The sequence below is a fragment of the Anaerovorax odorimutans DSM 5092 genome, assembly GCF_000426305.1.
GTDB lineage: Bacteria > Bacillota > Clostridia > Peptostreptococcales > Anaerovoracaceae > Anaerovorax > Anaerovorax odorimutans.
On record NZ_AUFC01000002.1, the window covers coordinates 1 to 115,343 of the forward strand.

The 115,343-nt window shown below is 34.1% G+C and carries 97 protein-coding genes and 1 pseudogene (1 of these 98 running past the window's edge); 87 read left to right on the plus strand and 11 right to left on the minus strand.

What is annotated here, in order from left to right; all coding sequences use genetic code 11:
- Nucleotides 1-468: 468 nt before the first annotated feature.
- Nucleotides 469-913 (minus strand): annotated as a pseudogene (gene tnpA, locus K292_RS15560) (IS200/IS605 family transposase).
- A 108-nt stretch (nt 914-1,021) separates the two neighbouring features.
- On the opposite strand from tnpA, the gene K292_RS0101760 reads away from it, so the two are divergent.
- The 14 genes from K292_RS0101760 to K292_RS19005 all read left to right on the plus strand — a co-directional run bounded on the left by K292_RS0101760 (nt 1,022) and on the right by K292_RS19005 (nt 21,226).
- Nucleotides 1,022-1,564: an S-layer homology domain-containing protein gene (locus tag K292_RS0101760; RefSeq protein WP_027398400.1), complete on the plus strand. Its 543-nt coding sequence runs from the start codon at nt 1,022-1,024 to the stop codon at nt 1,562-1,564.
- Between the two features lie 504 nt (nt 1,565-2,068).
- Complete coding sequence (locus K292_RS0101770) at nt 2,069-2,800, plus strand: response regulator transcription factor (RefSeq protein ID WP_027398401.1); 732 nt, start codon at nt 2,069-2,071, stop codon at nt 2,798-2,800.
- Between the two features lie 25 nt (nt 2,801-2,825).
- On the plus strand, nt 2,826-4,355 hold the full coding sequence (locus K292_RS0101775) for a type 2 periplasmic-binding domain-containing protein (RefSeq protein WP_027398402.1): 1,530 nt from the start codon (nt 2,826-2,828) through the stop codon (nt 4,353-4,355).
- A gap of 40 nt (nt 4,356-4,395) precedes the next feature.
- Nucleotides 4,396-5,559 carry an ABC transporter substrate-binding protein gene (locus tag K292_RS0101780; protein ID WP_027398403.1) on the plus strand — a complete coding sequence of 388 codons (1,164 nt, stop codon included), beginning with the start codon at nt 4,396-4,398 and terminating at the stop codon, nt 5,557-5,559.
- Between the two features lie 2 nt (nt 5,560-5,561).
- Entirely contained in the window at nt 5,562-7,259 is a 1,698-nt protein-coding gene (locus tag K292_RS0101785) for a sensor histidine kinase (protein ID WP_027398404.1), read from the plus strand.
- A gap of 342 nt (nt 7,260-7,601) precedes the next feature.
- Nucleotides 7,602-8,111: a hypothetical protein gene (locus K292_RS0101790; RefSeq protein ID WP_027398405.1), complete on the plus strand. Its 510-nt coding sequence runs from the start codon at nt 7,602-7,604 to the stop codon at nt 8,109-8,111.
- A 1,214-nt stretch (nt 8,112-9,325) separates the two neighbouring features.
- Nucleotides 9,326-9,973 (plus strand): TetR/AcrR family transcriptional regulator, encoded by a 648-nt coding sequence (locus tag K292_RS17615; protein WP_051280144.1) that lies wholly within the window; start codon nt 9,326-9,328, stop codon nt 9,971-9,973.
- An 81-nt stretch (nt 9,974-10,054) separates the two neighbouring features.
- Complete coding sequence (locus K292_RS0101810; RefSeq protein ID WP_027398406.1) at nt 10,055-12,301, plus strand: HelD family protein; 2,247 nt, start codon at nt 10,055-10,057, stop codon at nt 12,299-12,301.
- Nucleotides 12,298-12,531 carry an acyl carrier protein gene (locus K292_RS15570; protein ID WP_037372213.1) on the plus strand — a complete coding sequence of 78 codons (234 nt, stop codon included), beginning with the start codon at nt 12,298-12,300 and terminating at the stop codon, nt 12,529-12,531. Before K292_RS0101810 ends, K292_RS15570 begins: the two co-directional genes overlap by 4 nt.
- A gap of 10 nt (nt 12,532-12,541) precedes the next feature.
- A complete protein-coding gene (locus tag K292_RS0101820; RefSeq protein WP_027398407.1) occupies nt 12,542-12,763 on the plus strand; it encodes a heavy-metal-associated domain-containing protein in 222 nt (73 codons plus the stop codon).
- 516 nt (nt 12,764-13,279) lie between these two features.
- Nucleotides 13,280-15,688, plus strand: coding sequence for an ATP-binding protein (locus tag K292_RS0101825; protein WP_051280145.1), 2,409 nt, complete (start codon nt 13,280-13,282; stop codon nt 15,686-15,688).
- A complete protein-coding gene (locus K292_RS0101830; protein ID WP_051280147.1) occupies nt 15,678-16,310 on the plus strand; it encodes a response regulator transcription factor in 633 nt (210 codons plus the stop codon). The genes K292_RS0101825 and K292_RS0101830 overlap by 11 nt, the downstream gene beginning before the upstream one ends.
- A gap of 173 nt (nt 16,311-16,483) precedes the next feature.
- Nucleotides 16,484-16,879 (plus strand): hypothetical protein, encoded by a 396-nt coding sequence (locus K292_RS0101835; RefSeq protein WP_027398410.1) that lies wholly within the window; start codon nt 16,484-16,486, stop codon nt 16,877-16,879.
- 2,010 nt (nt 16,880-18,889) lie between these two features.
- A complete protein-coding gene (locus K292_RS19005) occupies nt 18,890-21,226 on the plus strand; it encodes an S-layer homology domain-containing protein (RefSeq protein ID WP_281168524.1) in 2,337 nt (778 codons plus the stop codon).
- 573 nt (nt 21,227-21,799) lie between these two features.
- Here the strand turns inward: K292_RS19005 and K292_RS0101850 are convergent.
- Both K292_RS0101850 and K292_RS0101855 read right to left on the minus strand, forming a co-directional pair.
- Nucleotides 21,800-22,135, minus strand: coding sequence for a hypothetical protein (locus K292_RS0101850; protein WP_027398412.1), 336 nt, complete (start codon nt 22,133-22,135; stop codon nt 21,800-21,802).
- Between the two features lie 290 nt (nt 22,136-22,425).
- The gene (locus tag K292_RS0101855) at nt 22,426-23,214 is read right to left on the minus strand and encodes a flavodoxin family protein (RefSeq protein WP_027398413.1); all 789 of its coding nucleotides are present in this window, start codon (nt 23,212-23,214) and stop codon (nt 22,426-22,428) included.
- 128 nt (nt 23,215-23,342) lie between these two features.
- Here K292_RS0101855 and K292_RS0101860 point away from each other — a divergent pair, with 128 nt between their 5' ends.
- Nucleotides 23,343-23,954: a TetR/AcrR family transcriptional regulator gene (locus K292_RS0101860; RefSeq protein ID WP_027398414.1), complete on the plus strand. Its 612-nt coding sequence runs from the start codon at nt 23,343-23,345 to the stop codon at nt 23,952-23,954.
- A 367-nt stretch (nt 23,955-24,321) separates the two neighbouring features.
- Here the strand turns inward: K292_RS0101860 and K292_RS0101865 are convergent, their stop codons facing one another.
- Together K292_RS0101865 and K292_RS0101870 are read right to left on the minus strand one after the other, a co-directional pair.
- Nucleotides 24,322-24,885 (minus strand): TetR/AcrR family transcriptional regulator, encoded by a 564-nt coding sequence (locus tag K292_RS0101865; protein ID WP_027398415.1) that lies wholly within the window; start codon nt 24,883-24,885, stop codon nt 24,322-24,324.
- Between the two features lie 19 nt (nt 24,886-24,904).
- Complete coding sequence (locus K292_RS0101870) at nt 24,905-26,203, minus strand: amidohydrolase family protein (RefSeq protein ID WP_027398416.1); 1,299 nt, start codon at nt 26,201-26,203, stop codon at nt 24,905-24,907.
- A 105-nt stretch (nt 26,204-26,308) separates the two neighbouring features.
- Between K292_RS0101870 and K292_RS18435 the strand changes: the two genes are divergently transcribed.
- The 8 genes from K292_RS18435 to ligD all read left to right on the plus strand — a co-directional run bounded on the left by K292_RS18435 (nt 26,309) and on the right by ligD (nt 39,432).
- The gene (locus K292_RS18435) at nt 26,309-26,491 is read left to right on the plus strand and encodes a hypothetical protein (protein ID WP_156900440.1); all 183 of its coding nucleotides are present in this window, start codon (nt 26,309-26,311) and stop codon (nt 26,489-26,491) included.
- Between the two features lie 770 nt (nt 26,492-27,261).
- Nucleotides 27,262-30,681, plus strand: coding sequence for an S-layer homology domain-containing protein (locus K292_RS0101880; protein WP_169515405.1), 3,420 nt, complete (start codon nt 27,262-27,264; stop codon nt 30,679-30,681).
- A gap of 218 nt (nt 30,682-30,899) precedes the next feature.
- Nucleotides 30,900-31,364, plus strand: coding sequence for a hypothetical protein (locus tag K292_RS0101885; protein WP_027398418.1), 465 nt, complete (start codon nt 30,900-30,902; stop codon nt 31,362-31,364).
- A gap of 206 nt (nt 31,365-31,570) precedes the next feature.
- The gene (locus K292_RS0101890) at nt 31,571-31,933 is read left to right on the plus strand and encodes a BlaI/MecI/CopY family transcriptional regulator (RefSeq protein ID WP_027398419.1); all 363 of its coding nucleotides are present in this window, start codon (nt 31,571-31,573) and stop codon (nt 31,931-31,933) included.
- A 2-nt stretch (nt 31,934-31,935) separates the two neighbouring features.
- Nucleotides 31,936-34,119, plus strand: coding sequence for a M56 family metallopeptidase (locus K292_RS0101895; protein ID WP_027398420.1), 2,184 nt, complete (start codon nt 31,936-31,938; stop codon nt 34,117-34,119).
- Nucleotides 34,120-34,660: 541 nt separating this feature from the next.
- Nucleotides 34,661-36,169, plus strand: coding sequence for a carboxypeptidase M32 (locus K292_RS0101900; protein ID WP_027398421.1), 1,509 nt, complete (start codon nt 34,661-34,663; stop codon nt 36,167-36,169).
- Between the two features lie 593 nt (nt 36,170-36,762).
- Nucleotides 36,763-36,990 carry a Ku family protein gene (locus K292_RS0101910; RefSeq protein WP_027398422.1) on the plus strand — a complete coding sequence of 76 codons (228 nt, stop codon included), beginning with the start codon at nt 36,763-36,765 and terminating at the stop codon, nt 36,988-36,990.
- A gap of 3 nt (nt 36,991-36,993) precedes the next feature.
- On the plus strand, nt 36,994-39,432 hold the full coding sequence (gene ligD, locus K292_RS0101915; protein WP_027398423.1) for a DNA ligase D: 2,439 nt from the start codon (nt 36,994-36,996) through the stop codon (nt 39,430-39,432).
- Between the two features lie 196 nt (nt 39,433-39,628).
- On the opposite strand, the gene K292_RS0101920 is transcribed toward ligD, so the two are convergent.
- The gene (locus K292_RS0101920) at nt 39,629-40,054 is read right to left on the minus strand and encodes a DUF3788 domain-containing protein (protein ID WP_245570815.1); all 426 of its coding nucleotides are present in this window, start codon (nt 40,052-40,054) and stop codon (nt 39,629-39,631) included.
- A gap of 293 nt (nt 40,055-40,347) precedes the next feature.
- Between K292_RS0101920 and K292_RS0101925 the strand changes: the two genes are divergently transcribed.
- Nucleotides 40,348-40,863 carry an SF0329 family protein gene (locus tag K292_RS0101925; protein WP_027398425.1) on the plus strand — a complete coding sequence of 172 codons (516 nt, stop codon included), beginning with the start codon at nt 40,348-40,350 and terminating at the stop codon, nt 40,861-40,863.
- A 211-nt stretch (nt 40,864-41,074) separates the two neighbouring features.
- Complete coding sequence (locus tag K292_RS0101930) at nt 41,075-41,824, plus strand: GNAT family N-acetyltransferase (protein ID WP_027398426.1); 750 nt, start codon at nt 41,075-41,077, stop codon at nt 41,822-41,824.
- 104 nt (nt 41,825-41,928) lie between these two features.
- On the opposite strand, the gene K292_RS0101935 is transcribed toward K292_RS0101930, so the two are convergent.
- Nucleotides 41,929-42,504, minus strand: a complete 576-nt coding sequence (locus K292_RS0101935; RefSeq protein WP_027398427.1) for a TetR/AcrR family transcriptional regulator — start codon at nt 42,502-42,504, stop codon at nt 41,929-41,931.
- A gap of 91 nt (nt 42,505-42,595) precedes the next feature.
- Nucleotides 42,596-43,048, minus strand: a complete 453-nt coding sequence (locus K292_RS0101940; protein WP_027398428.1) for a Fur family transcriptional regulator — start codon at nt 43,046-43,048, stop codon at nt 42,596-42,598.
- Between the two features lie 208 nt (nt 43,049-43,256).
- Between K292_RS0101940 and K292_RS0101945 the strand changes: the two genes are divergently transcribed.
- The 23 genes from K292_RS0101945 (at nt 43,257) to K292_RS19225 (ending at nt 68,425) form a co-directional block, all read left to right on the plus strand.
- A complete protein-coding gene (locus K292_RS0101945; RefSeq protein WP_027398429.1) occupies nt 43,257-43,484 on the plus strand; it encodes a FeoA family protein in 228 nt (75 codons plus the stop codon).
- Nucleotides 43,481-44,029, plus strand: coding sequence for a FeoB small GTPase domain-containing protein (locus K292_RS19390; RefSeq protein WP_330364881.1), 549 nt, complete (start codon nt 43,481-43,483; stop codon nt 44,027-44,029). The genes K292_RS0101945 and K292_RS19390 overlap by 4 nt, the downstream gene beginning before the upstream one ends.
- A 15-nt stretch (nt 44,030-44,044) precedes the next feature.
- The gene (feoB, locus tag K292_RS15580) at nt 44,045-45,514 is read left to right on the plus strand and encodes a ferrous iron transport protein B (RefSeq protein WP_330364882.1); all 1,470 of its coding nucleotides are present in this window, start codon (nt 44,045-44,047) and stop codon (nt 45,512-45,514) included.
- A gap of 40 nt (nt 45,515-45,554) precedes the next feature.
- Nucleotides 45,555-45,698, plus strand: coding sequence for a FeoB-associated Cys-rich membrane protein (locus K292_RS19495; protein ID WP_084145864.1), 144 nt, complete (start codon nt 45,555-45,557; stop codon nt 45,696-45,698).
- 42 nt (nt 45,699-45,740) lie between these two features.
- Nucleotides 45,741-46,112, plus strand: a complete 372-nt coding sequence (locus K292_RS0101960; protein WP_027398430.1) for a metal-dependent transcriptional regulator — start codon at nt 45,741-45,743, stop codon at nt 46,110-46,112.
- A 319-nt stretch (nt 46,113-46,431) separates the two neighbouring features.
- Entirely contained in the window at nt 46,432-47,007 is a 576-nt protein-coding gene (locus K292_RS0101965; protein WP_027398431.1) for a restriction endonuclease subunit S, read from the plus strand.
- Nucleotides 47,004-50,213 carry a type I restriction endonuclease subunit R gene (locus K292_RS0101970; RefSeq protein WP_027398432.1) on the plus strand — a complete coding sequence of 1,070 codons (3,210 nt, stop codon included), beginning with the start codon at nt 47,004-47,006 and terminating at the stop codon, nt 50,211-50,213. The genes K292_RS0101965 and K292_RS0101970 overlap by 4 nt, the downstream gene beginning before the upstream one ends.
- A 48-nt stretch (nt 50,214-50,261) precedes the next feature.
- Nucleotides 50,262-51,263 carry a RhuM family protein gene (gene rhuM / locus K292_RS0101975; protein WP_027398433.1) on the plus strand — a complete coding sequence of 334 codons (1,002 nt, stop codon included), beginning with the start codon at nt 50,262-50,264 and terminating at the stop codon, nt 51,261-51,263.
- On the plus strand, nt 51,260-52,348 hold the full coding sequence (locus K292_RS0101980; protein ID WP_027398434.1) for a restriction endonuclease subunit S: 1,089 nt from the start codon (nt 51,260-51,262) through the stop codon (nt 52,346-52,348). The genes rhuM and K292_RS0101980 overlap by 4 nt, the downstream gene beginning before the upstream one ends.
- Nucleotides 52,349-52,364: 16 nt before the next feature.
- Nucleotides 52,365-53,963, plus strand: a complete 1,599-nt coding sequence (locus tag K292_RS0101985; RefSeq protein ID WP_027398435.1) for a type I restriction-modification system subunit M — start codon at nt 52,365-52,367, stop codon at nt 53,961-53,963.
- Nucleotides 53,964-54,242: 279 nt separating this feature from the next.
- Complete coding sequence (locus tag K292_RS0101990) at nt 54,243-55,352, plus strand: response regulator transcription factor (protein WP_027398436.1); 1,110 nt, start codon at nt 54,243-54,245, stop codon at nt 55,350-55,352.
- A 236-nt stretch (nt 55,353-55,588) separates the two neighbouring features.
- A complete protein-coding gene (gene hpfH / locus K292_RS0101995) occupies nt 55,589-56,539 on the plus strand; it encodes a (2S)-3-sulfopropanediol dehydratase activating enzyme (RefSeq protein WP_027398437.1) in 951 nt (316 codons plus the stop codon).
- A gap of 26 nt (nt 56,540-56,565) precedes the next feature.
- A complete protein-coding gene (hpfG, locus tag K292_RS0102000; RefSeq protein ID WP_037372217.1) occupies nt 56,566-59,097 on the plus strand; it encodes a (2S)-3-sulfopropanediol dehydratase in 2,532 nt (843 codons plus the stop codon).
- 1,018 nt (nt 59,098-60,115) lie between these two features.
- Nucleotides 60,116-61,051 (plus strand): ABC transporter permease, encoded by a 936-nt coding sequence (locus K292_RS0102010; protein ID WP_027398439.1) that lies wholly within the window; start codon nt 60,116-60,118, stop codon nt 61,049-61,051.
- Nucleotides 61,052-61,061: 10 nt separating this feature from the next.
- Nucleotides 61,062-61,946 (plus strand): ABC transporter permease, encoded by an 885-nt coding sequence (locus K292_RS0102015; protein ID WP_037372218.1) that lies wholly within the window; start codon nt 61,062-61,064, stop codon nt 61,944-61,946.
- Nucleotides 61,939-62,724 (plus strand): ABC transporter ATP-binding protein, encoded by a 786-nt coding sequence (locus tag K292_RS15585; protein WP_051280150.1) that lies wholly within the window; start codon nt 61,939-61,941, stop codon nt 62,722-62,724. The genes K292_RS0102015 and K292_RS15585 overlap by 8 nt, the downstream gene beginning before the upstream one ends.
- A gap of 21 nt (nt 62,725-62,745) precedes the next feature.
- Nucleotides 62,746-63,687 (plus strand): oligopeptide/dipeptide ABC transporter ATP-binding protein, encoded by a 942-nt coding sequence (locus K292_RS15590; protein WP_156900441.1) that lies wholly within the window; start codon nt 62,746-62,748, stop codon nt 63,685-63,687.
- A 20-nt stretch (nt 63,688-63,707) separates the two neighbouring features.
- The gene (locus K292_RS0102030; RefSeq protein ID WP_027398441.1) at nt 63,708-65,351 is read left to right on the plus strand and encodes an ABC transporter substrate-binding protein; all 1,644 of its coding nucleotides are present in this window, start codon (nt 63,708-63,710) and stop codon (nt 65,349-65,351) included.
- Between the two features lie 116 nt (nt 65,352-65,467).
- Nucleotides 65,468-66,211, plus strand: a complete 744-nt coding sequence (locus tag K292_RS0102035) for a class I SAM-dependent methyltransferase (RefSeq protein ID WP_027398442.1) — start codon at nt 65,468-65,470, stop codon at nt 66,209-66,211.
- 322 nt (nt 66,212-66,533) lie between these two features.
- A complete protein-coding gene (locus K292_RS17625) occupies nt 66,534-66,770 on the plus strand; it encodes a hypothetical protein (protein ID WP_156900442.1) in 237 nt (78 codons plus the stop codon).
- A 305-nt stretch (nt 66,771-67,075) separates the two neighbouring features.
- Entirely contained in the window at nt 67,076-67,201 is a 126-nt protein-coding gene (locus tag K292_RS19220; protein ID WP_281168521.1) for a hypothetical protein, read from the plus strand.
- An 11-nt stretch (nt 67,202-67,212) separates the two neighbouring features.
- The gene (locus K292_RS17630; protein WP_027398443.1) at nt 67,213-68,211 is read left to right on the plus strand and encodes a hypothetical protein; all 999 of its coding nucleotides are present in this window, start codon (nt 67,213-67,215) and stop codon (nt 68,209-68,211) included.
- A 79-nt stretch (nt 68,212-68,290) separates the two neighbouring features.
- A complete protein-coding gene (locus K292_RS19225) occupies nt 68,291-68,425 on the plus strand; it encodes a hypothetical protein (protein ID WP_281168522.1) in 135 nt (44 codons plus the stop codon).
- 311 nt (nt 68,426-68,736) lie between these two features.
- On the opposite strand, the gene K292_RS0102060 is transcribed toward K292_RS19225, so the two are convergent.
- Nucleotides 68,737-69,105: a hypothetical protein gene (locus K292_RS0102060; protein WP_027398444.1), complete on the minus strand. Its 369-nt coding sequence runs from the start codon at nt 69,103-69,105 to the stop codon at nt 68,737-68,739.
- 573 nt (nt 69,106-69,678) lie between these two features.
- On the opposite strand from K292_RS0102060, the gene mutT reads away from it, so the two are divergent.
- The 21 genes from mutT (at nt 69,679) to K292_RS0102165 (ending at nt 93,755) form a co-directional block, all read left to right on the plus strand.
- Nucleotides 69,679-70,080, plus strand: a complete 402-nt coding sequence (mutT, locus tag K292_RS0102065; protein WP_330364886.1) for an 8-oxo-dGTP diphosphatase MutT — start codon at nt 69,679-69,681, stop codon at nt 70,078-70,080.
- 280 nt (nt 70,081-70,360) lie between these two features.
- On the plus strand, nt 70,361-72,181 hold the full coding sequence (locus K292_RS15605) for a DUF2075 domain-containing protein (RefSeq protein WP_037372220.1): 1,821 nt from the start codon (nt 70,361-70,363) through the stop codon (nt 72,179-72,181).
- 248 nt (nt 72,182-72,429) lie between these two features.
- The gene (locus K292_RS0102075; RefSeq protein WP_027398446.1) at nt 72,430-73,134 is read left to right on the plus strand and encodes a LytR/AlgR family response regulator transcription factor; all 705 of its coding nucleotides are present in this window, start codon (nt 72,430-72,432) and stop codon (nt 73,132-73,134) included.
- Nucleotides 73,135-73,147: 13 nt separating this feature from the next.
- Nucleotides 73,148-74,479 (plus strand): sensor histidine kinase, encoded by a 1,332-nt coding sequence (locus K292_RS0102080; RefSeq protein WP_027398447.1) that lies wholly within the window; start codon nt 73,148-73,150, stop codon nt 74,477-74,479.
- A gap of 93 nt (nt 74,480-74,572) precedes the next feature.
- Nucleotides 74,573-75,550 (plus strand): CPBP family intramembrane glutamic endopeptidase, encoded by a 978-nt coding sequence (locus tag K292_RS15610; RefSeq protein WP_051280156.1) that lies wholly within the window; start codon nt 74,573-74,575, stop codon nt 75,548-75,550.
- Between the two features lie 398 nt (nt 75,551-75,948).
- On the plus strand, nt 75,949-76,206 hold the full coding sequence (locus K292_RS0102090) for a TfoX/Sxy family protein (protein ID WP_027398448.1): 258 nt from the start codon (nt 75,949-75,951) through the stop codon (nt 76,204-76,206).
- Between the two features lie 20 nt (nt 76,207-76,226).
- A complete protein-coding gene (locus tag K292_RS0102095; protein ID WP_027398449.1) occupies nt 76,227-76,490 on the plus strand; it encodes a DUF3795 domain-containing protein in 264 nt (87 codons plus the stop codon).
- Between the two features lie 186 nt (nt 76,491-76,676).
- Nucleotides 76,677-79,160, plus strand: coding sequence for a LuxR C-terminal-related transcriptional regulator (locus tag K292_RS0102100; protein ID WP_027398450.1), 2,484 nt, complete (start codon nt 76,677-76,679; stop codon nt 79,158-79,160).
- Between the two features lie 377 nt (nt 79,161-79,537).
- On the plus strand, nt 79,538-80,086 hold the full coding sequence (locus K292_RS0102105; RefSeq protein ID WP_027398451.1) for a hypothetical protein: 549 nt from the start codon (nt 79,538-79,540) through the stop codon (nt 80,084-80,086).
- Between the two features lie 53 nt (nt 80,087-80,139).
- A complete protein-coding gene (locus K292_RS0102110) occupies nt 80,140-80,457 on the plus strand; it encodes a hypothetical protein (RefSeq protein WP_027398452.1) in 318 nt (105 codons plus the stop codon).
- Between the two features lie 125 nt (nt 80,458-80,582).
- Complete coding sequence (locus K292_RS0102115; RefSeq protein WP_027398453.1) at nt 80,583-81,389, plus strand: copper amine oxidase N-terminal domain-containing protein; 807 nt, start codon at nt 80,583-80,585, stop codon at nt 81,387-81,389.
- A gap of 31 nt (nt 81,390-81,420) precedes the next feature.
- Nucleotides 81,421-82,275 (plus strand): hypothetical protein, encoded by an 855-nt coding sequence (locus tag K292_RS0102120; protein WP_027398454.1) that lies wholly within the window; start codon nt 81,421-81,423, stop codon nt 82,273-82,275.
- A 503-nt stretch (nt 82,276-82,778) separates the two neighbouring features.
- On the plus strand, nt 82,779-84,242 hold the full coding sequence (locus K292_RS17635) for a sensor domain-containing diguanylate cyclase (protein ID WP_051280158.1): 1,464 nt from the start codon (nt 82,779-82,781) through the stop codon (nt 84,240-84,242).
- 544 nt (nt 84,243-84,786) lie between these two features.
- Complete coding sequence (locus K292_RS0102130) at nt 84,787-85,350, plus strand: RNA polymerase sigma factor (RefSeq protein ID WP_037372221.1); 564 nt, start codon at nt 84,787-84,789, stop codon at nt 85,348-85,350.
- Nucleotides 85,347-86,336: a DUF4179 domain-containing protein gene (locus K292_RS0102135; protein ID WP_027398456.1), complete on the plus strand. Its 990-nt coding sequence runs from the start codon at nt 85,347-85,349 to the stop codon at nt 86,334-86,336. The genes K292_RS0102130 and K292_RS0102135 overlap by 4 nt, the downstream gene beginning before the upstream one ends.
- A gap of 251 nt (nt 86,337-86,587) precedes the next feature.
- Entirely contained in the window at nt 86,588-86,989 is a 402-nt protein-coding gene (locus tag K292_RS0102140; protein ID WP_027398457.1) for a GFA family protein, read from the plus strand.
- 313 nt (nt 86,990-87,302) lie between these two features.
- On the plus strand, nt 87,303-88,157 hold the full coding sequence (locus tag K292_RS0102145) for a hypothetical protein (protein WP_027398458.1): 855 nt from the start codon (nt 87,303-87,305) through the stop codon (nt 88,155-88,157).
- A gap of 36 nt (nt 88,158-88,193) precedes the next feature.
- Entirely contained in the window at nt 88,194-88,982 is a 789-nt protein-coding gene (locus tag K292_RS0102150) for a hypothetical protein (protein ID WP_027398459.1), read from the plus strand.
- 126 nt (nt 88,983-89,108) lie between these two features.
- Nucleotides 89,109-90,452 (plus strand): stalk domain-containing protein, encoded by a 1,344-nt coding sequence (locus K292_RS0102155; protein ID WP_027398460.1) that lies wholly within the window; start codon nt 89,109-89,111, stop codon nt 90,450-90,452.
- Between the two features lie 118 nt (nt 90,453-90,570).
- Nucleotides 90,571-92,442, plus strand: coding sequence for a WG repeat-containing protein (locus tag K292_RS0102160; RefSeq protein ID WP_027398461.1), 1,872 nt, complete (start codon nt 90,571-90,573; stop codon nt 92,440-92,442).
- 299 nt (nt 92,443-92,741) lie between these two features.
- Nucleotides 92,742-93,755 (plus strand): methyltransferase, encoded by a 1,014-nt coding sequence (locus K292_RS0102165; RefSeq protein ID WP_027398462.1) that lies wholly within the window; start codon nt 92,742-92,744, stop codon nt 93,753-93,755.
- A 110-nt stretch (nt 93,756-93,865) separates the two neighbouring features.
- Here K292_RS0102165 and K292_RS0102170 read toward each other — a convergent pair whose 3' ends face one another.
- Nucleotides 93,866-94,174 carry a helix-turn-helix domain-containing protein gene (locus K292_RS0102170; RefSeq protein WP_027398463.1) on the minus strand — a complete coding sequence of 103 codons (309 nt, stop codon included), beginning with the start codon at nt 94,172-94,174 and terminating at the stop codon, nt 93,866-93,868.
- Between the two features lie 149 nt (nt 94,175-94,323).
- Here K292_RS0102170 and K292_RS0102175 point away from each other — a divergent pair, with 149 nt between their 5' ends.
- The 4 genes from K292_RS0102175 to K292_RS0102190 all read left to right on the plus strand — a co-directional run bounded on the left by K292_RS0102175 (nt 94,324) and on the right by K292_RS0102190 (nt 97,021).
- Nucleotides 94,324-94,539, plus strand: a complete 216-nt coding sequence (locus K292_RS0102175; RefSeq protein ID WP_027398464.1) for a sporulation initiation factor Spo0A C-terminal domain-containing protein — start codon at nt 94,324-94,326, stop codon at nt 94,537-94,539.
- 94 nt (nt 94,540-94,633) lie between these two features.
- Entirely contained in the window at nt 94,634-95,233 is a 600-nt protein-coding gene (locus tag K292_RS0102180; RefSeq protein WP_027398465.1) for a TetR/AcrR family transcriptional regulator, read from the plus strand.
- A gap of 33 nt (nt 95,234-95,266) precedes the next feature.
- Nucleotides 95,267-96,301 (plus strand): amidohydrolase family protein, encoded by a 1,035-nt coding sequence (locus tag K292_RS0102185; protein ID WP_027398466.1) that lies wholly within the window; start codon nt 95,267-95,269, stop codon nt 96,299-96,301.
- Nucleotides 96,302-96,352: 51 nt separating this feature from the next.
- On the plus strand, nt 96,353-97,021 hold the full coding sequence (locus K292_RS0102190; protein WP_027398467.1) for a nucleotidyltransferase domain-containing protein: 669 nt from the start codon (nt 96,353-96,355) through the stop codon (nt 97,019-97,021).
- A 268-nt stretch (nt 97,022-97,289) separates the two neighbouring features.
- On the opposite strand, the gene K292_RS0102195 is transcribed toward K292_RS0102190, so the two are convergent.
- The gene (locus K292_RS0102195) at nt 97,290-97,640 is read right to left on the minus strand and encodes a helix-turn-helix domain-containing protein (RefSeq protein ID WP_027398468.1); all 351 of its coding nucleotides are present in this window, start codon (nt 97,638-97,640) and stop codon (nt 97,290-97,292) included.
- A gap of 182 nt (nt 97,641-97,822) precedes the next feature.
- Here K292_RS0102195 and K292_RS0102200 point away from each other — a divergent pair, with 182 nt between their 5' ends.
- From K292_RS0102200 to K292_RS0102265, 14 genes are all read left to right on the plus strand, one after another.
- A complete protein-coding gene (locus tag K292_RS0102200; RefSeq protein WP_084145866.1) occupies nt 97,823-98,557 on the plus strand; it encodes a DUF881 domain-containing protein in 735 nt (244 codons plus the stop codon).
- A gap of 138 nt (nt 98,558-98,695) precedes the next feature.
- The gene (locus K292_RS0102205; RefSeq protein WP_027398470.1) at nt 98,696-99,388 is read left to right on the plus strand and encodes an aspartate/glutamate racemase family protein; all 693 of its coding nucleotides are present in this window, start codon (nt 98,696-98,698) and stop codon (nt 99,386-99,388) included.
- 473 nt (nt 99,389-99,861) lie between these two features.
- Nucleotides 99,862-101,460 (plus strand): Hint domain-containing protein, encoded by a 1,599-nt coding sequence (locus K292_RS0102210; RefSeq protein WP_027398471.1) that lies wholly within the window; start codon nt 99,862-99,864, stop codon nt 101,458-101,460.
- A gap of 4 nt (nt 101,461-101,464) precedes the next feature.
- On the plus strand, nt 101,465-105,106 hold the full coding sequence (locus tag K292_RS0102215; protein ID WP_027398472.1) for a LamG-like jellyroll fold domain-containing protein: 3,642 nt from the start codon (nt 101,465-101,467) through the stop codon (nt 105,104-105,106).
- 143 nt (nt 105,107-105,249) lie between these two features.
- Nucleotides 105,250-105,675, plus strand: coding sequence for a bacteriohemerythrin (locus tag K292_RS0102220; protein WP_027398473.1), 426 nt, complete (start codon nt 105,250-105,252; stop codon nt 105,673-105,675).
- Entirely contained in the window at nt 105,668-106,120 is a 453-nt protein-coding gene (locus K292_RS0102225; RefSeq protein WP_027398474.1) for a chemotaxis protein CheX, read from the plus strand. Before K292_RS0102220 ends, K292_RS0102225 begins: the two co-directional genes overlap by 8 nt.
- A gap of 295 nt (nt 106,121-106,415) precedes the next feature.
- Nucleotides 106,416-108,383, plus strand: coding sequence for a sigma-54-dependent Fis family transcriptional regulator (locus K292_RS15620; RefSeq protein WP_084145867.1), 1,968 nt, complete (start codon nt 106,416-106,418; stop codon nt 108,381-108,383).
- Between the two features lie 152 nt (nt 108,384-108,535).
- Entirely contained in the window at nt 108,536-108,823 is a 288-nt protein-coding gene (locus K292_RS0102235) for a hypothetical protein (protein WP_037372223.1), read from the plus strand.
- A gap of 4 nt (nt 108,824-108,827) precedes the next feature.
- On the plus strand, nt 108,828-109,034 hold the full coding sequence (locus tag K292_RS0102240; RefSeq protein ID WP_027398476.1) for a DVU_1557 family redox protein: 207 nt from the start codon (nt 108,828-108,830) through the stop codon (nt 109,032-109,034).
- A gap of 1 nt (nt 109,035) precedes the next feature.
- Nucleotides 109,036-109,755 (plus strand): DVU_1556 family methyltransferase, encoded by a 720-nt coding sequence (trsM, locus tag K292_RS0102245; RefSeq protein WP_027398477.1) that lies wholly within the window; start codon nt 109,036-109,038, stop codon nt 109,753-109,755.
- Between the two features lie 47 nt (nt 109,756-109,802).
- Nucleotides 109,803-110,894, plus strand: coding sequence for an XdhC family protein (locus tag K292_RS0102250; protein WP_027398478.1), 1,092 nt, complete (start codon nt 109,803-109,805; stop codon nt 110,892-110,894).
- Nucleotides 110,895-111,151: 257 nt separating this feature from the next.
- On the plus strand, nt 111,152-112,339 hold the full coding sequence (locus tag K292_RS15625; protein ID WP_051280160.1) for a 2Fe-2S iron-sulfur cluster-binding protein: 1,188 nt from the start codon (nt 111,152-111,154) through the stop codon (nt 112,337-112,339).
- An 82-nt stretch (nt 112,340-112,421) separates the two neighbouring features.
- Complete coding sequence (locus K292_RS0102260) at nt 112,422-112,865, plus strand: 4Fe-4S dicluster domain-containing protein (RefSeq protein ID WP_027398479.1); 444 nt, start codon at nt 112,422-112,424, stop codon at nt 112,863-112,865.
- A gap of 21 nt (nt 112,866-112,886) precedes the next feature.
- Nucleotides 112,887-115,343 carry the 5' portion of a molybdopterin-dependent aldehyde oxidoreductase gene (locus K292_RS0102265; RefSeq protein ID WP_027398480.1) on the plus strand. The gene runs 261 nt beyond the window's last position, so only the first 2,457 of its 2,718 coding nucleotides appear in the window; its start codon is at nt 112,887-112,889; the stop codon falls past the right edge of the window.

The window sequence follows — 115,343 nt, forward strand, 5'->3', positions numbered from 1 at the left end:
TTACCACCACCAAACGACAAAATTGAGCGTATAGTGAATTCAAAAGATACTTTTCTATTACGCGTAAAGTCTTTTTCTGGACGACAACATAATTTTGATTTGATATGATTTAAACTAGTTATTTGTGAGTTGAATTTTGAAATTGCTTCTTTAGTATTCATTTTATTCTCCTTGTAAATAGATTTGTTAAGTTCTACTTACAAGGGCCACTTTTATCCTTTTTAAAAGGATGATCAGATAAAAGTGGCCTCACATTTTTATGAAGTTGTCAAGCATAAAAAAACCCGCATCAAAAAAATTGATACGAGGTTTCTTAACTTAATGCCATTGCCGTCAAACGGGTGGTTTGCTTGGGGCTATAAGCCCTTATTACCGGTCAGCGTCTAAAGAAGCTGGCTTTCATTTTATTCAAGCCACCTTGCTTTTGCCGCTTTTGCCTACCCCTAAAGGGATATTTGTACTACTTATTTAACCCTTTAAAGGGTCACTATACTCTTTCACATTCAATTTATCTAAAACAATATCATGCTTTTCCTGTTCTTGAATGTATTTTTTTATTGAGCCCAACTGTGCTTACATAATATCCTTCTGCCCAAAAATGTCTATTTCCAAATTTATATTTTAAATTTGCATGTTTATCAAACATTTATTAATGCGCTTTTTCCTTTGAGATATCCAATAAAACTTGTAACACTTAATTTAGGTGGTATACTTACCAAAAGATGAACATGATCAAGATCATATGTCCCTCTATTATTTCTACTCCCTTATATTTGCATAACAGTATTATTATTTCCTTCAAGCTGTCACGGTATTGATTGTAAATAATTTTTTGTCTATACTTAGGAGTGAACACAATATGATATTTACACATCCATTTTGTTCGTGCTAAACTATTTGCTTTATTTGCCATTAAAATCGCCTTTCCTTTCGTTATAAAGTGGCTTGAACACCTACATTATAACGGAAAGGTGATTTTTTTGTATAACAATCGACGTGCACTCGCATAGCGGGTGGTTTTATGTTTCGCACTCTTTGCGAGCTCAACGGGCTTAAAGCCTATAATACTTTCCTTGCTGCAAGAAATATTACCGGTGGAATAACCGAAACAACATTTGGTCCTAACGAAACATTGACTCGTGGACAGTTTATTACTTTACTGATGCGGGCATATAACCTTCAGCCGGACGATGATTCAAATAATAACTTCTCCGATGCAGGGGATACCCAATATACTAATTATTTGGCTGCGGCAAAACAATTGGGCATTACTGGCGGCGTGAGAGACAACAAGTTTGAACCTGAACAGGCAGTTACCCGTCAGCAGATGTTTACTTTGCTCTACAATGCGTTGAAGGGAATGGATCAATTGCCTAAGGGTGATTCTGAAAAAGCGCTTACCGATTTTACAGATAGCGACAGTATTTCTTCTTATGCAAAGGATGCGATAATCTATTTTGTGGAAACAGGTGCGGTCAGCGGTACCAATGGAAAACTTCTTCCTGAGGAAACTACTACCCGTGGGGAGATGGCACAGGTATTATATAACCTTTTAGCAAAATAAGATGAAGTAAATTTCTAAAGCTACGTTTTGTAAGACAATACGAAAATCCGGTGGAAAAAGGTGTCATTTGCTACCGGATTTTTACTACTATACAAGTAGGGCAATTAGACAGCAAAAAATTAAAAGTAGGCGTAGTTTTCTAGACAGAAGTATTTAAAATGAATATAATAAAGAAAAAGCCAGGAGGGTAATTATGATTGCAAAACGATATTCAATTGAGGAATTGAAAGAAATTATTGCACCTATTGCAGAAAAATATCATATATCGAAAGTTTATCTTTTGGGCTGATTTCCTCATAGAGATTATGAAGATTATAATGTTCAAAGTGATATAGATCTTCGAATTGTAATAGGGGAAGATGTGAAGATAATACCAAGGAAACTTAATCCAGTCTATGTTGATGTGTAATAATTCTATGTAAAATAGTAAATGAGCATAATGATAAAGAAATAAATAGATGTTGGTGGTTGAATATAGTAAAATAGAACAAACGGGAGGGCTATATGTTTAAGGTTTTTTTAGTAGATGATGAAGAATTGATAATCAAGCAAATAGCGGAGAGCGTTCCGTGGATGGATAACGGCTTTGAAGTAATCGGAATGGAAACCAATTCGAAAAAAGCGGTAGAAAGAGTGCTTGAGCTAAAACCGGATGTTATATTTTCAGATTTGAGGATGCCATATCTGGATGGACATACCTTCCTGAAGACTGTAAGAGAAAATGGATTGGATGCAGAGTTTGTAATGCTCAGCGCCTATGGGACTTTTGAAGATGCAAGAACCTTTTTCCAACAGGAGGGTTTTGATTACCTATTAAAGCCACTGCAAATTCCGGAGGTACAGCTGGTTTTGGAAAAGCTGGCGACGAAATTATCAATAAAACATCCGCAGAAGGCTGTTGACTCTGAAGAAATAGTGAATCCGGCATTTGTTGCATTAGTAGAATATGTCCGAACTCATTTTAATGAAAAATTTACCCTTGAACAGCTTGGAAAGAAATTTGCTCTAAACCCCGGATATATATGCAATCTTTTTGCAGAGAATCATAATACAACACTGACGTGTTTAGTCACACAGGTGCGAATGGAGCATGCGGTTGTTTTATTAAACACGAGTAATTTCAATTTAAAGCAAATTGCAAATGAGTGCGGTTATAAGGATTACTTTTATTTCAATAAGGTCTTTAAGGGATATTATGGTATGGCACCAAGTCAGTATGAATTAGAGCGTGTCTAGTCTCACGACAGAAAAAGGAGATGCCATGAAGCATTTATTCAAAAATAAGTTGATATGTGTGTTGTTTGTCTGTGCAGGCATGGCAATCATCTTCTATATCTACATAAACGGACAAAGCCAGAAAGAAGAAAGAACAACGGTTACAATAGCAGTCTTGCAAAATGATTATGTTCAGAACTTCAATACAAATTACTATACTCAGTGGCTGGAGGAACAGACTGGATATGATATACAGTTTGAATACATATCGGAAGGTTACGAAAAGGAGTATTTGTATGCCTGCCTTACGTCCGATAAAGGAAAGATAGATGCAATGTTTCTTCCCGAAAAAGAGAGCTGTCTTACTACTACTGAATTGCAAAACTATGCAGAAGAGGGAATGTTGTTTGATATGTCAGGATTGCTGACACAGGACAGCCATTTTACCGCTTTGCTTAATCAATATGATTTTATGTCTATGCGAGATAAGATTGAATATCAAGGTGGGATTTATTATATGCCGAACATGGACACGACTAGAAGAAATCAGAATATGCAGGTCATGTGGATTAACATGGGGTGGTTAAAAACATTGGGATTGAAAGTGCCGAAAACGGTAGAGGAGCTAAAAACAGTATTAACAGCTTTTTGTAGCAAAGACCCAAATGGAAATGGTTTGGCAGATGAACTGCCTTTGATTAGTTGTGAATCTTCCTATGCACTGCAAAGTTATAATTTTATCTTGAATGCCTATATCTATAATGACCCTTTACATAATCGAATGTATGTAGATGAAAATGGTAACTTTGCAAGTATACTTACCGAACCTGACTTTAGGGAAGGGTTGCAAACCTGTGCAGATATGTATTCACAGGGATTATTGTCAGGTGAATGCAACTATTATTCACAAAGACAGCTTATGGAATTGGTAAATGCCCAGGGAGATTATGTTGGAGCATTTACCAGTCAGAGTATTGCAGATATTATATATCCGAACTGTCCGGATATATTAGCGAGATATATTCAGGTGCCACCGCTGCTTGGAACCGAGGGAGAACGCAATGCAGTCTATTCCGATTATGAACCAAACATAGGAGGGTATATTCCTGCTAACAGTGCTCACACGAAGGAAGCTTTCGAAATTATGGATTTGATGTTGTCAAAGGAAGCATCCTTTATTGCATCCTTCGGGGAAGAAGGAGTAGACTGGAAGTTTTCCGAAAACGGAGATTTGTCTACTTATGGAAGCAAAGCAGTGATTACTACACTCCAGTATTTGAATAACAGAGTGCAGAATAAAAATTTTGCAGGAGCAGGACCTTTGGTGTTGGCAGGGGAATATACAAATGGTGTTACATGGAATGGAGATAATTCTCTGGTGGAGTATATGGATGCAAGAGCTGTTCGTTCCTATGAAAATTATTATTATGAAAGAAAAGATGTATTCCAAAGTGAAAAATGGCAGGAAGAGGCGTCCGACAGGATTGATGGAACGATAGATGCCGATACAAGGATTAGACAATTCATTTTTGGAGAAGAGGACATTTCCTTAGATGAGATATGGAAATATTTTTAAAATGAAGTAAACATACAGAAATGAGGTAATGAGGTATTATATGCGTAATCGAAAAAACATTATTTTGCTTATTATGAGTTTTTGTCTGCTCCTTTATGGATGTAGTGCAAGAGAAGAATCTGCTATGGAAGCATGGGTGAAAACGGCTGATTTGTCAGCAGAAGAAACAGCTAAGGGGTTGTACGAGAAAGCGTTGGATGAAGATGTATTGCAGATTTACACCGTTTCCGGACGCATTTATGATGTAGCCGAATCTTTCCAAAAGAAGTATCCGGGATTACTTGTTGAAGTGACCTATCTCCGTTCAGAGGAACTGACAGCACAGGTGGTAGAAAATGCTGAAAGCGGTGAGTATGGATGTGATTTACTTTTCATTACGAATGGTGACGGAAGTCTGACAGAAAATCTGATACCTAAGGGATTAGCATATAAATATGTTCCTTTTGATATGGCAGATAAAATCAGTATAGATGGAAATGAAGCATATTTAAGTGTGCTTTTGGAGGCGGCACTTCTTAATTATAATGATGACTATTATTCTGAACCTCCTATTACAAACTGGTGGGAACTGATAGACCTTAAGTGGAAAGGGAAGGTGTATATTACAGACCCATCCAGAAGCATGATTTCTTATACACTTTTTTCTATGATGGACGAGCATAGTGAAGAAATGTGTCAGGCATATACGGACTATTTTGGAGAAGAATATATTGGGGAAGAAGCAGTAACCCGGTATTTCATAAGAAAACTCATAGAGAATGATTTGCAGATTGTAAATGACAGTGATGATATTGCAAACGCCATTGCTGCACCGGGGACACAGTCGGATGCTGTCGGCATATTAAATGCCAGCAAAATGCGTCTGCGGGAGCAGGGATATCCGCTTCTGTCATGTTATGATTTAGAACCTTTTGCAGGAGTAATCAATCCGGCAAACATTATGATTGCAGGTGGTGCAAAGAATATTAACTCGGCTAAGTTGTTTATACGCTTTATTATGGGGGAAGCGGATGGAACAGGAGAGGGTTATGTCCCTTTTCTGTCAGAAGGAGCGTGGTCGGCAAGAACAGATGTAGCAGGGGTGGCAAGTGTAAGACTTAGTGATATTTCTGCAATTTATACAGATGAGAAATACAGTTGTGAATACAGACAGGAATTTTTAGACTTCTGGAATGAACTGTTAAAGGAGAATATGACTCCATAATTATGAAGATGAGAAAGAAATCGCTGATTAAGGAATTGAAATGTACGGTATTATTCTTAAGTGCCGCAATGCTTGCAATGTGGTTTCTTTTCTATGTCAATATACATAATGTCATTCAAAAGAATGTCATGCAAAATATGGAGCAGGTATCAGAGCAGATTATATCGGAGCTGAACCGTTCCTTTTTACAATTAGAAGAGCTATCGTGTGCTTTATCACAGGATAAAAACGTACAGAACTTTCTTCTTGAGGAGAACAATATCGAATTTGTGAATAAAGCAGCTTATGTAGAAGAGACCATTGATAATCTTTCAGAAAACAGTTCCTTTATGGATAATATCATTTTCTATAATGAGCAGGGGAGATTTTACCGCTTTTCAGGTACGATTGGAAATACCGGAGTGCGAAGAATGATGAATCTTGTAGAGAAGGACAAACTGACCAGTCATATTCAGATCAAGCTGGACTCTGTTAATTACATCGGTTATGTGACAGCCATCTATCAGGAGGGCGAAAGAATAGGAACCATTGTCATGCTGACCAATGAGAATGATATTTACCGCCTGTTTGAGCAGATGACAGAGAATGAAGATATGAAGATTGCAATGGCAGCAGACGGAAAGGTGATTCTGTCAAATGAGGAGAATTATATTGGGGCAAAGACTGAGGATATCCGTAAAGATACTACATATATGGTGTATAAACAAGTTGGTTTCACCCCTTTTGAACTCTTGATTTCATACGAGGATTCTAGCCACGGTATGAGTATCCTTTTCATGATAGCCATGCTGATTATGGCGGTATTGCTATTATTGATGCTGGAGATATTTCTTCAATTCTGGAAAAGGAAATTCTTTGTGCCGATACAGTCTATCATTTCAGAGGTAGAAGGGTTTGAAGGCGGAAAAGGAGCCATGCTACCTATGACGGGCATAGAGCACTTTGATGGCTTGGTTCATGGTATCAATGATATGGTAGAGAGAATTGAGCAGAAGGAGAAGGAAGCATACATGGCAGAAAACTCTTTGCAGAAGGCAGAGATAAAGAAGCAAAAAGCAATGATTATATCTCTGAAAAAGCAAATAAGCGCACATTTTACGGTCAATGTATTGAACATTATAAAGGCACTTTCTGCTATGGGTGAGAACGAAAAAGCTGGGCTTTTGTGCGATGGACTGTCGTTCCTTCTTCGATATGCCAATGCCGGGGACAGTTATATCAGTGGCATGGAAGAGTTCTTCGTACTGGAGAAATATACAGAAATCATGGAGATACGTTATCTTGATAAATTTTCTGCCGAGATTGAGATGGAGGATGCACTGGATGGAGTAGAGCTTCCTCGAATGTTGCTGCAGCCGATTGTGGAAAACAGTATTCTTCATGGAATTGTGGGTGACGAAAAAGAAGGGAAAGGTATTGTTCGTGTATACAGTAAAATAGAGTTAGGCTGTCTGTATATTACCATTGAGGATAATGGAATGGGGATGGATGTCACGCAGCTTGCGAAGCTCCGCTCAGATATACAGGATATCAATCAGGACTATGTCGAGGTAGAAGGTTTATCTCATGTTGCCTTAATCAATATTCAAAGACGAATCCTTTCCTACTTCGGAGACGAATACGGAATATCCGTAGAATCGTCAAAGGGAATTGGAACAACAGTTACTGTGCGGTTACCTGCTCTTCGGAGAGGTTTGTAAAGAAAATTAAGAATGGAGTAAGAGTTTCCTACGTGGTAAGGCGTACTCTTTTTTATTGATTTTGATATGGAAAAAACAAAGATGTGAAGATTTTACCAACGAATCTTAATCTAGTATATGTACTTTAAGTTGGCTATTTCATAAAATTAATAGGATAAGGTTGAAAGCATCCTTTTTCACAGAACTGACAAGGACATTACGGAAGCAGAAGAAGGCTGGGACTGGTACTATGATATAGAAGGTGGCCGCGATCCAAGATAGTAGAGTTGTATTCTTCTACTATTTTTAAAAATTACATATTTAGTTAAAAAATAATGATACAATGCCGAGGAGGAAAATAACATGAAAAAGACAATTATATTTATGCTTATCACGCTGATGCTAATGATGACATTTGTTGGATGTGGAAATGGTAATCAAGAGGAAGAAAACCTGACATCTGTGGGCGAGCAGAATGCATTATCTCGAAGTGATAATGGGGATACTGGAGATGTAGCATCTCAAAATGATAATGTGGGTACTGCTGGAATAGCAGATTTCGTAGATTACTGTGGGGTATATACAACGACCAGCAACGAAAACGGCGACAGTATAGAGGTTGCTGAAACTGATACAGACGGTACTGTAATGTATAAAATAAGCAGTATAAACATTCTTTCTGAGGTGTACCGTAATGTAGAAATTCAAGACTACTCTGCGGTTTTCAGCGACGATGACATTGCATCCGGTACCGTTGATATTACAACCAACTTTGGATGTACAGGTACTATAACTTTTAATGGAAACGGAACAGTATCTCTGCATTTAGAATGCAACGATGCGGTTTATGATTCGGATTTTGCAAGGCAGTAAAGCAAAAGGGCGTCTCCATGGAGAAGTTCTCTCCAGAGCAGGTCCTGGACTTTGCTGATGAACTAGAATGGACGCCCACGCAGGCGGCTCGGCTACCGGACGCCGGAGGAGCTGTTCGAATCATTCCTAGACAGCGTCTACGCTGACTGAACCCCCGCTACAGTTTTACTGGGGTGTTCAGCTTACACTTGCTATTTGCGATCATTAATTAATAGCGGATATGAGATAACAGACATTAAAAGAGGATAAATATTATGAAAAAAACATTGCATTTATACTATCAGCTATTATAAAGATTTGGTAGCACATCATGAAATGTTCTGTTTTTACTGCATGGATTTACACATCTGGCAAAGACAAGAGAAGAAAGCAGTTCATAAATGTCATACTGAAAGTTATTTGTCAGTTTAAAATAGTCGATATATTTTTTGATTTTCAACTTTTCAAGAATGCTTTTTAAAGGGAAATAGTAGAGATGAAGAACAGGCGATACATCAGAGATTTTTCTTACTCCATCTTGCTTTTTCTGTCGGTTGAATTCATCAACTTCTATCTGAAAAAAAGCAATGGGATCCGCTATGCCGTTTGCAATATTGGTTTCAACGGAGCCAAGGTATTTGTAACATCTGTGTGAAGCACCTTTCTTTTCATGGTTATAGAAACTTTCATAAATAGCAAGATAGGTTCTGTTTTTTAGTGTTGTTTTTTTAAAAAAAATAAGCCATAATTACACCCCACAAATATAGCACTACTAATACTATTGATATATCACAAAATAAATATTTTTTCAAGTATTCCCTATTTAAGGCTTATACAAGAGTTTTGATTCAATTTTGCTTCTAAAGATTCATGGTGCTAACTTCTAAAGACGAGACGAAAGTCTGTCAATGATTTTTAAAAATATCCTAAAATTTTTTAACATAAGCACCAGAAATTTCTGGTGCTTTGTTATGTTCGGAATATTTTTTTTGCTCATTCATATTTAAATTTACTTTTCTAATTGTTTTCACCTCATTTCTAAAATCCATGAGGTTTAATTATATAACACTTTTACAATTTGGGACATAATCAAAAATGGTATACTAGGACATTATCAGAAATCAATCAGATATGTCATTAAACCAATGACATTTTTGTTGACAAAAAAGATGTAAAGGAGTATGCTTACATTACCAACGGTAATTACCGTTGGTAATGTAAGGCGGAGGTGCAAAATGAAAAAGAATATAACCAAAGAGCAAATTGTTGAAACAGCTCTTGAGCTTATGCGGAATAAGAGTGATCTGCGAGGTCTTAATCTTCGAGAAATAGCCCGAGCATTAGGATGCGCCCATACAAATTTATATAATTATTTTCCCTCATACAATGATTTGTTATGGGAAACACATGCTGCTATACAGGTGATATTTATGAAAATGCTCACGAAAAAGCTGGATATAGCAAATACTGCAGAGATGCGCTTTACCTATTTCTTCGAGGCCTGTGTCGAAATGTATCTGGATAACAAAGGATGGTTCCGATTGGCATGGCATGAATATATTGATGGAGACCGTCCGCAGGGAGATATTGAAACGACAGAAGCAACAAACAAAATGCTGAATCAGCATATATCCGACATATGGAAAGAACTTTATGGGCAATACCCAAATAGAGATACGACCAAACGAGTGCTTCATAATACCCATTGCTACATTGTAGGCGAAATTTCAAATTATCTTTTAGGAAGAGGTTTGATTGAGAATGAAACTGAGCTAAAGGCCTATATTACCCGTGAAGCCGTCCGTATGTTTCGGTTATGTCTTGCAAGCGATGATGAAGCACAATCTTTGGGAACAAATCTGCTGCAGCAGGGTGAAGCCTAACCGCCAATGTAGGCATCGAGCAATATAAATGATTGTCATGATGCTAAAGTTAGATTTCACCATTCGAAATGAGGTGTTTATTTGGAAAACTATGAACATGAATTAAATGTTGAACTTGCCCATTACAATGAGATTCTTGATGATATTCATGAGCAACTAGATGATGCTAAAAAAGACAATTACAATAGCATAGAGGCTTTAAGAGAAACAAACCGAGATATGTGGGAGAATGCCTCCCATTCTGCAGACGATTTTGACGCAGCAGCTCAATTAAGCCAATTTTATCAACCGCTTGCTAGTAATACTTTTGCAATAGAATTCAGTGTAAAAAAAGTACAGCTGCTGGAACGATTATTGCAATCGGCCTATTTTGCCCGGATTGATTTTTGTTCTGTAAGTAAAGAACAGTACGAAAAAATCTATATTGGCAGAGGGACATTATATAATGATATAGAAGAAAGAATTATCATTTACGATTGGCGTTCTCCCATCGCTAGCCTATTTTATCGTTTTGAAACTGGAAATGCCTATTATGATGCACCGGGTGGTCACATTGCCGGAGATATTCGGCTGAAACGGCAATATGAAATAAAAAAAGGAGTCTTTGAGTATTTTTTTGATGCTGATGTTCAGATTGCAGATGAGTTTTTACGCAAGATGCTATCTAAAAATACTTCCAGCAAAATGAAAACCATTGTAGAAACCATTCAAAAAGATCAGGATATCGCCATCCGAGATGTAACTCACAACTTGCTTATGGTGCAGGGCATTGCCGGAAGCGGCAAAACCTCCATTGCTTTGCATCGTGTGGCTTATCTAAAATATCAGGGGCTTTCAAGTCGGCTAAAATCATCTGATATTATTATTCTATCCCCTAACACTCTATTCGAGCAATATATTTCTAATATTCTGCCGGAACTAGGTGAGGATGAAGTGAAATCTGTTGTGTTTGATGATTTGGTAACGAGTAGTTTGCCAGATAAGCCAGCATTTCAGTCTCGCTACAACCAAACGGAAATGTTAATCTCCTGTACGGCATCCGCTGTGAAAACATTACAAAAGCAATCAATGGAATTCAAAATGTCCAGAGCCTTTAGCAGAATATTAAACAGGTATGCAGACAGTTTGCCAACATCTCATATCGTCTTTCCCGATATTGAGTATGATGGAAAAACTGTTTTTACAGGTCAGTATCTAAAAGATCGCCTGCTTCAAATGAACGGTAATATTAGTTTGGCGGTAAAAATGAGCCATCTGCGCCAGCATATTTTCGACAAAATACATGAGATGCGTAAAGATCGGATGCCTAAGCTGTTGCGGCAAGCAAGGGAAGACCCTGAGCATCCTTTTGATTGGGAAGAATATGCAAGAGAACTGTCTATCAAAGAAAGCACTTTTCTCGCTCAAAAAATTGATGAATTTATAAAATTGGATAGTGTTTTACTTTACAAAAAATTAATAAACACAGACGGTTTATTACGTTCCTTTTCAGAAGAAATTGAATTACCAAACAACATGGATGAAATACTGTTTTACTCAAAGAAACAGCTAGCAGATTCTACTCTTCAAAATGAGGACGTTTTGGCTGTAACCTATTTGCAGCTATTGATCGGTACAAATGATACCTACAGGCACATTCGGCAGGTTGTGGTTGATGAGGCACAAGACTACTACGATCTCCATTTTGATATATTAAAACGATTGTTTCCAAATGCACGGTATACTATTTTAGGAGATATCAATCAAACGATTGAAAAACAGGAAAATATGAGCTTGTATGAGAGAATTACTGAGATCTTGCAGCCGGGCAGTTCTTGCCTAATGGTCATGAATAAAAGTTTTCGATGTACCAAAGAGATACTTTCATTTAGTATGCAGTTTTTGGACGATAGCACCGTCTTTGAGAGCTTTAATCGCAGTGGGGATATGCCACAGGTTATTGAAGCTACCGAGATGGATTTGCTTGACGAAAAAATTATTGCAGAATCTGTTTATAGTAAAAGTCAAGGCTATGGGTCTATCGGGATTATCTGTAAAGATGCACAGGAAGCGGAATCTCTTTACAGCCGTTTAAAAGATAAAATCACCCTCCATTTAGTGCATTCGGGTGAAAACCTGAATGTAGCAGGAGTCTTTATTATCCCTATCACTATGTCAAAAGGATTGGAGTTTGATTCTGTCTTAATTTACGGTGTAGATAAAAGCCATTATTATTCAGCTGATGATAAAAAGTTGCTATACATTGCCAGCACTCGTGCTTTGCATCGACTCAATCTGTTTTATACAGGTGAAAAAAGTTTGCTCATTCAAGGAGGTATCGAAATATGACGCTGGATATCATTATATCTCTACTCTGTGAGATCATAAGTACTTCTGAAAATAATTTAAGTAGAAAAACACCATTGACACCAGAATACGATATTGAACCGATTGATATCGCAAAACTGATGATTGAAATTGAAAAGCGTTTTGAAGTGACAATTCACGATGAAGATGTTCATACCTTCCAGACAGTAAATGATGTAGTTAAATATGTGGATACACTGATTGCAGAATAGGAGGAAATAAATGAAAAAGGTTATTGTTGTTGAGGGTATGGATAATATGCCAATGGGAAGTGCCGTATCCCGGATTTTAGAGGGCATGGGTGGTTTGGATAAGGTAAAGTTAAATTTAGAGAAACAATCCATCATTGTAGAATATGGCCGGGGCGTATTAACAGAGGACGAATTATGTGATGCCATTAACGAAGAGGGGTTTGAGGTTGTAGAGATATTTGATGATGATTAATAATAATTGAGAAACTAATGATTTGCTGAATTGATTACTATAAATACCTTTAAAGACTTCATTATTTTGTTACAATAGTTATCGACATCTATTTGAGAATATTATTAAAATAAAAAACAGAGTGATAAAGAAGATTGATTATCAATTTCATGCCATTCTGTTTTTGTTTACAGTGGATGATGAACTATGGGAATGGTATAGTCCACATAAATGTAGTTCGGAGGTAAATGAGGCGTCTTCATAAAATGTTGTGATCTTAAAGTTAAAATTAAGCAAAAAACGGGCTGAAAAACTTTAATTTTTAGCCCAGTTTTATAGATAATATTGTGGATTGGAAAACATCATATGTTACAAGTGAGAACGGGAATTGTTATTTTCGCACGATATTTGAAAGAGGTAACTCAAAGTAACTATCTCAGACTTCACAGGCATGGTATAATTATATTATGAAAACTTCTATAAATATTTCATAATATAATTTGATGAAATAAAAATTTTACTTTTCGGGGGTGCCTTGTGATTAGATTCCTTCAATTTATTAGCGATAAATTTTTAGCAAAACGGTTGGATTTCCGTGTTCGGCTGTTCAACGTACTAGCAATGGCGGGCATGACGATTGGTATTGTAATGGCGGTTTTGGGGGTTTTTACAAACGCAGGATTTTGGAATATACTGGCTAACATAATTGCTGCAGCGCTTGCGTTCTGCTTGCTATACTACTCTTACAAGAGCGGCAAATATCAGCAGTTTTACATGTTCACCACGATTATCATATTTCTAATCTTCTTTCCTGTCTTATTTTTTACCGGTGGAGGCTATCATAGCGGAATGCCTTCGTTCTTTGTTTTTGCCGTTTTGTTTACGGTCTTTATGCTGGAAAGCAAGAAAATTATTGTGATGGCGGTCATAGAAATGCTGGTCTACATAGGAATCTGTCTGACTGCGTATAAGTATCCCCAAAGCGTTCACTTTTTTGAAACTGAACAGGAATTTTTAATGGACATCATAATTGGATTTACCAGTGTCAGCCTTGCGCTAGGCGTTACCCTGTATCTTCATTTCAGAATGTACAACAAACAGCAGCGCGAGCTTGAAGCTGCCCGCGTGGAAGCGCTCCGGTTCAGCAAAGCAAAGAGTAATTTTCTCGCCAATATGAGTCACGAAATACGAACTCCCATCAATGTCATGCTGGGCATGAACGAAGTGATTATTCGGGAAAAAGGCTCGGAGCGCATCAGGGGCTACAGCCTGAATATCCAAAACGCTGGTAAAACCCTTTTGGCTCTTATTGACAATATTTTAGACATGTCAAAAATAGAATCGGGAAAGCTGGAGATTATATCGGAAAACTACCAGACGGGGGATTTAATTGATGATCTTGCAATGATTGGAATGGAACGAGTTAGCCGACATGGTATAGAGTTTATGGTTCAGGCTGACGAAAACCTGCCCTGCGGGCTAATCGGCGATTTCTTACATATCAAACAGGTAGTAGTCAACTTTTTAAGCAATGCGGCAAAATATACGGAGCAGGGTAGCGTTACACTTTCTTTCGACCAAAAGCCGGGAAAGGTGCCTGATGAAATACACCTTTGCATCTCGGTTTCCGATACGGGAATCGGTATCAAAGAAGAAAACATTGCTCTGTTGTTTGATGCGTTCAACCGGGGAGAGCTCCCTGCCCATCGGTATGTTGAAGGCACCGGGTTGGGTCTTGCCATAGCGAAAAATTTCGCTGACCTGATGCAGGGGCATATAGATGTAAAAAGCCGCTTGGGACACGGTAGCGTATTTTCGGTGGAGATTCCGCAAAAGGTACACAATAAAACTCCGCTTCGCCAGCGGACGATAACGGCAGAAGAAGAAACGGCAGGAGAAGGCGGCTTTATTGCTCCCGGCGGCAATGTCCTTGTGGTGGACGATAGCGCGGAGAACCTGCTGGTTGTAAAATCTTTACTTTCCCGGACACTGCTTCAAGTGGATACGGTCATAAGCGGAGAGGAATGTATCAAAGCAGTTTCGAAAAAACGCTATCATGCCATTCTAATGGATTATATGATGCCCGATATGGACGGCATCGACACCCTTCGCGCTTTGAAGGAAATCCCTGGTTTTGATACGCCGGTGGTGGCTGTGACCGCTAATGTTGTGGCTGAGGTAAAGGAAACCCTGCTGAATGCCGGGTTCGTCGAATACTTATCCAAGCCCATCATGTGGAAGGACTTGGAGGAAACGCTCATGGGAATTCTTCCGTCAGACTTGATCATGATCAATAATCAGAGCGCACAGAATCTGATCCCTCTAAAGATCAAGAAAAAGCTTACGCTGAATGCTGAGGTTTACGGTATAATTTTGGAGGAGGGTTTGAGCTATTTGAGCGGCGATATACTCCAGTATAAAAATCTGGCGATATTTTTTGTTGAAAATTACGATAAGAGTAAGCTGGAAGCAACGAAAGCTGAGGCGCAAAAAGATTGGCAGAGCCTGAAGTTTACGGTTCATTCTCTCAAAAGCAAAGCAAGAGCCGTAGGAGCCGTTAATCTTTCCATTACTGCCGCCAAGGTGGAAAAGCAGTGTATGGAGGAAAACGATACATATATAGAAGTTACTCTGCCCATCCTGTACTATGAATGGAGCCGGGCGCAGGAAGGCTTAAAACAGCTTGTCGCAGGACTTGAAGAACTTCCGAACGGGCAGAAAATTGAGACGGAAAATACCGGCATCGGCATGGATGAGCTGCTTATGCTGCTGAAAAACAACCGACAGCCAGACGCTCTTGCGGCGCTTGAGCGCATGATTGCTTTGTCCCACAGGGCGGAGACCATAGAACGCCTACAGGATATCCGGCAAAAGGTTGACGAGATAGAATTTCGGGAAGCGGAGCGCCTCCTGATTGGCATGGGAGGTGATGCAATTGGAAGATAAAAACGCGGTTTTGATTGTAGACGACGATCCGGCGCTTCTTAAAATGTCGGGAGAAATCTTGAAAGGTGATTATGAGGTAAGCTGCGTGAAATCAGGGTCTGAAGCAGTTTCACTGCTGCAGATGGACTATATGCCCGACATCATTCTGCTGGACGTCGATATGCCGGGACTAAACGGCTTTGACACGCTGATTGCGCTGCGGCAAATAGAGGATGTGCAGGATATTCCTATTGTGTTTCTCACGGGGGTGACCAAAACAAAAGCGGAACTGAAAGGGCTGTCCTGCGGCGCGGTGGACTACATAACCAAGCCGTTTGTTAAAGAAATCCTGCTGGCACGGCTGAAGGTGCATATGGAAAACGGCAAGCGGCTCCGCCAGCTTAGTATGATGGAGAAAAACAGTCAGGAGATCCGGATCGATGAGGAAAAATTTGAACAGATATCAGTTGGTTTAAGCGACACAGAGAAGAAAATATTGCGGCTTATTGCACTGGGCTACACCAATCAGGAAATGGGCGAAGCACTCCACTATTCCTATAACTATGTAAAAAAAGTCGTCGGTGCGATCTATGAAAAAAAGTACGTCAGCAAAAGAAGTGAATTAAAAAAACTATTATTATAACGAGGCGGGCATATCTTCCGCTATGTTGAAACATCGTTTAAGACAAAAACAGAGAGAATTTAATACTCCCTGTTTTTTTTTGTACATTCCGCAAAAGAGGTAACTTTTAGGGTGTACCTGTTGGTTTCAAAAAATGTTATCTTGAACACAAGCGAAACGAAAGGGGGATTTTTATGAATTGGCCAATTCAGGGGCCTATTCCCGGCATTTATTATGCTAATGCACGGTTGATGCGGGTGGTATCCGACGAGGTGAGTGGAGACCTTCGGATACGGGTGGTTTTCGATGAACGGGAAGAACGTGAGATTGTCTACGAAGGCATGTATTATAGCCAGATTGATGAAAGTAACGTAGGACTTGTGATTACCCTTGCCACCGAAATCACGCCGACGCAGCTCATAGAGCCGGAGTACAGACAGGCAGCAGCCCGGCTCTATGACGAGTGTGGGGCAGATGAAGTCTTTCTAAAGGATATGATCAAACGTGGAAGCCGGTTATTTATTCACCACACAGACAAGGGCGGCTATCTTGTTCTGGCAAAGCGTCTGATATGGAAAAAGCAAAAATGAAGCCCAAAAGCCGCCAAAAACACAAGCAGCATATTTCCCGGATGAGATTTCACTCACTGAACTATTTCAGCTGGTGTAGAAATAGCGACTTTATAAGGAAGAACGAAATCAATGGAAAAGGTTAAAAAAACATTGAGTGCAATTTTAATGGTATACATGGAATTATACTTGCAACGTGCGGGTAATGGGTACCAAACTTGCTATTCTTTATGAAAAATGGGATCAAATTTTTTCAATTGATAAAAATAATCGGAAAGCGAAATCAGAAAGATTAAAGTTTATGTGTGATAAGAATTTAATGGAGGAATTGAAATGGGAACAAAAACAAAAATAAAGGTCTTTTTGTTCATGACAGTATTTATACTGGCGGTTCTTGGACCAACTGATGTATTTGCAGCAGGATCTACGACGGTAAATTCCGCAGATGCACTGATAACAGCACTGGAAAACGGTTACACAGATATTACGGTATCGGGAGGCTCAACATTAACGTCGGGTTCCACCGTTACAATACCAAGCGGCACAACCGTTACCTTCGCCTCCGGAGGTTATTATATTACTTTAGGTTGTACAATTGAGAATAATGGAGCAATCATAAATAATAACGATAACCTTGGAAATAATTCAACAATAAATAATAGCGGAAGTATTGTTAATAATGGGAAATTTTATAATAACTCAGGCACCATTACAAATACAGGCACCATGAACAATATTGGAACACTCTCAAATACAGGCACCATAAACAATAACGGAACAATTACCAACAGCGGTACTTGGACAGACACAGGAACTTTTACCGGCAATGCCATCGCTGTAGACAATCCTGTTGAAGTGATAAACGGCAGTGGTGACATAACGTATTATACTACCTTAGAAGCTGCAGTTAAGGTGATAAACAATACCGGATATGAGCTTCGCATTTTAAAGGATATGACCATAAATGGCGATGTAAAGCTGCCCATTGTTCCATTTACGCTTACGGGAGTACAGACAGGCGGCGGAACCAGCACCCTCACGGTAAACAACGGTAATTTTACGCCAAACGCCGATGTGATACTTAAAAATATCAATCTGGCGCATACCGGTACGGGGGGCAACTTTAATACATATTATGAAGTAACAATAGCTGGAATGACAGCATACTTCAAGGCTGATCTTACTGTTCAGTCGGGCGTAACATTTTCTGACATTAATATTGTAGGAAAAAGCGGTACTCTAAATTCTTATACAAATGCCGAACAAGGATCGACTTTGAACATTCAGGGAAGTGCTAACTTGGGAAGCAACAGTATCACTGATGTTGAGAGGATCAATATAAGCAACGGCGGGACATTAAAGGTAGGTACCCTGCAGACCGTAAACCTGAGCTTTAGTAATGGAGGTACCCTGGATATAACAGAAACAGGCGGATTAACAGTTACTGGTGCCTTGAGCAGCAGCGGCAGCGGTTCTAATGTTTTATCACTTCCGGCACCATCTGATCATAGCGGGACGGTATATAGCGCCAAGCTGACCAATACAACGATTACTGCGACAAACGCCATCAAGGTTCAGCCTACTTCAGGAGCTAGCTTTACCAACAAATGTAAATTGATCTATCTTAATAATACCACTGTTGGGAGTAATGCTTTTGCATCTGGTGATTCAAAATTCACGGCGGCAATAAGAACCTTGGACAGCATGCAATACCTTACAGTAATAAATGCAACAAATACAACTCTTACCTGTGCAGAGACACCAATAACGTATGGCGACGATAGCTTTACGCTCACGGCTGCCGTAAAAGATACCGCTAGTGCGGCAGTAACGAGCGGGATAGTAAAATTTTATAAAGGATCAAATGCCAGCGGCAGTTTACTGGCAACAGTTAACCTGGACAGCAGCGGTAATGCACAGAGTACAGTAAGTGCCAAGGACTATGCGTCTGTCGGAGACAATGGATTTTATGCACTTTATGAAGATTCTTTGGATGATTATAGCCAAAGCGGTGGAACGGTAACTGTTCATATGAATGCGAAAGCACTTACGGTAGGTACAGTAAGCATAAGCGATAAGGCCTATGACGGAACAACGGATGCGACGATTACGGCAATCAATCTTTATGGTATTGTCGGTACGGATAACGTTAGCGCCAGTGCTGTGGCAGCTTTTAAAACCTCCGATGTAGGGGAGAACAAGGCGGTAGACCTGTCTGCCATTCAACTCACCGGGGTGGGTGCAGGTAATTATGTGATACAAGGGACGGCTGCTGATATCGCAACGACAGCAAAAATTACAAAGGCAGACCCTTCGGCACAGCTAAGTGCATCACCTGCTACAAGCGCGGCACTGGGGGACGAAATCACGATTACGGCGAGCATTACCGGTGCAGCAAGCGGTACAGAACCAAGCGGCACAGTAACATTTTACAATGGTAGCACTGTATTAGGCACCGATGCTTGTACAGCCGGACAGGCAACATATACTTGGAGTGGTGCAGCGGTAGGTACCTACAGCCTTTCAGCAAAATACAGCGGCGATGTGAATTACAATGAGGCAACCAGCGCGGCAATAAATTATTCAGTCAGCAAAAATAGTCAGGCTGCATTGACAGTCAGTGGAATGCCTTCTGAAATACATTATGGTGATGCAGCATTTACGTTGACTGCTACAGGTGGAAGCGGCAGCGGAGCCATAAGCTATACAGTGAAATCAGGAACATCGGTTAATGTGAATGCCTCTACCGGAGTTGTAACTGTTGTAGGAGCAGGAGAAAGCACGATTACAGTTACCAAAGCAGGATCGGATATTTATGCACCGGTTAGTACAGAAGTAATGGTCAGTGTAACAGCGAACGTCCCTGGGATACCAACCGGTGCAAGCGCAGCAGCAGGCAATGGTCAGGCTGTGATAAGTTTTACTGCCCCATCCGATAACGGCGGAAGTGAAATAACGGCATACGTTGTAACCACAAGTCCGGGAAGCATATCGGTAACCGGAACGAGCAGCCCTATTACGGTAACGGGTCTGACTAACGGTACAACCTATACCTTTACGGTAAAAGCGGTTAATGGTGCAGGCACTGGTTTGAACTCATCCGATTCTAATGCAGTGACTCCATACGCATCATCAAGCAGTAGCAGCTCGGGCAGCGGCAGTTCAAACGGAAAGGCTGCCAGCACAACGCAGCAGTATCAGGCTGTTGTCTCAGAAGGAGGAACAACATCAGAAACCGTGTCGGTCAGTGTAAATACTGGTAAAGGTAATGCAACAGTGGATTTACCTTCAAAGCAAGTCGATTCCCTGAAAGGAGGAGGAGATGCCGTTATCACGATACCAACGATTCCTAACGTAAGCAACTATACCATTGCTATTCCCGTTGCTGATCTGTCAGCAAATGATGGGACAGGAAAGCTCACTGCGCAGTCTGAGGAAGGAAGCATAACCGTTTCTGCAAATATGTTGTTAGGGACTGCCGGAGGGAATGGTTCAAAAGCTGAAATAACTATCGGCCAAGGCGATATATCAGCGCTGACGGAAAACGTAAAAGTGGCCATCGGCGACAGGCCGCTGGTGCAGCTCATCTTGACAGTGGACGGAGACCGGATTGAATGGAACAACCCGGACGCACCGGTTACTGTATCAATCCCATACACTCCTACGGCAGCAGAGCTTTCCAATCCTGAGAGTATTATCGTCTGGTATATTGACGGTAGCGGCAAAGTGGTATCAGTACCGAATGGACATTATGACTCATACACTGGCACCGTAACTTTTTATACTACTCATTTCAGTGATTATGCTATAGGCTTTAACAAAGTGAAGTTTAATGATGTGGCATCAAGTGAGTGGTATGGCGAAGCAGTGAATTTCATAGCGGCAAGGGGCATTGCAGCAGGATCGGGAAATGGAAACTACAACCCGAATGCAAAACTGACCCGAGGAGAATTTATTGTAATGCTTATGAGGACTTACGGAATTGAGCCGAATAATAACCCTTTGGATAATTTCATAGATGCGGGCAACGCGTATTATACAGGATATCTGGCTGAAGCAAAGAGGCTTGGAATATCCGATGGAATTGGAGGTAACTTGTTTGCTCCAAACAAGGAAATCAGTAGACAAGAGATGCTTGTACTTTTATACAATGTGCTGAAAGATTTAAATCAGCTGCCGGAGAACAGTTCTGGAAAACGGCTGACAAATTTCAGCGACACAAGTCAGATCGCTTCTTGGGCAAAGGATGCAACGGAACTGCTAGTAGAAAACGGAACGATCGACGGAGATAACGGGAAATTATACCCGAAGGGGACAACAACCAGAGCCCAAATGGCACAGGTTATATATAACTTGCTTGAGCAATAGAAACTTAGTTAACCATACGACAAATGATACAGAAAAAACAAAGAGCTACGAGTGCCATTATGGTATTCGTAGCTCTACTGTAATTGTATTAACATAGGAGGCCAGGCATCCTTCGTTATGGTGGAACATATGCTTACAAAGATATTGCATTTGAATTTAGAATGTAGATAAGTCCTGAATTTATAATCTATTTAATCAAAGAGTTTGAACGACATAAAGAGGATGATGAGCAAAAACAGTTAGAATGGGATACTCAACTATCGAATTCATACTGATGCACTAAAAGAAAAACCTTTCAAGTATATTTGATCTGTCTTTCTAATATGGAGAACATAAAGGCCTTATTTATTGAAGATGGTATTCCACAAGGTGAACGACTTAAAAAGCCTAATGCTATTGCAATTAGTCAAATAAAGTTGTTAACATATGACCATAGAGTGAATGAAATGGTCAAAATTTCATATAACAGTTACAAATAAAACTTAGGACGGAAAGGCTTTTAATAAGTCAAATTTTAGGTTGGTGTCTGCGTTAAATCACCAACATAGGGTGTGATTATAATATTTATAAATATTAGATTCCAAGTATGGTGAAAAGACCTTCTTTACCAAACACATCATTTACCCAATATTCTATTTCATTGAGAGCGACTTGAGCGTTTTCACCCAAATGTGCTTTTGTATATTCACGAATCAGACGCCAGTCTTTTGATGTGACTTCTGTTTCTCCAAAGTAATCATAAGTCGGTATTGCCGCACCAAATGCTTTGTATAGTTTGGTTTCCTCTAATATATCATCGTGTAGTAGGAGTGAATTAGGATTCCAGAAATCTATTTCATCCCATTTGCCTCTATAGAATTCGTGATAACAAGTTCCTTCACGTTCATTTTCCAAACAAAAATACTGCATTATTTCTCCTCCTCGCCCAATATAAATTCGCTTCCCAAGCGTTCAAATTTCCTGCTATCATTTCAAAAAAGTTTTACTAGGTAGGTATATAAAATAAATTTACCATATTAAAGTAAAGGCTTCAACTGCAAAATTGTGAACAATAGAAAGGATAAGCAATAAGAAAAAAATCCGCTTACCGTCCTTTTGCAAGGATACTCTGGACTATTTTGGGCATGTAATGAACAAAGGCACTATACTTTTTAATCAGTGTAGTAGCGTTGTAATAAAGATGAATATCATCCGCACTTTCAGAACTTGTCTCTTTTCATAACAGATTTCATCATTCTTGCATGGCCTTTTTCAATTTGCTCTTTACCAATCCCCAGCTTAAGCATGGGTTTTACAAAGAACGGTAGTCTTATGATTGGCTGGTTTGCTTTTTTCTCAGTGAGCTTGCTGATTTTTTTCTGGGTGACCAGTTCTCTTCCCGCCTGTACATACGCCTGAAAGATGCTGTCTGAGATAGTGTGATTGCTTGTTGGGGATGCAGATACGTCCAACATTCCAGCAGATTTTCGAATCAACGTGCCGACCAACTCTGCATCTGTAAATTTGGAATAGGTCTTAAAGTAGGAAATAATGTTCTTTGGCATTTCCGTTTCAAGATTGTCATAAACAACAAGTGGGACAAAAGGTTTTTGGGTCAGAGACTGATCTCCATGGTGGAAAAACATTCCGCTTTTCGTGAAATGAAATTCTCCTACTTTTGCAGTACTATAAAACCGTTCAAAAAGAGTTTTCAGCAAACTGGACATCCCTAGTACATAAACAGGTGTCGCAAAAATAATCAAATCGGCTTCTCTCATTTTACGAAATACAAAACTTGCATTATCCTTTTCATCAAATGTGCATTTTAGCAAGTGTTTAGGTGTTTGGCATAACTGACAGTCGATGCAATGATTAATTTGGAGTTCTGCAAGATGAATCGTTTCGCACTCTGCACCTTTTTCTATTGCGCCTATAAATAATTTGTCGATTAAAAATGCAGAGACCCCTTTTGAACCTCTAAAACTTGAATTGATTGCTAAAATTCTCATTCTGATATTCCTCCTCCGTGCATCAGCAAAGACAATAAGATTAGTACGTATGTCCTAATTATAATTTAGCACACTTGTACTAGAATGTCAAATATGATATGATACAATTAACAAATGGGAGGCACAGAATGAATGCAAAAGAGGAGATTTTAATAAAAGCGATTAAATTATTTAACCAGTTCGGCTATGAATCGGTTACCATGCGCGATATTGCAAACGCTATGCATAAAAGTGTCGGTAATATTACCTACCATTATCCGAAAAAGTCTGATTTAATGAGCGCTATTGGCAACTTGATTTATCATGATTTTTGTTCACTGCAATTGCAGACCAAACTTGATATTCACGGACTTCATGAGAATTTGGTCAAAATGATACAGTTTCAAAAGCAATATGCTTTCTACTTTACAAATATGATTGCACTGCGAAAATATCAGTCTGATACAGTGGACACTGCAGACCGACAATTAGCAGTTAGGGAAAAACTGATTGCATATTATAGTGAAGTAATAAGGAATTTTGAAGAAGAAGAAATCTTTGAAACTTTACCCGAAAAAGAGTCAAGCAGGTATCTGGCAGAAGGTATTGTGTTGATCATCCTGTCATGGAGACATACGGGCATACCAGAGCATGAAGCAAGATACGAGGATTTGTTAAAAACCATTTGGAACGTGATATACCCCAATTTAACGAAAAAAGGAATCAAGCAATTACAACATGAAACAATTATGCTATCCTAAAAAATTACTTGCATTATGTTTAATAATCTAGAAGTTTAAGATAACTGTAATAGTAGAAAGGCTAAGTTATATGTCAGTTAATGATCTACCCCTACTAAAAGGAATTTACAAGTTGACAAATATATGAGGTGAGGGATGGATACCCTAATAAGTCACTAGTTTATGCTGATTTTTTACAGGCAGAATTTTCACCTGCTATTGACATGTATTTGATGTTATATATAAAACGAGGTCTGAAGGCTTATCCCTAGGACCTCAGACCAATTCCTATCATAGAAGATTAGTATTTACAGATTTTTCTTCACACACTCATAAAAAGATTTAGTTATAAGTTTACGCTTATGATTTAAAAACACTAGAATTAATATTATCTCTTTATTCCATCAATGAAATAATCTAATAACGCTTCTGTGTCTTTGGTCGCATTATATATTTCTGGGTGCATAAGAATTTGCATAACACAGGAATGTATGAAGTTAATTAGTAGCTTTGTATCTACACTTTCTTTTAACAGTCCTGATTTTTTACCTTCATTAAGAAAATTTGTAAAGCTTTGAAAATATTCTTCCATACCATTATTGATTGCTTTTTCCACGCTAGGATATTGAAGAAAAATCTGACTTAACTTATCTAAAGAAAATTTTGCAATAAATCCCGACAATAGGGTTGCACTATCTCTTAGTGTGCAAAAGAAGTCTCTATCTTGTATTAATAAATCTTGCATTGCTTTATCATGCCTATCAAGTGCTTTTAAAAGAGTATCTTTAATAAGATCCTCTTTTTTACTAATAATTCTATAAAGAGTGTCTTTCGCAATACCACTTTTTTTACATACCGTATCCATGGTCCATCCTTTTGCACCATAAGTAAAAATTAAGTTTAATGTTTCTTCATGTATTCTATCAATAATATCACAATTATTTATTTTCAAAACACTTCTCCTTTAAATATTACTTTTGATATACTATTTCTCCGTTAATAAATACTATTTCAGTATTTCCAAGGGCAGATAAATCATTGGTAACATCCCCGTTAACAACTAAAATATCAGCCAATTTACCAGTTTCAATTGAACCTATTTTATGATCTTTTCCAAAAACAGATGCTGCTGTTAGTGTAGATGCTTTTATTGCTTCAATGTTTGATAAACCGGCTGCTGCAAGTAATTCAACTTCTCTTACAGGGGTTGTATGAAGTGAAAATCCAAGAGAAGAATCAGTACCCATTGCAACAGTTCCTCCGCGTTTTATATACTCTTTAACATTATCAAGTTGAAACTTTGGAATTGTGCAAAGTTGTGATTTTGCAACTTTTATAAATAAGTCGCCAACTGGTTTATCATCAGGGCCATTGTGAAATGCATCTGTAAAAATTCTCATGTTTTCTTTAATCTCTTCGTTTACTGGTGGATTATAGTTTTGATTATTAATCCATTTCTCCTTAAGTCCTGCCACCATCAAATCAATTAAGCTCAATGTTGGAACAAAAATAATACCTTTACTAATCATTTCTTCAAGGTCTTTTTCATACATCTTTCCATCAAATGCAGCGTGGTGGATACTATCAATTCCACAACGTGCAGCTTGTGCATAGTCATCTTTATAAGTTATGTGTGCACATACTTGAAGTCCATAACTATGTGCCTCATCTGTAAGTACTTGTAATTGTTTATCTGTCCAACAAGCTTGAGGTTTTCCATCAAAGGTTCTTGTTACGACAGCAGTTTTTATAACAGCTACTCCCATTTCATACAGTTTTTTAACAGCTTTTTTAATATCTTGATCCGTTTCACATTCTGCTACTGAACCAAGTTCGTAAAATTTATGATCCATGTATTCACCAGGATAACCGTTGGGGCAAGTAAGAATGGAAATGGCATAAAATATTTTTGGTTTTTTCTGAGGTAGCTCCGCCATTGATTTTATATCATATGGAGACCCTAAGTCAAGTACTGAGGTTACACCACCTTTATATATTTGATGTATGTTCTCTTTTACTTGAGAAGTATTCAGCCCCACTCCAACATTTGAGCCACCACAATTAAAAATATGCTTATGAGAATCAATTAATCCAGGTAATACTGTTTTTTCAGAAGCATCAACAATGTGAGGATAGTTATCTAAATCTGTCCCGTTCTTTTGTTCTATCCTTGAGATTCTTTGATTTTTAACTAGAATTTTTGCATTTTTAATTGGTGGTCGTCCTGTTCCATCAATCAGTGTTCCACATTTAATTACATAATCATTCATTTTCATTACTCCTTTTTGTTAAATTCATTTTTATATTTAACTACAAATCAAACTAATAATATCTTTACAGTTTGATTAGTTTGATTTTAACTCGAATACTTCACTATGTCAAGATATATTTACAATTTATATGACTATATGAACTACACTGAAGCAATACTGATAGATAGTAAGGAAAAAGAAAATACCAGAAAGGTATTTGAAAATCTTGAGGAATGTTTGGGATATGAGACTTTTGTAAAATTGTTTCTGATTATACTTATAGATAATGGATGGGAAAATTTGTGAATATATAGTTGTTTGAAACAGGAAAAGAAGAAGTATTGACATTAATAATAAAAAACAAGATTTGGGACAAGTCGATGACTTACAATTTTGTATTTTATTTTTTAGAAATTACCAAAAAATTCTAATTTTTTCTTGAAAGATTTATTATGAGTAGTGTAATATGGTTTTAGAAGTTTTAGATGCCGTAAGGGAAAATGGACAACGCAGAACCTTTATATATGAATGATGTTTGGTTTGTGTACCTAAAAACCTTATATTTTGCACGAAATGCAAGGGAATATTCGAGAAAGGTGCTTTTGTTAGAATACGTTAAAAAATATTAGTTGAAAAACTGAGGTTTCAACAAAAAATCTATTGACAAATAGGGAGGATGGAATATGGAAAGAAGAATTAGAAGAAAATACATAGCTGTTACATTAACACTGGCAATGGTGGTGAGTCTGTTACCTGCCATGACCCTACAGGTTAGCGCGGCGAGTACAATCTATGTCAATTCAAGTACCGGCAATGATTCCAGCGGTGACGGTACATCAGAGAATCCATATAAGACATTTACCAAAGGATATGCTGTGGCAAATGATGGCGATAGGCTTGATCTGACTGGGACATTCACATGGACAGATGACGACGAGATTGACGATGCAGAGACAACGGGTTTTACCATAGACAAAAACATCACCCTACAGGGGCATGGCACCGGAACAACGATCATTCAGGCGGCCTCAAGCTGCGGAGACAATATAAGCAGAGTGTTCACTGTTGATTCGGACGTGACTGTTTCGTTTGACAGTCTTGAAATACGATACGGATTCTTAGCCGACACTGTAACTTATTATGGTGGCGGCGGATTAGAGCTGACCAACGGAGACATAACTATATCCAATTGTTACATCCATGACAATAAAGCTTCAAAGATAGGCTTTGGAGTTGATTCAGAAAATTCAAAGGTTACGCTTACTATAAACGATTCTGTTATATCCGAAAATAGCTCATCAGATTCAGTAGCATCCAATGACAGAGGCGGCGGAATTTATACGGCAGGGCAAACGACAATTACCGATTCAACGATCAGCAACAATTCTGGAGTATCCAAAGGAGCGGGCATACATGTCGATGGTTCAACATCGTTTATTATGACCAACTGTACGGTGGCAAATAATTCATCGGATCAATATGGCGGAGGATTGTACCTTGATAAAAGTATGTCAATTATGACCAACTGTACGATTGCATATAATTCTGCCGTCAAAAATGGTGGCGGGATTTCCATTGAGTTAGGAACTTTGAATATAAAAAATACCATCGCTGCAGGGAACAGTGCGAAGAACAACGTTAATTCTAATGATTTTGACCATTTTAGTGGAGACATAACAGATAACGGATACAATATTATTGAATACCACAATTCTTCAAGTTTTACCGGTACAGGGGACAAGTTAGGCGAACAAACGTCACTTGGTCTAAGTACAGAGCTTGCAGATAATGGAGGCAGTACGAAGACGTTGGCGCTACAGTCTGGTAGTGTAGCGATTAATGCCGGCGATGGGGGGATGAACGGGAGCGTTTCGGTTCCATCGACTGACCAGCGCGGACTTAGCAGAGACACACAAATTGATATTGGTGCCTATGAATACATTGCCTCTTCCGCAACCGCACCCACGGTGACGACACAGCCCGTCAGCAGCATCGGAACAACAACGGCGACGGGTAACGGCAATATCACAAGCCTTGGTGTGCCCAATCCCACCGCCCACGGCGTTTGTTGGAACACGACCGGCAATCCCACGACAGCGGACAGCAAAACCGATGAGGGGGCCGCTGCGGCAGCCGGCGCTTTTACAACATCCATAACGGGATTGACAGCGAACACTACTTATTATGTCAGAGCCTATGCCATAAATTCGGCAGGCACCAGCTACGGCTCACAGGTCTCTTTTACGACTTCCGTAACCGCACCCACGGTGACGACACAGAACGTCAGTAGCATCGGAACAACAACGGCGACGGGTAACGGCAATATCACAAACCTTGGCGCGCCCAATCCCACCGCCCACGGCGTTTGCTGGAACACGACCGGCAATCCCACGACAGCGGACAGCAAAACCGATGAGGGGGCCGCTGAGGCAGCCGGCACTTTTACAACATCCATAACGGGATTGACAGCGAACACTACTTATCACGTCAGAGCCTATGCCATAAATTCGGCAGGGACGACTTATGGCAGTGATGTCACATTTACAACACTGGACACCACCGCACCGATTCTAACGGCCGGAGCAGTCACTAGAACCAATGATACACAAGGCACAGTAAAGTTCACATCCAATGAAGTAGGTAGCTACTATTATAAAGTAGTAGCAGATGGAGCAACGGCACCTACTATTGATACAAGCGGAGTCGGAACAGCTTGCACCACAGATGAAACAACCATTAGCAATCCGACGGGACTAACAGTAGGAGCAAAAGACATCTACATCAAGGTAAAAGATGCAGAGGGAAATGTAAGCAATGCGTTAAAAATAGACATTGCTGCCTATATGGCACCGGACAACACGGCACCAAGCCTAACCGCAGGAGAAGTGAAGAGAACCAGCGATACAGAAGGCATAGTAAAGTTTACCTCTAATGAAGCAGGAAGTTACTATTATGCTATAGTAGCAGACGGAGCAAGTGAGCCGACCATTGATACAAGCGGAACGGGAACAGCCTGCACAACAGATGAAACAACCATTAGCAATCCAACGGGACTAACAACAGGAGCAAAAGACATCTACATCAAGGTAAAAGATGCAGATGGAAATGTGAGCAATGCGTTAAAGATAGATATTGCAACGTATACATCAAGTGGTGGATCTAGCGGAGGAAGTTCAAAACATAGAAGCAGTACAAATACAACAAAGCAAAGTCAACAATCCGTACCTGTAATCGTAAATGGTAAAGAACAGAATGCGGGAAAGAAAATTAATACTACAGAAGATGGCAAAACGACGGTAACTGTAAAAGTGGATAATAAAGCTATTGAAAGTAAAATTAATGAAGTAATCAAGAATGACATAAGCGTAACAGATAATGTAATTCAAATACCCGTATCGGATACAAAATCTCAAGTTGCGAAAGTTGAGTTGACCGGAGATATTGTTAAGAAATTAGAACAGGAGACTTTTGATGTATCTATAAAACGTGAAAACATCGAATATGTTATTCCGGCCCAAGAGTTTACCATAAGTAAAGTGGCGGAAAATTTAGATGTTACAGAAAAAGATTTGGAAGACATCAAAGTTGAAGTGAAAATTACCAAGTTAGATCAAAAATTGGTTGAAAAGTACAACGAAGTTGCCAAGGTAAATGGTGCAGAGTTAGTATTCTCACCTGTTGAATTTGAAATCGTAGCAAAGACCACAAAAACAGATGGAACAGTGCAGGAACAGTCTATAAGTAAGTTTAGTAACTATGTGGAAAGAGTTATGGAGATTCCGGCAAGCGTAGATCCAAATCAGGTTACAACAGGTATTGTATTTAATCCGGATGGTACCTACAGCCATGTACCTACGAAGGTATATCAAAAGGATGGTACATGGTATGCCAAGCTGAAGTCCCTAACGAACTCAGATTATTCAATTATTTGGAATCCAGTTACTGTAAAATCTGTGGAAAACCACTGGGCAAAAGATGCTGTAAATGATTTAGCTTCCAGACTAATTATCTTTAATTCAGAGGAGTTTAAGCCTAATAAAGCAATAACGAGAGCAGATTTTGCAGAATATATCGTGAGAGCCTTAGGCTTGTACAGAGAAGGTTCTACCCATGAAAATAAATTTACAGATGTAAGTAGTACAGGTGAAAGAACCTTAGCTATATTGATAGCCAATGAATATGGAATTATTTCGGGATACTCAGATGAAACATTTAGAGGCGATACTAAGATTACAAGAGAAGAAGCGATGACCATGTACCAAAGAGCCATGAAGCTTACAGCACTTAAAGGAAATGATACAACGAAATATCAGAATTACACAGATTTTTCTAATGTGAGTGGCTGGGCAGGAACATATGTAAAAGAAGTACTTGCTGCGCATGTTTTCAACGGAACAAGTGCTACAAATATTTCACCAAAAGCTAACTTAACCTATGCGGAAGCTGCACAGGCTGTTAAGAATTTATTGGTAGAATCGGAGTTAATTAATAAATAAAAATAAGTATTAAAAGTGGGGTGTCTCATAAATGGGGCACTCTATTTTGGCAATGTATCACTACTGTATTTATTTAATGATTTTCTAATTGTGAATCTCATATAACTGTATCTTACTCTTAAGAAACAAAATTATTTAACAAGTTATAAAAATATATTGACCCTCACCTTGGTTTATGGTTTAAATTATGAACCATATCAAGGAAAAGGGGTTACGTAATGAATAGTAGATCAAGAAAATTACGACAGGAAAGACTAAAAGATAGATTTGGAAAAAATCCTATAGAAAATGATGAAATTGTTACAGGAAGAAATCGGTTGGACAAAATCAAAATATATCATGATGAGAAATGTGAACAGCTTGGTAAAGCCAATATAGATGATGTTACATGGAATGATTTAGAAATGGATCAAGTCTTTTTAAGGATAAACAACACAAAGAGTTATATCGGCGAACAGATACTTTATCATTGTTTGCATAATATAGATATCCATAGAAATTGGAGCGAATTTGAAAATCAAATCCTTTATTATACGAATAATGAACAAGGAAGAATCCAAATCGAAGATAAGTTATCATTTATTGGTAAAAAAGAGGATAATTATTATTTGCCAACCTTATTAATGCACCCAGAGTATTGGAGAATTCAAAGCAGGCTGATAAGGAGAAATTCTTTGAGCTGAAGTAAGATATTTTCATGTAGCAAAATATTATGGAACAATTAATATAAACCCATGAAATCACTCACATCTGTGGGTGATTTTTTGTAACGGAGGTGTTTTTTTATTGCAAATCCTATTTTATATACGCTCATTTCATTGACAATTTGGTTTATATGGTATAGACTTACAACATAAAGTCGATCTTGAATAGACCAAGGAGGTTTATCGTGAATTATTATAAACTTGCAGAAACTGAAGAGAAATTTGCAGAATTAATCTGGCAGAATGAGCCGATTGGTTCTGGCGACCTTGTCAAGCTAAGTGTTAAAGAAATGAATTGGAAAAAGTCTACAACATATACAGTACTGAAAAAGTTATGCAAAAAAGGTGTTTTTCAAAATGAAAATGCTGTTGTTTCATCTCTAATTACAAGGGATGAATATTACGTAAATCAAAGTATACGTTTTGTTGAGGATACATTTGGCGGATCACTGCCAAAATTCCTAACAGCATTTATCAGTGGTAAAAAATTAAGTAAACATCAGGCTGAAGAGTTGAAAAGATTGATTGATGAGCACAAGGAAGTGTAATAATGAGTAAACTATTTTTTACTGTTTTAAATATGAGCCTTACGGCAAGTTATGTAATTATTTTTGTGGTACTTATTAGACTGGCAATTAAAAAAGCTCCAAAAGTCATATCCTATGCCTTATGGGGTGTGGTTGGTTTTCGTCTAATAATTCCATTCTCCGTTGAAAGCATGTTTAGTCTTATGCCACGGAATACAAATACTGTACCAATTCCACATGATATCATTTATCAGCAGAGTCCACAGGTTAATAGTGGGATAGAAGTAGTTGATTCTTCTGTGAGCAATTCATTTTCCGTGCCTACTGTTGGCGCAAGTGTAAATCCACTTCAGATTTATGTGGAAATAGGAGCGTACATTTGGATTTTAGGTATAATATCATTGCTTGTTTATAGCCTTGTATCTATTTTCAACTTAAAAAGACAGCTTAAAAATGCACAATTAATAGACAAGAATATTTTCGAAGCTAAGAATTTGAAAACACCTTTTGTACTTGGATTGGTAAGACCTAAGATATATTTACCAGTTGGGCTTAATGATACTGAGAGAAGATATATTTTGCTACATGAGCAGAACCATATTCATGGAAAAGACCATATCGTTAAGGTGATAGCATTCCTTATATTGTCCATACACTGGTTTAACCCTCTGGTGTGGATAGCATTTCTGTTAATGAGTAGGGATATGGAGTTTTCCTGCGACGAAAGAGTACTAAAACAGTTAAATAATGAAGATATTAAAAAACTTTATGCTAATTCATTATTGTCACTTGCAACTGAAAAGCATATTTTAAATGGGAGTCCCCTTGCTTTTGGTGAGGGGAACGTAAGAGGCAGGATTAAGAACGTTCTAAATTATAAAAAACCAAGGTTTTGGGTTTTTGCTGTTGTAATTATTGCGGTTGTAGCTATCAGTATTGGACTTGTAGCAAATCCTAAGCAGAGTGATACGATTCAACTAGAAGATACTGTAGCAGAAAGTCCTTCAGGCATACCAGAAGCAGTATATCATACGGAGTATAATAGAGTAAAAATTGAATTTCTCTCCGATATGATGGGTTTTAAGCCTGTAAACGAGTTTGAGACAACAGATTCCAAAATAGTTGAATTCATTGATTCAACGCTACGAATCAGTCTAACACCTACTAAAGAGAAGGATTTGAACAACAATCATACTAATCAGTATATGATAAAATTATCTAATAAAATTGGCGGAAATAGCTGCAAGCTTTACTATGATACACTGTATAATAAAGCCTATATTTTAAAAGATGGTGGTCTTTACGAAGCAGGGACAGATTTTGCACGCTATATTGATTCGTTCCTGGAGAACACAAACATAGTCGCCCATATTGATGATGTTGATGCTGTGGCTCTGTTTCAGAAATATGGATGGACGCTGGATTATCAGATTAGCGCTATGAATAACAAACTCAACAACATTAAAGCCTTATCGGGTTTTAATCCAAACTCATATTATTTTGCATATAACAATCAGCTTTCAAAGGACATTGGCCTGGATATGAGCGGATATTCAAATACCGCAGAAATTGACGTTAATATTTATAGAATTCATGAGAGCATGCCGCAGGAGTTTTATCCGATACAGGATTGCAGAGGTATTGTTGTGAAAAATAGTGGAAAAATAATCGGAGCCTTCATCAGTGCTGGGCGGCATAGCACTTTTAATGCTTGTAGTCTCAAAGGAAACAGTTTTGAAAAGGTAACAGGACTAACTCTTAATGAGTGGTTTTCGCAAATGATTAAAGCGGACAGTATGGAAGAAAGATTATCTAAATTAGATCCGGAGCAGGTTGTTGAGGAATATTTTATTTCGCTGGATAAGAAGGACGCTAAGACTGCTGAGTACTGTATTTTGAAAAAAACTCTGTTGGGAAATTTAACCTCAAATATGTTAAACAAAGAATTATTTAACGAGGGGATCGGATTACCTTTAACGGATGCGGGTATCGATGCCAAATCAAGCTTTGATAACCTGAGATCTGCAAAACTATTGAATGTCGAACTGATTGATGAACTAGATAAAAACACCAAAATTTTTAGAGTGACGGTTGACCTCAAATACAAAAAGGAGTTTACTATTAGTAGCGGAGAGCAATTTTGGGATTGTCGTATGGTTTATGAGACTCCTCAGACGGGATGGAAAATAGAGGGTTTTGGTCATTAGAGATTATATTTGAATATGTTCCCGTCTACCAGTGGTGTAAAAGTGCCATTGATATGTGTTCTCCGAATTAATGATTGGAAGACTGAAAAGCCTTGAAAAATAAGGAATCACCGTCAAATGTATCTAGCAAATCGATAGGTTGAAATGTACTATGTAGTATGTAGCAATTAAAAAATCCAGATGACACGCTTTAAGACTGTTATAATGATACCGTGTTGTGATGACAGTTAAAAAGATTAGTATAAAGTCATAAGATGAAAAGTATTTACTTACCTTGGAATTGTTTGAAAAGTAAAAAGAAATTATTTGAGTCCTATGAAGGTATATCATAAATTATAATTAAGAATAATAAGGGTAAAAAGCAAGTAGTAATCGGCGAGATACTAGAATAAATGCTTATCTTGCTTTTACATTATAATAATGGGGCTTTTGGAGCTACGAATTTTGCCGTATCCATAAACCTTGGACGGATCTCACCGTTTAATCTTCATTAGTTATGAAGTGATATTTGGTAAACAATATAAGAAAAGGGAGATTTAAAATGAATAAAAAAGCAATTACAAAAATTGAAGAATTGAAAGAATATCTTAAAAAAGTAGATTATCTGGGTAGTTCTATTTCGCTATTGCATTGGGATAGCGTTGTTAATATGCCAAAAGAGGCAATTGAATACAGGAGCCAAATGATTGGATACTTAACAGGTGAGAGCTATAAGCTTACTACGTCAGAAAAAATGAAAGAGTTTATTGATTATTTTAGTGGAATTGATGACTTAGATAATTTAACCAAAGCCATGATAGAAAATATTACGAAAGATTATAACTACGCAACAAAAATACCTGAAGCTGAATATGTTCAATATGAAATTGATAAAGCACTCTCGCAAAGTGCATGGGAGGAAGCTAAAAAGAAAAATGACTTCTCCATTTTTAAGCCACACCTTGCTAAAATCATCGATTATAATAAAAAGTTCTCTGAATACTGGGGTTTTACCGGCAACAAGTATGATGGTCTTTTAGATATTTATGAACCCGGAATGACAACAGAAAAGCTTGATATAGTATTTAGAGAATTGAGAGAATCACTCGTTAATTTACTTCAAAGAATTAAAAATTCAAATATTAAAACCGATGATACTTTTTTAATAGGAAATTACTCTGTTGAAAGCCAAAGAAAGCTAGGGGAAACCATTTTAGGATATATCGGTTATGACTACGAAAAAAGAGGAAGAATTGATGTATCTGAGCATCCATTTACGACGAACTTTGGGAATAAGGATGTCAGGATAACTACAAAATATGATACTTCGGATTTCAGACCTGCAATTTTCTCTATGATTCACGAAGGTGGTCATGGAATCTACGAGCAAAATATTCCGGATGAACTTGAGGGAACCTCTTTAGGTTCAGGAGCATCAATGGGTATGCACGAATCTCAATCACGGTTTTATGAAAATATTCTTGGAAAAAGCATGGAGTTTTGGAGTTATTTTTATCCGAAATTTCAACAAACCTATAAAGAACTTGAAGGGGTGGATATTATATCGTTTTATAAAGCAATCAACTACGTGGAACCATCTTTAATTAGGATTGATGCAGATGAATTAACTTACAGTCTTCATATAATCATTCGCTATGAAATTGAAAAGCTCCTGATAAACAGTGATATTAAACTTGATGACGTTCCGGGGCTTTGGAATGAAAAATATAAGGAGTATTTGGGTGTGGAACCGGAAAATTATGCTGACGGAGTATTACAAGACGTTCATTGGGCTGGCGGTGACTTTGGATATTTTCCAACTTATGCACTGGGAAACTTGTATGGGGCGCAAATTTTCAATAAACTGAAAAAAGACATTCCTGATTGGAATAAAAAAATCTACAGTGGTAATTTTGTGCCTATTACTAAATGGTTAAAGGAAAATGTTCATAAGTATGGTGCAACGTTAAAGCCTGCTGAATTAATAAAGAAAGTTACAGGCGAGGAATTGAGTGCAAAATACTTTATAGAGTATCTCAATGATAAATTTGGCAAGTTATATAGCATTTAAACACTTAAAACCCTGGTGTATTGTATTTGGCTTGTCAATATGTAATAATAATTTTTATAAAAAGTTGAGTTTAAACTTTTTATGTATTTACATGTAAAGTAAGTGCTTAAAAACTCAGACCTTGTTTTGGTTAATGTATATGTTTATAAAGGTTGCAGAACATGCAATTGATACACTTACTGTTCCAATTACAATTCTTGAAAAAACTAATAAGGATGAGTTTGCAGTCCAGATTTCAAAATATCTATATTATTTTATGATAACATGGTTTTATGTTTCTGATGAATAAGATTTTATTCAGGAGTTTATATAATTATTGATCAAAATCAGGAGTGTATTACTTGAAAAAGAGATGACAGTTAAAAACATTTTATACTCTTTGCCATTAATGGATTTATATAGGAACTGATTGAAGTGGCTAAGAAAAGTAAGCCATGTTGTGTTATTCAAATAAATATTTTATGAAAGTCGAGGAGCAAAATCCTTGGCTTTTATTATAAAAAAATTATAGGAGATTGGAATTTCAAGTAAGTCAGTATTAATGGAATATATATCATGCTACAGGAAATAATAGGTTGAGGAGGTGTTATATTATGGCAGCACGGAAATCAATGGTCACTTTTGGTATGGTAGCAATTCCCATTGATGCATCTAAATATAAAGATGAATATCAGAAGAGGCTTCGGGAGTTAATTGAGATAAAAATATCAGGTAAAGAGATTGTTTCTACAGAGCCTGACAGTTCCGCAAAAGTTATTGGTCTTATGGAAGCTTTGAAAGCCAGCATTGAGAAAGCGAAAAATGATAAGGAATCAGCATAAAGTATGGATATAAAACTTAAGGAGTATCAAGGAAAAAGAAATTTTGAAAATACATTGGAACCTAAAGGTACAGAAATTAACAACGAAGAATCTTTAAATTTTGTGGTACAACACCATATGGCTCGAAGAGATCATTATGACTTTCGCTTGGAATGGGCAGGCGTTCTTTTAAGCTGGGCAGTTCCCAAGGGGCCATCATATGATACAAGGGAAAAAAGGCTTGCTGTACATGTGGAAGACCACCCTTTAGATTATAGAAATTTTGAAGGGACAATTCCAAAGGGCCAATACGGTGGAGGCATTGTTATGCTTTGGGATGAGGGCTTCTGGGAGCCATATGGAAATGTTGAGGAGGGTCTTCGTAGAGGAGAACTCAAATTTACTTTGCAAGGAAGGCGAATGAAAGGGAAGTGGGCATTGATTCGTTTGAAGAGTAAACAGGGTGATATAAAGGATAATTGGTTGCTACTGAAAGAAAAAGATGAGTACGCCAATCTCACTGACGGAATTTCAGATTTTACCACAAGCATTAGAACAGGACGTACCATGGAGGAAATTGAACAGGGTGAAATAAAAAAATTCACCGCTAATCCTTTTGATAAAGTTGACGTACAGCTTGCTAAGTTAGTAAACAAAGTTCCCGAGGGGGACGATTGGATTTATGAAATGAAATATGATGGATATAGAATTGTAGCCTTTATAGAGAACAATCATGTACGATTGGTTACAAGAAATGGCAATGACTATCAGAGGCGATTTTATGATATTGCTTCAGCCTTAATAAATTGGGTTGGAGGCAGGTCAATGGTATTGGATGGCGAAATGGTAATTACGGATGAAACGGGGAAAACCGACTTTCAAGCTTTGCAGAATTATTTAAAAAATGCTAAGTCTGAAAAACTGACATATATTGTTTTTGATATACTTGCTTTAGATGGTAAAGATTTACGAAGTTATACCATTATACAAAGAAAAGAAATTCTTGAAACTTTAATGAAAGATGCTCCTCCGAATCTTTACTATAGTCGTTATATCAGGGGAATGGGGAAGGAAAGTTTCACCGCGGCTTGTGAGGCCGGTATGGAGGGAATTGTAGGTAAAAAAGTTAATTCTATCTACAGAGGAACCAGAAATGGCGATTGGATTAAACTGAAATGTGAAAAAAGGCAGGAGTTTGTTATCGGAGGATATATACTTTCTAATAAAAAATTAAGTGGTGTAAGCTCACTTTTACTTGGTATTTATGAAGGTGAAAGCCTTATTTATGCTGGACGTGCCGGTACGGGAATGAGTCAAAAGGATATGAAGGTGCTGGAAGAAGAATTCAGCCATTTAAAAAGAATGGATTCACCTTTTCAGTCGCCACCTAAGCCTAGAAAACAGGAAGAGATCACTTGGCTTGAACCCATGTTGGTAGCTGAAATTAAATTTGCAGAGTGGACAAAAGAAAATTTATTAAGGCAGGCAAGTTTTAAGGGATTGCGTACAGACAAAAATGCAAAAGAGGTAAAAAGGGAAAATTTAGAAAATGAAATTTTACATGAATTTTCTACAAACAAAGGAGAGGAGCCAATGGAGGGAAAGAAGAGCGTTATTATCGGAGGAACTAGGGTTTCAAATCCCGATAAAGTTTTATATGATGATCCTCTGATAACAAAAGCAGATGTTGTTCGGTATTACGAGAAAGTACTTCCTCGTATGCTTCCTTATGTAAGCCATAGAATTTTAACTACATTGCGTTGTCCCAAGGGAATTGCCCAAACATGTTTTTATAAGAAGCATCCAACATCAGAAAGTAAAGGAATTATCACTGTCCCCATTGCCAATGGAAAAGGTGAAGAGGAAGAGTACTTTTATGTTGAGAATGAATTCGGAATTTTATCCGAGGTTCAAATGGGAACTTTGGAATTTCATACATGGGGAAGCTCTGTGGATACTCTGGAAAAGCCCGACATGATGGTGTTCGATTTGGATCCTGATGAAGATATGGAATTGAGTAGGGTGCGCCAAGGGGTACAGGATGTTAAAGATATTCTAAATGAGCTTTCTTTAGAAGCATATCTTAAGACAAGTGGAGGCAAAGGCTATCATGTGGTTGTTCCTTTAAAGCCTGGGGCTAACTGGGATACCTTTCATGATTTTGCCAAGGGAGTTGCTGTAGTGATGGAACAAAAATGGCCTGATCGCTATACAAGTAATGTCAGAAAGGCTAATCGAAGAGGTAAGATATTTATTGACTGGATTCGAAACGGGAGAGGTGCTACTAGTGTTGCTCCTTATTCTTTAAGAGGGAGAAAAGGTGCAAAGGTATCAATGCCTATCCTTTGGGAGGAGCTGGATACGATAGCACCAGATGGTATTGATATGAAAGAGGCTCTTTTGAGGATTGACGGAAATGATCCTTGGAAGGATTACTTTAAGAACCAACAAATGCTGAAATAAAAAGTAAATAGCTTTTAATATTTAAAAAATCATAAACTCAATTTCTTGCAAAATGAATTGTATTGATGTTAATGATAGTTGATCTTATCATATGGGAATTAGGAATGCTGTTTTGAAATCAAATCATCCTATGCAGTATCATATTCCAGAGAATAAAAGTATACAATCCTATAAGGATGAATTAGAAGTAGAATCATTATTTACTTTCTCTTCGAATTTGAATTAACTTTAATGTATCTTGATATAAACAACCATTATCAACTAAATCTATCATAAGCCATCTTTGTCCGTTGCCCTCTTTTGTATTGTGAAAAATTTTCTGTATTTGATCTGATAGTTGTGGTAATAAATCGTTAACTCTTTCTTTTTCTTTAGTTCCTATAACAACTAATACAGTAAAATAGCCTTCTTTAGGATAAATAACACAAAGAGATTTTCCTGTTTTTCTTAATTTGATATTCCAGCCACGAGCCCACACATCTTTACTATACTCAATTTTACAGATAGCTTTATATTCATTATTTATAAAGTTATAAAATTGAGTAAAAATAGAATTATTTATATATTCACTTATTTCTTGAATATTTGGTTGATAATTAATATCTTTTAAATTTAACATCATACATACCTCTGTAAAATATAAATTTGCTCCTTGAGCATAAAAGTTGACACTACCATTTGAAAATATAGTAGTAAATAAAGAAAAGTTTACCATAGTAAAGTAAAGCTTTCAAGTTACCTATTATGAACAATGAGAAAATTTTGAGCAGAATATTACAACTGATAGGTACAAGGTTTTTCGTGGTCAGAAGTTGGTTGTGTTTGGGGAGTAGTTGTTGTTGCAATTGAAATCCTTATCTAAAAGTTGTAAAATAAATAAAATATAGCTTAATTTGTATAGAGATGAGGTATAGCATGGGAAAGATATTGGGCTCTTGGAGTGGTATGCGAAAATATTTGGAAAAGGAGATGCTGGCTTGCAGCTTACAAAGTCGAGTAAGATATAACTGCACCTCTTATGTTGGTATGGATGGCTGTCATATTTTTGAAATTTATATAGATAGTAAATTGATAAAGCAATTCTCTTGGGAAACAGTGAATACTTATTTCATTGAAAATGGATATACGAAATCTTGTGATCCTGTTGGCATTAGAGAATATTGGAGCGAATTTTGGTCGCTTATTGGTACTGTACCTATACAATCTCGTACAGAATATACCGATAATGAATTTTGTGAAGCACTTGAAAAATATCGCAATCAAAGTGTCCAAGAAAGCATAAAATCTGAAAATCCACTTGAAAAAATGTTTGCAGTGTTGGATAGACGACTTGGGAAAAGGACTCTTGTAGAAATAAAAAAAGTGATGGAACAACAACCAGAATGGCTTCAACTTTTCTATCAATTAAGGTTGAGTGCAGAAAATATATAAAAATCAAGACTAAATAAAATCTCAATTAACATAAAACTAATCTTCATTCGTGGAGGATGATTTTTGTGTTATTAAATTAAGAAAAGACTGATAATAATATATGAAAAATCAAGATGAAAAAAAGATTTTGAGGTAATTAATAACTTGTACGCATTTTGCAATGAAGGTAAAAAAACAAGAACGTAAGTTTAGAATTGAAACGAGGGTACATATGAATACTGATTTTGTAAATTTAACAACAGAAAACCTTGCGGGTGAGCATTTATGCTGCATTATCCGCAGTAGAAAGCCCCATCAAGGTATTGATGCAAAACGACAATGGCTTTCAGATCGACTAAATGAAGGTCATGTCTTTAGAAAGTTAAATGCAAAGGCTACGGTTTTTATTGAATATGCTCCTCTTGAAACAGCTTGGGTTCCCATAATTGGTGACAACTATTATTATGTGTATTGCTTATGGGTTTCAGGTAGTTATAAAGGAAAAGGGTATGGGAAATCGCTGATGGAGTATTGTTTGGCTGATGCCAAAGAAAAGGGTAAATCTGGCATTTGCATGCTGGGCGCAAAAAAACAAAAATCATGGCTTTCTGACCAATCATTTGCCAAGAGGTTCGGCTTTGAGGTTGTTGATACTACCGATAATGGATATGAATTGCTTGCACTCTCTTTGGACAAAACTACGCCAAAGTTTGCACAAAATGTTAAAAACCAAGGAATTGAAAGCAAAGAGCTAACAATTTATTATGACATGCAATGCCCCTATATTTATCAAAACATTGAGATGATAAAACAGCATTGTGAAATGAATGAAGTTCCTGTATCTTTAATTCAAGTGGATACACTACAAAAAGCAAAGGAATTACCTTGCGTTTTCAATAACTGGGGTGTGTTTTATAAAGGAAAGTTTGAAACAGTGAATTTGTTAGATGTGGCCTACTTAAAGAGAATACTCAAAAAATGACCGTTACATCTAAAGGGCTAATATAATGTTCATTGGTGAGGAGTCACCTTCTTGGACTAATGAGAACATAACAGGCTTACCTAACATTTTAAAATTAAATACGTTTATTTGTTAACGAAAGGAAATGTTACTGAATCTAAAAGAGGCTTTAAGAGTTCAATTATATTTTGAGTTATGTTTTGATTACCGTTAGCAAAAATATATTTTGTTGTTGTCATAACTAAAGATGCATAAATACAAGCAAGGTAGTCTGTAAGTTCTTGATCTGAAATATTGTGCTTAGATATATAAGATTTATATTTATTTTTTAGTAATAACTGCATATCATCATATAGATGCAGCGTATCGGTATTAATAGTCCATAAAGCGCAGTAAATATCTTTCTGTTCGAATGCTCTATCATAAATATTTTTTATGATAGATAAATTATCTCTATTTCCATCCATAAATCTTTCATCTAAAAAAGAGGAATAGTCATCAAGAATTTCATCATTAATCGTTTTAGCAAGATCAAATTTATCCGTATAATGTTTGTAAAAAGTAGAGCGATTTATCAATGCTTTATCTAATATATTTTGAATCGTTATTTGATTGAAATCTTTTTCATTTAATAATTGTATAAATGTGTTTTTTATATTGTTACGTGTTTTAATTACACGAAGATCTAATTTATGTTGCATGTTTTCACCTTCTTATATTTACTATATTTCTATATTACTAAATTTGGCTAGAAAAAGCAACGGTGTATATGATAAACTACATTGTATATTGTTATTTAAACTGTTTCATACATTCAGGGCAGATTCCACGTATTTGAACTTCAATATTTTCTATGTTAAAGAAAGAAGAATCAGGTAGATTGCTGATAACAAGATTGTTATTTTCAGGCTGAAAGTCCATAACTTTTCCACATTTACTACAAATCAAATGAGTATTATATACCGGAGAAGCTATTTCTATATGATTCAATTCGTATTTTTTGCTTCCATCATCTAATGTGACTGGTCGTATAAAGTTTAATTTGTGAAATAATTTTAAATTACGATATATTGTTGCAAACCCAATACCATAACCACTTGCTTTTAATTTATCATACAATTCATTTGGTGTGAAGTGATAATCTGGGTATTGTAAAAAAATTCTTATTAAATTTTTCCTCTCTTCTGTAATCTTAATATCATGACTTTTTAGTTTTAACAGATAAGGGCTCATGGTTTCTGACATTATCTCACCTCCGATAAAAATAGTATAGAAAAGTTAAATGAGAATGAAAACCATCAAGTATTCTTAACTTATATAAATAAGCAACGATTAACAAAAATATTGTTGCGTATCAAACGATTGATGAGTTTTTATTGATTGAAAAAGATAGAAAAAAAAATAAACTTGTAAATAGAGAATAATGAAAATGATTATTACGGAGGTAACTTAAATGACGTTAAATTTAGGAAAAATTAATCGAACCTATAAAATTCAACAATCAAATCTTCCACGGAATATAGAAAAGCGATTAGAAGCATTGGGTATGACATTGGGAAGCACGGTAGATATTTTAAATAGTAAGAATAAAGGAACTTTGATTATAAAAGTTCGAGGAACACGCTTTGCAATTGGAAAAGGAATTTCTAAAAAAATAAGCGTTAAGGAGATGAAAGAATGAAGAGAGATTTAACAGTTGGATTTATTGGAAATCCAAATTGCGGAAAAACTACGCTCTTTAATGCTTTCACAGGAGCTAACTTAAAAGTAGCTAATTGGCCGGGAGTTACAGTTGAAAAAGTAGAAGGAGCTATGAAGTATCATGACAGCGAATATAATTTAGTTGATTTACCTGGTACATATAGTTTGACTTCTTATACGATGGAAGAGCAGGTATCAAGAAAGTACATATTAAGCGATGAATTGGATGTTATTGTAGATGTTGCAGACGCATCCGCCTTGGAACGAAATTTATATCTTACATTGCAATTATTAGAATTGGGGAAGCCGGTAGTGCTTGCATTAAACATGATGGATATCGTGGAAAAAAGAGGAATGGAAATTGATCTTCACAGACTTCCTGAAATGCTTGGAATTCCCGTTATCCCCGTATCAGCTCGTAAAAGAACAGGGCTAGATATTTTAATACATGCAGTAGCGCATCACAAAGAAGCAAAGATACCTGATAAATTAATACATCATCATACGAGTGATTTTCCCAAGTAGCATCAGAAATATACTATGGTATACAGCGATGAAATAGAAGAAAAGATTGATCGTATTATAAAAGAATTAAAAGTTAGTTATCCTGATATTCAAAATTATAGATGGCATGCAATAAAGCTATTGGAAGAAGATAAGGAAATTACAGAAAAATATCCTATTTCAAAGATAGAATTGATTGACCGTAGTTATGAGTCTGATATTATTAACCAAAAATACGATTTTATAACTGAAGTAATGCAGGAAGTTGTAGTGAATAAAGCAAAAAAAGAGGCTTCTACAGATCAAATTGATAAAATATTGACTAGTAAATGGTTAGGACTTCCTGCTTTTCTTGCTATCATGGCATTTGTTTTCTTTCTGACTTTTACCGTGGGAGATTGGTTAAAAGGATATATGGGAATTTTGATTAAATGGCTTGCTATAATTTTATCAGATGGGCTTAATTTTCTTCATGCGGGAGATATGTTTACTTCTCTTATGATTGACGGTATTCTTGCAGGGGTAGGAGGTATTCTAACGTTTCTTCCCAATATATTTATTTTATTTCTTGCATTAGCTTTTCTTGAGGATAGCGGATATATGGCAAGGGTTGCTTATGTGATGGATGGAATTATGGGTAAGTTAGGCTTATCCGGCAGAGCATTTATCCCTATGATTTTAGGTTTTGGCTGTTCTGTTCCGGCAATCATGGCATCAAGAGCACTTGAAAACAGACGTGATCGTTATAAAGTTATGCTGATTACTCCATTCATGTCCTGCAGTGCCAAGCTACCGATTTATATTTTGCTTTCAGGAATGTTCTTTAAAAATCATGCAATGATAGCTGCTTACTCCATGTATTTGATTGGACTTGTGATAGCTATTTTTGTAGCTTATATCATTTCGCGAATTGATAAGAAAAAGCAGCAGGAAATTATGTTGCTAATTGAATTGCCGGAATATAAAGCACCTAGTTCCAGAACAATTTGGATATATGTTTGGGAAAAAGTAAAAGATTATCTGACGAAAGCCGGAACAACTATTTTTGTAGCTTCTATCTTCATGTGGTTTTTACTTAACTTTGGGACAGAGGGATACTCTGCAAATATGGCTAATAGTTATGGCGCCATTATCGGAAAATGGATCACTCCTATCTTTATTCCCATTGGATTAGGATATTGGCAGGTTGCGTTATCATTAATTGCAGGCATTTCCGCAAAAGAAGTAGTGGTTTCAAGCTTTGCTGTCCTATTTGGAGTTTCAAATGTCACTTCATCGGCAGGGATGAATACACTGGTTGGACAACTGGGATCTTTAGGATTTGGACAACTTAATGCGTACTGTATGATGCTGTTTTGCCTTTTGTATATACCATGTGTTGCAACTTTAGCTACTATTAAAAAAGAGACTGGCAGTTGGAAGTGGACAGGCTTTACAGCATTATTTCAATTATGTGTTGCATGGGTAATTACCTTTGGGGTATATCAAATAGGTATATTGTTTTAGCACTATTTGATAGTGTACTAACACAGAAAGGAACTTTTTAATGATTGCTAATATTATAATTAGTATGTTGATTACTATTTATTTTGCTTGGGTTATTTGGGAGAAAAGAAAAGATACTAAACAAGGAAAAGTTTGTTGTAATAAGTGTTCTGATTGTCCTATAAGGAAATATTTTGAGAAATAATAGTTGTTTAAAATGGATGATTAGCTTAAGGATGTGATGAATATGGAATTACATAAATCTGGTGAAGATTACCTAAAAATAATTTATAAATTAAAAGTTAAAAAGGGCAATGTTCGGGCGGTAGATATTTCTTTAGAATTAGGAGTAACAAAACCTAGTGTCAGTCGAGCTGTAAAAGTTTTAAAACAAATGAAGTATATTTACACTAATAATAACGATATATTATTAACTTCATCTGGAGAAAAAATAGCAAAGCAAATTTATGAGCGTTATCAGCTGATAAGTAAAGTGCTAGAAAATGATTTTAAAATTAGTTCAGAGATTTCTAAGCATGATGCTTGTTTGCTAGAACATGATATTAGTGATGAAACTTATAGAAAAATTCGGGATCATATTCTACTCTTTCATCGTTAAGGCAGGAAAAATAAATAAAAATTGGAGCGTACTTTTGTTCCGCAAAAATGCTGACACACAAAATAGCTGAGTAAATACCTGCCAGAGAAAAGCAATGATAATTTTCAAGCAGTTTCAAGTAATTTAATACTGGTTACAAAAAAGTTGTTTTCTTTGTTTAACGAAGAAGACAACTTTTTTTATATATGAAAGTGAATAGTATTGGTTTTTATATAAAATGTAATTTCTAAAAATTAAAAAGAAATAATTGCTTTTTAAAATTTATCTGATAAAATATAAACATAAATAAAAAATTAATTTCGGAAAGGCACAAAACTGTATGAAAAGATTAGATAATGTGGTTGGGATCGTAAGTGGTTCGCCGCAATTTAGGATTAAAGAAGTGTTTGATAATAAAGCGCCACTTTACACCTATTATGGACAACCAGATATTGAAGAGGATTTGGTTGGTATTCATTCTAATGTTAGTGGCAGTAAACAAGTGCGAACGTTTGACAAGGTGAATACGCTATGTCAGGGTGATGTTGTTTTTAGCTTGATATCAGGAAAATCGACTATAGTTGGTGCAAATCATCAGGGGTGTCTATATACGCAAAACTACATTAAGTTAGTAACGAATGAAAAGGTTGATTCAAAATATCTTGTTTACCTACTGAATGAAGATAAATCTATTAAGAAACAATTTCAAATGGGATTGCAGGGTTCTCAAGTTCTAAAATACACTCTGAAGCAAGTGAAGGAACTTGAATTACCGGATTTACCAACAATAGAAAAACAGCGGATTATTGGCGAAGTTTATTTCAACCAGTTGCGACTGGAAGCATTAAAAAATAGAACGGCAAATTCAGAAACTACCATAATATTAGAAAAGCTTAGGGGGGCTAGCAATAAATGAACGAAAAGCAATTTGAAACAGAATTAATTCAATATATTACCAGTGGCACTATTACAAAACCAGATTTTCTTAAAGAAATTGGTGATTTTGTTGCCAAAGAATCAAAGGCTGATTATATAGTAAAGACTAAACTGTGGAAATATGAATCAAAGATTAAAACAACACAACAACTCTGGGATAACTTCAAGGCTATCTTGGAACAACACAATCAAAACACGCTAAACCATCCTTTAAGTGTTGTGGAATTTAATCAAGTGAAGAAAATCATTACTGACATTAAAACCCCTTACGAAGCGGGGCAGTTCTTGTATGGCTTAAATGGTGTGTCGCAAATAGAGATTGATTTAGACGATGGACGTCATGTATTCCTTACTGTTTTTGATCAAAAACAAATAGGGGCTGGGAATACAGTCTATCAAGTGGTCAATCAAATTAAACGACCGGCAGTAATCGCAGGGAAAAAAGATCGCTGTTTCGACACGACTCTTTTGATTAACGGTTTGCCAATCATTCAAATTGAAGAAAAGCGTGACACCCGGGATATCAATGAAGCTCTAAATCAAATGTGTCAATATGCAGATGAAAATCAGTATCGTGATATTTTCTCGACTTTGCAGATTTTGGTGGCAATCACACCAAACAACGTGAAGTATATGGCAAATACCACGCCGGATAAATTTAATAAGGATTTTGCTTTTAACTGGCAACGCAAGAGTGACAATACCATCGTGCGCAGCTGGAAGGAATTTGCGGATTCAGTACTTTCCATTCCAATGGCTCATCAAATGGCTACCAACTATATGATTTTGGACGGAACAAAGAATAAACAAATGCTGAAAGTGATGCGTCCTTATCAAGTGTATGCGACACAAAACGTTATGGAGAGTTTGAAACGTGCTGATTTTGAATTTGGTATAAATAAGATTGGTTATATCTGGCACACAACTGGATCTGGTAAAACCATTACAAGTTTCAAAACGGCATGGCTTGCAAGCAGAATGCCTAAAGTGGACAAGGTTGTCTTTGTTGTGGACAGGATTGCATTAACCAAGCAAACCAATGAAAATTACAAAGCCTATGATCCTGATGCGGCAGAAGATGCATTTGGCAGCGTTCAAAATACATACAATACGACGGATTTGAGCCGTAAGCTTAAAAGTAAAGACAATAGCATTATTGTGACTTCCGTTCAAAAACTAGATACTTTGGTGAAGCGTAAAACTTTTAAAGCACCAGACAAGAATATTGTGTTTATCGTGGATGAGGCACACCGTTCAACAGGGGGAGACTCATTCAAGAATATCCAAAAAGCCTTTAAGAAATCTGCATGGGTTGCTTATACAGGAACACCCATGTTTGATGAAACGACTACTGGGCTTAGAACAGAAGATATTTTTGGTCCGCTATTACACGCTTACACCATTCGTGAAGCGATAGCTGATCGTAATGTTTTAGGTTTTAAGGTGGATTTTGAAACGACGATTGACGAAAAACAAATGAAAGAAGAATATCTTCCTGCGTTTTACCATGAATGCCATCCAAAATGGACTGAAGAACAAATTCAGAAGAAAATCAGCAATCTTTCTCTAGAAGATATGGATGATGCTATTGAGCCAAGTTTCTACGATGAAAATCTAGATCATATCAAACTAGTAGTAGAAGATATTTTCAAAAATTGGCGTAACCGTTCTAATGAAGGCAAGTATAATGCTTTGTTTACAACTCATGTGGGCGGTGGCAAAGCAAGTACTCCAATGGCGATGATGTATTTTAAGGAGTTTCAACGTGTCAACGAAGAAAAAAAGAAGAGTGGCGGACAGACTTTAAAAGTTGCCGTTACTTTCAGTGAAAATTCATCAAATAATGATAGTATGCTTACCACAAATCAAGGTTTATACGATGCCATGAAAGCATATAATGCTGAATTTGGCACATCTTTCGGGATGGATGATGTTTCAGGTTATACGCAAGACGTGACGTCACGCTTAAATAAATCTGCTGTAGATGGTAATTTCCTTGATTTAGTTATCGTAGTGGATCAATTATTAACGGGATTTGATGCGCCTGAACTGAATGCACTTTATGTGGATAGAACCTTGAAAGGTGCTGGGTTAATTCAAGCTTATTCACGAACGAACCGCATTGAGGATATGCAAGAGAAGCCGTGGGGACGTGTGATAAATTACCGATGGCCTGCACAAAATGAGAAGTTGATGAATAAAGCGCTTGCTATTTATGCAAATAAAGACTCAGCCATTTTATCAGAAGATGAACAACGTGAGTCTAATCAAAAAGACGGTGTCATTGCGAAACCATTTGAAGATGTGTTTAGTGAAGTAAAACAAGTTGTTGGAAAATTAAGCACATTAACAACAGAATTTCAACAACTACCACCATCTGAGAAACAAAAGGACTATATGCTTGAGTTGCTTCGTGAATATAACCGAGGAATGGCAAAATTAAAGCAATATGATCCCGATGAAGTGGACGGAGAAAAAGTTGGATTTAACTATGATGATCCAGATGAGTTGGTAGAAAAGCTAGGGATGAGTTCAGAACAAGAAGTGATGTTGACAACCGTTTTAACCAATGAACTAAAATCTCATATTGCGAAAGAGAAGAAAATTCCTCTTTATCAAATCGAACTGCGGATGACACACGTAAAAGATGTTAAAATAGACTATGATTACCTTACTGAACTGGTAGAGCAGTTATTAAACCAAGTTCACGAACGTAAAGAGAAAGAAGCAAAAGAGACCCAAGTGAAAATCAATCAATTTGCCAATGGGTTGGAGGATCGTAACTATGCAGCTAAGATTATAAATGCGGCTGTGGCAATCATCAAAGGTCACTTCCCGCCTGCAGGTTCTGACTTCAAGTATCCTGCCAAGCTAAGCAGCAGTGAACAAATTATCCAGCAGGCCAATAATGTCAGCCTTGATCGAATGTTTCTTGATTTCCGAGTAAAGTGGGGAATCACGGATATCATCACAAGTGCTGGTATGCGGGAGATGTTTAGTCGCCATCGCTACGGCTTGCAGGATTTAGATGACACCGGTCAAATTCGTGACATCATCGCACAAGCAAGTTCTGACTATAAGACACTTGCTCATAATGAAGAAATACAGTCATTGTCTAAAATTAAATACCGGAACGGTTTGCGTGAAGCAATTTACGAATTAGCGGATGAATTGGCGGAAAGTTAAACGAATATAGCAAAATAGAATTATTTTGGAATTATATAGGAGAAAGAGATGAATGAAATACAATTTTTAATGTATGACGTCGATGAAAAAGTGGAAGTTTTGGTGCAAGATGAAACGATTTGGGCAACTCAAAAGACCATTGCACAACTTTTCGATGTTGGAGTTCCGGCAATTAGTAAACACTTGAAAAATATCTTTCAATCTGGAGAATTGGATGAAAAAGTGGTTGTTTCCATTTTGGAAAATACCACTCAACATGGTGCAATGGAAGGGAAAACACAGACCAACTCTGTAAAATATTACAACTTAGATGCGATTATTTCAATTGGCTATCGTGTGAATTCTCAAAAAGCGACGAAGTTTCGTATATGGGCAACTGATGTCTTAAAAGAATACATTCAAAAAGGTTTTAAAATCGATGTTGAACGTATGAAACAAGGTGAGAATGTTTTTGGTAAGGATTACTTCCGTGAGTTGATTGAAACCGTTCGCTCCATTAGAGCAAGTGAGCGACGTATATGGCAACAAATAACAGATGTCTTTGCGGAAATTTCATACGATTATGATAAAAATTCAGATATTACCAAGAAGTTTTATGCGACAGTTCAAAACAAGTTTCATTATGCGATTACAGGCAAAACTGCTGCTGAAATTGTTTATAACAGTGCTGATAAAGACAAAGATCATATGGGACTTACTTCTTGGAAGAATTCACCCGATGGGCGTATTTTACAATCTGATGTAGTGGTTGCAAAGAACTATTTATCAGAAAAACAAATTCGCAGTTTGGAGCGTAACGTATCCGCTTACTTTGACTATGTAGAGCGTTTGTTGGAAGATGAAACTTTATTGGGAATGCAAGACTTTTCAAACAGTATTGATGAATTCTTAAAATTTAACCGCTATGAAATCTTGGAAGGACATGGGCATATTTTGCATCGTTCAGCTGAGAAAAAGGCAATTGATGAATATAAAGAATTTAACAAGCATCAAAGAATAGTTTCTGATTTTGATAAAGAAATTAAGCAAATACAAGGAGAGCATAAATGAGCGAAAAGAAAGAAAATGTGCCTAAAATAAGGTTTCCCGGATTCACTGATGTTTGGGAGCAGCATAAGTTGGAAGACGTTGTTTATGTCCGAAGTGGAAAAGACTATAAACATCTTTCAGAAGGCACAATTCCTGTTTACGGAACAGGCGGATATATGTTGAGTGTGAATGAAGCATTATCTTATGATGAAGATGCCATTGGTATTGGAAGAAAAGGAACTATAGATAGGCCTTATATCCTGAAAGCACCTTTTTGGACAGTAGATACCTTGTTTTATGCAACCCCGAGGAGAAATAATGATTTGAATTTTGTGTTTGACATTTTTCAAAGAATCGACTGGAAGAAAAAAGATGAGTCAACCGGAGTTCCAAGTTTATCAAAAACGGTTATAAACGATATTGATATTTCAATAACAAAAGGTAAAGAACAGAAACTTATTGGTAGTTTTTTTGCCAACTTAGACCAACTCATCACCCTTCATCAGCGTAAGTTAAATAACACACAAAAATTGAAGTCTGGACTGCTTCAAAAAATGTTTCCGAGAGATAGCGAAAATTTTCCAGAAATTCGTTTCCCGGGATTTACTGACGCTTGGGAATCGCGTAAGTTGGTGGATATTTTAGATGTTTGTAGTGGTCGTGATTATAAACATCTTCAAGAAGGAACTATTCCAGTATATGGGACAGGTGGATATATGCTAAGTGTAGATGATGCACTTTCATATGATAAAGATGCAGTTGGTATTGGAAGAAAAGGTACGATTGATAAACCATATATTTTAAGAGCTCCATTTTGGACAGTAGATACGCTGTTTTATGCAATTCCAAGAAATAATTTTGATTTGAATTTTACTTATAATATTTTTCAAAAAATAGATTGGAAGAAGAAGGATGAATCTACAGGTGTTCCAAGTTTATCTAAAACAACAATAAATGATGTTGATGTTCTTGTCCCTGAATTCGAAGAACAATTAAAAATTGGAAAACTTTTTTCCAATTTTGACAACCTCATCACCCTTCATCAGCGTAAGATTGAACACTTGCAGGAACAGAAGAAAGCATTACTACAACAAATGTTTGTCTAAGGAGGAAAATAATAATATGAGTAAAAATATACAAACCATTACGGCGAAACTGTGGGCGATGGCAAATGAGCTTCGTGGAAACATGGACGCCGCAGAATACAAGAACTACATTTTAGCCTTTATGTTTTATCGTTATCTGTCAGAACATCAGGAACAATATTTAGTTGAGAATAATGTTATTGATGTCGCCGACTGTGAATCCATCAATAAAGCATATTTAAAACAAGCGAACGGTGACGATTTGAATGACTACCTAGAAGATATTTCTTCAAGTTTAGGCTATGCCATTGCACCCCTTGATACTTGGGAATCTTTAGTTCAGAAGATTGACAACAGCATGGTGATTCCCAGTGATTATCAAACACTTTTTGATAACTTCAATAAGAACGCTGAATTAAACAAAGAAGCCGTAAAAGATTTTCGTGGCGTATTTAACGATATTAACCTGGGAGACTCTCGCCTTGGTTCTTCTACAAATGAACGTGCAAAATCACTTAACCGTATTGTTAAGCTTGTTGATGGTATTGATTACAAAGGGGAAGATGGCAAAGATATTCTTGGCGTAATCTATGAATATCTAATAGGGCAATTTGCAGCAAGCGCAGGTAAAAAAGGCGGAGAGTTCTACACACCTCATGAAGTTTCCAAAATCTTGGCTAAAATCGTAACGGATGGTGTAGAAGAATCGGACAATACTTTTTCGTTATATGACCCGACTTGTGGTTCAGGATCATTGCTGTTAACCGTTCAAGAGGAGCTGCCTGGCGGAAATAAACCGGGGGCGATTAAATTCTTTGGTCAGGAAAAGAATACGACAACATACAACTTAGCTCGTATGAACCTGATGATGCATGGTGTTTCATTCAATAACATGACACTGTCTAATGCCGACACCCTTGAAAGGGATTGGCCTGATGGACCGGATGCAAAAGGAATGGATCACCCACGATCTTTTGATGCCGTGGTTGCAAATCCTCCTTATTCTGCTCATTGGGACAATAGCGAAACGAAAAAAAAGGATCCACGTTTTAGCGAATATGGTAAGCTGGCTCCTAGAACTAAGGCAGATTACGCATTTATTTTACACAGTTTGTATCATCTGAATGATACCGGAACAATGGCGATTGTATTACCCCACGGTGTATTGTTCCGTGGTGCAGCAGAAGGTGCGATTCGTCAAATTATAATTGAGAAAAACTACCTTGATACAGTTATAGGATTACCTGCTAACTTGTTCTACGGCGTAACCATCCCAACTACGATTTTAGTATTCAAGAAAAATCGTAAAACAAAAGAAATCTTGTTTATTGATGCAAGCAACGAATTTGAAAAAGGGAAAAATCAAAATAAACTTACTGATAAAAACATCAATAAGATTATTGAAACTTATCGAAATCGTGTGGATGTTGATAAATATGCTCGCGTGGCATCATTGGAAGAAATCAGAGAAAACGAGTTTAACTTAAATATTCCCCGCTACGTGGATACGTTTGAAGAAGAACAAGCCATAGACCTTGATGAAGTGAACAGGCTATTAGAGCAGGACAGACAAGAAATCGCTAACCTTGAAGCCAAGATTAATGAACAGCTAAAAATTTTGGGTATTAATGTGTAGAAATTAATTGGAAAAGAGTCAAGGATATTGTTTATTTGTTAAAAAACCTGGGAGTAATTGGAGCTTTAAAAGTATTCATCAATAAAAATATGTGCCAAAGTTAAAAATATACGTTTAGTACATGATTCAAGTAATATTTAAAGTTCAGTTCATGGGTACTGGTACTTTTTACTTTAATAATTGAAACAATATTTTCCAGGTGTTACAATAAGATTATACCTGAAGAATGTTGCAAAAGAAATAATTAATAGGGCTTTTCAGACGATATAGGAGGATGTTATGCAATATAAAGATGTCTGTAAGTTGGATTTTCTCTTGGAAATGTCAGAACGTCAAATATCAGCACGTGAATTTTTCAGTAATGTTTTACTGAATTCTCTAGATAAAAATTTGGATTTGAAAAATGTGTTAATATTGTGCTTTGATAAGTATAATAATTTCCTTTCGTGGACAGATCGAAATGGCATTCTCATCAACTGTGAAGAACATCCATACAGAAAATTTGCCGTAAATGATGTGATAGGACATATGGCTTATCAGGATGCGTGCCGTGACCACCTGACTTATTTCAATGTCGTTCCTAGACTCTATAAATCCACAGATATAATTGACTCCATTGATTATGATAACTCCGCATATGTTCGCTTTATGGAAGAAAACTTCCACGAACATTACAGTGTGACCATGGCTTTAGGTATCAATGCTTACATTCAAATTATTTTTTTTAAATCTCTGGAGGAGGGCGATTTTACAGATGAGGAAATGGAGGAGCTGAATAAAATCTATATCTATATGGCCAATTCCTATAAAAACTTTAAAAAGCATGAACAGGCAAAGATCATCTCCAACATTCAGAATGAAATAATTTCCTCAGGTGAAAAGGCTTATTTGATCACTGACGACTTCAATCACATCATGAGCTATAACAAGACTGCGCTGAGTTATCTGGAAGACATTCTGGGATCATCTATTGATGATCAGATGAGTAACACAAAACCCTGTGCATGGCTACCTTTCCTTTTGGGAGGTGGGGATGATATACTCGCTACAAATCGTGTTCAGACTAGTATCATCAAAAACTATATTTTTAAAATATACACCTATGACCAGTGTTATTCACATGGTATCATAGATAGGTATCATTGGATTACAATTTCCAAGAACGAGGAAGGAAAGACTCCTGACAATATTGGGACAATACTGCATCTGACACAGTCAGAGTGGAAAGTAGCGGAGCTTTTATACGATGGACTTACCTATCAGGCCATCGCCGACGAACTGGTGCTGAGCTATCATACCGTCAAGAATCATGTGCAGAATATTTATACTAAGTGTGGAGTAAAAAGCCGTTTCCAATTATGCAAATTGCTCAAAAATATCGAACGATAATTATCATATTTGGTCATTCTCATTTTAAATAGGGAATCTTCCCTATTTAAAATAGTGAGAATGGCTACTTTTTTTTTAATATTGGTTTTGATATAATTTTCATATAAGAGATGTTCTGGAATATCCATATATCCTATACTAAGATGGGGTGGGAAGAATGATAAATTTAAAAAAAGAATATCTAATATATCAATATAAATAAATAACATCTATTGTTATTGGACGGAGGGAATCAATTGCCACGGCAAGGAATTATATTTAATATTCAGCGTTTTACCATCCACGATGGACCGGGCATTCGTACGGAATTGTTTTTGAAAGGGTGTCCCCTGAGATGCGATTGGTGCAGCAATCCCGAGAGTCAGATTGCTTCTATAGAGCTGGGAGTGTACAAAACCAAATGTATTTCACGCAAAAAATGCGGCGAGTGTGAGAGAGTCTGCCCCGAGGAGGGTGTACTGAATTTTACGCGAGGTAAACTTACTTCTATAGATTATAGTAAATGTACCAATTGCCTTGCTTGCTATAATGCCTGTCCTTCGGATGCGATTAAGCAATGGGGTAAGTTCATGTCCGTGGAAGAATGTATGAAAGAGATCCGCAAGGACAAGGGATATTATGATCGATCCGGTGGCGGTGTTACGGTTTCCGGCGGCGAACCTCTGATTCAAAGCGACTTTGTTGCAGAGCTTTTTAAAGCTTGCAAAGACGAAGGAATCCACACTTGTTTTGAATCCACCTTCTATGCTGACTGGAAAGAAATTGAAAAGATTCTGCCATACACAGATCTTATTATTTCGGATATCAAACATATGAATTCCAATATCCATAAAAAGTACACCGGAGTACACAATACTAAGATTCTGGAAAACTTGAAGCGACTGGTGAATGAAGAACGTGAACTCATTCTGCGGGTTCCGATTATTCCCAATATAAATGACGATATGGATAATATAAAAGCTACTGCTGATTTTATGATTGACGAGCTTGGTGGTCGTGTTAGAACACTACAACTTTTGAGCTTTATGCGTTTGGGAGAAGAGAAATACCTCTCGCTAGACATGCCATACAAGATGGAGGATGTCAAGGTTAACAGGAGATCATTTCAGAAGCATATCAATCAACTAGCTGACTATTTCAACAGCCGTGGCATCCACTGCCAGGTAGGGACGAAAGAAAAACAATAAAATAATTTATAAGGAGATGTTTTGTAATGAATTCTATGAATACAAACAAGTGTAAAACACCGTGCGGAACAGAGCCTTTTGACTATACTTACAGTCTGGGCTATCAGGTTCACCATGAAGATTGGTCTCCGTTCCCGCGGGTAAACCATCTTAGACAGACATTCTTAGACAGACCGTATGACGTTGACGTGGAGAGGTTAAGGTTGGTTACCGAGGCCTATAAGAAACATGAAGGATGTACAACAAAGCTTAGGTGCGCTTATGCCTTTGAGAATATCCTGAACAATGTAAACCTGGAAATCTATGACGAAGATATCATACTGGGCGAGATAGCAGCACCGGCAAAGGCATCACCCATATATCCGGAGTTTTCTGTAAACTGGATAATTGATGAAGTACAGCATTTCCCTTTTGAGGAGCGTGCACATGATCAGTTCTACATAAGAAATGACGAAGACAGGAAAGAAATTGTAGAGCTTTGTAAATACTGGGTAGGGAAGACAGTTGATGATCTTATAAATTCAAGACTGGAAGAGGATCAGCTCAAGGGCTCTGAGGTAGGTAAAAAGATTTTTCAGACCAATCTATATCATTATGCAGGTGTTGGACACCTGGTTCTGGACTATGAAAAGCTGATGAGAGTTGGCTTTAATGGCTTGATTGAAGAAGCCAAGGCAGCTTTTACACAGCTGACTAAGAAAGATCCAGACTATGCCGATAAGAGGGACTTCTACGAGGCAATGATCATTTCACTTAAAGCTGCTAAAAAGTACATTGAGCGTTATGCAAAACTGGCTGAAGAGCGCGCTGAAGCAGAAAAGGATCTCAAGAGAAAGAAAGAACTTGAAACCATGGCAGCAAACTGCCATCAGATAGCAGGTGGTCCGGCAAAGACTTTCTGGCAGGCGATACAATTATTCAATTTTGCTACAACTCTTACTCAAATTGAAGGAAATGGACATTCAATTTCCTACGGTCGTATGGATCAATGGCTATATCCTTATTATGAGGCTGATATAAAGAATGGTATTATCACAAAGGAATGGGCTCTTGAGATTATTGAGGTTCAGTATGTTAAGATGAACAACCCTACTAAGCTGAAGGATAAGGGAACTGTAATCGTACGAAATGGCCGTGGATTCGGTGGTGAGTGCCTGACCATTGGCGGCGTAGATTGCCATGGAAATGATATGACCAATGATTTGACCATGTTGATGTTGGAAGCTTCTGCACATACACGTATGATGAACCCTTGGCTCTTAGTACGTATGCATGAAAATACACCTTATGAATTAAAGGTGAAGACTGTTGAATGTATTCGTGCAGGTTATGGACATCCGAAGATTTTCAATGACGGCCCAACTATCAAGGCTATGATGAAGAAGGGTATGACGCTTGAAGAGGCAAGAGACTATGCGGTTATCGGCTGCGTTGAGCCTGATCTTCCCGGTAAGGAATACGGCTGGCATGATGCCGCATATGTGAATACCGCAAAGATGATGGAAATGGTAATTAATGGCGGGCGCTGTCTAGATTGCGGACCTCATTGTGCAAGATGGGAAAACTGCGGAGCTATCGGTGGACACCTTGGACCGGATACTGGCAGCCTTGATACCTACAAGAACTTCGAAGAGGTTCTAGAGAGTGTCGACAAGCAGTTTGCTTACTGGTGTGATCAGATGTGCAGCAGCCTGAATATCATCGACAAAGCACATAGACAACGTAAGCCTCTTCCTTTTGTTTCCTCATTTTTTGAGGGTTGTATTACTACTGGTAATGATCTGACAGAGGGTGGAGCTAAATATAACGGCATTGGTCCGCAGGCTAGTGGTATTGGCACCTGTGCAGATTCATTGGCTACGATTAAGCAGCTGGTGTTCGATGAAAAGCGCTATACCGGTGCAGAACTGCTTCAGGCAGTTCTTGACAATTGGAAAGGCCACGAGGCTCTCTATGCTCTTGTAAACAGCTCAAAAGTTCATCATTATGGCAATGATGACGATTATGCAGATGACTTGTTCAAATATATGTTCGAATGCTATTGCAGACATATTGCAGGCCGAAAGACTCCAAGAGGCGGTGAGTTCAGTCCGGGTGTATACTCTGTAAATGCAAATGTAGGTATGGGTATAAATACTAACGCTTCCATTGATGGTCGTAAAGCAGGTGAGGCTATCTCTGACAACATGGGGCCGGTACATACGGAAGGTGGTTCTCACGATATTAACGGACCGACTGCTATTGCAAACTCTGTAACCAAGGTTGATCACAGTCTTGCCACTAATGGTACTTTGCTGAACCTTAGGTTCCCGCAGGAGGCTATTGCAGGTACAGAAGGAAGAGAAAATCTTGTAAGCTTCATCGATGAGTATATTGCTAAGCAGGCAATGCATGTTCAGTTTAATGTCATGAGTGCGGCAACGATGAGAGCTGCACAGAAGAAGCCTGAAGATTACAAAGACATGCTGGTACGTGTTGCCGGATACAGCGCTTACTTTGTAGAACTTGGTAAGCCGCTACAGAAGGATTTGATTCAGCGTACAGAGCTTCATTTCTAATAGTTAATTACTCCAATAAAATCTTTTATAGAAGATGGAGGCTGTACATTAGGCGGTATAGGCAAGAATATGTTGAAATAAAAAGAGAAAGGAATTTATATGGGTATGATAGGAAGAACTGAACTTTGTCCACATGGGAAGCGGGAAAAAATGTTGTATGGCAAAAGTAGAAGAATTGGCTCTAATCTGAGTATACCAAGTTAGTACAGGACTATCCGAATAATCCTTGGGATACATTGGATGGGGGATATGTATTTCTTTGAGAAGAAAAAAATTATGTTAAGGCAAAAGAGCTATATGAAAAGAGTTTAGTTATAGCGAAAGTACCTGTATGAATTTTTTATGAATATTTAACTTTCTGATTTCTTAAGCAGCTGTAAATTTCATTTATATATAAACTCCACATTTACTTCCTATCAGATACATTTCCTGGATTAAAAGAGGATTGTATCGAGCACTGAAAAGGATTGTAGGGCGCATTGATTTGGATGTACTCAATAGACTGGTGTAAGAAATTCCTACAATTACAGAGATTTAGAATGATTTTTATAAGTTTAGACCGTGGCAAAGAAAGGAAAAAATCTTAGACTACAGAATTGAGCTGCTGCTGAAACAGGAACTTTCACAGCAAAAACAAGAAAGCTAACCTAAGCTAAATCTTGTATTATACTTGCCATATGGAAACCTCCTTTCTGTGCCTGTGTTGTTGTAATAACTTAGACATAACACAATTTAGAAGTTTTCCTCATTTATTTTTTGAGTAAATATAACACATGTATTGTAATCCTAAATAAGAATATTATAAAAATGTATTAGTATATTGACAAAAAAAATAAATTGGTGTATTATACTGAGGTATTAAATCGCATGAAGTGATTAATTGGAATAATAATTTACTATTTATTAAAAAATGTAGAAATTTAACTATGAAGGTTAAGGAGTCCGTTTATGAATGGATTGTTTAACCTTTATTTTTTTTAAGAAGTGTGATTATTTGTGACAATAAGGGAGGGCGTTAATGAAAAAAGTTAGATTTATTATCAAAAGAATAGCACAGGTAATACCTATGCTATTTATAGTGTCAGTACTTGCTTTTACATTAAGCAATCTTTCTGCAGGCGATGCGGCGGCGATTACACTTAGAGGAGATGGAGTAGAGGTTACGAAAGAAAATCTTGAAGCTGTGCGAAGTGAGTTTGGTCTTGACAAGTCCTTACCTGAACAATATTTGAATTGGTTGAAAAAGGTGGTTAAGTTTGATTTCGGAACGTCTTTTCAGACTAAGAAACCTGTTATCAATGAAATAGCAAGACGGTTTCCGACAACATTAAAATTAGCTATTACTGCAACATTTTTTTCCCTTTTACTGGCAATTCCAATTGCATTAATATCGGCAAGGTATCAAAACAGATTACCAGACCATATATTTAGGCTTTTATGTACGGCATTAGCAACAATGCCAGATTATTGGGTAGGGCTTATGCTAATGTTTGTTTTTGCAGTATTATTGAAAATTTTTCCTGTTATTTCAGGAAGTGAAATGAAAAATATTTTTCTTCCGGCAATTACATTAAGTCTTGCGCCTATGGCTACATATGTGCGGCTTTTGAGAAATAATCTCGTGGAAATAAAAGGCTTTGAATATATGAAGGCGGCAAGAGCAAAGGGATTAAGTGAAACGATGGCACTTATTAAGCATGGACTTAAAAATGCAATGGTTCCATGTTTAACAATGCTTGGTACAAATTTTGGTATATTAGTATCAGGCAGCTTTGCAATTGAAACAATATTTTCTTGGAATGGCATAGGGAAGTTTGCTGTAGAAAGTATTAAGCTTAAGGATTTTCCTGTTATACAATGCTATATAATGGTGGTTGCTTTTACATATATAATGCTTAACTTGGCATTAGATATAATTTATGTATTTATTGATCCAAAAATTCAATTAGATTAAGGTGTAGGATATGAAAAGTGAAAATAAAAGACTTTTTAAAAATATTATCGAAGTTTTAATGAAGGATAAGTTGGCTGTTGCAGGACTGGTAATAGTACTGGTGTTTCTTATATTAGGGGCGTTCGCTTCACAAATTGCACCACATGACCCTATCGAGGTTGTACTTTCAAGAAAGCTACAGCTTCCATCATTGGAATTTCCTATGGGTACAGATAATATGGGAAGATGCATATTTTCCAGAATACTTTATGGCACAAGAGTTTCGTTATATAACGCACTTGTGGTTCTTGCAGCAATACTTGCAGTTGGTATTCCGCTTGGAATTACGGCCGGATATGTTGGAGGTTGGGTAGATAATCTGATAATGAGATTATCAGATATTGCCTCTACTTTTCCATCAAGTCTGCTTGCCCTTGCAATAGTAGGAATTGCAGGCCCGAGCATGAAAAATATTATGATTGTGTTCATATTTTTATGGTGGGCACCTTTTGCACGAATTATACGAGGTACTGTTATAAAAATCAAAGAAAAAGACTTTGTTACAGCAGCGGTTTCCTGCGGCAGTTCAAGATTTAAAATAATAATAAACCATATCTTTTTAAATTCTGTTTCACCAATAATAGTTTTATCAACTCTTAGAGTTGCAGCTATTATAATGCATTTGGCGGCATTTTCATTCATAGGTCTTGGAACGCAGCCACCTCAGGCTGATTGGGGAGTTATGCTAAATGATGGAAGACAGTTTATTACAACTAATCCAATATTAATGCTTTGGCCTGGACTTGCGATAATGTTTTCGGTTTTTGGTCTAAATATGCTTGGAGAAGGATTTAATAGTGCATTACTGCCGATTTCAGGAGAAGGTAATAGCCAAAAAGGAGTAAAGTATGAATGAGATACCAATACTTGAAATTAAAAATTTAAAAACTTATTTTTATCAAAAAGAAGAAACAATAAAGGCTGTTGATGACATAAGTATGAAAGCCTTTTCAGGGAAAATAACTGCGATTGTAGGAGAAAGTGGCAGCGGAAAATCTGTAACAACACTTTCTATTTTGAGACTTATACAAGGAAATGGAAAGATTATTGGGGGAGAAATACTTCTGAAGGGGGAAGACATGCTTAAAATGACTGAAAAACAGCTTTGTAGCATAAGAGGTAAAGATATTTCCATGATTTTTCAAGATCCGTCTGGAGCATTAAATCCTGTTATTAAAATAAAAAAGCAGCTCATTGAAGCTATAAAGTTACATAATAAGCAAATTTCAAAAAAAGAATGTATTGAAAAATGTATTAAAATGATTAAAGCGGTTGGCTTAAGAGAACCAGAAAAAATTATGGAAAGCTATCCATTTGAGCTTAGTGGTGGTATGTGTCAAAGAGCTATGGTTGCTATGGCACTTTTATCGACTCCAAAAGTGTTAATTGCTGATGAACCTACAACTTCACTTGACTTAACTATACAGGCAGTAATACTTGATGAAATTTATAAACTTAAGGGAAAAAATATGGCAATTATACTTATTACCCATGATTTGAGTGTTGTAGCACAAATGGCAGACGATGTATATATTATGCATAATGGACATATTGTGGAAAGCGGTACAGTATTTGATGTTTTTGATGTTCCAAAGCACGAATATACAAAATCGTTGCTTAGATCAATTTCATAAAATGTGGTAATGGAGGTCACAATGAGTCTTATTGAAGTGAAAAATGCCTATAAATGTTATGGTAAAATAAAAAAACATTCAGTTTATGCTTTAACAGATGTAAACCTTACAATAGAGAAAGGAGAAATAGTTGGGCTTGTAGGAGAAAGTGGCTGCGGAAAAAGCACATTGGGGAAAATTTTTCTTAAACTTGAAAAGCTAACAAGCGGAAAAGTGTTTTTTAATGGTCAGGATATAACAAATTTTTCTTTTAACCAAATGTTAAGTATTAGAAAAAATATGCAGATGATTTTTCAAAATAGTAGTAATGTTTTTAATCCTTACTTTACAGTAAGGCAGGTTTTATCTGAACCATTAAATAATTACTTTAAGTTATCCTATGAAGAAAAAGAAAAAAGAATGACGTTGCTTCTTAAAAGAGTAGGGCTTAACAATTCTTATCTTGAAAGATATGGCAACGAGTTAAGTGGTGGTCAAAGACAAAGGATAGGAATTGCAAGGGCTTTAATACTTAATCCTGAATTTGTTGTTTGCGATGAACCAGTGTCAAGCGTTGATTATGCTATAAGAAATCAGCTTTTAACGCTCCTTTTAGATTTAAAGCATGATTTTGGACTTACTTATCTTTTTATTTCACATGACCTTTCGGCAGTAAATAAAATATGCACAAAGGTTGTTATTATGTATCTTGGAAATATCATGGAAATAATACCTAGAATGGATGAGAATGTAGAACACCCGTATTCAAAAGCACTTCTAGCAGCGGCGCTTTCTGCTGACCCACATAACAGAAGTGAAAAGAAGATTTTATTTAAGGAAACAGATGAGATATTTGTTCCAAAAAAAGGGTGCGCATTTCAAAACAGGTGTCTTTATGCAAAGGAAATATGCAAAAATAAAAAACCGATTTTAACACAAATTAAAGATGGTCATTATGTAAGCTGTCATTTGTGTAAAATATAGTATTTTTTAGGAGGAATAAAATGAAAAAAGTGGCTTTAGTATTATTAACGGCAATGATAATGGGTACAATAGCATTATCAGGCTGTGGCAACAGCGGTACAACAACTGGATCCTCTGCTATTAATGAAGCAGAGGCAAATGGGGAAAAGGAAGTTGTAATAGGTATATACAGGGATGCCCTTATGGATGAAATGGATGCGGCTTCTTATAGAGGACCACATTTTGTATACAAAATGATTTATGAAGGTCTTGTTGAAGATGGTGGAGAAGAAGGCATAATTCCCCAGCTTGCTACAAGCTGGGATATTGACCCAGATGGAAAAACATATACATTCCATTTAAAAGAAGGTGTTAAGTTTTCAGATGGTAGTGACTTTAATGCAGACAATGTAGTGTTTAACATGAAACGTTGGATTAATAATGATAGACATTCATCATTAACCTCCAACAAAGTGGATAGCGTTGAGGCATTAGATGAATACACTGTTAAAATTGTATTCACAGAAGCAGCATATTCAATTTTAAATGAACTTACATACCCAAGACCAGTAAGATTTTTGAGCGAAAATGCAGTTGAACCGATTAAAGGGGATGCACTCGGAACATTTCTTGGCAAACCAATAGGAACAGGGCAGTGGATGTTTGAATCATATACAAAAGACGAGGAGTTTACACTCGTGCCTAATCCATACTACTGGGGTGAAAAACCAAAAGTTGACAGAATAAGATTTAAAGTTATTGTAGATGGACAGGCTAGACTTATGGCATTAAAGAGTGGTGAAATTGACATTATTGGTGGAGATCTTATGGGTAAAATACCGATGGAAAGTATTGTAGATGTAAGAGATGGCGGAGAATTCGATTTTTATAATAAACCTACAATGTGTTCACACTTTATGTTCTTCAACCAGCACAATGAATTATTACAAAATAAAAATATTCGACTTGCATTTAACTATGCTATTGATAAAGAAGATATGGTAACAAATCTTTTTAATGGAGTTGGAGCACCTGCTGACGACGGATTATATCAGCCTACAGTGCCTTATACAACAGAAAAAAACAACTATTCTTATGATTGCGATAAGGAAAAGGCGAAAGAACTTTTTGAACAGGCTGGACTTGCTGATACAGATGGTGATGGCATCCTTGAAAAGGACGGACAGAATATTGAATTAAAACTTACATTATCAGCGGATGAATTTCCGGAATGGAAGTCTATGGCAGAGTATGTTCAGTATCAGCTTATGGAGGTTGGAATAAAAGTCAATTTAAATATACTTGATGCAAACGGTTATGAAGATGCCCATATGAATACAAAGGATTATGATTTATGTTTCCTTAGAACATCATCAGATTCATGGGTTCCACACAGCTCAATAAGAGAATTGTTTATGCCATTAAGCTCTCTTAATGGAGATTGTCAGGTATGGATGGATGACACATTAATGAGGTATATCCAGAAAACACTTTTAACACTTGATGAAACTAAAAGACAGGCAAGTTATGACAAGGTATTTAGCTATATTAGTGAAAATGTATTAACTGTGCCTTTATATTACCCAGTAACAGCATTTGCTGTAAACGGTGAAAAAGTTACAAAATTTGAACCTGGTGTAAATAACTATGCACCAGTAAACTGGACAACATTAGATGTTAAGTAACTAAATTAGAGCAGGTTTTAAACGGTGGCATATTTGGGAGTACCTTGTCTGTATGCTACCGTTTTTTATAAAAGGTGATTGCTTTATGACTATATAATAAAAGGGAGAAAATATTTATGATAGCTGAAGAAAAATTAAAGAAAAACTGGACTGAAGGTGCGTCAAATTACACAAATATTGTTAAAAGAGAATTGGAAGGACCTTTAAAACAGGCATGGCTTGATATTATACAGAAAAATGTATCGCAAAAAAGTGGTATGCAAGTGCTTGATGTAGGCACAGGACCAGGTTTTTTTGCTATAATTATGGAACTTAGTGGAAATAATGTAACAGCTATTGACTGTACAGAAGCAATGATTGAGGAAGCCAAAAGAAATACGGCTGAGGTTGGAGTATCACCAAAGTTTTATGTTATGGATAGCCATAAGCTTGATTTTAAAGATGAAAGTTTTGACCTTATAATAAGCCGAAATGTTGCATGGACTTTGATTGATGCAAAAAAAGCGTATACTGAATGGAAAAGAGTACTTAAGAAAAACGGGAAAATACTTATATTTGATGCAAATTGGAATCATAGATTCTATGATGAGGAATATATGTGTAAATATAATGAGGATATGGTAAACTATGAGAAAGCATTTAATAAGTCTGCACCTTATATTACAAAGGAACAGGAAGATTACAGAAAGAGTATGCCTATGTGTGCCAGAATACGTCCGCAATGGGATATTAATACGCTTTTGGAAATAGGCCTTAAAACAATTTATTGTGATATTGATGTTACTGAAAGATTATGGAGCGATGAGCAGAAGATAATGAGTCATTCAACACCTATGTTTATGATTGCGGCAAAAAGATGAGCTTCATACTGAATTGAGAGCAAAAAACAGAAAAAAATGACGTTTTTTTCCTGGAAAAAGGATAAAAATATAGATGATATATTTCAAACTTAAAAAATTTAAGTCAGTTTACAAGACAAAATTGAGTGAAAAATTATGAAGCAGAGTCGGCAGGTAAAATTAATAATCTACGGATTCTGTTTTTTTATGTTAAGGCAAGAATGGAAATATGGTGTATATCCATTTGGTTGATGAAGAGAAGGGATTATACTTTTATCTTGGTTGAGAGGATTGTCATACCAAAGGACACGTCTATTTCATTCAAAAATACGATATGCAGGAGGTGTACAAGGCATTAGAATCGGCAGAAATGTTAGTGCTGGCATCTACGATTTATTGCTTTGGGCTCAGAGGACAATTACAATGTGTCATTCACAGAACGTATGCAATCGGGGAGCCAGAAAAATTAAAGATAATTATGATCATCTTAAGCTCTGGAAGCCATAATGTGCTGATAGATGGTAAGGAAAAGGAAAATACCAGAAATGTATTTGAAAATCTCGAAGAACGTTTGGGATAAGAAATTTTGCGTTTAAATAAAAATAGTGTAAAGCTTATAATGAATTGGAAGATTACCTTAAATCATGACTATTATTAATTATAAAATTTAAAATGTGAAGATTTTACCAATAAATGTGAATACAGTCCATGTACTATATTATATTTTTTTCATAAAATGAATATCAAAGGCACCAAGATAAAAGAAAAATTATTATTATGAAAAAATCCATCGTATTTATGATTTTTGTACTGTTGGGTATCTTAACGGCTGCGGGCGTAAAAACGATAACAGCAAACTTCAAATCTCGTTAAATGGAGAGAAATATGAATAATGGATATGTTTATTTAAGGCTTTATAAAGAAGAAATAGAGGAAGGAGAGGGTGCTGATTTTTATTTTTCTATAAGTGTTAGAGGATTTGATTCCCAAAATAATGTTCTTTTGATATAGGAGGTCATCTAGTGAAAAAAAGAATTATAATTCTAATGATAGCTATTATATGCTTTAGTTCCTTACCAATTTCGGTCAGTGCGCGAGATTATACGCAAGCCGAGGTAAGAGCACAGGGACTTAAATATTTAGGTCTGTTTAAAGGCGTTTCAGACACCAATTTTGATCTTGAACGTGCGCCGACACGTACGGAGACACTAGTATTATTTATAAGAATGATCGGGGAAGAAGCTGCTGCTAAAAACAGCAACTGGGCACACCCGTTTACAGATGTTCCAAAATGGGCAGATGCATATGTTGGATATGCCTATAATAAGGGCTATACAGTTGGAATTTCTGATACGAAGTTTGGAGCTAATGACATAGCAGAGGGCTATACATATCTTACTTTCATGTTGCGTGCCTTGAGTTATTCAGATGGAAACGGAGGAGACTTCACATGGAATAATCCATATACGCTTGCTAGCTCGATTGGTTTGATGACAAGCGATGTTGACACTAATGATTTTCGCCGTGCTGACGCTGTGTTGGTATCTTGGAATGCATTACCTCTACCGATGAATGGTGGTAATAAGGCGCTTGCGCATCTTCTTATTATGGGAGGTGTTTTCACCCAGGAACAGCTTGATACTGCAATTGCAATGGTAGAAAATCAAACCGGTCAGGAAACTACAGTTGATGGTGTAAGAATAGGCAAATATGTCTGCGCAACCGATTCATATGGATATTCTTATAATGCGGCAGAATACTGTCCAAGTGTTACCCTCAAAGATGACATGAGCTTTTTAATTTACGCAAATACTGGAGAAGGAATGACAACCGGAAGTGGGAATTGGCATACAGGAGCCACCGACACGGGCGAAATTGCCATTTATCTCACTGTAAACGATTCAAACTGGTTCGAAGATACGAATTATTGCTTTACCACTACAGCCGGCTCTAGCGTTTTATTTGTAGAGGATGGCAGTATTGGTATTACACCTGTGTATTCTGAGTTTGTGCTGAATTAATCAACATTGTGGACGGAAATAAACTTCTTCGTAATTTAAAACTGATCCGGTCAAATGGGTTGGAACAAATAAGGATATATTGTCAGGTACGTATGTTGATACATTAGCATACACGGAAAACACAACTTATGATGTAAGGGTTATAGTAACAGGTGCAATAAATGTAACGAGTGCTTCAGCTGAAAATCGTGATATTAATATTATTGCCTTTTAATTGTTAGTGTGTATTTCATAAAATAAAGATATGTTGTACTAGTGATTATATTAATTACTAATATAAACTTTTTTCAATAAAAAGAGTTAGCATTTTCAAATTTATATTAAATGAACTTATACCATTAATGTTATTGAAGAAATTAATTCTAGAATATTAATTCCTTCAATAACATATAAAGTTTAAAGTGATTTTTTTAAGGCTGCCAATTTCATATTGACAGCCTTAAAGTCATAGGTAAAATTATATTAAAGATTATACTTATGTGTTATATTTTATTATTTACAGACTTTTTTAGTCTCTTTATCTCTTTAAACTTTTGACTTTTCCCATTGAAGATATGCATTATACATTTGAAGTGCATGTTTCATATTCTTATCGGTTACTTTCGATGGATTTTTTAAAATATTTCCCATTTGTATGAGTTGTGATTCTACAAATTTTGGGTTGTTCATTTTGCTTTGAAGATTTACTTTCTTATTTTTGGCAGAAATAATACTTTCTTTAAACATAAAAAGGAGAAAGCTATGTTTTTTTTGTTTTGGTATTTGTTTGGATGACTCAAAAACTTGTTCAAACATTTGATACAGCTTTTTTCTTCTGATACGTAAGTAAAATATAAGGCCTATAATAACTAAGATTAAGACTACTATAATTATAATCCATTTTGTTATGTGCATATTTGTATACTCCTTTTATAAATTTCTATATGATGTATTTTATCGCAAATTACAACAAAATACATCACATTTTTAATAAATACTTTATAAATGATTAATATTAAGTTATAGTAATACATTTCTTAAGATTTCTAGAATTGGATATACCTTAAATATTTTGATTCATTTTTCCTTTTCAAGGGTAAATATGCGATTCTGATTAAAGAAAAGGGGTGGCTTACAATTGCAACATTCCTGAATGGATATATATTAGTATGCAAAAACAATTGGTTCCATGAATAATTCCAATTGAATGTCTTGATACTTTCATTGATAGTTTTTTATCACTCTTAGTAGCCATATAAAAGACACACTGGCAAATATACCAAATTGGATTAAACCGACATTTAGAATGGTTATGTAAAGTAAAATTATTAATGTGAATAATAATTTTTATAATGCATTTATAAAGAATTAATCGTGTAATATAATTTTTAGAAAGTTATCCAAAAATCATTCTCAAATTGTCTTATAATTCTGTTATGGTATAATATGGTTATAATTAGATAGACTCAATTTTTAGGAGGAATAAATTTGATAAAAGATGTTACAGCAGCAGTTATTATTAATGATGATCTAATATTAATAGCTAAAAGAGGAAAAAATGAAAAGCTAGAGGGAAAGTGGGAATTCCCAGGCGGAAAGATAGAAAAAGGAGAAACGCCACAGCAATGTTTAAAAAGAGAGATACAAGAAGAATTAAACATAGAAATTGAAGTAGGTGATTTTTTAGGTGAAAGCATTTATAAATATTCTAATGAAGAAATAAGGTTATTGGCATACTTATCAACAATAGTAGAAGGTGAAATTAAATTGTCAGTTCATGATCAGACTAGATGGGTTAATATTAATGAACTTGATAGATTTGATTTTGCTCCAGCTGATATACCCTTAATAGAAAAGCTAAAGAAGAGGAAGCAAGAACGTAATTTGTAAAATTAAAAGAAAAGAATTATTAATAGCAAGTCATTGTAATCCTTGGTAAAATGAAACGATAACGAACGACTAAATATTATTATGTCCTACACAATGTCTTATTTGATAATTGATTAATAGATTTTAATAATTGAAGAAAATTACTATATTTCAAAAATATAAAAGATAAAAATTATGTATTGTTAAATATTAATGAAAACATAAAATTAAATCTGAATAAAGATCAGATTTCTTATATAAGAGGGCATATGAAAAATGAATATAAGTAGGGTGATAAATAATGAAGTGTTGTTATAAAGGGTTTATAAGTGAGTTTTTAATTTTAACAAAAGAAAATTGGCTTAAGGAAATGATTATAAATTATAATCAATTATGTGGTGAGGAACCCGGAAAACTTCAAATAAACGCATGGGATGATTGTTATGATAAAATTGCATTAAATATGAAAAGTTATAAAGATAAGAATTATTATTTAATATTTGAATATGAATTGCCACACGAAGGTGGTAGAAGACCGGATTTAATAATATTAATGAAAGAAAATATTGTTGTGATTGAGTTTAAAGAGAAGAGTGGAATTAGCAGGGCAGATTTAGATCAAGTTGCAGCATATTCGAGAGATATAAAGAATTATCATAAATTTTCACATATGAAATCTGTTTCACCTATATTAATTCCTACTAAATCTGTAAGTAAACTTAAATCATTCGGCAAAGTTACAGCTTGCTCTCCAGATAGGCTTGGAGAAATTATTTATTCTTTAGATGGAGAAGGGATTGATTATGATCCAGAAGCATGGATTGATTCGGAATATCAACCTCTACCGACTTTAGTTCAGGCAGCAAAGAAAATATATATAAAAGAACCATTGCCATATATTAGAAAAGCTAATAGTGTTGGTATACCTGAGGCAATAAAATTACTGAAGGAATTATCTCTTATGGCAAAAGAAAATGAAGAAAGAATTTTAGCATTAGTAACAGGTGTTCCAGGAGCAGGAAAAACTCTCCTAGGACTTCAATTTGTGTATGAGTGTTTTAAAGATGATAATAGCAAACAATCAGTTTTTTTATCAGGAAATGGACCATTAGTTGAAGTATTACAGCATGCATTAAATAGTAAAGTTTTTGTTCAACCTCTTAGAAACTACATAAAATATTATGGTTTAATGAAAAGAGAAACAACTAAAGAAAATATTGTTGTTTTTGATGAGGCACAACGAGCATGGGATCTTAATCATGTTAAGGAAAAACATAGAATTGATGCTTCTGAACCAGATTTAATGATCAATATAGCTGATAAAATACCAACGTGGGCTGTAGTTTTAGGTCTTATCGGTGAAGGACAAAAAATACATAATGGAGAAGAGACAGGAATAGAGCAATGGAAAGATGCTATTAATAAGAGTAATAATAGATGGAAGGTTGTATGTCCTAGTAAATTAGCAAACCTATTTAATGATGTAGTAGAAGTTAGAGTAGCAGATGAACTAGATTTAAATGTTACATTAAGATCTCATCTTGCGGAAGATGTAACTTTATGGGCTGACTCATTATTAAAAGGAGATATTAAAAACGCAAAGATACTATCAAGCAAAATTAATTGTGAAGGTTTTAATATGTATGTAACAAGAGATTTAAATAAGGCAAAAAGATATTGTAGTAATAGATATATAAATAATAATGAGAAAAGATATGGACTATTGGCATCGTCAAAAGCAAAAATATTGCCTAAGTTTAATGTGGATAATTCTTTTAATACGACTAAACAACTAAAGGTAGGACCTTGGTTTAACTATGGAGCAGATAATGAACTATCATGTTGTAAAATGAATAGAGTTGCTACAGAGTTTGCGTGTCAAGGCTTGGAGCTTGATATGCCAATTGTGTGCTGGGGTGAGGACTTGATTTGGGAAAAGACTAAATGGAAAAAGTTTAAGCAAATAGGAGCTAAAGCAAAAGACCCTAATCAGTTAAGAATAAATAGTTATAGGGTTTTGTTAACTAGAGGAAGAGATGGGTTTATTATATATATTCCAAATTATCAAGAGTTAGATAATACATACAAAACACTTATTTTAAGCGGAGTTACAGAGTTATAAATGGAAAAGCATAATTAAGTAAAATTTTGATATGTTTAGGGGAAATTAAATTGGATGTAATTATAAAGAGTTTTATTAGTAAATTTTATAAAGTGAGAGCATTTTAAAATAAAGATACCTGTTCTTGTTAACTATTTCCTATAGAAGTACAATAAGAATAGAAGTAAATAAAGATAATTTTAGAAAAGAAGAGTACTATTATAATAGTCTAAAAATTAGATTATTATTAAGTTATTTAAGGTGATAGGATGAAGATAGCAATTTGTGATGATGAGGTTAATTTTCAAAAGGCTTTACAGGGGAAACTGGAAGAGCATTATAGTATGTTAGAAGTTGAAATCGAAGTATTCTCATCTGGAATAGATTTTATGAATAGGTTTAAAAAATATCCTATGGAATTTCAAATGATTTTTATGGATATTGAAATGCAAGGTCTAGATGGAATAGAAACATCCAAACTGATCAGGAAAATCAATCAGTCAATTCCAATTATATTTTTAACAAGTCATACGGAGCTTGCAATGGAAGGCTATGAAGTAGATGCTTTCCGCTTTCTTGATAAGCCGCTGAAGATGGAAAAATTAGTGAAAACACTGCATGATTTTGATAGCTTAAGGTTGTTGGATAGTAAAATAGAATTACAGGATGGAGAAAGAACCATACTGGTAAATTGGAGTGAAATCCAATATATACAAAGTGAAAATGTATACATTAATGTGTTATTAGAAGATACACAATACTTAATTCGAAAAAAATTGAGTAATATGGAAGAACAAATGCCAAAGCAGATGTTTTATAAGCCGCATAGAAGTTATTTGATAAATCTAGGATTTGTCAAATTCTTTGATGGAAAGAAAATCATGATGAAAAACGGAAATGAGATACCACTAAGCAGAGGAAAAAGGAATGACTTTAAAATATCCATGAGGAACTATTTACGCGTATTAGGATAAGACAGGTGAAGATATGTTTGAAAATTTATACATGATAATGGGTAACACAGAACTTTTAATTTTATTAATATTAATTGGAAAGTACATATATTTTGAGAAGTTTTTTAATAATTTACATACATGGTATTTATTCCTTGGAGCATTTTTCTTTAGTGAATTTATAATTAGCTTTTTTATTAACGAAGATATAATGAATGTTGCTTTACCATTTATGTTCTTTAGTGTACTGGTTTTTCTTTCAAGGGGAAAAAACAAACTAAGAGGTCTGTTTCTAGTATTTCCAATTTGCGGTATGATAGTCTCTTTTATAGTTTTGCCCGTTTCTTTTTTGTATTTATTTTCAAAATCCATGCATTCCATTATTAATACAGATTTAGCTTGGATGGGGATATTTGATATTATATTCTGGATAAGCTTTATATTGTTTCTATGTAAGGGGAAAAAATGGAGAAGACATTTTGATGAAATTATCAATAATAGAACCCTTTCCAAGTTGGAAAGAAATTTAATCAACACAACTGGTGTGTTTCTTTTGATGTTTTCAGTCTTAGTTTTATGTGTTGATGAGTTTAAAATTGAATCACTCTATGCCAAATGTTTTGTGGGCTTTGGAATTTTAATAGTAGCTTTTTTAGAAACTTCAATAATAATAATGGTGATTCAGGGAAATGGCAAGACTTATTTTCAACAGACAGCAATCCTTAATGAACATTATTTAAAGGCACAATTGGAGCATTTTAAGACATATCAAGAGACTCAAAGAGAGACTAGAAGAGTACACCATGATATGAAAAACCATATTGCCTGCCTATACAATCTAATTTTGGAAGAAAAATATGAAGAGACCAGTAAATACATTCTGGATTTAAATACACAGATTCAGCAGATAGATAGGGAACTCCACACTGGTAATGATATTGTGGATGCAATAGTAAATGAAAAGTTGACCAATGCTAAAAAAGATCAGATTTCTATTTCAATAGAAGGTAAACTAGGTTATATGACTGTTGATGCAATTGACCTTTGTACCATATTTTCCAATGCAATAGATAATGCAGTGGAAGCATTAAAAGATAGTTGCATTCCAGAGAAGGAAATCCAGATACAGTTTAAACAGCAGAATTCAATTCAGTTCCTTATGTTTTGTAATCCAGTGGAACAAGGAGAATCAACTCTTACTTTTTTCACAACAAAGAGGGATTATATCAATCATGGATTTGGATTGGGTAATATAAGAATGGCAGTAGAAAAATATAATGGACATATGGAGTATTATTTGGAAAATAAAGAGAATCAGAGTTTTTTTATACTAGAAATCATTTTGTTTATGCAATCTGCAACATAATTGAAGCGTTTCACAACAAAAATTACTATAGTGAAATGTCTGTAGCTATAATTGATAAAGAAACATAGAAAAAATATAGCAAAGGAGATTAAAATGTTGGAGAATAATGTCAAAATAAATGAAAAACAATGGAATAAAAAAGAGTGCAGAAAAAACACAAATAAATTGGCCGGAGGTATACTTATTTATGAATTAATAATGTTATTAATTGTTACTATAGATATGATTCGAAGATCTATACCATTTTTTATTGATGATCAGCTTGGTCTTGATTCTGTTCTTGATGAGGCTATGAATAGTGGAACTTCAAGTATTGTTGCGGTTTTTTTGGGGCTACTCTTTTTAGTTGCTTATTTTCGAAAATGTAATTACCGTAGATTAATTTTTCATATGCAGGATAAAATGACAGGAAGGTCATTTTTGATATTGCTAACGTTTTTTATGTCTGTTCAGGTTGTTTTTAATTTAACAGGTATGGGAATGGAGGCTTGCCTCAATCAATTTGGATTGAGCATTTTAGGGGAGATTGAAAGTGCCTCTAGTAATAGTACTACTATATCTATGCTCTTATATGCCTCTTTTATTGGCCCCATTTCGGAGGAAATTATTTTCCGTGGTTTTGTTATGAGAGGCTTTCAAAAATATGGGGATTATTATGCTATTTTTATGTCCGCAGTGATTTTTGGAGCCTTTCATGGTAATCTGATTCAAAGTATGTTTGCAGCTATGGTTGGTCTGGTACTTGGGTATGTAGCCATGAAATATTCTATAAAATGGTCTATCATCTTACATGTTATTAATAATTTTGTCTTTGGGGATTTACTTCCATATCTGACTTCAAATTTGAATGAATCCATGCAATCCATTTTATTTTATGTAATTGAAGGTATTTTCTGCGCAGGGGCAATTGCTATTATATTGCTGAAAAGAAATGAGGTTAGGGAATTTATCAAAAGGATAAAAGTGAAAAAAGGTTTATTGGGAGTAACCTTTACTTCTGTATGGATATTAATTTTTTTAATTGTTCAAATACTGATGGGAATATCGGGAATCGAAAAGTTGACAGTTTAATATTTCTTTTATATCAGAGTCAACCAAGTACAGAAAATATAAAATTATAGTATGCTGTTAAATATCAGACTTATTGGGTTAGTATTTTTACTATGTATTTCTGCATATCTGTTCCGTATAGAAAAGAGTCTAAAGGATCAAGGTTTTACTGTAAGGAGAGTAGATCATACGGATATCAAGAGAATTTGGGGATTATATTTTGAACAGAGTCTAACAAGGGAATAGGAACGAGAATTTTGATGGTGAGAGGTGGATTGTGTTTAAAGATATGTATTCCTTTAGTTGAATTTAGGTGATTAAAGTTGTAGTATTAAATAAACTTGATAAAAATAATATTTCTGTAAAAGAAGTATGTTAAATAAGTATTGATTATTTATATAATGTGTGAGGTTAAGAGTATGAGTGAATTACCAAAACTCCCCAATATCAGAAAGATTTTAGAAGAACAACTTTTGCAAGTTGGTATTGATACGCCAGAAAAGCTAAAAGAAGTCGGGAGTAAACAGGCTTGGCTTAGCATTAAGACTATTGATCCGTCTGCTTGCTATAATCGTCTATGCGCTTTGGAAGGTGCCATTCAAGGTGTACGGTGGCATTTCTTGAGTGATGATGTTAAGCATGAGCTCAAGGAGTTTTATAACAGTTTTAAATTATAAATTTGATTGGAGAAATAATAATGTTTGAATCAAGATGTGGTGTACGTTGTAATAATTGTGAGCGTAAAGAGCAAGTCAATTGTAAAGGTTGTATCGAAATGGAAATGCCATTTTGGGGTGGTGAATGTAAAGTAAAATGCTGCTGTGAAAAAAAAGGTTTAGATTATTGTGGTAAATGTGGTGACTTTCCATGTGAAATGCTATCCAATATGGGTAAAGAACAAGGATTTGATCCCACTGTGAAAATCACTCAATGTAGAATATGGCTAGAGGAAGAACATTAAAAATATTTACATTTTAGTTACTGGTTTGATTGTATTTAATATTACATCATTTATTATATTTTTTGTGATTAACTTCTTCATTATAGAAGGCTGGATTGAGGGTAGAGTGAAATATAAAAATAAAAAACAAATTGCTAATTAAATGAATTGTTAAACTCATAATTATAAAAAATAGGAGTAGTGCCTATGAATAAAGAAAATCAAAAAATAAATAAACTATTTTATTTACCTCACCGACTTATAAAAAAAATGGAGGGGATGGATCAGTATCCTCTAACGCTTGTAGAAGCGCCATCAGGTTTTGGTAAGACAACTGCTGTGCGAGAATACTTGAAAGCATACAAGCCACATGTAGTGCAACATTGGTATACCTGCTTAGGTGAAACTCCAGCAAAAGCATGGAGTGGTATTTGTGATATGTTAAGTCTGATTGATGATGGAACCGCTTCGGTTCTCAAGAAGTTAGACCTTCCAACTGTAGATACACTGGCAGACATGGCTCTCAACTTACGTTCACTTCGCTGTGAAAGCGAAACCTTTTTAGTGATTGACAATTATCAGCTTGTGGGTAGTAATCTTCCAAGACATATGATAAATGCTTTCTCAACACATGGCAATTCCAACTTACATATCGTTTTCATTACACAGCAATTAAAAGAGAGTTATAGTACTACAGTCCACCATGCAAATATTTATGGAATTGACAACAGCGACTTGTTGTTTGATAGGAAAACTATATCATCTTATTTTCGAATGGCTGGCATCCGCTTGACCGGTAAAGAACTGAATGCCTTAAACAATAGTACCGAAGGTTGGATATCGGCAATAAGGTTGCAAATGATTAACTATCAGCAAACAGGAACCTTTGCACGTACTACTGATATTGAATTGCTTGTAAAAACAGCTGTGTGGAATCTGCTGTCAGATGGCGAAAGGAATTTTTTGCTTTCGATGTCCGTGCTTGATGGATTTACTACCCGACAAGCTCAAATCATGATGGACGAAGTTACCTTGCCTGAAAGCATATTGAACTTGTTGGATGAAAATGCGTTTATTCGATATTTACCAGAAAAAGATCAGTATACTTTACACAGTATATTGCAGGATTATTTGAAAAGTCGATTTTATAATCATCAGCCTGAGAGGTTTCAGACGCTTATACTGAGAAGGGCGGGGAAATCCTGTGCTTATGTGGGAGATTACTATGCCGCGGCACGATTTTACTACAAAATACAAGATTATGAAGCCATTCTTTCTCTACCATTCGACGGGGTGTATTTGAACAATCAAAAGGAAAGGGACGTGTTGAACTTTATCACTGATTTTGTGAACAGTTGTCCGGAGAAAATACTGTGCAAGTATCCAATGGCAAGCGTGGGATTTGCTTTTCATTTATATATGGGTGGACAGCAGGAATCTTATATCAAATTGTACAGGTTAGTTACTAGTGTAATTCAAAATTCGGAAAGGATGTCTGAAGCAGAATTTAACCGGATTAAGGGTGAATTTGCTTTACTGGCATCCTTTGATGATTACAACGATATTCAGAAAATGAGTAAGGGCCACAGAATTGCATTGGCATATTTGGATGGGCCTAGTCTGTTTTTGATTCCAGATACCTCGTGGACATTTGGGAACGTTTCTGTTCTAAATATGTTTTGGAGGAAAACAGGAGAGCTTGAAAAAGAACTTGATGATATGGATGAATGTATGCCAATCTATTCTAAGCTAGTACAGGGTCATGGAGTAAGTGCAAATATAGTTATGAGGGCAGAGTCTTTGCTCTTACAAGGTGCGGATGCAGAGGCAGAGGCTTTATGTCACAAGGCACTGTATTTGGGAAGAAGCCAAAACCAGATAGTACTATGTCTTTGTGCCGAGCTTGTGCTTGCTCGGATTGCAATACTACGGGGGGATGTAGATGCTTTTAGGGTGGCTTTGGACAGCTTAAACAGGTATATTGCGTCCCCAGTTGATCGTTTCATACTGCGCGCTGTCGAGCTTTGCATAATGTCATTAAAGTTGGTATTGGGTGAAACAAAAGGGTTAGCAGATTGGATTTATGATCTTGAAAGTATGAAAAAGGTTTTGTACATACAGGCAATACCTTACGGTCATTTGCTTTATGGTAAGATTATTTTAATAGATAAACGGTACAATGAACTATACGGTCTGTCCGGGTTAATGATGGGAATGGCAGAGGAGATGAACTATTTGTTGCCTAAGGTATATTCATTGATTTATCTTGCTGTTGCCAAGTATAGGCAGGGACAGCGTGTAGAAGCACAAGAACTTTTGGTGAAATCTCTTCATATTGCTCTGCCAGACAAAGTATATCTACCCTTTGCAGAACATGGCAATGCTATTATGCCTTTATTAGAATTGGTACGTCCAGAGGTTTCTGACTGGGAAGGCTTAGACGCTGTAGTGGCTCTTTGTAAACGTCAGGAAAAGGGGATGAAAACTATAAGTAAACTTATTTTATCGCAGAAAAATGTTTTAACACCCCGAGAACGGGAAATCGCATTGCTGGCAAAGGATGGTCTTTCTGTAAAACAGATCGCCGAAGTGCTTTTTATTTCTGTAAATACTGTAAAATCAGCACTGAGGATTATTTATAGCAAGCTTGATGTTCACTCTAAAGTTCAGCTCACTAAGGTAAATTTTTAAATAATAAAAAATGTTCATACGTTTAATATGTGGTCTTTTATATAAATAAATAAAAATGTTTGTGGTTTTGATGTGACCACAATAAGTTAGACTTTATAGCGAATCAGTTCCGACTGCTTTGCTATTTTTTTATTACGTATAAATTAATATGCTAAGAACTAGATTAAAAGAGGTTAAAACCACCCAAATGGGGGGTGCATAAAAAATGGTTTACTGTATCCTATTAATGAGGTGGAATCTTTAATTCATAGGAAGAAAGCGTTGCTTACATAGGAAAGTGATAGAAAAATAGTTGAGTTGAGAAATAATAGTAGCAAGTCTGTAGAATTTTTATTAAAGTTTATAAATTTAATTAGAAAATAGGAAAGGTGTTTTTAATGAAAAGAATATTAATTTTAATTATGTTAATATGTTTAAGTTTGGTTATATGTGCATGCAATGTTGCGAAACCATCTAAAGATGTATCTGAAAACTATCAATATAAAAATTATTTTGATGAGGAAAATCAACTGATGCTTAGTTATACGGATATATTTGATTCAGAGGGAGATCCTGATAAAAGTGAAATGGTGAGTTTTACATCTACAAAAGATAATGTTGTTATGAAATATTGGATCACTCCCAATACCTACAATGAAACCCCGGAAGAATTTTTGGATCGTATTTTACCGGTTAAAGGAGAGGAATTAGAAGATAATGCGGTAATTGGTATTAATGATGCTATAGATCTGGACACAGGAGAAAAGACTCCACGTGCATGTTACTGGGTTGTAGATCCCGCTTTTATTGCCAATATCGAAATTTCATGTGAGACATCTGATGAGGCAGAGAAATGGTACAATAGACTTCATTCAAGTGCTATATATCTTGAAGGCGCTTCTGGTTCTGATACTATTAAAAAGGATGAGGATACAGCTGGAGTTTAATTTTTCAGTGGTGAAATAAAAATGAAAGGTCAGTTTTAGGGGGAGCTTTAATTATGTTTATATTCTTTGCAATCATTGGATTGACAATTCTTATCACAGGAATTATCCTCAAAAGAAAGTTCCAAAAAAAAGTATGGACTATTCTGATATGTATGGGAGTCTTGACTCTTATCGTTGCGGTACTACTATTTATAGGTACATTATTGCTGATAAATGGAGATTATAGTGATAATCAACCGATAAGAGAAGGTGGTGATTGGCATACATGGCGTGGATACAGTCCAGACTATGTTTTGTATGCAGAAATTAATGGCAAAAATTATTTTTATAAAGTAAGCTTACTTTATAAGGAAACATATCAATTTTCATGATTATTTAGGAGGAGGTATTGATTAAAAAAAGTTAATAATTATGGCGGTTATTTATTCTATTAGGTAATTTAGTTTGTACTACTTTTATGTATGTGTAAATTTTGTAATTAAGAAAGAGGGAAGTAATGAAAGAAAATATTATAAAATACAAAAAATTAACTATATCTATTATAATGATAATGTTGGTAATAGTATTTGGTGGCAGCTCTACTTATGCAGCTAATCAGATTTCAATTTTTATAGACGGTGAAGAACTTTATACTGATGTTCCACCGATTATAATTGATAGCAAAACCATGGTGCCGCTGCGTGCAGTGTCAGAGGCTGTCGGATGCAAAGTTGATTGGTTTAAAGAAGATAAACGCATTGTTGTATATTCACCAGTTGGCGGTGATCCTTTATTGGTTATGAGCGTAAACGATCCAAAGGTTACAGTCAATCATTATAACGGTGATACTGGTGAAGTAACAGGTGAGGTAGTAACTATAGAGGCTCCGCCTGTAATTATAGAGGGAAAAACCATGATACCTTTGAGGTTTATTGCTGAGACTATAGGCTTTAGGGTAGAATGGGATGGAACTTCAAGAACAGTATTCCTTTTTAGTGCGGCTTATGATGATGATTTAAAAAGTAAAAAAGATACAAGAGAAGGTCAGTTTCCTGATGGAATTATATATTCAGAAGAATATTCCATTGAAGGTGATCCTGGTGATGGACTTTCTTCAGGGGAAGCTGCAATGTTGTTAACTAGAGATAAAATAACCTCTCTTTATGATAATATTAGTACCCAAGAACCAGTTAATATTACACTTGTTGATCTTAAGTTTGTTAATGGAGAGGAATGTTATATTTTTGAAGTAAAGAAAGCTCCATATACAAGCTCTCGTTATGCGGTTGGTCTTACTGGAAACATATATGAGGATTTTTTATAAAGTTATTAATTTAGAATTTGGGGGTAATTGAATGAAAATACTTGTAGAAATTTTGGTACTTTGTGTTTTATTATCTGGGTGTGGTAATAACGGGACGATACAGGAAAAGAAATCCGCAGCTTCTTCTGATAAGATAGTTTCAGAGCAAACTTCTGACATTAAGACTACATCAAAGAAAAAAACTGCCATACTCTATACTAATATGGAAACAGGCAGTGAATCCGGCGAGTTTCAAACTCATTCTTTTAAGTATTCAGGTAAGTTAACAGCTAAAACGCTAGCCAAAGGACTTTCACAATTAACTGGTCTTGACTTCATCATTACCGTTTCCAATAAGGATGAAAACATATATATTGATTGGGCGCAGGATTCTACCTTGATTGCAAATCTTGATGATCGTGAACAATATGAAGAATTCTTCTTTTTTGATTGTGATTCTATGCGCTGGTTTATGATGGATAGTTTATGGCGAACGCTGAAAGAAAATTTAGGTGTTGAGAATGTATATTATACTATGAATGGCGGTAAAGATTTAGTTTTTGATGCGCTTTATCCAATAAAAGAATTCCCTGCAGATGTTCCTTATATGGGCAGTGCTTTTTATTCCGCACATGCTAATGTAAAAGGTGATGAACCAATTTGTGAGGAAGATGCTTTTGAATTAGTTCAGCATGCTATTAATTTTCAAGGCGAAAATGTATCTACAATTGTAAAAACTGGTGACGAAATTATTGAAGGTGAACATGCTTTTACATTCTCAGCAGGAGATGATTCTGCAGATGGGCAAAAATATACTGCGGTATCTCACTATGCCGTCAGTGATAGTGGCAGGATTTATTATATGGATGTATTAAAGGGTGCTGATTGGATTTCCCTTGATATTTAAATAAGAAATTCTCATAAATTTATAATAAGATTTTCATTTTTATGGAAATCTTATTTTGTTTTTTGACATTACTAAAAATATTTTTTATTAACAGTTTATTAATTAGAGACAATAATATTTAATTAAATTACTTTTTTATAATTTGAGATTATGAATTTTTAAATAAATTTTTTTACTCTTTGGGTCTAATAAAATTTTATCTAAATTTATGCAGAATATTTATTATTTTAATCTTTTAAGCTATAATTAATTCTTGATAAAGAAAGCCCATTCTTATGATTAAATAGATTTATATATATAAAAATTGGGAAATGTCAGAATTTAGTTTTGTTTTATGTATATTAATGGAAAAGTCTTGATAAAACATGTATAATTAAAGCAAATAAGTAAGAATCTTGTATATATGAACTAATATATAAATTACATTTTATATCATTAATTAAATTTTGCAGAATTTTTCATGCAATTAATGTATTCAGTAATTAAAAGATAAGGAGCTCAATTTGAAAAAACATATATTATTGATTAGCAATTTAATCATTATTATTTCTATAGTAGCGGGATTTGTAAGTATCGTAAATAGGGATACTAGGACATATCAGAATCTAGTGGAAGAACATTTAGAGAAAATTGTAAGACTTGCAGATACTGATATTTCAAAGCATATTGAAAACTCTATGACAAAGCCAGTGATGGTTTCAAAAACAATGGCAAATGATGAATTCCTTAAAGGTTGGTTTTTGCAAGAGGAAGGAAGTATTGGAGATAATACATATTTTAAACAATTATATAATTACCTAAAAACTTATCAAGAGAAATATAATTATACCACTGTGTTTTGTATTTCAGCAAAAACCGGAAATTATTATTATCAAGATGGCTTTAATAAGAAAATTTCAGATAGTGATGAACATGATATTTGGTATTATAATTTTATTAAATCTGGTCGTGAGTATGATCTGGAGGTGGATACTAATGAAGCCAATAACGATAATATCACCGTATTTGTTAACTTTCGCATGGAGGATGATAATGGTAATCTTTTAGGTGTGATTGGTGTTGGACTTCAAGTTTCATCAATAGAGAAAACCATTAGATTATATGAAAATGATTATGATATGTCAGTCTATATAATCAATGTAGGTGGGGCGAAGACCTCTTTTTCGGGAAATACTGATATTTTTGTGGGAGAGAATGAATTAGCTAAGCGTATTGGAATTAAAGAAGATATTGTGCTGAATAATTCTGATAAGCCTAAAATACAATGGTTTACTTCTGGTAACGAACGAAAATGCCTTATAACGAAGTATGATGACACTCTTGGTTGGTATTTAGTTTTGGAAAAAGATACAAATTCAATAAGTAGTATGTTCCAGGAAAGTATGAAGGATAATGTAATATTCATGTTGATTTCCCTTGTGGCATGTATTATGGTAACTACAATAGTTTTTATAAATTATAATAAACGTATGGTAGTGATGGAAAATACAGATGAATTGACAGGGCTCTCAAATAGAAAATTGTTTTATAAGCAATATTTATCATTTATCCGTAATCATCGAGAAAGAAAAAAGACTCTGTTTATGTTTGATATTGATTATTTTAAAGACATTAACGATACATATGGTCATGTGTTTGGCAATGCAATTCTTTCCATGGTGGGGGAAGAACTGAAAAAAGTATTAAATGGTTATGGAATAGCAGCTAGATGGGGTGGAGATGAATTTATCGGAGTATTAGATCTCAAACTTGAAGAGAGCCAGCAAATCCTAAGTCAGTTTATGAATATATTGAAGTTGAATGAAAACGATAGTTGTTGTAATGTAACTATCAGTGTAGGGATTACTGAAATTAATGGGAAACTTAGTATAGAAGAAATGGTAAAAAAAGTTGATGAGGCATTGTACTGTTCTAAAGAAGGTGGTCGTAATCAAATCACTGTTTGCAGGCGGGACGAAAAGTTATAAAAATTTTATGTCAGAAAAGAGCAGTCATAAGAATGTGTTGATAATTATAGCTTCTATTATAACTAATATAATTCAAAAATAAAAAATGTCGAAATCTTATTTACAATTGAATTTGGTTTTGGCATTTTATATTTTATAATATTTAAACTTCATTAATTTTAAAGAATTATTATATAACATTTTGCAAAATTTACAAGACTGAGAAAATTTAATAATTTAATAAAAAAACTGGTGATTTCCTGTAAGATGTCTTACTGTAGTCTTTATGAATAATATATTTTTAACTCTTCTGTTAATTTAGTTAGTATTTTCTAAAAGTAATTTTGATTTATATCATCTTAAATATCATATTTAATTTTCAACTCGTAATACTGTAAGATTTTAGAATCTAATTTTTTATAATAAGGTTTTAAGTAAAATTAACACTAAATAATCTAATATGGGTTAGTTTTTTTAAATAATTTGAAAAAATTTGTCGGGTTTTTCTATATAACTTTGAATATAATAGATGAGACGTCTTAGTAAAAGAGAGGGAGGTATAGTAATGGGGGAGACAGATGAAAGTATTTTAGAACTTTTAAATATAGATTCCAGGCAAGGGTATATTGAATTAACAGAAAAGTACTTGGGGTTTGTTTATAAAATTGCATATAGTAAACTTTCCCAAACATGCAGTAAAGAAGATATAGAAGAATTTGTAAGTGATATTTTTTATGAATTTTATTGTAATAGGGAAAAGATCAATTTAAAAAAAGGTTCAATAAAAGCTATTTTATCAGTGTTTACGAAGCAGAGAGCAATAAATTTATTTAATAGAAAAATAAAAGAGCAGCAAGCAATTTCTTTATATAATGATGACGTGCAAGATCTATTGATTGACAATGTAAGTGTAGAACAACAAGTTTTGGACGCAGAGAGAAAATCAAAACTAATTAATGAGATTAAAGCTTTGGGATTTCCAGACAGCGAAATTCTCATAAGAAAGCATTATTTGGGTCAGACATTAAAAGAAATTGGCAACGATATGAATTTGAAGATTAAAACTGTAGAAAAAAGGCATGAGAGAGCACTAAAGAAATTAAGGGGTATTGGAGGTATTAAAAAATGAATAATAAAAAAATTAATATGCCAGACAATAGTATGGAATTTTTAAATATTCTTGATGATCTAGATATAGAAGGAACGGACAAACTTTTATCAGGAATTAATAAAGTAACTATATCTTATGAAACTGAGAAATGTTTGAAATCAAAAGTTTGTAAAAAATTAGGAGCAGAGTTTTTAATAACACAGGAAGAAGAAAGAAAAACTGTATACAACAAAAATAAAAAATATATTAGAAGGGCAATTGCTTGTATTGCTGCAGTTATGATTCTATCTACAGCTGCGTTAGCAGCTACAAATTTGGATATATTACAACTTTATTGGGGGGATGATAAGGAAATTTACAGTGACAGATCCTTAGAAACAACCCAAAGTGTTGAAAATGAAAATGTAAAGTTTAATATTGAAGGAGTTGTTTCTGATAAATACCAATGCGTTTTCATATTAAGTATGGAAGCACTTACTAAAGAAGGACAGAAAATTATTAAAAATGCCAACAAAGATATTTCATTGGCGTTAGAAATAAAGCCTTCATTTAAAGATGATTTAAATCATGGTTCAATGGGGATTTTTCAGTATACTGATGATAACAAAAATAAGAACTATAAAGCATATAAATGTGACTTTGAACTTAAAAATGTAGATCTTACAAAGCCTGTAATAATAGAATTTAATGGACTCTCCATGAATTTTAATATTCCTCAGTATATGCAGGTAATAACTCTTTATCCTGATTCAGCATCAGGATTTAAAAGTGTTGATTTATCTCCAATTGGATATTATTATGAATCTGAAGAATCTGCAGACAATATAGATCTTATTAATAAAGATGGTACTTTAGACGATGAAATGGGATATCATGGCTCTATGTATCAGGAAAATAATGAGAAAGTAATGATAATAGGATCATTTACAAGGCTTATAGATTTAGATGATTATATGGGAATACAAATAGATGGTATAAAATATACAAAATTAGAAGACCAATAATAATTTATTTGTTATAATATAGTAAAATAACATTTATAAATAAAAGCGAATTTTTCGGTGATTTTGTAACTAGAAAGATAGAGAGAAAATTTCATATTTCTTTTATAGTGTGTGAGTATATATTAGTTGTTGTAGAAATGATTAGGATAAAAATGTATAATAGGAATCTTTTTTTAGATTAAATTAAATAGATTTAATTCTTAAATAAGATAAATAAATTTTTTATTGAATTTTAGAAAGGGATTTTTTTCATGAAATATAAAGGATCATGTCTTTGCGGAGAAATTACTTTTGAAATTGAAGGAGAATTCGAAAGTTTTTATCTTTGTCATTGTGAAAGATGCCAAAAGGATACAGGTTCAGCTCACGCAGCTAATTTATTCTCATCTAAAGCTAAATTAAAATGGTTATCGGGAAAAAATAAAGTAAAAACTTTTAATTTTGATGGACATATAAAAAGCTTTTGTCCTAATTGTGGATCTGCACTTCCAAATTTTCAGTTCGACGGAAAATTACTCGTAGTTCCAGCAGGTTCTCTTGATAGTGATATATATTTAAGACCACAGGGTCACATCTATTTTGCAAACAAGGCAAATTGGGATAAAGAATTAGAGAAAGTTCCCCAATTTGATCAATTGCCTAAAGATGAGTAAATTAAAAAGATTCTTTAATTAAGGCTAGGAATGATTTATATTCATTCTTAGCCTTAAAAATTAAAGAAATTAAAGAAATAAAAATATAAAATAATTATTTATAGAATGTAATTGCTAGTATATATTAATTATGTTTGTTTTTAAATTATTTATTTTCTTATTTTTAATTCTACAATTAGCAACGATTTAGATATATAATTAATATTTTTGGAAATTTTATGCATAAATACTTGACATATTTATTCTATAAACATAGAATAAATATGTCAAGTATTTTATAATGTTAAAAATTTTGATATAAGGGGTAAGCAACATGAAGAAAAATAGGGGGATTATTTTATTCGTTATAACCTTAATTGTTTTTCAAACTATGCCTGTTATCAGCTACGGAGCTGAAAAAATGGTTACTGTAAATATTCCAACATTTAGAGTACAGATAAATGGTACAGTTGTTGATAGCTCAACTGCTGAATTTCCATTACTTGTATATAAAGATATTACTTACATGCCTATGACATATGATTTTTGTAATTTGATAGGATTAAAGAGTAGCTGGACTAAAGAAGAAGGTTTAAACATCTCTATTAGAAATGATGATTCAATTCCAACTGTTACTGAAACGAAAAATAATAAGAAAAATTCATCAAAAGTAATCGCGTACATAGCAGAAATACCTATTACAGTAAATAACCAAAAAATAGATAACAGCAAGGAAACATATCCGTTTTTAATATATAAAGATATAACATATTTCCCATTAACCTTTAAATGGACAAAAGAAGCGTTTAATATTTATAATAATTTTAATTATGATATTGGTCTTCAAATATATTCAGAAAACAGGTTTTTTTATAAATATTACCCTGATAATAACCAAAAGCAATACACTGATTTCAGAGTAAGTACTATTTTGTTTGAAATGGCAGCTATTAATATTTCAGATGGCTCTGATAAATACCCATCCAATAATGTAGCTTTATATAAATCTAATAATTGTGGAATACCAAAATATCCCGAGTTTGTGGGTACAAAATATTATGGGTATCAGCCTGATGGAAATGGCGGTTTAAAAGTAAATACAGACTCAAAGCTTACACCATTTGAGTTTTATACAACTGCAATATCGGATTTAAAAAATCCTGTTCCTGAAGAAGTTGAGTTATTTTAAAATAAATGTATATAAAAAAGAGAAAGGTAAATCAAAATGAAAAAAATACTAGTTTTATTAGTTATAATAATATTGATGTTTACTTTGTTTGGATGCAGCACTAACAGTTATTTTGGACCGAATATCGATAAATTGGTTTTTGTTAAGAATTTAATTTATTCAGAAGATATGGATGTCTATTTATATTACATAGCTCCTAAAGACTTTGATAAAGACATTAAAAAAATTCAAATCCCAAATGCTCCAGAAGGTATTGATTGCGTATTATATCAGGAACAAAAAGTATCTGAAGGTAAATATACAGTAGGCACTGTCCAGATCGGTATTAATTGTGATTATTGGAATGAAGAGACAGGTATAGGCAATGATTTAGAGATAAATAACTTACTTATCACATGGGGCGACGAAAGCCAAACTACTGAAAATGTAGGTAGCATTACTGTTACATCTGATAATATGCAATGTAATAAATATATGCATACTATGAAAGATAATGATGTTATTAAAAAAACTTATACTTTAACTAAAGATACTGAGATTACAGGATTGGATTTTCCGTATCATGATGAGGTGTTTAATTTTATCAATAATATAACTATTAACGATATACCTTTAGAAAAGGTATCAGAGGATAGTCCAATTAAATTAAAGAAAAATGAGACATGTGTTGTTGAGTATAATGTAAATGATGAGAATAACTCCAAATATGGAAATGTTATTATTAGGGGTTTCCTAATGGGTAAAAATAAAGATAAAATTGTGTGTTTTACTTTTAATAAGAGCTTTAAAGATGCAGGTGAATATTTAAAAAATCAGTCACAATAATAATATATAATTAAAGCAATATAATTACTTTAGCTACGGAAAGGGATTGTTACTTTAGTGTATTTATTAAGTAAGCGTTATAAATAAAAGAGTTAAGCTTATTATTGAACTTGAAAGGAGCGGATAATGAAAAAAAGTATTCTTATTTTATGTTTGTTAATGATAATTGGACTTTTTACGCCAGATGCATCTTTTGCAGCTAATACAGAGAGTTCAATAACGGATAGGGAAATCAATACCGCAACAAAGCAGTTTTTATATGGAGACTGGAAAATCAAGGAATTTATTGGCTTTCAAAATAATATAGAGGGCAATAAAGATAATACAGAGGAGTTGTTGGGTAAAATTGTTGATGTTGCTATGAATGTCTTTTCAACAGGAGAATTTGATTCAGAATATAAAAAGTATGCAGAATTTGTATGGGTTAAACAATACAATGTTATAGATAACCTTACAGGTAAAGAATTTACATCAAAGTATAAAGTCTCAGAGAATGTGACAAAGATAAAAGCTGATGACAGTATACAAGTAATACAGCCTGAACCTGAGGAAGATAGTAATGCAAGTGCTGAAATTATAATGATTGATGTAAATAATGAAAGATTACTCATTTGTTTAAACGGAGAGTATTTTGAACTTGGAAAAAACATTTGGACTGAAAATGATATGAATATAGATATATATGATCCCTATGTCTCTAATGATGGCTTTTATCAAGTTGAATATCATAATAATGAAGCAGAGAAGGTGTCAGAAGAAGATTCTATCCGATTACTTATGATAAATGGAGGATTTGTGCCGAATCCTGATATTAAGATTATAAAAAACAACGCTTTTGTACCAATCGGGGTTGTTTCAGAATTACTTGGTGCAAAAGTTGACTGGGATGAAAATACAAAAATCATTGATATAACGGACGGGGCAACAAGAATTAATCTTACTGTAAATAGCAATAAGGTAAGTATAAACAATAATATTAAAATAATTGATACAACACCTATCATACTGGACGGGAAGATTTATGTACCGGTACGATTTGTGGCTGAAGCTCTTTCTGCTGACGTTGAATACATTTCTAAGTTTAGTAAGTATGAAGATTGGAAGAAAAAAACTGTAAGCAATGTTTCTATAGTCACAATTGAGAAAGCTAATAAAAAGGAAAAGATGTATTCTGTAGAGGAAGGACTTATGAAAGTTAAAGACGTTTCTGTAGAAAATTACAATGATTTACTTAATTTTTTTAAGGTATGTAATCGCACCTTTGATGACAATTGCCAGGATTATGATCCTCAAGACATTGTTTATACCAATCAGACAGTTGGAAGATATTATGTTTACAGGCTAAATTCTTTCCCTGATTTTAATATTTACTTTAATAAGTATACAGGAGAAATTTACAGCCAGTGTGATGGCTTGCCATTTTTAAGTATTAATAAGGGGTTTATAAATATTTCATGGATGTATCAGTAAAAAAATAACTGATTTAAGAATCTGCGCAATTTAAAAATTTTATTATATAGGTATTGAATTATAATTAAATTTAACAGAAACAATAAAACTTATTGAAAAATTGAGAGGGGTTGTTATAGTGAAAGGTGAATCAAATATTATAAAAATAATCGCTTGCTTTCTTATAGTTGGGATTATTACAAGTATGTCAGCAAGCAATACATATGCTGTTACTCAAGGGCAAAAATTAATTGGTGATATTGGGACAGATATTACATGGTATAATTTTCCGGGATGCACAAATTACTATATTAATAGTAATGATGAAACAGGAACTTATTCCTTAACTATGCTTGATAAAAATGATGATACAAGTAAGACGGCATTTGTTAACTCAAAAGGAGAGATCGTTTTAGAACCAGAAGACTATGAAAGTATTTTTTCCAGTTATTCAGATGGAATAATAGTAGCAAAAAAAGGAGGTTCGTATAAATATATAGATTCTACAGGAGTTAAAGAAATAAAGGGAGAGGATTATAGTAAAATAGGAGATTTTAATAATGGATATGCATCAGTAACATTAAAATCAAATTTAAATAAAGGAATAATTGATAAAAATGGAACGCTGATATTTGAAGATAAGGAGGGGAAATATAAAGATTTTTCTTTTCTTAATGATGGCATTTTTTCAGCAGAAATAAATGAAGATACGTATGATTTAATAGATTTGAAAGGTAATCATTTAAATGAAAATTCATATAGTTGGATTTTTGGAGTAAGTGAAGGAACAATTGCAGTAATAAAAGATGAAAAATATGGTTTCCTGGATTTCTCAGGAAAGGAAATCATACCTGCCATATATGACCAGGCTACTCCTTTTAATGAAGGATTGGCAGGTATATATAAAAATGGAAAATGGGGTTTCATAGATAAATCAGGGAAAGAAGTAATTTCACCAAACTATGATGAAGTGTATTATTTTAATAATGGATTAGCTACCGTATATCTTGATAAAAAATGGGGACTTATTGATAAAGCAGGTAATATAATTTTTCCTATTGAATGTGATTATCCTCCTAGGTATGAAAATGGATTTTTTATTGCTAATAAAGGAAATAAATCCTTTATGCTGGATTCTTCAGGAAAAATTATTGATACTAAAGATTATTCTTATTATTATAAAGACTCAAATAACCTTATTTATGTAGAAAAAGTTTTAAATGGTGTAACTGTTGGTGCATATTTAGATGAAAATGAAAATATGCTTACTGGATTTAAAGAATTTTTTCTTTATTATCTCAGTGATAAACTTTATTTAGGTGAAAAATCAGGAGAATATCCTGAAGGTGTTGTGCCTCCTCATGATTATGATCAAAGATTTGCCCTCTTTGATTCAGAGGGTAATAATTTGACTGGCTTTAAGTATGAAAACAGAGGTGATTTTTTCAATAATTTTCAAGTTGTTTATAAATACTACTATGATGAAGTAGGTCTTGTTAATCAGTACGGGGCAGAAGTACTTCCCACAATATTTGATGATATTTTACTAACAAATGCAGGCTATGCTTTTGTGACAATAAGAGATCCTAATACAGGTGAAAATTCTCGTGTTGGATATTTTAAAATTCCTGATAGCTTTTCCAATATAAAAAATGTTAACAAGCCAATTACAGTATATTTAGATGGAACTGAATTATATTTTGATATTGAACCTACTATAAAAAATCAAAAAACTATGATACCTGTTAGAAAAATTTTTGAATCTTTAGGTTCAAAGGTTGAATGGAATAGCAGTACAAAAACTGTAACTGCTAGTAAAGATAGTAAGAATTTAAGCTTAACTATAGGAAGTGATATTGCTTATGTAAATGGAACAAAAATGCAGTTAGATACAGCTCCTTTTATACAAGATGGAATAACTTTAGTGCCACTTAGATTTGTATCGGAAAATTTAGGAGCTGATGTTAAATGGGATGGAAGTTTGCGCAGGATAATTATAACTTCAAAATAAAAATTATATTAATATTTTAAAATAATAGTGTCTTAAAAATAGTTTTTCTGTGATAATTAAAGTAAAAATTGCAAAATATAGTTTTATAAAGGGGTATCTATAAATAATAAAGCATGTGATATTAAATTAAATCACTTGCTTTATTTTTTTAGACCTTTTACTATTTCATGTATTTTATTTTCAATGACGCATTTAGTAATTAAAAAGTACATAAAAAGATATCCCCAGGGGGAGCTTGTTTCATATTTATATAACTGTTAACATTATTTAAAAAGACTATAAATAAATAGGAGGTCCTAATGAAAAAAGATTCTAATAAAATGCCGCCGCAGAGTGCAAAGCGTATTTTAGGAGTAACTAACCAATTGGTTGAAGCACAGCTAGTTTATATTGCAATTCGTTTAGAGGTATTTTCGCATTTAAGTAATGCAAAGACATCTATACAATTTGCCGAAGAGACAGGTTATGACAAAAGGAATTCTGAATTGCTGCTAAATGCATTGACGTCTGCGGATTATTTGATAAAAAAGGACGATAAATATGAAAATGCCTCTGATGTTGAATTGTATTTAAACAAGAATAGTGAATATTATCTAGGGGAATACATGCTGTTTTGGTATAAAATTAAGGATTTATATAATGTGGAATCCTTTGTTCGTTTAGGTCCTACTTATTCTTCATTTAATGACTCGCTTGGATCAGATTCTTATGATTTTAGAAAGATGGCTGAAGTAGCCGTTAATCAGTTTTATTCAGGAAGAGTACAAACATTTTTATCTGCAATAAAAGAAAATACAGATTTTAATAAGAGCACTATTAAAGCTCTTGATTTAGGTGGAGGTTGTGGTGTACTTGGAATAGAACTTGCAAAAAATTTTCCATCTGTTAAAGCTATTATTTATGATCAGAAAGAAATTTTAACGGTTGCTGATGATGTGATTGCACAAAATAATATTTTAAATCAAGTAAAAACACATGCCGGAAACTTTATAACTGATGATATCGGAAGTGGATATGATCTTATAATAGCATCAGGTGTTTTGGATTTTTGCGGTGATGTTGAGAAAATGTGCAGAAAAATTTATAATGCTATGAATTCAGGAGGATACTTTTATGTTGATACTCACCAGATAAATGATGATTATACTGCTCCAAGTCAATGTATCATTGGGTGGCTTGCTTCTCATATGGATGGATTAGACATTTTAAAAAGTGATAATATTATTACAAATGCAATCAAGCATGCAGGATTTTTAGAATTAATCAATTCAGAAAATTTAATCAATCCATATTATTTATTTAAAAAGAAATGATTTAAATTTTAATAATAGTTTAAAAAACTTTATATTAATTTAAAGTAAAATAATAAATAAAAATATCCTTATTTATTAAAAAAGCAAAGTGGTTATTATAATCACTTGCTTTATTTTTTTAGACCTTTTACTATTTCATGTATACTGTTAATCTGCTTTTCATCAAGCGTGTTTAAATCGGCAATTATTTCTTTTATGAGTGCAGGGTTATTTGTGTTATCATCAAAAAATTCTTTTGGAGAAATATTGAAATAATCACATATATAAAAGAACATTTGCATAGAAGGCATTGATTTTCTATTTTCTATATGATTAATATAATTTTCATTTTGACCAATAGATAAACTCATATCACGAGCAGAAACATTTTTTATAGTTCTTAATTTCGCAATTCGTTCAGATAAGAAATCTTCATACATATATTATCCCCTCCTTATTTACAATATTGTACATTTTACATATAAGATATTCACAATATTTAAAGTATTATATTCATTGACATACAATATTTAAAATTGTAAAATTATATTAAATATGATTTTAAATATTGCAATCGGTGGTGAGTAAAATGAATGTAAATAATATATATCATAAAATTGCTAAAAGATATGGTGTTACAATTGAGGATATAAAAAGAGAAATGCAGGCTGCTATAAATTATGCGTACAAAAATCCCAATAAATCTACTAATGAAAAGATTAAACAGGAATGTATACCTTGCAAAGATGAAATACCTACATCAGAAGAATTTATAAAATACATGGCTGTGAAGTTAAAAAAGTAAAATGATACTTGAAAGTTAAGTACAATTGACAAGGGGAAAAATACATGATAATATGACTATTAGTCATATCAAATTGTTAAGAGAAGGTAATAATATGCCTAAAGATACATTTTTTAATTTACCAGATGAAAAAAGAAATAGGATTCTCGATTCTGCCATTTTACAATTGTATAAAACACATTATAAAAAGGTTACCATAGATAGTATTGTAAATAATGCAAGAATCCCTAAGGGGAGTTTCTATCAATATTTTGAGAATAAAGATGATTTATATATATATATATTTTGTCAAATGGGAGATAAAAAAAAGAATATTTTAAAAGAATTTCAGAAATATGTAAATGAAATGGATTTTAAAGAATATCTTATAAACTTATTGGAAGAAGCAAATAAGTTTGAAAGTAGTGATTCAAAACTGATAGAAATTAAAAATAAGTTTATTAATGAATGTCCTCAGGAAGTAAGAAGGATTGTTTTAAAAAATGAAATTCCTAAAAGCTATAGTCTAATTAAAGAATGTATATCATCATATATAAAAAATGGAGAAATACGAAAAGATTTAGATGTTGGAATTGCAGCATATATATTTACAACTTGTATTGTGGGTATTGAAAATTATGAGTTTAAAGAAGGAGAGAGCATTAATACGGTAATTGCAAAAATTATTGACATATTAATTAAAGGATTTATGTAGATCTCATAATTTTTAATAAGGAAGGAATTGAATATGATGACAAAACAGCAACTTGTCAGTAAGGTAAAATATTTGAAACTTAATAATGATGGAGATTTTATGCTAGATTATGATGGTAAACTTGATATTATTGATTTTCATACACACATGTCAAATGTTTTGCCTTTGAAGATAGTAGACCCACATATAGTTGGCAAGAAATTAAAGTATAAGACTCTGCCAGATATGGAAAATATGGATCTATCAGTTCCTTACTGGAAAAAAATAAACCCTAATGAGCAAAAAAGGGGAATATTACCTATAATAAAGTTTTCAATTGAAGGTTATAAGATTTTTAAAGATATGGCTAATGGTGGCACATATGAAAATTGTTTTAAATCTCAAAATGAAAATATGATTAAAACAAATGTAGTACTTCCGTTAAGTACTAAAAAATATGATCGTTCTATGGAAGCCTTAAAAATATCTAAAGATTATCCAAACAAATTTATAGCTTTTTGTTCAGTGCATCCTTATGACAGTGAAATGAAGGAAAAAATTTATAATTATAAAAAACTTGGATTTAAGGGTCTTAAATTAAAAATAACTGACATTGAGCTAAAAGATGACTTTACTCTTCTAACAAAACTTTTTAAAATTTGCTATGAAGTTGGATTTCCAGTACTTCTTCACACAGGAGCATTAACTCATATAAAACGTGAAAATACATCAAATTTAATGTGGAAAATTTTAAAATCTACAAGGGTAGAGATTTTTGGAAGATTATTAAAAGAATTACCAAAAGATTTCAAGTTTATTTTTGGACATGGTGGAATTGCAGAGTATAAACTTGTTGCAGAATATATCAAGGAATTTCCTTCGTGTTATGTAGAACTATCTTGTCAAACTGAATCTAGTATTAAATATTTGATTAATGAAGTTGGATATGAAAGATTGTTGTTCGGCTCTGATTGGCCAGCACTTCCGCAGGCAATAACCCTTTCTAATGTATTACTTGCAACAGAAGCAGATGAGTATGCAAGAAAGCATATTTTATATGAAAATGCCAAAAATCTACTTAACATATAGATGGATTATAATAAATTATAAAACTATTTACAGAAGAGAAAGAGGGGAGAAATGAATTTTATTATAGATAAATGGTTAGATGAATTTGTATTAAAAATAAAAAATGAATATGGAAATAGGGTTGTTTTTATCGGTTTACAAGGCAGTTATAAACGAAAAGAAGCAAATGAAAGCAGTGATATAGATGTAGTAGTTATTTTAGATAATTTAACTATAAAAGATTTAAAGAAATATAGAGATATAATTTCACATATGCCTTATAGTGAAAAAGCCTGCGGGTTTATTTCCGGTAAAAATGAATTATTAAATTGGGAGAAATCTGAATTATTTCAGTTTTATTATGATACGCAACCAATCTTTGGAAATATAGATTATTTGCTACCGATGATTGATAAAGCTGATATAAAACGTGCTGTTAAAATAGGGGCTTGCAATATATATCATGCCAGTTGTCATAATTTCTTATATGAAAGAAATTATGATATTTTATCAGGACTATATAAGTCAGCATTTTTCGTTTTGCAAGCTAAGTATTTTGATGAAACTAACAAATATTTAGTAAGTAAATCCGAATTGATAAAATTTTTAGATGGTGTAGATAAAGAGATATTAAATATTTGTATAGACAGAAAAAAACTATCAGAAGTGAATGAGGATGATTTCCTTGTGTATTCTGATAAAATTATATGCTGGAGTAGTAATATTGTAAAATCATATTAAAAGTTTTTATTTTATATTATAAATTTAAAAAGAAAAAATAAAAGAAAGTTGTAATATATTAATTTTATATATGGGGAAAGAACAACTATTATAAAAAGAATTATAATCTAATAATTAAATTATGATGAAATAAAGAGAAGTATATAAATTATCATATACTTCTTTTTATCTAATTGCTAGATTTATTTATAATTATAATTATGGGTATTTAAATTTATTCCATAGGCAAAGGAAGAATCCAAACTCACATGCAATGCAAGTTGTTAATTTAATAAAAGTTTATATTTCCTAAAGTTGTTAAGGTGAACAGGATTAGAGCGATAATATTCCGGTGTAATTCCAAAAGAATTTTTAAAAAAGTTTCATGATAAGAAAAGACATAATCCAAAGCAATATCAAGAATTCGTTTTTCACTTTTTTGTAATATTTCAGAAGCTTTTGCAAGACGACGTAGCTTTATATATTCATTAACAGGTTTTTTTACTAAACTTTTAAATAATCTTTGATAATAAAATTGAGACAGTGAAGCAAGTTTAGCCAGATCATCAATTTTAAGATCATCAGGAAGATTTTTTTCAATATAGTCTACAGTTATTTGTATTTGTTCCCACGCGTGCATTTTCTAAGCACCTCCTTATAAACAGGATAACATGTTATAAGGGATTTTGTCTTGATCATAAATGCTCTTTTAGTTAATTATGGATAGACGTAAATAAAAGTATTATGTTATACTTTTAATATGGAAAATTTTGTAGTGTTTTAGGGATATTTATTAAAATATAATATAAAAAGGGGAATTAAATGTTAAAAAAACATAGGGGGAGTATCGTTTTCTTGACTGTATCTTTGTTAATAGGTTTTGTTTTAGCAGTACAAATTAATCAATCTAGTAGTTTACGGGGAGGCTTAGTTTCCCTTGCTAAGATAAAGCCTTATGAAGATGAGCTAAATAAGCTTAAAACTAAAAAAGAAAAGGATATAAAAGAGCTGACAGAGTTGGAAAATCAATTGAATGATATAGTTAAGTCAAAATCAGAAGAAGATATTATAATTAAAAATCTTTATTCTGATCTAGAACGATATAAGATGGAGGCCGGATTTTACGATGTATGTGGACAAGGTATTATAATTACTATTAAAGATCCATCAGTTACAGATGAATTAGTTACGGATGAATATATGGATGAAGAAAGTAATATTAGTTATCATTACGAATTTTTGATTGATATTGTTAATAAATTAAAAGCTGCAGGTGCAGAAGCAATTTCTATTAATGAACATAGGATAGTGGCAATGACGGAAGTTAGCTTCATAGAAAGGGCTGTTATGATAAATGGAATAGAAACCTTTGCACCTTATAAAATAAAAGTAATTGGAAATTCAAATACATTAGAATCAAGACTTACAATAAGTAGAGGTATTATAGAAGATATGAAAAAAGAAGGTCTTATTGTTAATATCGAGAAAAAAGAATATATAGTAATAGGAAGATATAATAGTTCCCTAAAATATAAGTTTGTAAAACCTTCTGATTGATTAACAGATTTATTGATGTTTAGTTTAGCTTTTTAAAATTCTTAAAGCATAATGTGTGAGATTTTTTTCAGATTATGTTTTCTATTTTTAATTATTTGCTTTTTATACTACAAAATTAAGTAAGGAGGATAAAATCTTATGAAAACAATTGGCTTGATTGGTGGAATGAGTTGGGAGAGTACGGTCACATATTATAAAATTATAAATAATGTTGTTAAAGAAAAGCTTGGTGGTTTACATTCTGCAAAAATCTTATTGTACAGTGTAGATTTTCAAGAAATTGAAAAATATCAGTCCGCTGGGCAATGGGAAAAAAGCGGAGATCTTTTGGCTGAAGTATCGGTAAAACTTGAAAAGGCGGGGGCAGATTTTATTGTTATTTGTACAAATACCATGCATAAAGTTGTTCCTCAAATCAGTGAAAAGATTAGCATCCCAATTATTCATATTGCAGAAGCAACAGCAGAAAAATTGAAAGAAAATAATATTAAAACGGTAGCATTATTAGGCACAAAATATACAATGAAACAAGATTTTTATAAAGAAAAGCTTATTTCTGTGGGTATTGATGTATTGATTCCTGATGAAGATGAGATTGAGCTTGTTAATAATGTTATATATAATGAACTTTGTTTAGGAATAATTTCAGAAAAATCTAAAGAAGAATATTTAAAGATTATTACTAGATTATCAAATAAAGGTGCACAAGGTATAATACTAGGCTGTACAGAGATAGGGCTGCTTATTAAACAAGAATATACAGCTATACCTCTTTTTGATACTACTGAAATTCATGCCGAGAAAGCCGCAATGTATTCCATTAACGAATGATATTATATAACTTTAAATCACAATTTGTTGTTATTTATAATAGAGTAGAATAATCTATATCAATGGTAGTAGATGATTTAAGAGAAATAAACGAATTAGATACTTAATAAAATTAATAACTTTTTAAAAGCTTTTTATGAAAATTTATAAAAAGCTTTTTTAGTAAGGAGATTTAAAACCACCTTAAAAAAATATATATATGATTTTTTTATATATTTACTATTAGTAAATTTTTTTTCTTTTTACATGATTAGTAACTATTTTTAGCTTAACATACAAAAATAGTTAGCAATTATTTTTGGTATTAATAGAGAAATAAATGATTTTATAATGACTGATTTGATTTAAACAGTTATATATAATAATCTTAAGATTGTATTTGGTTTAATTGAATATGTCGATATTAAGGAGTATAATATTTTATCATATAGAAGTTCAAAGTTATTTTGTTTTTAATAAAAGGGGATGGTAGTATGAAAAAGAATAATTTATTTGAACAAGCTTCAAAAATTCGTAAAGATGAAGATATGGTAAAGTTAGATTTTACAAATCCTGCACACCGGGAATTTTTTTTGCAGGAATTAGGAGGAGAAGAGAATTTTCAAAGTCAATTTCCTAAGCTGTATCAGCATTATTCTGCGGAAGTAAATGGATTGAATAAAAAGGTTACTGTTGGTGAACCAGATGTTTTTCAGGATGCTGTTGATATTACATATGGTTTTTATGATCAGAAAAAGAAAGCAGTTATATGTAAAGGAGTCACATCGATAAAGAGAAATGCGCAGCATATATGTCAGCGTATTCATGTCTATGACATGTCAGGAAATATAATAGTTGAAACTGGCCAAGTGGTTCCATCTACACACCATGCGGAGATGATGCTGGATTATCCATGTACTTTGACGGAAAGGCAGAAAAAAGAAGGAATAGTATTTGACTATTTTTCATTATGGTATGATGAAGAAGAGAAACACTTGAATTCGGCGCTTTACAGCTCTATGGATGAACTTTCTTGGCAGACAAACAGTTATATAGATAAAGTTACAATAAATAATCCTAAGCATATTAAGACAACTCCAGATTCTATGATTATCGTTTGTTATGATCGCTCATCAGCATCAGGAGAAACAGTGGACTATGACTGCTATAAGGAGGCATTTGATGAAAAAACACATCAACAGCTTCTTTATTTGGATGTGGGAGCAGATGTTGATTTAAACAGTCAAGCAGGTACTTTCAGCACCATTAATTTAAGTCGCTTTTTACTTAAATTAGATTGTCAGAGCGGGATTGCTGAATATAAAAAAGAAGGTCGAACTCAAGAAATTATGAACAAATTTAAAGCCACTGAAAAGGGATTTTCCTTTGCATTAGATAATGATTGGCTTGGTACTGTTCCTGCGGCAAGACTTCCAATGAGAGAGCCTGTGGACTTTTTACTTCGATTAGAATTTTTAACAGATAATTATCAAAAAAAAGGTCGTTTAATAATAGATAGTCATACAAATCCTGATACAACAGGAGATTATGTTATTCCTATTTCCAAACTTCAATTGCTTTGGGGCTGTGTTGCTGCTGATACAAAAATTTTAATGGCTGATGGGACAGAACGATTAGTTAAGGATATTAAAATTGGTGATGAAATTTTAATGCAGCATAATGATATAGGAGTAATCAAAGACACTCTGATTGGAAGGGAAGAAAAGCCATTGATTTGTATTGAGACTGTTTCAGGGAAAAAACTGTCATGCACTGAGGATCATCCTGTTTTAAGCCAGCGTGGCTATGTACAGGCGAAAGGCTTGACGGGAGAAGATAAAGTCATGGATTATAATAAAGGACTTGTTTCCATAGGGTCAATCTATCCAATTATAAATAATGAAGTATACAGTCTTTTTGTGGAATCTCGCAGTGAAAATACAGAGTGCAGTGTTATTTGCAATGGTATTGTGACAGGGGATTTTGAAAAGCAAAATGAAATTGTAAGAAGATCCATGAATAAAGAAAAAAATAAAAATGCAAATCAGATTAATGGGGAAATAAAAAAATTGAAAGTATTTTTTGAGGGGTAGTCAAATGAATCATTATGCGTATTATGCTTTGAAAGCTGAAAGTGGGGATTATGCAAGCACTAAAGCTATTGCAGGTTGTTCCTTTTGCGGAGGAACAAAGCTGACTTTCAGTTTTGATGTATATTGGGATAAAGGTATGCATGGTATATTGTTCAAGCAGGAAAATAGTGCAGTATGCCAAATTTCTGATGAAACTTTAAGCTGGAAAGCAGGGACAATATTACTTGCCAATGACCCACTTTCTTCACCATTAATACTTGGAGGATGGAATCATATAGATATAGCTTATGAAGATAAACAAGTCTGCTTATATTTAAATGCTATTCAAGTTGATAAAATTGAATTAAAGTCTTCACCGGTTTACAGTGAATCACCATACGAATTCTTAACAGGATATAACGGATATCTAAGGAATGTTCGTTTAGCAGACTATGCACTGACACAGGCAGAAATTTGCAATAATCTTTTTAAAAATGTAATTAATAAAGAACATCTATTACTGTATATTCCCTTTGACAAGCAAGAGGTAAAAGATGAGGGAAAGTTTGAACAGACAGTTATATGCAAAGGGCAATGCTGCTGTATTACATTAATAAAAGCACTTCAATTCAGACAGGGAGGAGTTGCATATTTAGAGGATGTATCTGTAAATCCCGGTTGTGAAAATGTACCGAAGTTCACAATAGCTATAAGAATTTTTGCAGAGCCTGTAGGAGAAGATAATACTATTTTGTTTCAAAACAAAGGAACGGAAGATTCTTTGGAAGTACATTTAAAGGAAAAACAAACTAAGCTTTCGGTTAAAATAAAAGATGAAGAAATTTTATTTTCTAATACCGCAATTCCTTATTATGAATGGACAACAATTTTTATAACTGTGGAAGAAACGAATATTAAGTGTTATATAAATGGTGTTAAGTCAGATGAAAAAGTACTAAAAGAAAAATATGAGAGAACTTCTGCATCTCGGATTATTTTAGGTTCACAAGATGATGAAAATATACATGGCTTTATTGGTGCTGTGGATTATATTGGTCTTTATAAAAAAGTTCTCTCTGATGAAGAAATTTTAGATGCTTATAAAGTTGAACCTTACGTATTTGATAATGACATTGCTATGCTGTTTCTTTGTCATGGAGAAGAATTTAAAAACTATATAGGAAGCGGAAGCCTGCTGCTTGGGAAAAATGCTTCATTGGAAATTTTAGAAGGAACAGTTTATGAATCAGAGATCCCTGAATTACAAGTAAGAACAAATAATAAATTTTCGGGTAATGATTTTGAAAAATGGCAGGCAGACTTTTTAAGTGATGTATGCTGTCAATATATGTCTGCTTCATCCGGCTTTACATTTTCAGAAGATAATAATGGTTGTGTTAAACAATATTTACTTGATAGCATTGGTGATTCTGCGGCTGCACAAGAATTGATTATTGATTTTAGCATATTTACAGCTATAGAAATCATTAATTTTATAAAAATAATCGGATTAAAAAAACTGCTGTTGGATGTAATGATAAAAACTATGCTTAAAGGGGCTACGGCAAGTGTTATTGCAGCAAATATAGAAAAAATAATAGAGTTTCAAATAGGTCTAGGAATTGCTGCTGCTGCTGTTTTTGTAGCAGATGTTGCTGTTAAGGCAAAGAGTAAAACAAAAAAGCCTGATAATCCTCCTTGGCAGCCGCCAGACCCTGATCCTAAGCGAGGTTACAGCGTAGAAGTAAAAAACATTCAATTTTGTAATGGAGATAAGGGATCAATACCACTTCGTATTGATTATAATAATAAACAAACTCTTCCTGAATGGACTAATGCATTAAGTACAGAGAGTGTTTGTGCATATATTTCCAAAAATCAGCAGCCTAAAATTAAAGTTACTTTTTCGTATATTCCTGCAAAAGATCAAGAGCCTGTAAATTTATCTATTGGGGCAAAAGGAACGTTACTTGGAGATTTTATTTCTTCTCCTGTTCTATGTAGTGTGAAAAAAGATTATGAAGCTGAAATAATATTGTCAAGTAATAAACTTAATACTGCTGATGGAGGAAAACATACAGAAAACCTAAGATGGTATTGCAAGAGCTCGGTTAAAGAAAATTTTTTACGAGTTACCAATAACAAAATTCATATAATTTGTAATACTCCCACGGGAGTATGGTCTTTAACTAATGAAAAAGAGTATCCTATGATTCCTCTTTTGAACATCTTTGCATCTGTAGCTGAGTCTTATAAAGATCCGATAAAAACAGCTGATCAGGCAATTTGTGCATGTGGGAATTGGCTGAGTACACAAAAAAAATATCATCTTGATAAAGATAACAAATACAGCAGGTTGGAAATGCACGGATTGGAATTTTGTGCAGAAAAATTTTATGATACACTAAGCAGTAATTCATTGACAGCCGGTTCTCTTGATTTCTCAGTATTTACAGCAAATCTTTTAGCTATGGAAGGATTTAACGTTTCTATTTATGAAATACATGGAATGGAAAAAGTAAAAAGGGGAAGTGATAAAAAACTTATTTCGTATTCCACTGGATTGAAAATGAATTCGGTAACTGCTTTTAATGTTTCTTTTGATGAAATCATGAAAAGACATTATGTATTAGTTATTTCTGATAACAAACAAAAATGGCTGTATGATGTGGTTTTAAAAAGTAAAAAAGACAGTGTACCTTGGTTCAAATTATCTTGGAATGATTATAGAAACAAGGCTATATTGTATACTTCATATGTTGAGAGTCCTTTTATTATAAATGCATGGAAAGAGATTGATGAGTTACCCGTCAGCCAGTCAAATTCAGAATTGAGCATCACTTATGATCCAAAAGAAAAAATTTTTAGTAAAAGTGAGAGATTGTCTTTTAAAGATTCTATTAAAAATAAATATTCTTTCCCTAAAAATGAAGCCTGCTGTCACAGAATAAGCTATATTGTTTTAGAAGATATTTTAATTCAGACTTTTAATTCATTAAAAAATGGTACAATTGAAAAAGAAGTAAAGGATGATATTATAAATTACTTTGCTACTCTTTTTTATAATGATACTGAGCCGGATCAAGAAACAGAGCCTGATAAATATCAAAATTATGTAGAAATGAAAGAATATATTGGGGAATTGCTAGAGGTTGATAAAAGTTCCTTTAAAAATAAAGAAATAAACACGGATATTGGTGAATTCTTGGATAATTTATTATGTTGCTTAAACAGTAGTGATTATAATTTACGTAAAGGTTATGCTTCCTGGAATTCCTCAATTGGAGATAATTATGATCCGGAAGCATGGAAATTTATAAAAGAAAATGATGGAAAATTCTATTGTGTATTTGATCAAAACGGTAAGGTTAATGAGGAAAATCCAAGAGAAGAATATACTGAAGAAGGAGTTTATATTATAAATGAAGTGGATAATAGATCAATTGGTTTTTTGCGTGATTTAGAGGCTTATCTTAATTGCGACTTTTTTGGCTTTAGCTACGGTTCATATGTACCTCCCGGTTCTGAGGATGAAATTTATCCTATTCTCTATAGCTCTAACAATGAATTTTTACTTAAAGATACTGTAGATAGAATTATAGAGGGTATATCATATTTTTGTTATAATTATGTAACAAATAGTTGGGATAATGTGTTTATAAGTTAATTACTGGGTATATAAAATAATAATGTTTTACAAAATATTCTAATTGTCGAAAAGAGATTATTTTAACAATGAAGTAAACTCTTGATATTTAATGAAATAAGGGTATTTGTTAAGCAAAATTTGGAAAAGAAAGGACGATAATTATGCTCTGGAAAGACAAATACGAGCTGGGAGTTTTATTAATAGACACACAACATAAAGAATTGTTTAAGCGTGTTGAAGCATTTCTTCAAACACTACGCTCCTCGGCTTCTTGGGATGAAAAAGTACAAAAAGTCAATGAAACCCTTGAATTTATGAAAAGTTATGTTGTAGAACACTTTCATGATGAAGAGGTATACCAAAAAAGTATCGGTTATCCGAATTATGAAGAACATAAAAAGATACATAAGGAAATGGTTGACTATGTATTACAAGTTTCAGATGAATATGAACGCAGTGGTTTTAATGAACAATTGATGCAGCAGTTTGCTGGTAAATTACTTGCATGGCTTATTAACCATGTTGCTTCAGAAGATCAGCGCATAGCTTCCTATGCCATAGAAAAGGGGGTGGCTGGAGATGAGTAATGAAGGTTTTTATGGTTCCTTTTTAGAAGCTACTCGTAATGTATTTCAATTAATGCTTGATCTTTCAGATATATCTGACTGTCCGGCAGAATCTTTTTCTTGTGATGAAGAGCTAGACATTTCTATAGGTGTAATAGGAGATCTTAAAGGAGAAGTAATTTATAGATTTCCTCATGAGACATCGCTGCATATGGTAAATATTATGAGTGGAATGGAAGTTGATTCTGTTGATGAGTTTGTAACTTCAGCCATTTCAGAAATTGCAAATATTATAAGTGGAAATGTTCTTACTATTCTTGCCGAAAAGGATTATAAATGCGATATATTACCTCCTGTAAAGTATGAAGCTGATGACAGCAAAGAATATGCTATGCGTGAAGCTTATTGTATCTCCACATCTGTGGGAAATGTTTGTTTGGATGTAAGATTAAATAATGTTTCATAGTTACTTAAAAAAAGATTATTATAAAAATAAAAGCATTGAGTTAAAAAATCTCAATGCTTTTATTTTTGTAGATTAAATAAGAGTAAAATAATTGAGTAAGAATAATTTTTTACTATTTCTAAAAAAATAGTATTGCAAACTAGATATGAAAGGTTTATATTTAAAAAAACTTTAAATTCAGAATAATTAGTTAAAAAATCAATTGTTTAAAATAAGAAACTTAATTCAAATAGTAAAATTTAGGTAAACATTAATGAAAATATCCTATAGATAGTTATGAAATGGAGGAACCTTTATGAATTGCAGCCAAATGGAAATAAAAAAAGAATATATTGTTAATTCACATAGAAGATGTAGTGAATATGAAGTTGAAAAAGAACGGATATACAGTAAAAAAATAATTTCTGGTGATGAGCTGTCAAAGAAATTAGAATTAAAAAAGGAACTAATTGATATAGCAGGTCTATATATGAACCGTTTATATGATTTTGTAAAAGGATCTAATTTTTTTTGTTTACTAACTGATGAAGAAGGCTGTATTTTAAGTATCATAGGTGATACGGATATATTATTAGAGGCTTTTTCCTTTAAGATGGTACCTGGTGCTTATATGGATGAACGTAACATTGGAACTAATTCCATGGGAACAGCTTTAGCTGAAGGAAAGCCTGTACAAGTGTCAGGAGAAGAACATTACATTAAAGCGTATCATCGATGGACATGTTCAGCATCCCCAATAAGAAATTCCAAAGGAGAGATTATCGGAACAATAGATTTAACTGGTTACAGTGAATTTGTTAATTTGCATACCCTTGGTATGATTGTAGCAGCTGCTAATGCAATAGAAGAAATGATTGATATTAAAAGGTATAATGAAGAGTTATCTATGGCTAAAAAGTTTACAGAGACAATTATAGATTCTATTGAATCTGGTATATTGACCTCTGATTTTGAGGGTAATATAAAAACAGTAAATCGTTATGTTTCAGATATGTTTGGTTATAAACAAAATGAAATAAAATTAATGAAAGCTTGGGATTTAATTGAAGATTGGGAGAATATAAAAACATCAGTTATAAAAAAGCAAAGTTTTACAGATGAAGAAGTGTTTGTAAATTCAAAGGGTAAAAAACTTCAATTTAATTTAAGTGTTTATCCCCACCTTGATGATAAACAAAACTTAAGGAATATCGTTTTTGTTTTTAAGGAAGTTAAAAAGGTGAGAAAATTGGCTAATAAAATTATGGGGCACCAAGCTTTTTATACTTTTGATAAAATTATTGGTCAAAATAAGAATTTTGTACAAATTCTTGAATATGCCAAAAAGATTGCGGATAGTAGATCAAATGTTCTTATTATGGGTGAGAGTGGTACAGGTAAAGAACTCTATGCACAGGCAATACACAATTACAGCAGTAGGAAAGATGAACCTTTTGTAGCATTAAATTGTGGTGCTATACCAAGGGAACTTATAGAGTCCGAGCTATTTGGATATGAAGGAGGAGCTTTTACAGGGGCAAAAAGTGCAGGTCAGCCCGGGAAATTTGAAATTGCAGACGGTGGAACGATTTTTTTAGATGAAATAGGTGAAATGCCTTTAGATATGCAGACTAGATTGCTTAGAGTTATTGAAGAAGGTACAGTGAATAAAGTTGGCAGTATCAAAGAGATTGTTGTAGATGTAAGAGTTATTGCGGCTACAAATAAGGACTTGAATGAAGAAGTAGGAAAAGGTAATTTCCGTAAGGATCTATACTATAGGCTTAATGTACTTCCCATAAGATTGATGCCATTAAGAGAAAGAAAAGATGATATACCACTTTTAAGTCAATATTTTATGAAAAGAATTTCTAAAAAACTTAATAAAAATATGGTAAATATCAATGAAGAAACTATGAAATCCCTTATAGAATATGAATGGCCTGGAAATGTAAGAGAATTGGAAAACATAATAGAACTTATGGTAAACACGGAATCTATCCCAGATAGATTTATTAAATTAGATAATAATCCTTTTGAAGAAGTTGAATATAACATAAGTATGAAAAATTTAGGGCAAGAATTAGCATATGAATCAATTGATGAAAATCTCAAATTGGTAGATATTGAAAAAAGACATATACTCAAGGTATTGAATTATTATAGCGGTAATATTACTTTATGTGCTAAAGCATTGGGAATTGGAAGAAATACTCTTTATAGAAAAATGGATAATTTTGAAATTAAAAGTTATAATTCTAATAAAGAGGAATCTTTTAATTAATATAGATAATATGTTTTTTAGGTAACGTTTTAAATATAAAAATTATATTCAAAGTTTTAAAAGGCTCGCTGGCATAAATTTTGCTATTGTATATTAATGAATTAATATTTTTATGAATTTACTAAAGATAAGGAGTTGATTTTAAGAAGATTATGGATAAGGAAATGAAAACAGACTTTTTAAAAAATAATAAAATAAACTTAGTTATTTCAAAAGAAGTTTCGGAAATAATGGAAGAAAGATTTATTCTGCTTGAAGATATAGAGAAAGTAGTAACAAATTCAATTCTAATGGGAGAGAGGTTTTTTAATTCCGAAGATTCAAGCTATCTGGCAAATTTACGCGTAAAAAATGTAACTTACTGGGTACAATATGTGGAAAATGAGGACGGGATTCATATAATAAACGTGTACAGCCATAGGATGGAAATAGTGAGGTAGTAAAATGAAAGAAGAAAGCGGACAAGAAGAAAAATGGATATGCGATAAATGTAAGGAAAAATTAGAGCTTCACAAAGTAAAAGTATCTTACTTGGGAGGAAATTTTGAAGTAGAGTTGCTTAAGTGTCCAAAGTGTAATAATGTATTTATTAGTGAAGATTTAGCATTGGGAAAGATGTTGGAGGTAGAAAAAGGACTGGAGGATAAATAACATGAAATGCTTTAATGCATATGAAAATGAGGATATGACTAAAATAACAGGTGAAACTCTTAGACCCGGAGGTTTTAAATTAACAGAAAAAGGCATACAGTTTTGTAAAATCTCATCAAAGGATTATGTCCTTGATCTTGGATGTGGTCAGGGAGCTACTGTAAACTATCTTTTTAAAAAACATAATATAAATGCAATAGGTATTGATCCTTCGGTTAAATTAATAAAAATTGCAAAAGAAAAATATGGACATAAGCAATTTTTTATAGGAGATGGTAATAACATTCCGTTTCAAAATAATAGCTTTAATTGTGTATTTGCAGAATGTACATTATCTTTAATGGATAATTTGGAGTGTACTTTAAAACAAGTATATAGAGTTTTAAAAGATGAAGGTTGGTTTATTATTACAGATGTTTACGCCCAGAATCCTAATGAAGTAAATTTACTATCACAATTTTCTTTTAACAGTTGTATAAGAAATCTCCATAACCTAGAGAAATTACAAGAAAAGCTGAAAATACTAGGTTTTGACATTATTTTTTCTGAAGACTATAGTATTTTTTTAAAAGAGCTGTTTGTTAAAATAGGATTTACTTATGGAACTATGGGTATGTTTTGGAATACAACTACTCAAGGATGTATTGATGGTTATGAATTTCAAAAAGCCTTAAAACCTTGTAAACCGGGATATTTTATGATGGTTGCCAGAAAAAATTAGATTCATAGAATAGTTATTGATATTACTAAAATGGGAGTAACAAAAGAATGAGTAATACTGTTTACAATAGCTTAAAATTAGAATTGAATAAAGGGAAAAAAGCAGTAGTAGTTACATTTATAGATGACACAAATAGCATGAGAAAATTATTACATAATAAAATTATTATCACAGAAGAGCAGGTACTTGATTCTAAGTCTATATATGATCTTGATGAGATGACTTTTAATAAAGTACAATTTGCTTTTAATACAGGGAATTTACAATTTTTACGTAGTTCAAATGGTGAAAATATTTTAATTGAACCATATTTCCCTCAGCCACGCCTTATAGTATTAGGAGGCGGAAATATTGCTAAGCCCTTAGTTGAATTCGGTTATAAGGTGGGTCTGTCAGTAACAATAGTTGATGATAGACCTAAGTTCGCTAATAAGGAAAGATTTCCAAACGCTGAAAATGTAATTTGTGAGAGTTTTAATAATTGCTTTACTCAATTAAACCTTAATGATTATTCATTCATAGTAATAGTAACTAGGGAACATTGTAATGATTTAGATTGTTTAAAACATTTATTGAAATATAATACTGCATATATAGGAATGATTGGATCAAATTATAGTGTAAATAGTATAAAAAAACAACTTTTAGATGAAGGTTATTCAGAAGAATTAATAAATAAGATTAATGCTCCTGTAGGTCTTAAAATAGGAGCTATTACACCTGAAGAGATTGCAATATCCATAATTGCGCAGATTATACGTCATAGAAGACTTGAAATGAAATTGTCAGATAATAATGCAGATTCTATATTGATAAATTGGCCTGAAATTGACAATAGTGTATTAGAAGAATTATGTAAAAATTCTCAGGATTTAAAGGCTTTAATTACAATAATTTCTACAAAAGGTTCAGTCCCCAGAAAAGCAGGAACTAAAATGCTTGTTTGGTCATATGGAATGACTATGGGGAGTATTGGAGGCGGATACGCTGAAGGAGAAATAATTAATGCTGCTTGGCAAATTATAGGAAGCGGCAGTACAAAAATTCATGATATTGATATGACAGGTCATATTGCTGAAGAAGAAGGTATGATATGTGGTGGTATTATGAAAGTATTGATAGAAGACTATAAAGGGTAAATAATTATATGTTCTAAAATAGAACAGTGATCCAAAACGTAACAGATAATTCTGACAATTAGTGTTCGATAATAGAACAGTTTATGATTAATTTTTAATTAAGGTTAAGAATCCTTTGCATTTGCAAAGGTTTTTTTATTGGCATGAATTATGCTTAATTTATAATTGTTAATTAAATTTCAGTATAGATGGAATTTGGCAAAGGGTGTAAATTTTAGAGGCAATTCCAAATCATAATTTTTAAATGGAGGAATGTTATGCTTAAGAAAACTTTATTTATCAACGGAGTTGAAAAGCGTGTTGTAGTTGATCCTGAAACCACTTTGGCAAGTGTTCTGAGAAACCAAATGTTTTTAACAGGTACTAAAGTTGGATGTGGTAAGGGGGAATGTGGAGCTTGTACAGTAATTCTTGATGGCAATATAGTGAAATCTTGCATAGTTAAAATGAAGGATGTAGAAGATGATTCTCAAATTATTACAATCGAAGGTATAGGAACAAGTAAAAAACTTCATCCGTTACAGCTTTCATGGATAATTAATGAAACGGCACAATGCGGATTTTGTACTTCGGGTTTTATTGTATCAGCTAAAGCTCTTTTGGATCAAAATATCAATCCAACAAGAGATGAAGTAAGAGACTGGTTTAAGGAAAACAACAATGTGTGTAGATGTACAGGCTATGAGCCTGCAGTAAATGCTGTTATGGATGCCGCAAAACTTATTAGAGGAGAAGTATCTAAAGAAGAACTTTGGCTGAAATTAAAAGAAGGAACAAGTATATTTGATTTAAGTCTGCTTGATTCTGCTGATATTGCCAAGGTAACGGGAACTTATAAATATGATGCAGATCTTGGATTAAATCTTCCTCAAGGAACCTTGCATATAAAATTAGTGCAAGCACAGGTACCTAAAGGAAATATAGTATCAATTGATACATCTGAAGCTGAGAAGATGCCGGGAGTATACAAGGTAATAACTTATAAGGATATACCTGGTACAAACAGGATTATATTAAAAAAAGGCGAGGAAAAAGAAGTTCCAATAATAAATGATAAAAAGATCTTTAAAGAAGGTGACCCTATAGCTATGGTACTTGCTTTTAAACCAAAACTTGCAGAAGAAGCTGCAAAATGTGTAAAAGTAAAAATAGAGGAATTATCAGAGTATAGTGAACCTAAGGCAAAGGATGAGGAATTGCTTCCTTTTGAACCTAATGTTGGATTTGCATATCTAAATGAAAGAGGCAAATTGATTATTCAAACTAGGAATAAAGATTTGCACCTAAGTTCGCTGGCAGAGGGTATAGGAGTACCCCTTGAGAAATTGGCAATAGTGCAAAATAATAGAGAAAGCAGCATAGGATATGAATTTAGTCCTATAAAGGAAGGTTTACTTGGTATTGCAGCACTGGTAACCAAAAAACCGGTTTACCTTGAGCTTTGATATGTTATCGGTACAATATAAAAGTTAATAAGTATTTAAAGGAGGTGCAACTGGTATCGCTGGTGCGGTGACCAAGAATATTATGAAAAAAATTTTAATGATTTCGCCTAAGAAATGCATTAATTGTGGAACATGTGAGTCAGTTTGTACAAATTCTGCAGTAAATGTATTCAGCTTTGAAGAAGCGGTAATTTCAGTACCTATAATGTGCATGCAATGTGAAGATGCAGCTTGCATGATGGTATGTCCTACAGGTGCTTTATCTAGAGATGAAAACGATGCAGTTGTAGTAGATCCAAATAAATGTATTGGATGTAAAATGTGTATTAGTGCTTGCCCTATGGGAAATATTAACTATTCAATTAATCTAAAGAAAGTAATGAAATGTAACCTATGCGAGGGCAATCCCGATTGTGTAAAATACTGTCCAACTAGGGCAATTGAATATGTAGATGCAACTTCATCTAACATAGAAAAGAAAAAAATAGTTGCATCAAAATTTAAAGGATTGTTTGAAGATGAGTAATTAGAAAAAGGAGACAATCAGATGATAAAGAAAACCTTATTTATTAATGGTGTTGAAAAACATCTAGTAGTGGATCCTGAAGAATCCCTCATAAATGTATTAAGAAATCAACTTTTACTCACAGGAACTAAGTCTGGCTGCGGCGGTAAAGGGGAATGTGGTGCATGTACTGTTATATGGGACGGCAAGGCTGTAAGAGCTTGTGTTTATAAAATGGAAAGAATACCTGATGATGCTCATATTATTACAATTGAAGGCGTAGGAACGAAGGAATGTTTACATCCTTTACAGCTTTCATGGATGATTCACGGAGCAGCACAATGCGGTTTTTGTACGCCGGGATTTATTGTATCAGCTAAGGCACTTTTAGATCAAAACATCAATCCAACAAGAGAAGAAGTAAGAGAATGGTTTTATAAAAATAGAAATTTATGCAGATGTACAGGGTATAAACCTCAAGTAGATGCAGTTATGGATGCTGCCAGAATGTTAAGAGGCGAAGTAACTAAGGAGGAATTATGGCCGCAATTAAAAGAGGGAGCTAGCTTAATGGGATCAAGTATGCCTCGCCCTTCAGCAGTAGCAAAGGTTACAGGTACTTGGGACTTTGGTGCTGATTTGAGGCAAAAGCTTCCGGAAGATACTTTGCATATAAAATTAGTGCAAGCGAAGGTATCACATGCAAATATATTATCAATTGATACCTCTGAGGCAGAAAGTATTCCAGGAGTTTATAAAGTTATAACTTATAAAGACGTTCCCGGAACAAACAGGATTAATGGTTTAGCATTCCCGTCTAATAAAGGCAGTGGGAAAGAAAGACCTATTTTAAATGATAAAAAAATATTTCAGTTTGGTGATGCTATAGCTATGGTACTTGCTTATACTCCAGCCATAGCAGAAGAAGCGGCTGAAAAAGTAAAAGTGGAAATAGAAGAATTACCTGCATACATGAGTGCTCTTACTGCTATGGATGAAGATGCGATTGAAATTCATCCTGGCACACCAAATGTTTATTTTGAGAATCATGCTGTAAAAGGTGAGGAGGTTGAGCCTCTGTTTGAAGAATTACCTTATGTAGTTGAAGATGATTTTTATGTTGGAAGACAGCCTCATCTTCCTCTTGAACCTGATGTGGGATTTGCATATCTTGATGAAGAAGGGAAACTAATAATTCATTCTAAGAGTATAGGTATACATGTTCATGCATTAATGGTTGCAGAAGGTATAGGTATGCCTCTTGAAAAACTTGTGATTGTTCAAAATAATACAGGAGGAACATTTGGATATAAATTCAGTCCAACAATGGAAGGTCTGCTTGGCGTAGCAGCTTTAGTGACAAAAAAGCCTGTATATCTTGAATTCAATATGTATCAGCAAATAACTTATACAGGAAAGAGATCTCCATTCTTTATAAACCTGAAAATGGGAGCAGATAAAGACGGTAAAATTATTGCTATGGAATCAGATTGGACTGTAGATCATGGTCCTTACTGTGAATTTGGTGATTTACTGACTATGAGAGCTCCACAATTTATTGGTGCAGGATACTCTATTCCAAATATTAGAGGTAATGGCAGAACAGTTGCTACTAATCATGCTTGGGGATCAGCTTTCAGAGGATATGGCTCTCCACAATCTCTGTTTTCATCTGAAGTTCTTGTAGATGAACTTGCTGAAAAAGTGGGCATGGATCCTCTTGAATTCAGATATTTGAATGTATACAGAAAAGGAGATACTACGCCTACAGGTTGTGAACCTGATGTTATTGCCTATCCTCAGGCTCTTGATAAATTAAGACCGATTTATCAGCAAGCAAAGGAAAATGCAAAAATTAAAAATTCCAAAGGAGGAGAAATCAAATACGGAGTTGGAATATCATTGATGGAATATGGTTGTGGTCTTGATGGTGCAGATTCTTCTGAAGCTTTTGCTGAAATAACCGAAAACGGTGTTACAATTGGTAATGCCTGGGAAGATCATGGTCAGGGGGCAGATATGGGAACATTGACAATTGCCCATGAAGCGTTAAAACCTCTTAATATCAAACCTGAGCAGATAAGACTTATTATGAATGATACGGAAAAGACTCCTAACAGTGGACCGGCAGGCGGCAGCCGTTCAAATGTTATGACGGGAAATGCTACTCGAGTTGCCTGTGAAAACCTTATAGAAGCTCTGAAAAAGGATGATGGGTCTTATAGAACTTATGAAGAAATGGTTGCAGAAAATTTACCTACAAAATATATGGGAAAATGGACAGCACCTTGTACTGAATGTAGTGTTGAAACAGGTCAGGGTAATCCATTCCCAGTTTATATGTATGGTGTTTTACTTGCTGAAGTGGCGGTTGATACAACAAATGGCAATGTAAAAGTTGATAAATATACACTGGTCTCAGATTGTGGTCCGGTAATGAATAAGTTGGTTTTGGAAGGTCAATTATATGGCGGTCTTGTTCAAGGTATAGGTCTTGCA

What these genes read in the sequence shown, in the direction of transcription:
- K292_RS0102140 (WP_027398457.1), top strand. Translation starts at nt 86,588, where the DNA reads ATGAAATATAAAGGATCATGTCTTTGCGGAGAAATTACTTTTGAAATT.
- K292_RS0101940 (WP_027398428.1), bottom strand. Translation starts at nt 43,048, where the DNA reads ATGTCAGAAACCATGAGCCCTTATCTGTTAAAACTAAAAAGTCATGAT.
- K292_RS0102190 (WP_027398467.1), top strand. Translation starts at nt 96,353, where the DNA reads ATGAATTTTATTATAGATAAATGGTTAGATGAATTTGTATTAAAAATA.
- K292_RS0101775 (WP_027398402.1), top strand. Translation starts at nt 2,826, where the DNA reads ATGAAGCATTTATTCAAAAATAAGTTGATATGTGTGTTGTTTGTCTGT.
- rhuM (WP_027398433.1), top strand. Translation starts at nt 50,262, where the DNA reads ATGAATGAAATACAATTTTTAATGTATGACGTCGATGAAAAAGTGGAA.
- K292_RS0101965 (WP_027398431.1), top strand. Translation starts at nt 46,432, where the DNA reads ATGAAAAGATTAGATAATGTGGTTGGGATCGTAAGTGGTTCGCCGCAA.
- ligD (WP_027398423.1), top strand. Translation starts at nt 36,994, where the DNA reads ATGGATATAAAACTTAAGGAGTATCAAGGAAAAAGAAATTTTGAAAAT.
- K292_RS0102185 (WP_027398466.1), top strand. Translation starts at nt 95,267, where the DNA reads ATGATGACAAAACAGCAACTTGTCAGTAAGGTAAAATATTTGAAACTT.
- K292_RS0102220 (WP_027398473.1), top strand. Translation starts at nt 105,250, where the DNA reads ATGCTCTGGAAAGACAAATACGAGCTGGGAGTTTTATTAATAGACACA.
- K292_RS0102035 (WP_027398442.1), top strand. Translation starts at nt 65,468, where the DNA reads ATGATAGCTGAAGAAAAATTAAAGAAAAACTGGACTGAAGGTGCGTCA.
- K292_RS0101930 (WP_027398426.1), top strand. Translation starts at nt 41,075, where the DNA reads ATGAATACTGATTTTGTAAATTTAACAACAGAAAACCTTGCGGGTGAG.
- K292_RS0101885 (WP_027398418.1), top strand. Translation starts at nt 30,900, where the DNA reads ATGAATAGTAGATCAAGAAAATTACGACAGGAAAGACTAAAAGATAGA.
- K292_RS0101780 (WP_027398403.1), top strand. Translation starts at nt 4,396, where the DNA reads ATGCGTAATCGAAAAAACATTATTTTGCTTATTATGAGTTTTTGTCTG.
- trsM (WP_027398477.1), top strand. Translation starts at nt 109,036, where the DNA reads ATGAAATGCTTTAATGCATATGAAAATGAGGATATGACTAAAATAACA.
- K292_RS0101935 (WP_027398427.1), bottom strand. Translation starts at nt 42,504, where the DNA reads ATGCAACATAAATTAGATCTTCGTGTAATTAAAACACGTAACAATATA.
- feoB (WP_330364882.1), top strand. Translation starts at nt 44,045, where the DNA reads ATGGTATACAGCGATGAAATAGAAGAAAAGATTGATCGTATTATAAAA.
- K292_RS0101990 (WP_027398436.1), top strand. Translation starts at nt 54,243, where the DNA reads ATGCAATATAAAGATGTCTGTAAGTTGGATTTTCTCTTGGAAATGTCA.
- K292_RS0102215 (WP_027398472.1), top strand. Translation starts at nt 101,465, where the DNA reads ATGAATCATTATGCGTATTATGCTTTGAAAGCTGAAAGTGGGGATTAT.
- K292_RS19220 (WP_281168521.1), top strand. Translation starts at nt 67,076, where the DNA reads ATGAATAATGGATATGTTTATTTAAGGCTTTATAAAGAAGAAATAGAG.
- K292_RS18435 (WP_156900440.1), top strand. Translation starts at nt 26,309, where the DNA reads ATGTCAAGATATATTTACAATTTATATGACTATATGAACTACACTGAA.
- K292_RS15570 (WP_037372213.1), top strand. Translation starts at nt 12,298, where the DNA reads ATGACGCTGGATATCATTATATCTCTACTCTGTGAGATCATAAGTACT.
- K292_RS0101785 (WP_027398404.1), top strand. Translation starts at nt 5,562, where the DNA reads ATGAAGATGAGAAAGAAATCGCTGATTAAGGAATTGAAATGTACGGTA.
- K292_RS0101835 (WP_027398410.1), top strand. Translation starts at nt 16,484, where the DNA reads ATGAATTGGCCAATTCAGGGGCCTATTCCCGGCATTTATTATGCTAAT.
- K292_RS17615 (WP_051280144.1), top strand. Translation starts at nt 9,326, where the DNA reads ATGAAAAAGAATATAACCAAAGAGCAAATTGTTGAAACAGCTCTTGAG.
- K292_RS0101900 (WP_027398421.1), top strand. Translation starts at nt 34,661, where the DNA reads ATGAATAAAAAAGCAATTACAAAAATTGAAGAATTGAAAGAATATCTT.
- K292_RS0102210 (WP_027398471.1), top strand. Translation starts at nt 99,862, where the DNA reads ATGAAAAAGAATAATTTATTTGAACAAGCTTCAAAAATTCGTAAAGAT.
- K292_RS0102175 (WP_027398464.1), top strand. Translation starts at nt 94,324, where the DNA reads ATGAATGTAAATAATATATATCATAAAATTGCTAAAAGATATGGTGTT.
- K292_RS15610 (WP_051280156.1), top strand. Translation starts at nt 74,573, where the DNA reads ATGTTGGAGAATAATGTCAAAATAAATGAAAAACAATGGAATAAAAAA.
- K292_RS0101920 (WP_245570815.1), bottom strand. Translation starts at nt 40,054, where the DNA reads ATGATGTTAAATTTAAAAGATATTAATTATCAACCAAATATTCAAGAA.
- K292_RS0102250 (WP_027398478.1), top strand. Translation starts at nt 109,803, where the DNA reads ATGAGTAATACTGTTTACAATAGCTTAAAATTAGAATTGAATAAAGGG.
- K292_RS15605 (WP_037372220.1), top strand. Translation starts at nt 70,361, where the DNA reads ATGAAGTGTTGTTATAAAGGGTTTATAAGTGAGTTTTTAATTTTAACA.
- K292_RS0102260 (WP_027398479.1), top strand. Translation starts at nt 112,422, where the DNA reads ATGAAAAAAATTTTAATGATTTCGCCTAAGAAATGCATTAATTGTGGA.
- hpfG (WP_037372217.1), top strand. Translation starts at nt 56,566, where the DNA reads ATGAATTCTATGAATACAAACAAGTGTAAAACACCGTGCGGAACAGAG.
- K292_RS0102120 (WP_027398454.1), top strand. Translation starts at nt 81,421, where the DNA reads ATGAAAATACTTGTAGAAATTTTGGTACTTTGTGTTTTATTATCTGGG.
- K292_RS0101820 (WP_027398407.1), top strand. Translation starts at nt 12,542, where the DNA reads ATGAAAAAGGTTATTGTTGTTGAGGGTATGGATAATATGCCAATGGGA.
- K292_RS0101760 (WP_027398400.1), top strand. Translation starts at nt 1,022, where the DNA reads ATGTTTCGCACTCTTTGCGAGCTCAACGGGCTTAAAGCCTATAATACT.
- K292_RS0102165 (WP_027398462.1), top strand. Translation starts at nt 92,742, where the DNA reads ATGAAAAAAGATTCTAATAAAATGCCGCCGCAGAGTGCAAAGCGTATT.
- K292_RS0102235 (WP_037372223.1), top strand. Translation starts at nt 108,536, where the DNA reads ATGGATAAGGAAATGAAAACAGACTTTTTAAAAAATAATAAAATAAAC.
- K292_RS0102195 (WP_027398468.1), bottom strand. Translation starts at nt 97,640, where the DNA reads ATGCACGCGTGGGAACAAATACAAATAACTGTAGACTATATTGAAAAA.
- K292_RS0102060 (WP_027398444.1), bottom strand. Translation starts at nt 69,105, where the DNA reads ATGCACATAACAAAATGGATTATAATTATAGTAGTCTTAATCTTAGTT.
- K292_RS0102130 (WP_037372221.1), top strand. Translation starts at nt 84,787, where the DNA reads ATGGGGGAGACAGATGAAAGTATTTTAGAACTTTTAAATATAGATTCC.
- K292_RS0102150 (WP_027398459.1), top strand. Translation starts at nt 88,194, where the DNA reads ATGAAAAAAATACTAGTTTTATTAGTTATAATAATATTGATGTTTACT.
- K292_RS0101895 (WP_027398420.1), top strand. Translation starts at nt 31,936, where the DNA reads ATGAGTAAACTATTTTTTACTGTTTTAAATATGAGCCTTACGGCAAGT.
- K292_RS0102200 (WP_084145866.1), top strand. Translation starts at nt 97,823, where the DNA reads ATGTTAAAAAAACATAGGGGGAGTATCGTTTTCTTGACTGTATCTTTG.
- K292_RS0102110 (WP_027398452.1), top strand. Translation starts at nt 80,140, where the DNA reads ATGTTTATATTCTTTGCAATCATTGGATTGACAATTCTTATCACAGGA.
- K292_RS0102115 (WP_027398453.1), top strand. Translation starts at nt 80,583, where the DNA reads ATGAAAGAAAATATTATAAAATACAAAAAATTAACTATATCTATTATA.
- K292_RS0102075 (WP_027398446.1), top strand. Translation starts at nt 72,430, where the DNA reads ATGAAGATAGCAATTTGTGATGATGAGGTTAATTTTCAAAAGGCTTTA.
- K292_RS0101970 (WP_027398432.1), top strand. Translation starts at nt 47,004, where the DNA reads ATGAACGAAAAGCAATTTGAAACAGAATTAATTCAATATATTACCAGT.
- K292_RS15585 (WP_051280150.1), top strand. Translation starts at nt 61,939, where the DNA reads ATGAATGAGATACCAATACTTGAAATTAAAAATTTAAAAACTTATTTT.
- K292_RS0102155 (WP_027398460.1), top strand. Translation starts at nt 89,109, where the DNA reads ATGAAAAAAAGTATTCTTATTTTATGTTTGTTAATGATAATTGGACTT.
- K292_RS15625 (WP_051280160.1), top strand. Translation starts at nt 111,152, where the DNA reads ATGCTTAAGAAAACTTTATTTATCAACGGAGTTGAAAAGCGTGTTGTA.
- K292_RS0102180 (WP_027398465.1), top strand. Translation starts at nt 94,634, where the DNA reads ATGCCTAAAGATACATTTTTTAATTTACCAGATGAAAAAAGAAATAGG.
- K292_RS0101790 (WP_027398405.1), top strand. Translation starts at nt 7,602, where the DNA reads ATGAAAAAGACAATTATATTTATGCTTATCACGCTGATGCTAATGATG.
- K292_RS0102240 (WP_027398476.1), top strand. Translation starts at nt 108,828, where the DNA reads ATGAAAGAAGAAAGCGGACAAGAAGAAAAATGGATATGCGATAAATGT.
- K292_RS0102095 (WP_027398449.1), top strand. Translation starts at nt 76,227, where the DNA reads ATGTTTGAATCAAGATGTGGTGTACGTTGTAATAATTGTGAGCGTAAA.
- K292_RS0102135 (WP_027398456.1), top strand. Translation starts at nt 85,347, where the DNA reads ATGAATAATAAAAAAATTAATATGCCAGACAATAGTATGGAATTTTTA.
- K292_RS0102205 (WP_027398470.1), top strand. Translation starts at nt 98,696, where the DNA reads ATGAAAACAATTGGCTTGATTGGTGGAATGAGTTGGGAGAGTACGGTC.
- K292_RS19390 (WP_330364881.1), top strand. Translation starts at nt 43,481, where the DNA reads ATGAAGAGAGATTTAACAGTTGGATTTATTGGAAATCCAAATTGCGGA.
- K292_RS0101945 (WP_027398429.1), top strand. Translation starts at nt 43,257, where the DNA reads ATGACGTTAAATTTAGGAAAAATTAATCGAACCTATAAAATTCAACAA.
- K292_RS0101985 (WP_027398435.1), top strand. Translation starts at nt 52,365, where the DNA reads ATGAGTAAAAATATACAAACCATTACGGCGAAACTGTGGGCGATGGCA.
- K292_RS15620 (WP_084145867.1), top strand. Translation starts at nt 106,416, where the DNA reads ATGAATTGCAGCCAAATGGAAATAAAAAAAGAATATATTGTTAATTCA.
- K292_RS0102225 (WP_027398474.1), top strand. Translation starts at nt 105,668, where the DNA reads ATGAGTAATGAAGGTTTTTATGGTTCCTTTTTAGAAGCTACTCGTAAT.
- K292_RS0101870 (WP_027398416.1), bottom strand. Translation starts at nt 26,203, where the DNA reads ATGAATGATTATGTAATTAAATGTGGAACACTGATTGATGGAACAGGA.
- K292_RS0101960 (WP_027398430.1), top strand. Translation starts at nt 45,741, where the DNA reads ATGGAATTACATAAATCTGGTGAAGATTACCTAAAAATAATTTATAAA.
- K292_RS0101850 (WP_027398412.1), bottom strand. Translation starts at nt 22,135, where the DNA reads ATGCAGTATTTTTGTTTGGAAAATGAACGTGAAGGAACTTGTTATCAC.
- K292_RS19495 (WP_084145864.1), top strand. Translation starts at nt 45,555, where the DNA reads ATGATTGCTAATATTATAATTAGTATGTTGATTACTATTTATTTTGCT.
- K292_RS0102080 (WP_027398447.1), top strand. Translation starts at nt 73,148, where the DNA reads ATGTTTGAAAATTTATACATGATAATGGGTAACACAGAACTTTTAATT.
- K292_RS0101925 (WP_027398425.1), top strand. Translation starts at nt 40,348, where the DNA reads ATGGGAAAGATATTGGGCTCTTGGAGTGGTATGCGAAAATATTTGGAA.
- K292_RS0101855 (WP_027398413.1), bottom strand. Translation starts at nt 23,214, where the DNA reads ATGAGAATTTTAGCAATCAATTCAAGTTTTAGAGGTTCAAAAGGGGTC.
- K292_RS15590 (WP_156900441.1), top strand. Translation starts at nt 62,746, where the DNA reads ATGAGTCTTATTGAAGTGAAAAATGCCTATAAATGTTATGGTAAAATA.
- K292_RS0102010 (WP_027398439.1), top strand. Translation starts at nt 60,116, where the DNA reads ATGAAAAAAGTTAGATTTATTATCAAAAGAATAGCACAGGTAATACCT.
- K292_RS0102015 (WP_037372218.1), top strand. Translation starts at nt 61,062, where the DNA reads ATGAAAAGTGAAAATAAAAGACTTTTTAAAAATATTATCGAAGTTTTA.
- K292_RS0101980 (WP_027398434.1), top strand. Translation starts at nt 51,260, where the DNA reads ATGAGCGAAAAGAAAGAAAATGTGCCTAAAATAAGGTTTCCCGGATTC.
- K292_RS0102030 (WP_027398441.1), top strand. Translation starts at nt 63,708, where the DNA reads ATGAAAAAAGTGGCTTTAGTATTATTAACGGCAATGATAATGGGTACA.
- K292_RS0101770 (WP_027398401.1), top strand. Translation starts at nt 2,069, where the DNA reads ATGTTTAAGGTTTTTTTAGTAGATGATGAAGAATTGATAATCAAGCAA.
- K292_RS0102105 (WP_027398451.1), top strand. Translation starts at nt 79,538, where the DNA reads ATGAAAAGAATATTAATTTTAATTATGTTAATATGTTTAAGTTTGGTT.
- K292_RS0102170 (WP_027398463.1), bottom strand. Translation starts at nt 94,174, where the DNA reads ATGTATGAAGATTTCTTATCTGAACGAATTGCGAAATTAAGAACTATA.
- K292_RS0102090 (WP_027398448.1), top strand. Translation starts at nt 75,949, where the DNA reads ATGAGTGAATTACCAAAACTCCCCAATATCAGAAAGATTTTAGAAGAA.
- K292_RS0102100 (WP_027398450.1), top strand. Translation starts at nt 76,677, where the DNA reads ATGAATAAAGAAAATCAAAAAATAAATAAACTATTTTATTTACCTCAC.
- K292_RS0101860 (WP_027398414.1), top strand. Translation starts at nt 23,343, where the DNA reads ATGAATGCAAAAGAGGAGATTTTAATAAAAGCGATTAAATTATTTAAC.
- K292_RS0101910 (WP_027398422.1), top strand. Translation starts at nt 36,763, where the DNA reads ATGGCAGCACGGAAATCAATGGTCACTTTTGGTATGGTAGCAATTCCC.
- K292_RS19005 (WP_281168524.1), top strand. Translation starts at nt 18,890, where the DNA reads ATGAATGCGAAAGCACTTACGGTAGGTACAGTAAGCATAAGCGATAAG.
- K292_RS0102145 (WP_027398458.1), top strand. Translation starts at nt 87,303, where the DNA reads ATGAAGAAAAATAGGGGGATTATTTTATTCGTTATAACCTTAATTGTT.